Origin of the sequence: Methanomicrobium sp. W14, assembly GCF_017875315.1 — an archaeon.
GTDB lineage: Archaea > Halobacteriota > Methanomicrobia > Methanomicrobiales > Methanomicrobiaceae > Methanomicrobium.
Genome location: NZ_JAGGMM010000002.1, coordinates 576,714 through 692,056, shown reverse-complemented (window position 1 = coordinate 692,056; position 115,343 = coordinate 576,714). Strand labels below are relative to the sequence as shown.

Genomic DNA, 115,343 nt, shown 5'->3' with positions numbered 1-115,343 from the left:
GTACTTACGGGGAGGCCGCACTTCCGACACTTCTGAAACTTGTAACAACAGGAAACGAACGTGTAAGAGACGGTGCCGCACGCGCAATCGGCCAGAACGGAGATACAGCATTAAATCCGCTAAAAGAAACACTGAACAGCAAAAATTACAGGGCAAGAAGAGGTGCCGTATTATCACTCGGCTACCTCGGATATCTGGGTACAGAAGTTGAAGAACTTCTGGTGGCAGCACTTGAAGACAAAAATGACAAAGTACGTGAAGAATCTGCAAAATCTCTTGAAAATATAAACTGGAAGCCAAAAAGCCGTGTACAGATGGCACTTTTTTTCAATGCCAAAAACGATATTGAGTCACTTGTAAAACTTGGAAAAGACTCCCTGCCAATACTCCAGACCGAAGTCATAAAAGGGACTGCTGATAAGAAAAGAGGCATTGCAGAAGTGCTTTCAAAATACAACGACGAACAGTCTTTAATTCTCCTGATAAAACTTTTAGAGGACAATGACGGGTCAGTCAGGCAAAAGGCGGCAGAGGCGGCAGGAAATCTCAGGGACAGGCGGCTTGTTCCGTACATTGTAAAAAAACTTGAAGACAGCGACTCATACGTCAGGATGGAGGCAGTCTGGGCCCTTGACAAAACAGGCTGGAAACCGTCCGATAACGGGCAGAAGGCAAGGTACCTGATGATAAAGGAGAAATGGACTGATCTTCTCCAGATGAGGGAATCAGCTCTTCCGTATCTCATTGAGTCACTTAAGGATCAAAACCCGGGTGTCAGGCTCAAATCAGCCGAAGTCCTCCGTGCAATGGGAAATATCGGTTACTCTGCAATAAATGACGCACTGAAAAGTGAGGATAAAGAGCTTAAAAAAGGAGCCATTGAAGCAGCAGCTCTCATAAAGAAAAAGAATGCAGAAAATTTGAAGAAAAAGCCGGGCAAAAAACCACGGACCCCGGATGAAGAGGTTGAAGAGCAGATTAAGCGCCAGAAAGAATCCATGGCGTCCAAAAACTCTGCAAAAGAGGATTTTTGGGCTGCTCTTATGCGCAAAAACGGGCTTGACGAAGAAAGGACAGTCCGTTTTTCAAAAGCCCTTTCTGACGACAACGAAATAATCAGGGCTGCGGCTGTAGAAAGCCTTAAAAATGCAGGAGAAGCCGGAATCGAATGCATGAAGGCCCTTCTTTCCGATGGGAAAAATAATGTAAGAATTGCAGCGATTGAGTCTCTTGGCGACATTAAGGCTACAAGTGCCGCTTCTTATCTTGTCAGACTTACAAAGGACAAAAATGAAAATGTGCGGACGGCATCCGTGCATTCACTCGGGCAGATTAAAGAGGAGAAGACACTTCCGGCAATCATAAATCTGTTTTCAGATAAAAGCCTGAAAGTCAGGACAGAAGCGTCGGATTCTGCGGCAAAATTCGGTGTAATAACACTCGGTATTCTGAAAGACGTTTTTGCCGATCAGGACATGACAGTCAGGATGAACGCGATAAGAACAATCAGTAAAATAGACGACTGGTCATCAATATCCCAGTGCGTCAGGATGCTCAACGATTCCGAATACGATGTACGTGAATGCGCCGTTAAAGCCCTCATATCCTTAAGTGAGTACCTGTTCAACCCACTTATTGACGAATCCCAGAGAGTTCTTATCCAGGGAACATATATGGAAAAGACAGGGATGATTGCCGCACTATCCGGAATAGAAGATTTGAGAGCAAAACAGGCTTTGTCAACCTTTGAAACCGATGATGACGAGAGCATAAGAAACCATGCGAAACAGGCCCTTTACGGAACTTCCGGAGAAGAGAAGATTGTCCCGAAGCAGGAAAAAAGACCTGTAAAGGACAAAAATTCATCAGACAAGATGACAGCAGAGATCAGAAAAGTGATATCTGATCTTAAAAGCGAAGACAGCAGTGTTCAGATGAAAGCCGCCGAAAAGGTGTTCATCATAGGTGAAGACATGATAGAGCCCCTTATAGAGGAGCTGGCAGAAAGCGGCGAAAACCCCTCCTTCCAGAACTTCGTTGCGGAAATTCTTACAGGTCTCGGAGACAGGGCAATACAGGGCCTTATAAAATCACTTAAGGACGGGAATACAGGTACAAAAATTATCGCAGCACAGAGCCTTGGAAAGATTCCGGAAAAGGTCACAATCGATGCCCTGTGTGAAACACTGTACAAAGAGGAGATTCCTGAAGTCAGGAAAGTCGCAGCGGAGTCGCTCGGTTTCATGGGTGATCACAGATCTGTTGATGCACTCATATTCGCCTCAAAAGAGGATAACCCGGCCGTAAAGAGTGCTGCAATAAGATCGCTCGGATATATAAATGACAGCAAAGCTGTAAAACCTCTGATTAATGTACTGGAAGAAGGTAATGAGCAGGTGAACAGACTTGCCGTTGAATCTCTTAAGAGCTTTGGTAAGGATGCAATAGAAGGCCTCACAGAAGAATTGGGTTCAGTAAACTGCCATAACAGGCCTGCAGTTGCGCATGCCCTTGACGAGATGAACTGGGTCCCGGAAACAGAAGAGAGCATCTCTTTATACCTGATAGCAAAGAAGCACTGGAAAGAGCTTGAAAAGATAGGTAAACCTGCAATAAAACCTCTTTCATACGCTGTTTTTGATGAAGACATCAATACGAGACTTGCCGCCGTCGTAACACTTGGAAGTATAGGAGGAGAGGAGACAGTGCCCATACTTGCAAAAGCGCTGTGCGACAACTCCCAGGTTGTCAGAAAAGAAGCTGAAACGGCAATAATATCAATAGGCAGAAGGGCTGTCCCTGTCCTTGAAAATATCGTTGCAAATGCGGAGAACCCCACCCAAAGAACTTTCACGATGAATATTCTCAGGAAAATAGAAAGCTGAAAAAGTCTTAATATTTTTATATTTTAGATTTATTTCTCGGAATAGCAGACCCATGCATCATATATCGGGTCCCTGTCATTTTCGATTATCTCAGGCTTTCTGCCTGCATCCCTGCACCACTCCCCAATCATGCGTATCTCGCGTTCGGTTGCAACCGAGATAACCGTTTTTTCAGACAACGAGAATAGTTCCGCAGTGATGTCCTCCCACATTGACGCATTAAAGGACGTTATATCGCCGAACATAAGTCCGGTTCCTGCAAAGGAGGGGCTGCAAAATACTGAAGCATCTGTACCGTCAATGCAGATTGTCCTTTCAGGGGAGAGCCTTTCATGCTGAAGACCACACGAGATAAGAGAAGCGTCATAGTCAAAAGAAAGTGTCTTATAACCCATATCTGACAATACCTTTGAGGCGACACCCGAACCGCAGCAGAAATCAAGCGCCGTCTTATTGTTACCTTCACCAAGAAGTTCACTTAAGAGGCTTTCAATCATCTCGTACCTTCCCGGACGGTTGTCTTCGATTACCTCAGGAAATTCGCTTAAAATATCCCCGCAGTAATACTCCCTTAAAGCGCCTTCGTAGACTTCCCTTTTCTCCTGGTATATGTCTCCGGAACACGTCTCGAACAGTTCGAGAATATCAGGTGAAAAGGGCCTGTAAAGGTAAGAAGACACAAACCACCCGTTTTTGTCATGGAAAGCGACTGCTACCGGGTCTTCGTTTTCATCGACAAGAAGCCGGCCGCATTCAGTCTCCATTGAAAGGACCATATTTGTATAACCGTCTTCAGTATGATCCATAAGTGCAGGCTCTATGCATACCGGACTTTCTATCTCAAAAATGTCAGCTATTTTCATCATTGTTTCTTTCTCACAATTTTTACGCCGCCCGGAGCACGGATTGTTCCGTCAAGAATGGAATCCTCGTCAAGCAGAAGGCTTTGGCACCTCACGTCTCCGAGAACATGAACGCCGGGCTCTATCTCAATGTCACCGCCCCCGGAACTGACGGCACCGTGAACGGTTGAATCCTTACATATTTTCACATCGTCTTCAGCCGAGAGACTGCCGAATATAGTATTGTTTTTTTCAACAACCACAGATTTGGCACGTATGTTTCCGTGAAGGCGGCAGCCCTGACCTATATGCATCGGGCTTATAACGGAAAATACCTCCATGTTAAGAGTTGAGCTCGGGGGAATTATAAGTGGCAGCGGTTTTTCATCTTCATCATCATCAGAGAAAAGTTTCTGGAGAAATGCATTTATCTCCTCCTCTTTTTCAAGACCAAGGAGGGTCACAAGGTACAGAACAATATATGCAATTACAGGAAGCGGATTTCTTATGGAAATCCATCCCCGGGCTTCAAAACCGCTGTCAATCTGGACGTTGTCTCCCAGATCAAGGTCTCCAAGAACCTTAAGGCGGCCACTGATCTTTACTCCTTCCCCGATATACGCATTGCCGTTTGACGTGACGTCTCCTGTGATCTCAGTCCAGTTGTCTATCCTAAGGTCATTTTCAGTTTCGATATTTCCTTTTATCTGGCAGAATTCGCTGACTATTACTTCGTCACCTGACAGACCGTAATCGATTCTGCTTTTATCTCCGATTATTATGCTGCGGTCCGTTTTGAGCGTGTGCTCCAAAAGCTGCGTGCCTTCGGGAACCGTGCACTGCCACAGCCAGTCTCCTTTCCCCTTGTCCATGTACAAAACCGCCTGAACTAACTTTATATTTTAAATCAAAAGCTTATGAGTGTTTTCTATACAGACCCAGGAAACTTACTGATTTATGCATAATATAAGAACATCATTGCCATAATATAGTCTCGTGACAAAACATTCTCTGAAAAGAAAAAAACTGGTGATCCCGGATCTGGTTTTCCGGAATAATATTCCACGAATTATATTCCCGATATAAGAACAGCAATACAGGTGGACCAAAAGAATGCTGTACAGAATCAACCCTAAAACAGGTGATAAACTATCTGCATTAGGTTTTGGAGCAATGCGCCTTCCGATTAAGGACGACGGGAGAATAGACGAACAGACTGCTTCTGAAATGATCAGATATGCTATAGAAAACGGCGTAAATTATATAGATACAGGGTATGACTATCACAAAGGAGAAAGTGAATCATTCATCGGACGCGCCCTAAAAGGCGGCCTGCGCGAAAAAGTATTCCTTGCAACGAAGCTTCCGTCATGGCATGTGGAATCAAAAGAGGATATGAAAAAAATCCTTGATGAACAGTTATCGAGACTTCAGACAGGTTATATCGATTATTATCTTTTGATTGCACTTTCAAAAACAAGATGGAGAAAACTTTTTGATTTGGGCGTTACGGATTTTCTGGACGAGGCAAAAAGGAAAGGTGCCATAAAGCACGCAGGGTTCTCTTTTCACGGTGATTTCAATTTATTCAGGAAGATTCTTGATTCATACGACTGGGACATATGCCAGGTACAGTACAATTACCTTGACGAAGATTTTCAGGCAGGGACAAAGGGGCTGGAGTATGCACGCAAAAAAGGCATAGGTGTTGCAGCCATGATGCCTCTTCGCGGAGGTCATCTCGCAGGAAATATTCCCGATGATATAAACGGGATGTTAAAAAAAGTTGACAGCAACAGAAGTCCTGCTGAATGGGGCTATAAATGGGTGCTCAACCGTCCCGAGATATCCGTTATGTTGAGCGGAATGAGCACTCCCGAACAGGCAAAGGAGAATGTCAGGGTTGCGTCGGAAAGTGAGCCCCTCTCCATGACGTACAAGGAGCTGGAGCTTGTATCGGACGTTGCAGAGATTCTAAGGAAAAAAATGAGGATCAACTGCACAAACTGCGGCTACTGCATGCCGTGCCCCGAAGGGGTTGACATTCCCGCGTGCTTTACCCATTACAACAGCTCTTTTCTCTTCAACGATTTTGAAACCGCAAATTTCTACTACCACTCAATGCTAAAACCTGAATCAAACGGCACAGGTGCCGCATCGATGTGTACAAGATGCGGAAGGTGCCTTGAAATGTGCCCGCAGGGCATAAATATAGCTGAAATGCTTTCAGAAGTGGAAAATTACTTCAGTGATTCCAGGCAGACCATCCCGGCCGAAGCTCGGGAAAATTATGTACAGGAATAATATCTTATTTTTTTCCGTATTGATTTTTATATAAAACATATTTTTGGTTTTTTCAGGTTAAACCTGAAAATTCACTGCACTGATGTGTTGTTTTTTACGAATACGTCTATGTTGAGGCTTCCAAGGTCAGTGTTTCTTGTGAAATAATAAGAAACAAGCTTTTTCATATCGTCAAAGACAATTTCCCAGTATCCTGCACCCGTTACGCTGCCGCCGGCAGACGGTGATTTAATAAGCCCGTATACATTTATCCAGTAGCCTCTTTTGTACGTATACTTCGTGAATCCCGGTATTTCATCAACGCTTTCGGTATCATGCAGTATTATAACGTCAAAATTTTCAGGGCCCACGTCACTGTCATAGCCGGAATCTCCATAGTAAGTGAGTTCAGGTGAAGACTTCTGCATGTAATACCACACAAATGGCCACTCGACATCGTTTCCTAATACAACATGCTGCGCCGAATCCATATATTTCATGACATCGCGGAGGTCTTCGGAGTTCTGGACCTGCACGATAGGTTCACTTATGTCCGCAGGTGTAAAAGCAACATGCATTGTCATAACAATCAGGAACAATACCCCTGCACACGTTAACCATATTTTCCACCTGCGAAGGCAGTAAACTGACACAAAGATCATAGGCAGAAGCTGGTGAAGTATCAGCCACGGCACCTTTTCCCCGATATATGCATAGACCACAAGGGACGTCAGCATCCAGAAGATACAGAAACGCGTGAACTCACGGTTTTTAGTGTTTACCGGCTTTGGCTCTGACGGATCCTTCTTCTTATTCAGGACAGATTCACAGAGACTATCAGCGACACATCCAGGGCTGCTCTCCTTATCCACAGTATCCACGGCCTCTGCCGGATAAGTTAAAGAAGCCTCTTCGGCCCTGTCCACGCCGGTTTTTGGCCCCTCGCCTGTATCTTCGTTCAGTTCACCCGAAGCCAGCAGATCTGACGACACATACTCCGCAGGCTCCACGGAAACCTCCGGCTCCTCAAAGAAATCATCTGCCAAAAGCTCGGATTTTTTTGTTTTGAACCTTACAAAGTCAAGAACTCCGGAGACAGCCAGTATAAATATCGGAAGCTCATACAGGAGAAACAGGATTATATAAAAGTAAAAAGGGCCCCCAAGACGCTGTTCTTCATGCATCGCAATCCAGTGGCTGAGAGCATCATAAGGACCGTTCAAAAGCACTTCCGGTTGCATCCCGAAGGATGAATAAAATGCCGCCATTATTCCGGCGGTTACAAAAACAAATACCGCCAGGTGAAGAATCCATCTTTTTGGAAGAACAAATTTCTTTTTGAGCACAATATAGAGCAGATAAATTCCAAATATCAGGATTATTATCGGGACGTTCTCCTTGCACGACATCGAAAGCCCAGCTGCGACAGCCGCTAAAACCGCATACTTCAGCTCTTTTCTCTCTATATAATAGAGAAGTGCGATAAGCAGTACAAGAGTGAAAAAAACAATAAATATGTCATTTCTCAAAAATCTTGAGAAATATACCATATCAGGTGATATCGCAAGAAACAGGGCTACAATGATTGTCTGCGCCCTGTCCAGATATCCGAGTTTGTATATTGGATATACCAGAAGTATGACCAGACTTCCGAGAAGTGAAGGCACAATCCTTGTGGTCAGGTCACTTGCTCCCAGAAGCGAGAAGACGCCTGCCGTTACATAATACAGGAAAGGTCCGTGATATGTAGGATCGTATGAGTATGTCCCGTATTCAAGCAGTCTAAGTGAAAACCACGCATGGATAGACTCGTCATGATGGAGCAGTTTCAAATCAAGAAACAAAAAACGCAGCAAAAGCGCAATAACAAATAATAACAGCAAAGTCCTCTCAGTTGTGAAAAATTTTGCTATTTTCTCGAATTGAGAGGAAAAATTTGCGGCTCTCAACTGGCCGCCTCCTTATTTAGTTTTCCAGAACAATCTCAATACCAATGTCCTTCGGAACCTGTATGCGCATCAGCTGTCTGAGCGCACGCTCATCTGCATCGAGATCAATTAGTCTCTTGTGGACACGCATCTGCCAGCGGTCCCAAGTTGCCGTACCTTCCCCGTCGGGGCTCTTGCGTATTGGAACAACCATTTTTCTGGTTGGAAGCGGAACAGGCCCTGCAAGATTTACACCTGTACGTTCTGCAATTTCTCTGATCCTGTCACAGACCATCTCAACTTTTTCGAAGTCTGTACCGGAAAGACGAATTCGGGCTTTTTGCATTTTTGGTCACCAAAAAAAATATCGGAAAAGGATTATCTCATCTCTTTCTGCTGTATGTCAATGCACATACCTGCCGCAATCGTTGAACCCATATCACGAATTGCAAATCTTCCGAGCTGAGGGATATCCTTGAATTTTTCAATAACCATTGGCTGGACAGGGCGGAACTTAACAATTGCCGCATCTCCTGCCTTCAGGAAGGTTGGATTCTCTTCTTTTACCTGGCCTGTACGCGGGTCAAGCTTCTTTACAAGCTCAACGAATGTGCATGCGACCTGCGCAGTGTGGCAGTGGAATACAGGTGTGTATCCAACAGTGATTGCACTCGGGTGCTGGAGAATGACAATCTGTCCGGTAAACTCTTCTGCAACTGAAGGTGGTACATCAGCCGGACCACAGACATCACCACGGCGGATATCGTTCTTTCCGATACCGCGGACGTTGAAACCAACGTTGTCACCGGGCTTTGCTTCAGCCTCGTCTTCGTGGTGCATTTCAATGGACTTAACTTCTCCGTCCTTGTTTGCAGGCATGAACGAGACTTTCATTCCCCTCTTCATTATACCGGTCTCAATACGTCCGACAGGGACTGTTCCGATACCGGATATAGAATATACATCCTGAATAGGGAGGCGAAGCGGAAGTGAAACAGGCAGCTCAGGTACCTGGAGTGCATCAAGTGCCTCAAGAAGATCCGGGCCGTCATACCATGGCGTGTGCTCGGATTTGTGGGCAATGTTGTCGCCCTTGAAAGAGGACATAGGAATAAACGGAACTTTTGCAGGGTTGAATCCGACCATCTTGATTAACTCGGAGATCTGCGCCTTTACTTCTTCATAGCGCTTCTGGTCGTATTTGACTGCGTCCATCTTGTTGATTCCGACAATAAGCTGGTTGATACCGAGCGTCTTTGAAAGGAAGACGTGCTCCTTTGTCTGCTCCATAGGGCCATCAGGTGCTGCCACAACGAGCAGTGCTGCATCAGCCTGTGATGCACCTGTGATCATGTTCTTGACGAAGTCACGGTGACCCGGGCAGTCTACAATTGTGAAGTAGAACTTGTCTGTGTCAAACCTCTTGTGTGCGATATCAATTGTAATACCACGCTCACGCTCTTCCTTGAGGTTATCCATGACCCATGCGAACTCAAAAGATCCTTTTCCCTTTGACTCCGCTTCCTTACGGTAGTTCTCGATGATGTGCGCAGGCACAGCACCGGTCTCGAACAGTAAACGTCCAACTGTTGTGGATTTCCCGTGATCGATGTGACCGACCACGGCCAGATTCATGTGTGGCTTGTCAGATGCCATAATCCAAACCTCATTGTATAAAAGGGCAAGATATCCGCCCAATCGCATAGATACGAGTATCTTATATATGGAAATACGCCATATAAAAGATTTCGTTGTGCACTCTCATTTTACTGACCGGCCCTATATCAGAACATCCGCAGCCGCAGAGAAGGCAAACTCTTATCCTCTTAACTGTACAACCTTTTTTTGATGAAGACACTTCCCCTAAACCGCAACGATGGTAAACAAAGAGTTACCGTAAAGTGCGCAGGAAAGGAGGTTTCAGTGTACAGCCAGTGCGCTTACTGTAAATACTGTAGCGGAGTGCTTGTAGGCAAAAGAAACATTCCTGCGCCCCAAAAAGAAAAACTTACCGGAGTCCAGAAAGGAAGAAACCCTGATGAAGAACTCCTCAATGCCGCAATGATGTTCAACACCCTCATAAGAGACGGTTCCGCCATAATCTGTGATAATGACGATGACACTGGTTTTTCTTCAATGTACAGCTATTAAAAAATAAAAACAATTATTGAAGCAATAATCTCCGGTCAGATGTTATTTCTAAAAATAACAGGAAATATATAGATTTGGCCGGGAGGTCTCTGCACCTTGCACAACCCCGGTTTCGGCAAAAAAATATTCCTATCAAAAAATATTCCTATCACTGAGGCAATTATCTATTTCCAAAAACAATTCTTACGTCAGGCCTGCCCGTTTTGTTTCCCGTTTACAATTTCCTCGCGGAACTTTTCAAACTGTATATCATCAAGCTGGTCCGAAAGAAGTCTTCCCGACCATGCACGCCTGTACACCCAATAGACAAGCCTGTCTATTATATCAACAACCTCATCCTCTGTTTCGACTTCAGCAAGTTCACGCCCGAGTTTCGGGTGTCTTCCGCGTCTTCCCCCGACAGTAATCAGAAATCCGCGTTTTTCAATCTCTATCAGCTTAAATATGCATGACTCAATACAGATTCCACACATGAAGCATTTGCTTTCGTCGACATGTGCTTCTCCGTTTATAACCTCAATTGCCGATTCACGGCAGTAACCTGCGCAGTGACCGCACCCTGTGCACAGGCCCGGCGTCCTTAACGGCTTGACAATCCCCGTTATCCCTATTTCATTCAGAATAGGACTTGTGCATGCATACGGGCATGCTGATATGGATATCCGCATCTTAACGGGCATATCTTTTCCAAAGAGCTTCTCGTCAAGCTTTTTTGCAAGACTTATCGAGTCTATGTTTGCATACTTGCACCTGTCTGTCCCGGGGCAGGCGACTATATTTACGACTTCATCTTTTTCCGAACCTACAGGAGTCCCGTTTTTCTGGAGTTTCTCTCCTATCTCCTCAAGTCTGGTATAATGAATATGCGGGATTTCTATAGTCTGGCGTGTTGTCAGGTGAACGGCATCCTGACCAAACTCCTCTGCTATATCTGCAATGCCGCGCATCTTCCCGACGGAAAGAACTCCGGCAGGCATCCTTGTACGTATCGTGCAGTAATCAGAATTTTTCTGTGTGATTACTCCGCCTTTTGTATGCAGACCAAGATCCGCTTCTTCCATATTATTAAATTAGGAGCGGGCAACTCAATAAAATACCTGTTGAACCATGCAAAAAACGGATGAATAGTTCATGAAGGCCAAAATGTCATACTTCGTTTAAAATAATAAAAAAAGTATCAGAAAAATGCAAGTGCAATTATCACAACAAGCCTTGTAATCTCATTTGCCGCACCTGTTACGTCCCCGTTTATCCCGCCGAATAGACGGCCGGACAGGTAATACAGGACACAAAAAGACAGCAAAAGAGCGCAGACTATTCCTGCAAATCCGGTTATGCCCAGGGGAAGGAGCAAAAGAGGCAGGCAGATTATAACAGAAGCCAGCGGGAACCATTTCTTTGCAAAAGAGTGGGTATACGAAAATATTCCGTCCCTGAAGGGTTTTCCGTATGTAAGAAAGAGGACCTGCGAAAATTTGGCAGTCACTTCTGCTGCTATTATTGCAACAGGGATTGAGGGAACGGATAAAAGCCCGGTATACGTCATGAGTATCACAAGCATACCTGTTGCGACACCACCTGCACCAATGTTCTGGTCAGTCAGGGCCTTCACCCTTTTTTCGCGGCTGCCGTGCGCCATAAGACCGTCTCCCATGTCAAGAAGACCGTCAAAATGGTTGAATCCATACATTATCATGACCGCAGCGATGCATGCGGCTGCTGAAAGTTCATGCGACGGCATAAAGTACGCGACAACTGCGGCGATGATTCCTACAAAATACCCTACAAAAGGGATAAGATAGAAATGACGTGTATACAGCTCAAAATCCAGATTTTTGCCGAGCGGGACTATCGTGAAGAACTGAAATATTGCAATGAGAGATTTGAAAAATTCTGCCATGAGCAAAATAAGTATTGGCGAACTTTTTTAAAAAATTATTTAATATTACTTAATTTAATTTAACTCCAGAACAATTATTTTTTCCTTAATTTTAGAAAAATGGGATATCTTATAATCAATAAACATTACAAACGTAAATATGCCATTTCTCTCAGATATACCCGATATTAAGTTCAAAAAACCGATGGCCGCAATGATTATAGCAAACTCGATGCTCTCTGTAGTACCCGGAGTATCAGCCGCCGGTGCCAGCCCTAAAGCTACCCTTATGACACCGAATCTTGACGGCAGACTTATTCTCTACGGGCCGGACCCTGACTCCGATATACCCCTGAGCCCCAGGGGATGTGCAACACCTGCGACAATAACAAGGGCAATGTTTGACATGTGCTCAATAGACCCGGTTATTGTTAATGCAGGTCTGGTAAACGAGCCGGACTTCCCTTGCATGGACGTCTACGGAAAGCCAGGCGAAGACCCGCGATTCGGCGATGCTGTAAAAGACCCGGAAGAACTTTACAAAAGAGGCATTGCCATAGGAAAACAGTGGAGCAGGTACAGTGACCTGCTGATCCTCGGCGAAAGCGTCCCCGGGGGAACCACAACGGCACTCTGTGTTTTAAGGGCCCTGGGATACGAAGCAGGAGTTTCAAGCAGCTTTATCGACAACCCGACTACCCTTAAGGGAGAAATATGCAGCAGGACGCTACAGAGGATTAAGGACGACGGAATTGTTGACCCGTTTGACATTATAAGGTACGCAGGCGACCCAATGATGCCGGTTGCAGCCGGAATTTCAAAAGGCTTCTGCGGAAAAGTCGTCCTCTCCGGGGGAACACAGATGCTTTCGGTCTGCGCCCACATAAAATCCCTTGGCAACGAAATACCCCCGTTTGTTACGACAGAATATGTGCGTGCCGACAAATCGGCAAACATTGAAAAGAGCGCACGTGAAGTAGGTGCGACAGGCTGGTACGTTGACCCGGACTTCAGGAATATAGGCATACATTCACTTGAAAGATATGAAAACGGTGAGGTAAAGGAGGGAGCAGTTCTTGCCGGTGCATTATGGCTTGCATATATGTCAGGGTACTCAAAAGACGATATTTTTGAAAAAATTAAAGAGTTTATGGGACATTTCAGGTGCAAAAACTACTGAAAAAGGCTTTTTCTACTCTTTTTTCCTCCGTGTCGGATCGGCCAGCGCCTCAAACATCAGGTTAAGCGTCAGATTAACCACCCCCCTCCTGAAGTCCTTAACGATTTCAATTCTTTTCGCCCCCGATACGCCTGAATACCACATAGGAATAGACAAATGACAGGACTGCCGTTATTGCAACAGCAATAAGCATTCCGGCAACTGTGAAAAGAATATACGGTCAACTTTCCTATTTAGTTATACAGATGCTCCCGATATATCTCGTAAACAACTTTGGGCAGTTCAACCACCTCATAAAAAGGATGCTAAGAGACCTTGATATAGACGCCGAAATGATAAAAAACGACACTCCGCCGGAAAAAGTTGCAGACAGCTGTCGTGGAATAATTCTCGGCGGAGGACCGTCAATTGAGCGCGCAAACTTTGCACCCGAATACGTTGACCTTGGTCTTCCGGTTCTCGGAGTATGCCTTGGTCTGCACATAATCGCGACAAGAAGAGGTGGAGTTGTCAAAAAAGGCGCCATGGGTGGGTTCGGCAGAGTAGAGGTTGATATAATAGAGCACGGTAAAATACTCGAGGGGTTTCCGGACAGGATTTCTGTCTGGGCGTCACATGCCGACGAAGTTAAAGTAATTCCAAAGGGTTTCACCCTTCTTGCAAAATCCAATATCTGCGGAGCCGAAGCGATAGCAAACGAAAATGAACATATCTACGGTGTCCAGTGGCACCCTGAAGTAAGCCACACTGAAGACGGACACATAGTCTATGAAAATTTTGACAGAATTACAAAAGAACTGCTCTGAAATGTTTTAAATCATATAATAACAGGTAAATAATTAAGGATATCAGAATTTTTTACTGAAATCTTTTCTCAGACCTGCCAAAAAAAGGCAGGGATTATTATGCCGAAAAAAAAGGATCTTATAAGAGAAATTAAGAAAACAGGCTTCAGGTGCTCAATGTGCGGCGAATGCTGCACTGCACAGTCCAAAGACTCAAACCTTGTCATTCTCGGAATACCTGAAATCGTCGAGATAGAAAAGGTGACCGGGATGAAAAGGGACGAATTCGTTGTGCCCTACCCTGAATCATTTGATGTTGAAGGGTGCAGTGTTACTTTTGCATGGTGCCTTAAAAGGGACGAAAAAAAATGTATATTTTTTGACGGTCAAAACAAATGCACGATATATGAACACCGCCCGCAGATCTGCAGGACGTACCCCCTTATGCTGGCTGAAGATGGTCTTTTGGTCTCGGAATGCTGTTCAAAGGGATATGAAATAACGGATGAAGAAGCATCCATGACTGCAGATGCGCTGATAAAAAGAAAAGAGACGGAAGATATGGAATATAATGCAATCAAAAAAATATACGGCAGTCTGGACATTTCAAAGATGAAGTCCTGCGTTATCGACAGCGAAGGGGTTAAAAAAATTGAGTGAAATACATCTGGTCGGAACGGCTCACGTATCAAAAAACAGTGTGGAAGAAGTAAAAACTGCAATCGAAGAGTTTTCTCCGGATGTTATTGCAGTCGAACTTGACAGGGGAAGATATGCGGCCTTAAAAAAGCAGGGACAGAAACCCGAAGTCGATGACATAATTAAGGGTGGCAACTTCTCAGAAATTCTTGTCCAGTGGATGCTTGCGTACATCCAAAGAAAAATCGGAATGGACGTAGGCGTTGAACCGGGTTCCGAGATGATAGCGGCAATAGATGAGGCTGAAAAAAGGCAGATTCCCCTGGCACTTGCCGACAGGGACATAAGAATCACACTTTCCAGGTTCTGGAAGGGGATGAGCATCTGGGAAAAGATTAAGCTTCTCGGTGCTCTTGCCGGGACAATTGCCGGACGCGGCGGAGACGAGGAGGTCGACATCGAAAGTCTTGCAAAAGACAAGGACCTGATAGAGATGGCTATAGAGGAGTTCCACACTTTCTCACCAAACGGTGCAAGGGCGCTTATCGATGAAAGAGACGCATTCCTTGCCCATTCCCTTCTCATGCTTTCAAAGAAGAACGAGAGGGTCCTCGGGGTTGTCGGCGCAGGCCATTTAAAGGGCATCAGGGGTTACCTTAACGACCCGTCAAAACTCCCGCCTGTTCAGTCCCTTGTCCAGCAGCCTAAACCACTCCCGTGGAAATTCATCATAGGAGGAATTTTCGTTGCAATGTTTGCATTCCTCCTCATACTGATAGCTTTTTCGGGTGTGGGACTTGAGGTTTTGATATGGGCCATCATATACTGGGTTCTTATAAACGGGATTCTGGCAGGAGGTTTTACTCTTCTTGCCGGAGGCCACCCTCTCTCGGCCCTGACGGCATTCTGTGTATCGTGGATGACCTCCTTAAACCCGCTTCTTGCGGCAGGATGGTTCGCGGCGATAACTGAGGCAAAGGTAAGAAAACCGAAAGCTTCTGACTTTCAGAAGATTATAGAGGCCGAAACTTTCACGGAGATGAGAAAGGTCCCGATGTTCAGGGTCGTCCTTGTTGCGGCACTTGCAAACGTAGGGAGCACTATCGGGACGTTCGCATACTTCATATTCATATTCCCGATTCTCGGAATAGACCCGACAGTCGTCCTTGCAGACGGACTTGGTAACCTTGCCGCATATCTCGGCTCTTTAATCTGAAACAATAATATTTGCCATTCTTTTTTACCATTAAATCCATAGAAAAAATATTTTTGCTTTGTCTTTCATATTAAGCCCCATGAATCTTGGACTTACCATAATCAAAGGAAGAAGAAGTGTCAGGAAATACAAAACCGATAAAATCGATGACAATATCATAAAAGAGACTCTTGAAGCAGCCCGCTACGCTCCGACGGCAAGAAACGTCCAGCCATGGAAAATCGGCGTTGTAAGAAATAAGGAGACTCTTGAAAAGATATCTGAACTTGCGACCTATGGCAAATTCATAAAAACGGCAGATACATGCTTTGTAGTCTTTGCGGAAAAGGACCACAAATTCCGTGTCGAAGACGGCAGTGCCGTTACAATGCAAATACTTCTTTCACTGTGGTCTTTTGGCGTCGGTTCATGCTGGGTTGCCGGAAACAACATGGAGTATTCCGAAGACGTCAGAAAACTTCTCAGCGTCCCAGACTCGTATGTCCTGATATCCCTCATTCCCGCAGGTTACCCGGCGGACGTAACCATTCCCTCCAAAAAAGAGAGAAAAGAAATATTCTTCAATGAGGAATACAGCGAAGAGTGCGAGGAATAGAAGAGATTTTTATCAATTCTTCAGTCAAATAAGTAATTGCCTGCAATATTTTGCACGAAATACAAAGAGTGATAAAAAAATGTCAAAACCAATCCTTCAGGTGGCACTGGATCTGACAGAACTAAAAAGAGCTGTCCAGATAGCAAAAGAGGCAGTGGAAGGGGGAGCTGACTGGATAGAGGCGGGAACGCCTCTCATAAAAAGCGAAGGCATGAACGCCGTCAGGACACTACGGGCGAAATTTCCTGACAACAAAATCGTTGCCGACATGAAAATTGCCGATACGGGAACGCTTGAAGTCGAAATGGCCGCAAAAGCCGGTGCCGATGTGGTATGCGTACTTGCAACGTCCGATGACTCCGTCATAGAAGAGGCTGTGCGTGCAGGAGACCTCTACGGTGTCAGTATCATGGCAGACCTTTTAAACGAAAAAGAGCCTGCAAAGCGTGCGGCTGAGCTTGAAAAGATGGGTGTCGACATAATAGCGGCACACATAGGAATAGACCAGCAGATGAGAGGGATGAAATCCGTTGACCTCTTAAAAGAAATTTCAGGACTGGTAAGCATCCCTGTAGGCGCAGCGGGGGGACTTAACGACAAAACGGCGGCGGAAGCCGTACTCTCGGGCGCGGACATACTTCTTGTCGGAAGCAGCATCACTAAGGCGGCAGACGTAAAGGCCGCGGCTGCACTTGTCAGAAAGGCCATCGACAGCCCCGACATTGACACAGGAAAAGAAAAAAGCAGGGACGATGAGATAAGAGATATTCTTCTCTCTGTGTCGGCACCTAACGTAACCGACGCCATGCACAGAAAAGGTGCGATGTCTGGTCTCATCTCGTTATGCGGTGAAGTGAAGATGGTCGGGCGTGCACTTACCGTAAATACCATTGCAGGCGACTGGGCAAAACCTGTCGAAGCTATAGATGTCGCACAGAAAGGGGACGTCATTGTAATAAACAACCAGCGTGCAACTTACATCTCGCCGTGGGGTGAACTTGCGACGAACAGCGCCTTCAACAGGGGCGTTACAGGAATAATTATAGACGGTGCCGCTCGTGATGTCGATGACATTAAGAAAGTGGGGATTCCGGTATTCGCAACAGGTACCTGCCCCAATGCCGGTGAACCAAAAGGTTTCGGGGAAATAGGAGCTGAAATATCCTGCTGCGGACAGCAGGTAAGAAACGGTGACTGGATAATAGGCGACGAGTCAGGCGTAGTCGTAATCCCAAAAGAGCGTGCATATGAGACTGCACGAAGGGCTCTTGAAGTCAAAAAAAGTGAGATGAGAATTCGCGAGGAGATTAAACGCGGAAGCACCCTTTCGTCGGTATCGGAACTAATCCGCTGGGAGAAAAAATAATTCTTTTTTCACGTATAATCTTTTTTCGGCTCTGTAGAAACCTTTAATCAATTTTTTCAGGAAGTATATTGTGAATGATAATTCTTGTCTTAATTTCTTTGATCCGGCTGTAATATTTTCCCGAACTTAGTGTGTCACCATATTTACGTTTAATCATTGAAAAAACAAATTCGGCAAGATTTCTTTGTCCATATTTCTGTATATTAGGCGATAAAATAATAATACTTCATCAGGGAAATACATAGTATTGCAGGGGACCGTAAGCAAATCAGCTTGCATACCGCCTGTCAGATACGGCGTTGAATGAGCCGGGATATTACTTTATGCAAAGTTTGAGGTCTATTTTTTATTATAAATTGTGAGGTTTTTATGAAAGTAAATCAGACAAAAGTTACACTTGCGCCGTTGGAACCATCCGACCGTGAACAATTCATCCTTGACAATCAGGAGGCATTTCTTTTCGGAGCTGTCGAGGAGTTCAGTATGCGGGATGACCATTTTGAAGAAGACGGCGAAATCATTTCTCGCAAAACCATTGAAGAATCAATGGATAAAAAAGAGGCAGAAACATATCGAATCCTGCTAAATGGTGAAATTGTCGGCGGCGTGATTCTGACGATTGACTATGAGACGCACCACAATCATTTGGATATTCTTTTTGTTTTCCCCAAGGCGCACAGCAAAGGAATCGGCTATGCAACATGGCTGGAAATAGAAGCTTTGCACCCCGAAACAAAAGTCTGGGAAACCTGCACACCCTATTTTGAAAAGCGTAACATTCACTTTTATATCAACAAATGCGGATTTCACGTAGTTGAATTCTTTAACGACCCGCATTCTCCCAATGGGGATTCAGGCGACGGAGAGGAGTTTTGGATGTTCCGTTTTGAGAAAGTTATGTGAGATGAGAGAAATTATTAAAATTATTAGGATTAGTCCTGAATCAGAAAGTGGCGGCAAAGAACCGGAAAAGCGTAGTCTCTCTTAATATGTCCCTGAACTGTTCTAAAAATAAAATTTCACCCTGGGAAATGATTTGACGATAAATGGACTCTTTATAAAACCTGATATTTTTTTCAAGAAGCATATTGTGAAGAGTTATCCTGATTTTGATTTCTTTATCATCTCAATAAAGATTTTCACAAGACCAATTTACCTGTTTTACGACACTTATTTGGAATTTTCTCAACCATTTGTGGTTAAATAATATAGGAACTCCTGTACTTTCGACCTTTCGGTCGCTATTAAATTAGAGGATTTCTGCAAAGCCAGCATTCAAAAATATTACAACCTTTAATGATCCAGTCTTATCACAATGATACTTTCCAGAGAGATAATAACAGAGAGAATCAAAAAGAACGAGATTGTTCTGGACCCGTACAGTGAGGAATCCCAGCAGCCGGCATCATATGACCTCAGGTCGGGCGAGGACTACCTGTTGAGGAAAGGTGAAATAACCCTTGTTCATTCAATGGAGAAAATCGGGCTTCCCGCAGATGTTGCAGCGACTCTTATGTGCAGGTCATCTTTTGGAAGGCGTGGAATTCTAATCGGCGGCGGATACGTTGACCCGGGTTTTCGCGGGAACCTTACTCTGTGCCTCGTTAACATGGGTCCTGAAGACTACACGCTCAAAAAAGGCGAAAGGTGCGTCCAGGTCATAATGCACGAGATTTCAGGCGGAAAAACGCTTTACAACGGCAGGTACCAGGACAGTGAAGGCACCGTTGAGGCGAGAAACTAAAAAATCAAAAACAGAAAAAAGGATTTTAAATCATCATATTTTTTCAAAACAACCGATTATATCACATATTATCCGGTTTGCCAGAGCAATATTTGATTCGTCAAGAATTTCAGGAATAGCCTGTACGTATTTTGCAGTCCGTGATACCTCGGCAGGACAGTTTTCAACCAGATTTTTGAGTGTTCCTGCCGTCACTTCAGGGTGGCACTGGAGGGCAAGAACACTGCCCCCAAAAACAAACCCCTGATTCTTGCAACCCTCACTTTCAAGAATCCTCGTGCAGCCCGCAGGAATTTCAAACGTATCTCCATGCCAGTGAAACGCCCTGAAATTATCAGGAATGACTCCCAAAAACGGGTTTTTTTCAGCACCCGCGCATTTTTGAACGTCAAACCAGCCAATCTCCTTAAATTCGTTTTTCCTGACGCATCCCCCCAGAACGGATGATATAAGCTGTGCACCAAGGCAGATTCCCAGAACCTTTTTCCCCAAGTTGATGGCTGATTTGATAAACCTTTTCTCACCCGAAAGAAAAGGAAACCTTTCCTCCTCGTAAATGTTCATAGTGCCTCCCATAACTACAAGGAGATCAAAATCATTAAGTGAAGGCGGCTTTTCCCCGGCGTAAAGCCGGGTCTCTGAATACCCGTAGCCCTTTTCTTCGCAATATGGTCTTATGCACCCAGTATCCTCAAAAGGCACGTGAAGAAGCGAATGAACTCTCATTTTTGAATACTCACGCATTTTGACTGCTGAAAATATAACCCTGCATTTCCTGTAGACCTGTTATATCTGTATATGCGACCTGAAAAAAGAAAAGACATCAGTACGAACCACCGTCAGGATGAGAAAAACTGCAAAGGAAAAAAAGTTATTTTCATATTTTATTCAGGTACCTAACAAAGAAATACTTCAGCATAGCGTTCTGCAACCTTTGCACCAAGAGAAGGCTTTAAGTCCTCAAGCCAGAGATAAAATCCGGTCATCTGCGGAGTTCTTTTGCTTTCGACCTTAAGCTCACCTGATTTTTTTCGTACAATCTTTAGATATTCGCTTTTCTTTCTTGAACGGAGATATATGACAGGCTCATATTCGGGAATGTCTACTGCAACAATAACCTTTGAAAAGTCGTTTTTAAGCCCTTCATAATTGTACCTTCTGCCAGACATCGTAAAATCCCTTCCGTTCAGAAGGGCTCTTACTCCTGACGGGTAAAGTGCACCGAAAAGAATCTTCTTTGCAACCGGTGGAATTTCGTCAGCAACAGCCATTCCGGCTTTGCCTTTACCGGACATCATAATTCCCAGGAGACGGTCTCTTTTAAGGTCATGAAGCTTTTTGTAGTCAAAAGGCCTTTTTATGGGAATGTCCTCTATTCCCACAAGTTTGGGATGTGTCACCGGCTTTCTCGGGACTCCTCTTATTGACCCCACAGTAAGTACGCTTTTTATCTTTTCGCAGGTCTGCGTAATTATAAGGGTGCTTTCGGTCTCCCGCATAAGGCGCTTCATAATTGAAGACCTCGAGATGTCTACTGATGAAAAGAGGACAAAAGGAACAAGAGCCTGACCGTAAAGATAGCCCAACAGCTTCTTTTTGTATATAACCTCGGCCTCCATGTCCTTTAGATCCGAAGCCGACGTGACAATCTCACAGAAGCAGATCCTGTCCTGGCTGTCTATGAACAGAATATCAAATTCGGCTATGTCCTGGCCGTTACCGCGGATGTTGATATCTCCGCGGTTTGAGTAGTAAAGGCCGTTCTGCCCAAGTCTTATGTCAATAGGAGGATACGGTGCATCAGCTCCCTTTCTTACAACATGCTTTATCCTCTCAGTCTTCAGGGAAAGTTCAAGAAGCATCTCGTAAATAAGTGATTCATACCACCGGCCTTCGGCAGCCCTCATCTGCGAAATGTCCTCTGAAAACAGCTGTCCCTTTTCTATCTTCTTAAGATGCCTGATTGCTTTTCTTGCAATCGCCCTGCCGGGCTTTTTCTTTGAAAAATTGGCATTAAGCCACGTTAACAAATCCATCTGCTTTTTTAACCCGTATCAAATAAGACATATCTCCGGCAAAAACCGGATATTCCGGCACTTTATATATTTTATTGCAATAATTCACCTGTGAAATGCCTCCGGACAGCCAAAATTCATTTTTTTGGCCCCCACTGCACTTTAGCTACGATCTTTTACGGGACAAATTCTTTTATATGACTTCCCTTTGACTGAAAATCCCGGTGTGCAGAAAAAAATCTCCCGGATAATTCCCTGCCGAGAAGGCAGAAATTACGCCAGAACCATTATTCTGCGAGTAAGACTTTTATGTACCCTCTGTTCGTGAAACTGCAGCACCTCAAAATGCTTTGATGCAATCTCACGGATATCAACATGGGTCACGACAACAGCCCGTTTTCCCCTCTTTAAGACGCGCCGCATCTCACTTAATGAATCGTTATAAAGCGCACTCATCGATTCCGCTTTTATACAGACCGACTGACCATATGGAAGATCGGTTACTACCGAATCAACAGAACAGTCTGTTATAGGGAGTTTAGTTGAATCAACTTTTAATACCTCTGCAACGGGTAGGTTTTCAAGGCAGCCCTTAAGCATAAAAAGGTCCATATCAGCTCCGATTACGCGGTTTTTCAAAAGACTCGCCTCCAGAAGAACGCCCCCGGTGCCGCAGAAAGGATCAAGCAGGGTCTCATTCTCCTTTATCATGGCAAGATTTACAAGAGTGCGTGCAAGAATAGGCATCATAACACCGGGGTGAAAAAACGCTCTTCTCATAGGATTACGGTATTCAAACCCTCCCCTGTCGATTCTGTAGATTACTTCCCCGAAATAACACTTGTCCCCGGAAAAAACCGCGCGAAACTCACGTCCGGGATTTGACAAAGACACATGCCCTTTTATGTGCGCCCCTATGCATTTCTCCAGAGACAACTGCGAGTCGCGGATGACAGTATCGCTTATTTTTTTGACACGCCCTGCAAATGAAACTTCAGAGACTATAGAAAGAGAATCAAGCATTTCTATAAAGGATTCGGCTGAAGCATAACATTCACCGAGGTAATTCATCACGCAGTGCGTCATTGCGAGACGTTTCGCTGCATACCGGTCAGGGCATTCCATTACCGCGACCTGCATACCCCTCTCAAGTATCTTTCCCGTGCATTCCGCTTCGGCATAAGGGAGTGTCGGGTGCTCACCGGATAATTCAAAAATGAGTTTCATACAAGACTTATAAGTTAGAACTTCATGAGGCTAAAATAGAGAGTATAAAAAAATTCATATCAAAAAAGGAATGGATTTCCCGATTTCATTTTTTCAGGAAATCCGAGAAAAACCCGCCTTTTTTACCGCCCTTTCCTTTTTTTTTGGATTCTATCTCAACAATGCGGTTGTAAAGCTCTTTTTCCTCATCGCCGATATTTTTGGGAATCTCTATCTTTACCCTGACAAGAAGATCTCCCGGCCTTCCCCTTCTCTTTATGCCTTCGCCGGGAATTTTAAGCGCAGTCCCGTGCTGAACACCGGCAGGTATCTTCAGCTCCACGTTGCGGCCGTCAATGGTCTCTATACTGACCTTTGATCCGACTGCAGCGCTTGCAGCCGAAACTTCTACGCTTGTTTCAAGATTTTCGCCAACACGCCTGAAATTTTCATCAGGAAGAACTTCAACCTCTATGAAAAGGTCTCCGTTCGAAGCGCCTGGATCGCCTGCCTCTCCATAGCCTTCCATTCTAAGACGCATCCCTGTCTCAATTCCGGCGGGGATGGTAACCGTAATGGTCCGTTTTACCCTTGTATGACCCGAACCGCCACAGGCTTTGCAGCGTTCCTCGGGAATCTTCCCGCGTCCGCCACACTGGGAACAGGTAGTCATACTGACAAAATTCCCAAAAGGAGTTCTGTTTTCACGTTTTTCCTGACCGCTACCGCCGCAGCGCGGACAGGTACGGACTTTTTTAGTTTTGCTTCCCGTACCGTCACATTCAGGACAGGGTTCGGTATGCATGACGTCAACGTCACGGCTTGTTCCAAGTGCCGCATCCTTAAGCGATATCTGCATCCTCATCAGGAGGTCTGCGCCTGTCTGCGGGCCTCTCGGGCCACGTCTCGAGCCGCCGGCACCCCCGAAGAACGCATCGAATATATCGCCGAATCCTCCAAAGTCAGAACTGAAACCGGCTCCCCCGAATCCTCCTCCGGTATACTGGCCTTTGGAAGCGTTGGTAAAGGTTTCATGACCCATACGGTCATACTGGGTTCTCTTCTGCTTGTCGGAGAGGACACTGTAAGCCTCGTTTATCTCCTTAAACTTCTCTTCAGCGCCCTCTTCCTTGCAGATGTCAGGATGATACTTCTTTGTCAGGGTGTGGTAAGCCTTTCTAATCTCCTGATCAGTCGCACTTTTCGGAACATTCAGGATTTCATAGTAGTCTTTCGCACCCATTGTTTACTCCGACGAATTTAGTCCTTCTTTTTGTCGTCTTTAACTTCGTAGTCAGCGTCGACAACATTATCGTTTTCTGCACCTTTGCTCTCGCCGCCTTCGCCTTCCTTCGCCTTTGAAGCTTCGGCTTCGGCTGCAGCCTTCTGGTACATCTTGGTCGAAGCCGCAAAGACACTTTCGGTCAGTTCGTCAACGTCCTTTTTGATTGCCTCCAGATCGGTTCCTTCGGCAGTCTTCTTGACTTTCTCAACGCCCTCTTCAATTTTATTGACATCCTCAGAGTCCAGCTTGTCTTTGCTCTCCTTAAGGAGTTTTTCCGCGGCGAATAACGCGTTGTCGGCGCTGTTTCTGATCTCAATCTCTTCACGCTTCTTCTTGTCTTCCTCTTCAAAGTCCCTGGACTTCTTTACCATCTCTTCAATTTCCTTCTCAGAGAGGCGCTTGTCTCCGGAGATTGTTATAGCCTGGCTGTTTCCTGTTCCAAGGTCTTTTGCCGAGACATTTATTATGCCGTTTGCATCGATATCAAACGTTACCTCTATCTGCGGGATTCCGCGGGGCGCAGGTGGAATTCCTGTAAGCTGGAACTTTCCGAGTGTGAAGTTGTCCGCTGCAAGGGCACGCTCTCCCTGGACAACATGAATCTCAACGCTTGTCTGGTTGTCAGCGGCAGTCGTGAATATCTGGCTCTTTTTTGTAGGGATTGTAGTGTTTCTCTCGATAAGCTTTGTTGCAATGCCACCCATCGTCTCGATTGAGAGAGTGAGAGGTGTTACATCAAGAAGCACAACGTCCTTTGCCTCACCTGTAAGGACTCCGCCCTGGATTGCAGCGCCCACTGCCACACACTCGTCAGGATTTATGCCCTTGTCAGGATCTTTTCCGATAAGTGCACGAATTCTCTCCTGCACAAGCGGGACACGTGTTGAACCTCCGACAAGAAGGACATGGTCAATGTCGCTGTTGGTCAGGTTTGCATCCTCCATTGCCTGCTTTACAGGTGCTATTGTCCTGTCGACAAGAGGAGTTATGAGCTGCTCAAACTTTGCACGTGTTAAGTCCATATCCAGAAACTTCGGCCCTGTCGAATCAGTCGTAATATAAGGCAGGTTGATGTTTGTCTTCTGGACTGAGGAAAGCTCTTTCTTGGCGTTTTCAGCCGCGTCACGGATACGCTGCATTGCCATTTTGTCCTTTGAAAGGTCGATTCCATCCTGCTTTTTGAACTCTTCTACGATGTAGTCCATAACAAGCTTGTCGAAGTCGTCCCCTCCGAGGTGGTTGTCACCTGCGGTTGCCTGAACTTCAAAGACACCGTCGCCGATTGTAAGAATCGAAACATCAAACGTTCCGCCGCCGAGGTCGAATACCAGTATAGTCTTGTCCTCTTCCTTGTCAATACCGTATGCAAGAGCACTTGCCGTAGGCTCATTTATGATACGCATTACGTCAAGGCCGGCTATTTTTCCGGCATCCTTTGTTGCGTTCCTCTGGGCGTCGTTGAAATACGCAGGAACCGTAATGACGGCCTTTTTTATTTCGTCACCGAGGTAACTCTCAGCATCTACCTTCAGTTTCTGAAGGATCATAGCGGAAATTTCCTGCGGGGTGTATTCCTTGCCGTCGATCTTTACCTTTTTGTCAGTTCCCATCTGACGTTTTATAGAGATTATTGTGCGGTCAGGATTTGTTACAGCCTGGCGCTTGGCGACGTTTCCTACAAGACGCTCTCCGTCTTTTGAAAACGCCACAACAGACGGAGTGGTACGTCCTCCTTCTGCATTCGGGATGACTACAGGTTTTCCGCCCTCCATAATTGACATACATGAGTTTGTTGTACCAAGATCAATTCCTAAAACTTTATTAGAAGTCATATTATTGCTCCTCCTTTTTTTCGTTTTTTCCGTTAGATACCGCCACTTTGGCGCATCTGATTACTTTATCCTTAATGCAGTAGCCACGCTGGACTTCGTCTATAACCGTCCCCTCTTCACAGTCGGAAGGAATATAGGCTATTGCTTCATGTTTTTGCGGATTGAATTTTTCGTTTAGCGATTCTATGGGAGATATGGAATTGTTTGCAAGAATTTTTCTGAGAATTTTCTGGATCTGCTCGACTCCCTCACGAAGTGAGGTGTCATCTGACCCCAGTGCCCGTTCAATGTTGTCGACGACTTCAAGAATCTCAACTGCAAAATGTTCAACCGCACGCTCTACACGTTCGGATGATTCCCTGGCGCTTCTTTTCCTGAAATTGTCAAAGTCTGCCGCAAGGCGCAGATACCTGTCATTAAGACTTTTAATTTCCGCCAGGAGCTCTTCTTCCCGCGAAATTTTTTTCTCTTCAGGATTCTCTTTTTTAGCATCCTCAGGACTTTTCTTGGCCTCTTCACCTGCCTGAGATTTTTTCACCGTCTCTTCGACAGGCACTTTTTTCTCAGGGTTCTCATCATTCATTCCTTTATTCTCCTATAAACTGCTGTAATTACTAGTTATACCATACTAGATGGTCTAAAGTTCTATATAAATATTTTTGTCAGTCTGTTTGCAGTTCTATATATACTTTCTTTGCCCATACAAAATAATTCAGGGATATTAAACAGAAAATCTACAAAAAAGGATCACAGGATTTAAAGCCTTTATTTTAGAAATAAACCATAATGCTTACAGTATAAAGAGAATAATTTATGTAAAAAAACAGCTGTTAAAAGAGTCCTGACAGATCCGAAGCAAAGGAGCAGAATATTTTGGTTGTCTCACATAAGCGCAGATAAGCACATACAAAAAAATCAGAAATATCTCAAAAATACTCTTAACATTACTTTAAGAAAACTTCCGAAATAATTCTGTTCACACCACATTTTTATTTAGGATTTGCCTGCATCTTATTCAAAAAAAACTGTTTTCAGAACCCCCTAACTGCATTACCTTATTCTGATTTTAGCTCCAATAATATTACAATGAAATATGCACTTCTCTCGGTCTGGGACAAGACCGGCATAACCGAACTTGCTGAGTGCCTCGTAAAAAACGGCTACACTGTTCTAAGCTCAGGAGGCACAGCAAAAACCCTCAGGAACGCCGGAATAAACGTAACTGAAGTATCCGAATACACAGGGGCACCGGAGATGATGGACGGACGTGTAAAGACCCTGCACCCGAAAATCCACGGCGGCCTTTTAGGAAGGCGGGGAATTGACGATGAAGTGATGAAGAAAAACGGCATCAACGGAATTGACATCCTTGCTGTAAACCTCTACCCGTTCGAGGAGATGTCATCCAAAAAAATGCCGTTAAAAGAACTCGTTGAGTACATCGACATAGGAGGACCTGCAATGATTAGAGCTGCGGCAAAAAACTTCAGTGATGTCGCAGTCGTAATCGACCCGAAAGATTACGGCATGCTTGAGAAGGCCATATCATCAGGCAATGACCTTACTGAAGCCAACAGGCTGAACCTTGCTAAAAAGGTCTTTGCAAGGACGGCTTCATACGACGCCGCAATCTCAAACTACCTATATTCCCTAGAATCAGAACTTCCCGAGGTCTACACGGTTCAGTTCAGGAACGGAAGAGCCTTAAGATACGGTGAAAACCCGCACCAGAAGGCGTCAGTCTACGGGGAAACTGGAATCGCCGGACAGACCACTCTCCAGGGCAAAGAGATGTCATACAACAACTACCTTGACGTTGACGCGGCAGTAAGCCTCATGAGAGAGTTTGACGAAACGGCGGCAGTCATAGTAAAGCACAACAACCCGTGCGGGGTCTCACTGGGTGACACACCTCTTGAAGCATATAAAAAAGCAAGGGACGTCGACCCTGTCTCGGCATACGGCGGCATTGTGGCTCTTAACAGACCTGTTGAAGCGGACGTCGCAAAAGAGCTTGCATCCACATTCATAGAGGTAGTCATTGCACCTTCATACTCGGACGAAGCTATGGAGATAATGAAGGTTAAAAAGAACATGCGTGTCCTGATTCTGCCGGAAGAAAAAGATACAAAGTCGGTAAGGACAATCGACGGCGGAGCCCTTGTCCAGATAACGCCGAAAGACATCAAAGAGAACTGGGAAGTCGTATCCGAACGCGAGCCGACACAGGACGAGATAGAAGGCATGAAGCTTGCAATGAAAATCTGCAAGCACACAAAGAGCAATGCCGTTGTCTTTGCAAACAAAAAATCCGCTCTTGCAATAGGTGCAGGACAGATGAACAGGGTAAACTCAGCTGAAATTGCCGTCAGAAAGGCAAACTCCTCTCTTAAGGGATCGGTTGTTGCATCCGACGCGTTCCTCCCGTTTGCAGACACACTTGAAGTGGCGGCAAAAGCCGGTGCAACGGCACTTCTCCAGCCGGGAGGATCAATCCGCGACAAGGAAGTTATAGATGCCTCCAACCGCCTCAATGTCGCGATGGTGTTTACCGGGATCAGATATTTCAGACACTAATCCGTTTTTTACCTTTTTTTCACTCAGTCAGACCTTAAAAATATGCTTTAAAACGATCGTGTTATATGCTAGCATGCTGCAAATTAGCATAGTAATATGTTTGGTCTGCCGACAATAACCGTCTTAAGCGTAGCTTTAGGGACGGGAATAATAGTTCTGGCTCTTTTATACTGGAGCCTTTCATTCAGGGAGGTCGAAGAGTGACATTCGATTTGGCAACTATTGCAATAATAGCTGTTTATGCAGTTGGGTTAATTCTCATAGGTAGCTGGGCATCAAAAAAAGTCCATAACACCGAGGACTATATACTCGCCGGGAGGTCCCTGGGCTTCTGGGTCTTCACAATTCTCATGGTCGCATCGGTGTGCAGCGGAATGACTCTTGTAGGGGTCTCTGCATTCGGCTACACCTCGGGGTGGCCCGGAATATGGGAGCAGCTTGCAGTGCCCCTCGCGGCATCCTTTGCAATCATAGTATTCGGTGTAAAACTTCATTACATTGGAAAAAATGCAGGATACATGACTGTAGAGGACTATTTTGCCCAGAGGTTCGAAAGCCCGAGAGCAATAAGGGGAATCACGGCAGTTGCAGGAATCGTAGTGTCGATGATATACCTTGTCGGTCAGTATACCGCTATAAGCATAGTTCTGGTATGGCTCTTCAACATAGACCACAGGGTGGCACTGATAATTGCAGCGGTCATAATTACAGTGTATACCGTTATAGGAGGTCTTTACGCGGTTTCGTGGACAACCCTCATCCAGGGAGGGCTTCTTATCGCAGGTGTCCTCATAATGACACCACTTGTAATCTTTGCAGCAGGAGGTCTTGAGCACATAAACGAAGTTCTAGCCTCGGTAGACCCGAATATGGTTCAGCCTTTCTACCCGGCAGCGTACGCCTCATATGCATACTGCACACCTGAATTTCTGGTATCGTTCGTTATAATGCTGACAGTAGGCCTTGCATGCGCACCGCATGTCGTAAACAATGTCCTTGCGGCAAAGAAGGAAAAATTCTTCAAATGGGCTCCCCTGGCGGCATTTCTGATATATCTTGTAGTGATGTTTCTCGTAAAGTTCGCAGGCTTCGCGGTAAGGGCGCTTGTAGAGGAGGGAAAACTTGTTCTCCCTACAGCTGTAAATGCTCAGGACTTCGCCTTTATGTACGGGGTCCAGTATGCCGTTCCAAACCTTGTAATCTGGGCTTTTTTTGCGGTCATCGTCCTTGCGGCCGTCATGTCAACGACAGACAGGCTAATGCTCACAATAGGAACCATGTTTTCATGGGATATATACAAAAATCTCCTAAGACCGGATGCAACCGACAGGCAGGTCTTAAGATTAAGCCAGATCTGTGTGGTTGTCGTTGCAATAGTTTCAATTCTACTTGCGTTCAACCCGCCCGAGATGCTTGCATTCCTGATATGGATGGGAATCGGAGTAATGCTGTCTACTTTTGCAGTCCCGTTCCTCGCAGGGCTTTACTGGAGGCGTGCAACAAAGGAAGGTGCAATCGCTGCAGTCCTGACAGGTCTTGTTACGTCAGGAATGTTCGGGTATTATTACCAGTACATAGACAAACTTCCTATGCACTTTTCAATATACTCGTTCGCCTGTGCAATAATAGCGATGATTGTCGTAAGCCTCATTACACCGAAGAACTCGGAAGAGGTTCTGGACAAGACCCTAACAGGATTTTATATCCAGCCTAAAAACCAGCAATAAAATATTTTTTAGAAAAACCATCTGAACAGGTAGGCCAGAGTTACACTTACTCAGACGGATTATTTACCTTTTTTTATCAGTAATCTGCCAGCGTTTAAGCGTGCTTTAAACACAAATCTCAAGCACAGGTAAGACACAGGGAGTGCCGGCTTTTCTTTCACACCGCATGGCTATGACTTATACCATAAACCGGCAAGAGTTAAAACAGTCGACGGCTGATGACAGAAACTGCAGAGGACAGAATAATACTTCATATCGACATGGACTGCTTTTACGCATCCGTTGAGGTCAGGGAGAACCAGAAACTCAGGGGACTTCCAGTGATAATAGGTGCCGACCCAAAAGGGGGCGACGGAAGGGGTGTCGTAAGCACATGCTCATATGAGGCACGTGACTATGGCGTGCACTCGGCTATGCCCATCTCAACGGCGTACAGGATGTGCCCCAAAGGCATATTTCTGCCGGTAAACTTCTCTTTATACAAAAAAGTCTCGGAAAGCGTAATGGAGATTCTCAGGAAATATTCCGACAAATTTGAACAGGTAAGTATAGACGAGGCTTACCTTGATTTAAGCTGCAAAGGCTCTTTTTCCGATGCTGAAAAAACTGCAAAAGAGATTAAAGAAAGAATCTTTCAAAAGGAGAGAATTACCTGCTCGGCCGGGATAGGCCCGTCAAAAGTAGTCGCAAAGATAGCATCTGATTTCCAAAAACCTGACGGGGTAACTGTAGTAAGACCTGAAGAAGTCACCTCTTTTCTAAACCCCATGCCAATAGGAAAAATTCCAGGCATAGGGAAGAAAACATCAAAAATACTTTCAGGAGCAGGAATTTCAACAGTCCGTGACCTTCTGGACTATGACATCCAGAAACTCATCTCGCTTCTCGGGCGTCATGCAGCGGACCTGAAAGAGATTGCCTCGGGAAATGATACAAGAGACGTCAGAAAAAGAGAATCACGAAAATCAATAGGAAAAGAAAAGACATATTCCTCGGATACAAAGGACAAAGACCTGATACTAAAGACGGCCGAACAGATATGCAGTGAAGTTAAAAAAGCCGTTTCCTCCAGAAAAATAAGATTCAGGACGGTGACAGTCAAAATAAGATATGCCGGATTCATAACCAATACAAGATCAAAGACTCTTGTCCGTCACACTTTCGACAGCTCCGTGATTGATGAAAATGCAAAAGAGCTCATCTCAAAATACCTTGACACTACAAAACCTGTACGGCTTATAGGGGTATCGGTATCCGGTTTTGACTCCCCAAAAAGCATACAGACAACAATGTCAGAGTATATGTGAATTCCAAAATTCCTGATAAAAAATAACGGCCTTCTATGAAAGAAGTAAAAAAATAAACATGGAAAAAATAAAACGGGATTTCAGGTCTTTTTAGGACTGAAACAATCCTAACGGATTGCTTTTCTTGCAGGTTCAAACGATATTTCATTACCGCGTATTGTCGCATTATTCATGGCCCTGTGAACCTCAGGGGCATATTTTTCAGGAACTTCAACAAACGAAAAGTCATTAAGTATGTTTATTGCCCCTATAAGACTTCCCTGAATTTTTGCCTCTCCTGCAATTGCACCGACAATGTCACCGGGGCGGATACCTTTTGATTTGCCGATGTTTATAAAAAACCTGACCATTCCGGGCTCTCCGCCGGTATTTAAAAAGTCAACAGACTGCTCTTCCTTGTGACCTGATGGCAATTCATGACTGTTGTCCTCCATATGAAGCTTAATCAGAGCCGCCGAAATATCGGTCAGGGTGAAGTCCTCGTCCATCAGCCTTTCCACATGGGGAGTATATGCGGAGAGGTCACTTTCTGTCATAACATTCCGCACTTTGTCAAGGAACCTTTCGATGCGGCAGTTTTCAACATCCCTTGTGCTCGGAGGGGATACACGTCTTATTTTGACTCTCGCAAGTCTCTGGATCATACGCAGTTTTTCGGTCTCCCTAGGCCCTACAAACGTATATGCACGCCCGGTCTTTCCGGCCCTTCCCGTACGTCCGATTCTGTGGACATAATACTCTACGTCCTGCGGGACATCATAGTTGTATACAGTATCGATATCCTCGACATCAATGCCTCTTGCAGCTACATCGGTTGCTATCAAAATATCTATTGAACCGTTCCTGAACTTGCCCATAACGCGGTCCCTTAAACTCTGCTTCATATCACCATGGAGGCCTTCGGCAAAATAACCCCTGGAGTGAAGTGATGACGAGAGCTCATCAACCCTCTTTTTTGTGTTGCAGAATATCATTGAGAGACCCTGACCGCTGATATCAATAAGACGGCACAGGACATCGAGCTTGTCCCTTTCGCGGACTTCTATATACGACTGTTCAATAAGAGGAACGGTCAGCTCTTTCGGGTTTAGTTTCAAAAATTCAGGGTTCTTCTGGAATGCCTTTGATATTTTAAGAATCGGTCTCGGCATTGTCGCCGAAAACAGAATTGTCTGACGCTCTTTAGGTGCGTATTCAAGAATTGCCTCAAGGTCTTCCTTAAATCCCATATCAAGCATCTGGTCGGCCTCGTCAATGACAACAATCGATACCGATGACAGGTTAAGTGTACCTCTTCTGAGATGGTCCATTACCCTTCCCGGAGTTCCGACGACAACATGAACTCCACGTTTCAGGACAGAGATCTGGCGTTCTATGGGCTGACCGCCGTATATCGGGAGAACCCTGACGTCATCGCGGTACTTCAGAAGCCTGTTGAACTCCTCTGCAATCTGGATGGTAAGTTCTCTTGTAGGTGAAAGAACGATTGTCTGGACACTGCAGCTTTTCGTGTCCAGTTTTTCGATGACAGGTATTGCAAAAGATGCAGTTTTTCCGGTTCCAGTCTGGGCCTGGCCTGTAACGTCACGTCCCTGCATGATAAGAGGAATTGAAAGCTGCTGTATTGGAGTGGGTTCTTCAAACCCCATATCTTCTATTGCCTTTAATATTTCTTTGGAAATATTCAGTTCACTAAATTTTAAAAAAGTGTCCATTCTTATTATTATAAGGCGCACAAACTATTTTATATTTGGGGGAGGGCAAGATATTTTAGAATATTAGACATTTAGAGATTAATTTGGCATTTAAGGGAGTTAATCCAATTTTTTGTCTGAGTCTGCTGTTTTAGCAGGCACATAATTTCACATGATGAATATCTAAAAAAACAGGTATTTTAAAAGATTTTTCAGATAATCTCAAATATTTACATTTTTTTAAGTTTACGAATGTATCAGACATCCAAAATACGCAGGTTCAAATCCATGCGCTTCTCCGTCTGCTACTCCTTCCATCCCCTGCAGCCGATAAGGGGAACAAACCTTACATTGCCATGGTGCGTCAGTACCGGTTTTCCATCTTCTATTTTTATCTTAATAAGCTCCTGATAAGACAGACTGCCTACAGGTGCGACAAGTCTTCCGCCTTCATTTAAAAATTCAAACAGATATTCAGGAATATCAGGGGATGCCGCTGTAACAATAACCGCATCAAAATGACCAAACTTTTCGGGAATATTCGTTCCATCACCTAAAAAGACCCTTACATTGTTTATTCCGGAATTTTTCAGGTTTTCCTGTGAAACCGGAATAAGCTCTTTTATCCTCTCAAAAGAGACAACTTCCAATGCGGTCTTCGATATCACCGCCGCCTGGTAGCCGGAGCCTGTGCCGATTTCAAGGACACGATCATAAGGCGACAACTCAAGAAGTTCAGTCATAAAAGCTACAATATAAGGCTGCGATATCGTTGCACCCATTCCAATTGGAAGAGGTCTGTCATCGTATGCAAATTCACGTAATTTTTCCGGCACAAAAAGATGCCTGAAAACCTTCGCCATTGCAATAAGAACATTCTTATCTGCAACACCCCTTGCCTCAACCTGGTTTTTCACCATTGCTATCCTTTTTTTCTGATAATCAGGACTGTCACAGAAAGAATTCCCGGGCATAATAAGAGCTACTGATAATTTTCATTGTATATCAATCATTGTCATGAGAATGATAAGTGCAAAAGAGAAGGTCTGGAATTTACATATAGGCAGGATGCCTGAAAGCCGGAAGAGACATCAGTGAAACGTAAATAAAAAAAGATTTTTTTATTATTGATTTATTCCTGTTTTCTGCCTTATTTATCTTGCAAAAGCACTTCTTCCTGCAAAGCGGGCAGAGTCTCCCATCTCTTCTTCTATTCTTAAGAGCTGGTTGTACTTTTCTATTCTCTCACCCCTTGCAGGTGCCCCCGTCTTAATCTGGCCTGTCCCCATTGCAACCGAAAGGTCGGCTATAAACGAATCCACAGTTTCACCGCTCCGGTGAGAGATCATGGCACCCCATTTGTTCTTCTGCGCAAGTCTTATCGCATCAATAGTCTCGGAAACCGTTCCTATTTGATTAAGCTTTATCAGAACCGCGTTTGCGACCCCTTTTTCTATCCCCGTCTCAATTCTTTTCACGTTTGTAACAAAGAGGTCGTCTCCTACAAGCTGGACTTTATCCCCTATTGCTGATGTAAGCATCTTCCAGCCGTCCCAGTCATCCTCTGAAAGACCGTCCTCTATTGAGACTATCGGGTATTTTTCGCACAGGGTTTTGTAATACTCCACCATCTCTTCTGCCGTAAGCTTTTTTCCCTCAGTTTTAAGTTCGTAAAGACCGTCTTTGTACAACTCACTCGATGCAGGGTCAAGAACTATTCCTATATCATCACCGGGCCTATAACCTGCCCTTTCTATAGCTTCCACAATAAGCTTCAGGGGCTCCTCGTTAGAAGGAACTTTCGGCGCAAATCCTCCCTCGTCGCCTACTCCGGTCGAATCACCCTTCTCTTTCAGGAGGACCTTTAAAACATGGTAGACTTCGGCACCCCATCTCAAAGACTCCTTAAATGATGGTGCCCCGTAAGGTGCAATCATGAACTCCTGCAGGTCTGCGCCCTGCCAGTTTGCATGTGCACCCCCGTTCATGATATTCATGCACGGGACCGGAAGAACGGCGTCGGCAGGATTTCCAAGATACTTCCAAAGCGGAAGGCCGCGTGAAGCCGCACCGGCCCTTGCAACAGCCATTGAAACAGTAAGCATCGCATTGGCACCAAGACTTCCCTTGTTTTCGGTTCCGTCAAGCTCAATCATGGATTCATCAACAGACCTCTGATCCGTTGCGTCCATACCGGCAACTTTGGCTGATATTTTATTATTCACGTTAAAGACAGCATTCAGGACTCCTTTCCCGCCGAAACGGTTTTTGTCCCCGTCCCTTAACTCGACAGCCTCGTGAATTCCCGTAGACGCTCCTGACGGGCATGCGGCACGCCCGGCAACGCCGCACTCAAGAATTACATCAGCCTCCACAGTGGGATTTCCCCTTGAATCCAGAATCTCTCTTCCTTTTACAGATTTTATTGCAGTATCCATGTCCATATCTCCAGATGTCACCAGATTTAGGTAAATATTTGCAAGGAAAATGAAAAAGCCTTACGACATTGGATTAAGGTAAACACAGTAAGAGTTTGGAGAGATGCTTTCGTCAACAGACTTTTGTAAACCCAAATTCCAATTAATACTGTGAAGACTGCAATACTTGGCGGCGGCCTTACGGGAATTGCACTCGCCCGGATGCTGAACGAACACGGAGAAGACGTAACGGTTTTTGAAAAAGAGGATAAAACGGGGGGATTGTGCCGTTCAAACACTGAAGACGGCTTTACTTTTGATACGGGCGGCTCCCATATCATATTCAGCCGTGACAAGGAAGTAAACGACTTCATGTGTGATGTTCTGGGTGAAAACAAGGACAAAAGGAACAGAAATACCAAGATCTTTTTTAAAGGAAGATATGTAAAATACCCTTTTGAAAACGGTCTTTACCAACTCCCGCCCGAAGACCGCTTCTTCTGCATCAACGAGTTTGTAAAAAACCTGATAGCCCTTGAAAAGGGGGAGTTAAAGGAGCCTGAAAACTTTAAGGAATGGATATACCACACATTCGGCAAAGGAATAGCAGAGTCCTACATGGTTCCGTACAACGAAAAGATATGGAACTTTCCGGCAGACAAAATGTCGATGCACTGGGTCGACGGCCGTATACCAAGACCCCCCGTAGAAGATATAATCAAGTCTGCAATTGGAATAGAGACTGAAGGGTATACCCACCAGTCAGTATTCACTTACCCTGTATACGGCGGCATAGAAGCCCTTACAGACGCTTTAAAAGAGCCTGTTTCAGGCAGGATTATTACCGGTTTTCCGGTCACCTCGGTCAAAAGGACTGACAGGGGTTTTCTTGTCGGAAACGGTAAAGATGAATACCTATTTGACAAAGTCATCTCAACACTGCCACCGGAGACTCTCATAAAATGCCTGCAAAACGTCCCTCAAAATGTTTCCGGGGCGTGCACAAACCTGAAATACAACTCCATTGCCTGTGTTGGAATCGGTGTTAAAGGAAGCCTTAACGATATATCCTGGCTTTATATCCCGCAGAAAGAGCCTGGAAAGTTCAACAGGATATCATTCCCGTCAAATTATTCGACTGAGGTCGCACCTAAAGGATGCTCGTCTGTTCTTGCGGAAATAACGTATAATGAAGGCGATGAAGTCTCAAAAATGTCCGATCAGGACCTTATCAGGCACGTAACCGGGGGTCTTGAAGATATGGGAATTATTAATGAGAACAACGAGGTTGTATATTCACGCGTCTTCAGGTTTGAGTATGCTTATGTTGTCTACGATCTCGACTACCTGATAAATGTCAGAATTATGAAGGATTACGTGAATTCCGAAGGAATAGACCTTGTCGGGAGATTTTCGGAATTTGAATATATCAATATGGACGGGTGCATCAGGCACGTCCTTGATTACGTGAAAAAAAACTTTCCAGACGCCCGTTAATCCTGAAAAAAGAGCATAAATTTTTATAGATACTCCTGTTTTATCTATAAATGAAAATATCGGGAAGAACCGGAAAAAGTCCGGCCCTTATCCTTCTGGTCGTTGGAACAGGGTTATTTATGGACGGACTTGACGGGGCGATAGTAAATATATCCCTCCCGCAGATTGCGGAAGGCTTCAGCTCCGGTCTTGGTATGGCCTCACTTGTCCTGACCATATATCTTGCTGCATTAAGCAGCCTCATGATAATATTTGCAAAATCGCTGTACTTCCTCGGGACAAAAAAAGTCTACATCTCAGGTCTCGCTCTTTTTACAGTGTCCTCGTTTCTCTGTACATTGTCATGGGATATTGAGTCACTGATTTTATTCAGGGCACTCCAGGGAGCAGGTGCCGCTATGATTGCACCTTCCGCAATAGCCGCCGTCGCAATCCATGTCGGTGAATCCAAAAGGGCAAGATCATTCGGGATAATTGCGGCAGTAGCATCTCTTGCGTATACAATAGGTCCGGTCGTGGGAGGACTTCTCACTGAATACCTCAACTGGCACTGGATTTTTCTTATTAACATACCCATAGGAACAGCAGGAATCCTTCTTGCAGCATACCTGCTTCCGGCCGACAAAACAGAGATATTTGACAGACAAAAATTTGATTATACAGGTTCCTGCCTCTTCTTCGTTGCCATGAACCTGTTCATCCTGCCTCTTGGATTTTTGGGATCTTCTCAGGCAGGTCTCCTAAAACCGGTATTTCTTACTGCATTGTCTGCCATATTGTTCATAATATTTGCATTTGCCGAGACTAAAGCATTAGATCCGGTCATAGATTTTTCAATGTTTAAAAACAGAGACTTCTCATATTCAACGGTTGCATATACTCTGGTGATGCTTATATACGGCGGTCTTTTCCTTATTCTCCCGTTTTATCTGGAAGATATCCTTGGAAAAAGCACAGGTCAGGCAGGACTTTACCTCCTTATACCTTCCTTTTTAATAACTGTATTAAGTCCTGTGAGCGGGTACTTTGCAGACAAAAAAGGTGAAAGAATTATTTCCGTTATATCATCTGTCGTGTTTACGGCGTCTTTTGCAATAATCCTTCTTACATTCAGCCAAAACAGTATATTCTGGTTAATTTTCGCCCTTATTATTACCGGTATCGGGTGCGGGTCTTTTTTGAGCGCAGGTTCAAGCAGAATAATAGAGCACTCAGCCGAAGACAAAAAGGAGATGGCTTCAGGAATCATGAGCACTTCCATATACCTGGGAACAGCCCTCGGAACTTCTCTTTTTGCAGCCATATTTGAATTTTTTTCCGGAGGGGTCGCGCAGTCGGCAACGGTCACCTCAAATGCCACATTTATGAAAGGATTCAATGCAGCTGTATTTGCCGGTCTTTTGTTCTGTATAATTATCGTTTTAACATCTTATATGGCAAAAGACAAAAAGTCCGCCACAAACTAAGGAAACATCTTTTTTTCACGGGAAGCAGTTATCAGAATAATTAATCCGTATTAAAGGACAACTGAATTAGAACAAATGTCTCCAAAAATTTCAGTTGTCATCCCGGCATTCAACGAAGAGGAAAACATCACACCCTGCCTAAAATCACTTTGCAGCCAGACAATTCCAAGAGACGAATATGAGCTGATTGTGGTCGACGGAAATTCCAAGGACAAGACCAGAGAATATGCAAAAGAACTTGCAGATACTGTAATTATCCAGACAAGCAGTCGGGTGGGCGGTGCAAGAAACGACGGTGTTGCTCTTGCAAAGGCAGACATTGTAGCAACAACTGACGCAGACTGCATAATTCCCCAAAACTGGCTTGAATTAACTCTTAAGGCATTTGAAAAGGACGAAAAAATCGTCCAGCTGTACGGAACGGTTTATCCTCTTGAACCGGGCATTAAATTCAGGTTTTACCTTGCCCTTGCAAATATATTTTCAAGGCTTGGGTATTATACGCATACACTATATTATACTCTGGGGTGCAACACGGCCTTTAAAAAAGAGGTTTTTGAAAAGATACGCGGGTATAAATGCATAGACGCCGGAGACGACCTCGAAATAGCCCAGAGAATGAGAAAAATTGGTAAAGTGAAGCTTGACCCGAAAGTAAAGGTTAAGTTTTCGATGCGAAGATACGTCCAGTTCGGGACTCTGAGATCGCTTTACATCTGGCTATATATCGTTTTGAGGGGCGGGGAGTCGGACAAATACACATACGCCGGTAAAGTGTACAAATAAGATTTCAGATACTGCTTTTTAAATATTCATGAAGACCCCCCAAAAGGAATCCAGTTGGCAATAAAAGATATTTCATTTCGTTTTTTACCGAACAATTTCGCAATATATTAACTCCGCGGCCTTCAAAGAAATATTACCAAAAGAAGAAATAATCTATTAGTATTCCAAGGTTGGATGCAGGATGAGTCTGAAACTTTCAGGACAAGTAAAATGGTTCGTTGTAATTTCAGCGGTTATTACAATAGTTCTGGTAAATATTCTAATACTGACTGCTCAGGACAACAACCAATATAATTCTGAGCCGCTCAGCAGGCCGGAATGGTTTGCACCATATGGTCTGATTATTGAAGATGAAGATGTTATTTTTCCGGTTATCACATATGACAACACTTCAGGCAGTTTCATTGTCGTCAACCAGGAGAAATGCAACATACCTGTATATGTCGAAAATTTATTCAGTAAAGACCTGTCTGACCCGGATAACCGGGAAAATCTGTGGTATACTCCGAACATATCCATCAAGAACAATAAACTGGGAATAGACTACCTGATATACGACGGTACAGGCGTCGACTGCGGATATGCCGAATTTAATGTGACATTAAAGGCATACGAGATAAAATCGAACTGCATTGATGCAGGCAACGTTATTACAGGCCCTGATATTGACTATGACGACGGGTTAACCGTTTATACAGGCAGAATAAATGTTTCAGACCTGAAAAACGGAGAATACAGGGAATACAGAATTATTTCAGACTTGTTCATGCCGAATTCCAAAAAATCCTATCTGCTTGAACTAACAGTACACAGTCCCGAAGAGTTCACTGATACAGGAAACATATTTCACAAAATAGAGGACTTATGCCCGGAATGCGAAAGTTACTCATATCAAAAGTCAGACGTCAATTTGATATTAAATGCAAGCGACGGGTTTAATATGCCATGCGGCTGCTGGTAATTATTTACATCTGAATTGCTTAAATTAGAGACATTTAAATAACGCATTTTTAGTTTAATTTGTGTATGTAATATACATCATAGTATTTACCATTATGATTAACTATCCAGATATATTATATGACAAATTCGGGAATTTACGAACAATCTCTTTATATTTTTTATATATATACCTACATAATTTCGAATTACTTCTAAGACCTTGAAATAGGTCTTAAGGAGGGGCAATTATGAAAAGAATGATATTACTAATTGGCTTAATTGCAATGATTGTATGTTCAGCAAGTGCATACAGGACAGACAACTTTGACTTTTCAATAAATGGGGATTTGATTACAACACCAACAGCTAACGAAGCCAAAATGGATCAAATTGAAATGGGTTATTCTCCATCATATTCGCAAACAAATGCGGTAGCCTACGATGCCTATGCTAAATTTAAATATGATTCGATTTTTTTCTTTAATGGTCACGGATTATCATATTCAGACGGGACAAAAGGAGGAGGAATTAAATTTTCAGACGAATCATGGATTTTAGGGAAATATGATAATTCACATAATCCCGGGAGTAGCAGATACTTCATTGACGGGTATAATTCAAATGACATTGATGATTCACTACTAGCTGTCTACATTTCTTGCTATTCATCATATACAAATCAATATAATGGGAATATCGCTAGTATAAGCAAAGACAAAGGAGTTGACATGAGTATCGGATTTACTGGTGAAATTGAAACAAATAATGGCAAATGTTGGTCCGAAAATTTCTGGGAACGTACAAAAAATGGTGAAACTGTATCTAATGCGATATCAAATGCCAAAGACGACTGTTTCTGGTGTATTCCAATTGGATACCATGGAATAGATACATATAAAGCATATGTTGAAAATGGCAGAAATTTAAATGTTTGTCTTACCCCTGCAAGACAAGGAACGATCTAGGTGGAGTGAGAACTAATGAAGAAAACAGTTATAATAATTAGTATTATTTGTCTACTGTCAATGATTGCAGCTACATCCGCAATATACACCAAAACACCAATAGGAATTAATTCCGCAGAAATAAATGCTACCAATTTCATTGATAATTCAAACACTGATATAGAGTACCTGTATGAACAAAACTATGACATTGGAGAATACTATGTATTTAAAACAGGAAACGGGCAGATTTATGTAAATAAATACTCAGGCCTAGTTGAACGTGCATCATTCAGCAATGCTAAAGAAACATCAAAGAAGGTTCTTATAGACTCTTCTGAATCTATAAAAATAGGCGAAGAATACGCAAAAGAAAAGTACAATGGTTTTGAGAAGATGAATATGAAAATAACATATTCAGAGCTTCTTGATCATGCCGATGCTGGTTATGAATATTCATATGTCTGGAGAGAGAGCCTTAATGGTGTATTTACACCAAATTCAGTCGCAATAGATATAAACCCAGAGTCCGGAGAAATAACATCCTATATTGGTATTCACCGCGAAATTAATTGTAATACTGAACCAAAAGTTTCTGAGGATAAGGCAATAACAATCGCAAAAGAACAATTTCCTCAGATTAAAATTAAAGAACAGAATTGTTACCTGTCTATAGAATATACTAAAGCAGATACTCAAACATTAACATGGGTAATCTATTTAGAAGGAGAGCCAGTTAATGATACTCCTTATGGAGGATTAGTTATAATTAATGCAATAACAGGAGAAGTAATTTTAGAAAGTCCTCTATGCTAGAGATTAATTGAAACAATTTATTAAAAAAATTTAATTTTTAAATTAACCCTCTTTTAAATATAACTCACAAAATAGATTATATAAATTTAAAATATACTTATTAAGTGCAGAACGAACGACCATTGACTGAAGACGGTTTTGCAGGAATATTCTGAAACATGGATAACTTGAATGAGATTAAACTAAGTAAAGAAGACCTTTTTGCTTTATCTTCAGATGTCAGGGCATCCTTATTAAAATTAATTGATAAAAAATCATACACACTTACAGAACTCTCATATGAACTGGGATTATCAAAATCAACAGTTCATCAACACATTGCTCAACTAATTCATTCAGAATTTATTGAAGCTGATGAAAGCCGGAAATGGCATCCATATACACTTACTATAAAAGCTAAACGCATACTTCATCCAGATAACAGATATAAAATAATTTTATTGCTTGGAGCTACATTTTGCACAGCAGCGTTTGGAGGAATAATGATTAGTATTTATTTTAAAGGCTTTATGTATCAGGGGTCTGCCCATATACAGAAAGATCCTCTATTCTTTTTAATTGGAGAATCATTGCTCTTTGTTACACTGTATTTATTGTACAGAGCCTTTAGTATACTTAAAACAGACAATAATTCTTATCAAAAGGAGGATAAATATTAGTTTTATACATCAGACATCTCATTAAAGATTTGTTTCATTTACAGGCGCAGAAAGAAGCATAACAATTACGTTTTAATTATTCAGCAGGAGGCATAAAATCTGTTTAGATTTGGTGTTATAGGTCTCATTTCACAAGTTCATAGCTGCTCATGACAACCGGCCCTTTAAGAGTGTCAAGAACGCGTTCGAGCATAACGCCTTCGCGTGCCGGGTTTCTGTGACCGAATGATGCCCTGATTGCAAGCGTCGTAAACTGAACTGCCCTGTCAAGCGCTATCGGGAGGCTGTCTCCCCTAAGGAGGCTCCCCACAAGAACGCTTGCAAAAGCGTCCCCTGTTCCGGGGTAATGAGTAGGAATATAGTCACATGAAACCTTCCAGAACCTCTCGTCATTTCTGTCATATGCAAGAACTGAGGTCCTGTCCTTTGAATTTACAAGAGGAACACTTGTAACGACGACAATATCAGGCCCCATATCTGCAAGTCGCGGGAGCCATGAACGGACGACAGTCTCGTTTATGGCATCAGAGTAGGGCTCATCCAGAAGCAAAGCTGCCTCTGTGATATTCGGGGTAATAAGGTCCGCATTCTTTATAAAAGACCGCATTTTAACAACCATGTCACCGGTAATAGGACCATACGTTACACCGTCGTCACCGAGAACAGGGTCTATTACAATAAGAGGACTGCACCTTTTCAAAGAGTCGATAAGCCTTAAAACTATATCCATCTGTCTTGAAGACCCTAAAAACCCGCTGTACACAGCATCGAAATCTATACCTAGTTCTATCCAGTGATCAACGCTTTTGTCCATGAACTCAGTTAAATCATGAAAAACGTAATTCTCAAAACCCGTGGTATGAGTGGATAAAACAGCCGTCGGAAGAGGGCATGCCTGGACCTCCATCGATGAGAGAATCGGAATAACCATCGTAAGCGAAGTGCGTCCGAAACCCGAAAGATCATGAACAGCCGCAACTCTTGGAACAGGATTTTTAATCATGTAAGTTACACCCGCGGTAATCCTTATCAGATCTGATATTTCATAGCAGAACTTTTTACGGTATCAGATATTCCCGCAGGCTGTCTAAAAGGTATTCTTTTTATATAGACAAAATCTTCAGTCAAAAATTATTCAGGCAATTCAGTTAAGTCCGCACTCATCCGCCGAGAAAAAAAGAAACGAATATTTTATCAGGTATTCACTACCAGATAAAAACAGATGTCTGACGAAGATGACGGCGTAATGATAGTCGCAAAGTTAATGGCGGTATCGGCACGCACTGCGCCCAAAGCAAAGGGCAGTGACGTTATCGCAGTCAGGATAGCATCAGGTGAAGATCTGAAACTGCTTGCCGAATCCATGATACAGTTCGGCAAAGAGAACAATCTGGGATTTTTCCTTCGTGACGCAGGATGCATTGAAAGATGTTCATGCTGCGTGATAATAGGGGCACAGGGAGACGGAAGTCTCAGTCTTAACTGCGGAGGATGCGGATTTTCCACATGCAAAGACATGCTTTCGGTACAGAGGAAAAGTGTCGGCAGATACCCGGCTTTTGACGGTCCTAACTGCATCGTCAGGCAGGCCGACCTCGGAATTGCCGTAGGATCTGCTGCAAAGACCGCATCTATGCATAACATTGACAACAGAATCATGTTCTCGGCAGGCGTAGGAGCACTGAAACTTGGCTGGCTCGAAAAGTGCACGGTTGCATATGCAATACCGCTGTCAGCCTCAGGTAAGAGCATTTTCTTTGACAGAAAATAAAGAAAGTAAATTACCGCTCTGTTTTTGACTTGGAGAATTTAATGTCCAAAATGATGATCCGAGGCGGAGACCTGGATCTTGTTGAATATGAATTTTCGCCTTTCTGCATAGGCGAGAACATAAAAACTCTTGGTATCGACAAAAGAAATTTTGCGCTGAAATCTGATAGAAATCCGGTTGAAGTTAAAGTTCCTGCAAGGATACACCTTTCAGTTCTTGATATGAACCGTTTCGCACCCGAACGGCCCGGAGGAGGCGGCCTGGGTTTTGCCATAAGCGTATACACAACGGCAGTCGTCGAATGTACTGATGAAAAGACAGAAATTGACTTTTCCAGGAAGCCTATTATAAAGCACTTTGTTGAGGTCTTCAAAAAAGTAACAGGCTACTCCGGGGGATTTAAAATATGCATAAGGTATCACGAAAAAAAGCATATCGGACTTGGCTCAACCGGATCGGTGATGCTTGCCGCGGGCCACGCCATGAACAGGGCTGTAGGAAACCCGCTTACATCAGAAGAAATCAGGCTTCTTATTGGCTGCAACTACGTCGAAGAGACAACAGACGGCAGGATAATTCGTGGATTTGAAACAGGAGTCGGCCCCGCTGCTGCAACATACGGCGGAATGGCTGTTATGGGTGATGACCTGACGCTTGTTTATCACAGTGTATTTGCCGAGAATGAAAATGTCTACATAATTATGCCACCGACAAGTGCAGACTCGGCCGGCGAAGAGGAGTTCAGGCTTCTTATGAACAGGGCAAGAGTACTTGATTACCGCGACAGGGAGCTTAAGGCGTACATGATATTAATGGACCTGATTCCTGCACTTAAAAAGAAGGACCTGAAAAAAATCGGAGATATAATGTGGGAGATAGATTTCAGGGGGTCCAAACGTGCCGAAGTCGAGCACAACTCTTTTGAAATATACCACTATATGAGCAGACTTAAGGAAACAGGGCTGGAATTTGTTGGCATGAGCTCAGTGGGACCTTCTATTGCAGTAATTACAAAAAAGGGAAGATGCGAAGTCGAAAAAATCGCAAAAGACATAGGACTTGAGATAGCCCTTGAAACAAAAACCGACAATGTCGGGATTAGGTTCATTGAAAATAGTCCGGATAAGGCTACATAAAACCGTATAAATGTATCAGGGTTCTTTAATAATCCCCAGATCATAATTTCTTTAACTTTTTAAATCACTGTCACACTTTTTGCAAGGTTTCTGGGTTTGTCAACGTCCCTTCCCAGAAGAACAGCCGTTTTGTACGCTAGCTCCTGAAGAATAACTGATGCAGTTACTATCTCACATATCCCGGAAGACTTCGGAAGCGGAATATAGATGTCGCAGATCTCTTCAAGGTCTATATCTCCTGCAGAACCTATTCCAATTACAGGTGCCCCTCTTGCCTTTATCTCCTTTATATTAGACATCATCACAGGATATGAGTCATCTCCGGTACATATTGCTATAACAGGTGTTTCACCGCATAAAAGTGAGAAAGGCCCGTGTTTAAGTTCTCCTGCGGGATAGCCTTCAGCATGGATATAAGTGATTTCTTTCATTTTAAGGGCGCCCTCAAGAGAAACGGGATAATAAACACCCCGGCCTACAAAAAACAGGCTGTTTGCACTTCTGCATATTTCTGCAGCAGGCTGTGCGTCAAACAAAAGAGCCTCCTCTATCAGGGGATGAATACCCAAAAGTTCTTTTTCAATGAAATTTTCTGAAAGGCACGAGACAATTTTCATGAGTACCGCAACCTGTGCAGTAAAGGACTTGGTTGCAGCAACACTGATTTCAGGTCCTGCACAGGTATACAGAACATGGTCCGCAATTCTTGTAACCGAACTTCCGGGTACGTTTGTTATGGCAAATGTTGTAAAATTCTCTTTTTTTGCGGATTTTAAAGCTGCAAGAGTATCGGCGGTTTCACCGGACTGTGTAACTGCAACCATAACTGAATCATGTAATGGCGTGAAATTTGAAAATTCCGAGGCTATCTCAACTCTCACCGGAATTTTGCAGTATTTTTCCATAAGATACCGAAAGATCATCCCTGCATGCCAGGAGGTCCCACAGGCGACGACAGTCACACAAGAAGCTTTCTTTAAATCAAGCATGGAACCCTCATCAATTTCGGATGAGAAGCTTTTATAAAATACATCAGGCTGCTCGAAGATCTCCTTTAACATGTAGTGATCAAAACCGCCTTTTTTTGCAGATTCAAAATCCCATTCCACAATCTTCGGAGACCTTTCAACAGGATTTTTTTCGTTGTACACCTGAATACCTGATTCCATTACGTCTGCGACGTCACCGTCCTCGAGGAATATCATCTTCCGGGCATATTCAAGAATAGGAGTCATATCAGAGGAGGCAATGACTTCACCGTCACCGACGCCGATTACAAGAGGGCTCATTTTTCTTGCCGCAATTATTCTTTTCTCACTCCCGCATATAACGAGAAGAGCATAAGACCCCTCAAGTTTTTCCGTTGCAAGGAATACAGCTTTAAGAAGGTCGCCTTTGTAATACTTCTCAACAAGATGAGCGACAACCTCACTGTCTGTTTCAGACAAAAAAATATGCCCCTCAGAGATCAAAAGGCGTTTTAATTCGATATAATTCTCAATAATGCCATTGTGGACAATTGCAATGTTTCCGGTGCAGTCGGTATGAGGATGGGCATTTACGTCATTAGGGACACCGTGCGTTGCCCAGCGTGTGTGCCCTATTCCTGCAAACCCGGACAGCTCTGATGCACAGTCACCAGAATCTGAGATCCTGCCCTGTCTTTTTATCATCTCTATCCCGCTGCATGAAGTGGCAACACCAAAAGAGTCATATCCCCTGTACTCGAGTTTTTTCAGTCCCTCAATAATAACAGGCGCAGCCCTTCTTCTTCCTACATAGCCGACTATTCCGCACATACTCTATTCCACCCGGTACAGCTTTATCATCTTACTATAGTATTATCAGGCAGGCTTCCTTCAATCACCCTGCCGGTCTCCACACGTGACATATTTCCGACTACACAGTGACTGTATACCGTAAAAGGAGCCGAATAAGTTCCTTCACCGATGACTGCACCAAATTCACCTTTTATGATTTTCCCGTCAGTTTCATTGAGATAAATTCCGGGAACAACCGAGGTATGATCAGAAAGTACCGAGCCTTCTCCGATTACCGCTTTTTCAACCTTTGAATGAGACCCTATTATGGAATCACTCATGATTACCGAATTTTCAACACAGGTAAAAGGCTCAACCCTGACTCTCGAACCAATTGAAGTATACGGCATTATACAGGTATTGGGACCGATATAGGAGTCTTCTCCGATTACCACAGGACCGATTATTACTGCAAAAGGGCTCACTTTTGACCCGCGGCCTATGGACACCTTTCCTGAAATAACCGAGTTGCGGCTTATTTCACCGGAAAGGAAATTTTTGGCATATTCCAAAGTTATTTTGTTCATAACCAGAAGGTCCCATGGATAAATAGCATCATGCCACCCGGCAGCTGCAATAGCTTTTATTTTCATTCCATGCTTTACCATACTGCTTATTGCATCAGGAATCTGGTAACCGGAGAGAAATTCAGTAAAGTCTCTTGACAACGAAAAAATGCCTGTACTCACAGTCATATCTCCTGAGACTTCAGGTTTTTCCACAATTTCCTTTACGAATCCATTTTCTGTCTCAACAACACCATAATTTGACGGATAAGGGTGTTTTGCGACAAGCATTGCATTTTTTTCGTTTTTTATCCGTGATATAGATTCTGCATCTATATAGTTGTCCCCGGGAAGAAGCAGAAAATCTCCTGAGATCATATCCTTTGCACACATAAGAGCGTCTGCTGCTCCCAGCTGTTTTTTCTGGACTGCAATCTTTACATTAATATCAAGATCATTGAGATACCTGATAAGCTGCTCATGCCTGTACCCTGCAACTATGATGATATCACGTATCCCGTTTTTGACAAGAGCTTCTATAACATAATCTATTATCGGGCGGTTTGCCACAGGAAGCATGACCTTAGGATGGCTGCGTGTCAGGGGCCTTAACCTGTATCCTTCTCCGCCTGCAAGAATTACTGCCTGCATTTTTAAAATTCACCTTCACCGGACAATTTTTGAATTGTCGCTTATAACTCCCTCAATACAGGAACCCGGTGAGGCAGTAACGCCGCTTCCGATTACGGTTCCGGTATTAACAGAACAGTTTATACCCAACTGTACGTTGTCCCCTACAACAGCACCGAATTTACGCCTTTTTGTATCTGTACCTGCAACCCTCACATTCTTTCTGTCATGGCGTAGGTTCGCAATCTTTGTGCCTGCTCCAAAATTGCAGCCCGAGCCTATGACGCTGTCTCCGACATAGTTAAAATGGGGTATTTTGGTGCCTCTGAATATCACTGAATTCTTTACCTCTACAGAATGACCGATATGACAGTTATCGCCAACTGATGTGCACCCGCGAATGTACGCGTGAGGACCGATATCGCAGTTCTCCCCTATTATGCAGTTGCCCTCGATATAAGTACCGGATTTTATGACACTTCCCTTTCCAAGGACAAGATTTCCACTGATACAGACACCGTTCTCGATTATGCCTGAAATATCATCCCTGATACTCTTCATAAGCGATTCATTTGCATCAACCAGATTCCACGGTTCCCCTATATCGCACCACGACGATATAATACATGAAGTAAGCCTCTGAGAACTGATATATTCGGACAGTGCATCCGTAAGCTCATATTCACCCCTCTCGGAAATGGAGATATTTTTCAGGATATCAAATATTTCCAAATCAAACAGGTAAATCCCGGCGTTAATAATATTTCCAGGCGGATTTTTTGACTTTTCATATATGCCTGAAACGGTTGTACCTTCTGATATGACAACACCAAAGTCCTCGGGATGACTGCTTTCAAAAGTTCCCACACAGGGCGCAGGATTTTTGCAAAAAATTTTTATATCATCAGTTTTCAGGATCATGTCACCGTTTAACAGGAGAAACCTTCCGGTTACAAGTCCTTGTGCTGCAAGAAGCGCATCAGCTGTTCCCATCTGGCGTCTCTGTGTTGTATATCTTATATTTACACCCAGGAAAGATCCGTCTTTAAAGTGGTTTCTTATCTCCTGCTCATGATACCCTACCACAAAAACAAAATCGGAAACACCTGCATCACGGACTGCAAGAACGAGATGCTCAAGCATAGGACGGTTCGCCACAGGAAGCATTACTTTCGGTCTTGAGGTTGTAAGAGGCCTCATCCTTTTCCCTTCTCCGGCTGCAAGAATTACGCATTCCATCGTGTTTATTACTCCTTTATTGCGACTGCTTATACCTTTTCCCTGCAGACTTCAAAAGAGAAAGACCTTTCTCCTCCATCTGCCTTGCAATACTAACTGTCTTCCCTTCAGCTGTAATTCTCACTTTCGGCTCCGTTCCGCTTGCCCGTACAAGACACCACCCGTCTTCTCCTTCAACCCTGATTCCGTCCGTAGGAATTTCCGCTCCCATTTCAAGAAGAACTCCCTGTGCATCTTTGCATGCATATGAACTCCTGAGAAGAGGATAATCAGGCATTTCATCAACAAGGGAAGAGATGCTGTTTTCAGATGCGATTTTACAGAAGAGGGCTGCTGCATATATTCCGTCAGGACAAAGTGAATGATTCGGAAAAACCCAGCTTCCGGAAGGTTCTCCGCCGAAATCACCCCACGAAATGAGTTCTTCCGAAACAAAAGAATCTCCCACCGGTGTCCTGTGAACGTCTGCCACCTCCTCTATTGCCATTGAGGCGTCCTGGGTTGTAACCACTTTTTTTGCATCCAGATATTCTGCAAAAAGAATAAGCATTTTATCCCCTCCGACAAATCTTCCCTTCTCGTCGAATGCCATAAACCTGTCCGCATCACCGTCATGAATAACAGCCCCACAGGAACCGGTTTTTTTAACCATATTGCTTATATAGGACAGATTTTTTTCAAGAGGTTCGGAAGGCCTCGGGAACCTGCCGCTTACGTTGCAGTTGATACAGTGCACCTTCACCCCCAGGTCCTTCAGAAGTATCGGTGTTATCATGCATCCGGCACCTCCGCCGCAGTCAACAACCATTTCCATATCTCCTGAAACCTGTACAGATCTAAGAATCGCCTCTTTATGCGGTTCAATAATATCAGTTGTTCTTATTACACCCTGTTTTTTCCAGTCACCGTGAACACCCCGAGACAGCATTTCTTCAGTTATCTCCTGCTGCTTTTTCGTGAATGCTGAACCGTCCGGATTTATAAGCTTCAGGCCGTTGTAATTTTCGGGATTGTGGGATGCAGTAACGCAGCAACCGGCGTCCCTTTCTTTTGCGGCATATGCAACAGTAGGGGTCGGTGCAATACCCCCGTCATACACTTCCGCACCTGAATAAACCGCACCTGACATAAAAGCGTCCTGAAGAATTTTTCCTGTTGTCCGTGTATCCCTTGCGGTAATAACAGAACCAAGGCCGCTTCCGACCACACAACCGACATCCAGTGATAGCATTAAAAATTCCCTGTCAAACAAACGTCTGATTCCAGATGAGCCGAAAAGCATAGTATCAATTCTCCTTCTGATATAAGATAAAAATTACCCGGTTCAAAAAACGTTGCACTGGTTATTATGATATCTGTTCCCCTCTTATCTTAGGAATTACTTTTTCCCGTAGGGACACCAGTGCTCATAATTTTTCATCACACATACACCGGCAGTAGAGGGACCTGTAAAAATAACCCTTTTTTTACCCAGATATTTTTCGGTAACTTCAAGCAGATCATTATCAAAAAGACCATCACCTGAAACAATTATTATATCCGCATCTTCAGGGGAGTCTACAGTCTGCCCCGGTATACTGCTCCAAAGCCCGGGAAGGTTTCCGTTAAGGTACACCTTTTTTCCTTTCAGCTGTTCCACAAGTTCTTTTAAGCAGTCGCCACATGATCCTTCGTCGCATGCTTTTGCAATTCTTGTAAAACACAGAAAATTTGAAAGGGTATTTATTATTGCGCATGCGGCAGTCCTCTGGACAGGGGATTTTAAGGGTCTCCCGTACATAAAAGAGACTTTGGTATTGACCTCAAGAGGATATGAAGTAACAATTTCACAGGATTTGCCCCCGTATTCGGTTACCAGGCATTCACCGTCCACATATGGACAAATCCTTTTACCAGGGGCCTTTTTTATGGAGACTGTGCCGTGATCGCACCCGCTGCCGGACAATTTTTTTTCAAGCTCATCAACTGCTTCAGACAAAATACTCATAAAACCACAACCTTTCATAAATCAGATAAAACCACCCTTGCAGGTGACCCGTCAAGACCTTTCAGTTTTAGCGGCAGGGCACAAAGCCTGTATACGCCTTCTTCGATAACGGAAAGGTCAAGAAGTTCGATTATTACAATATTGCTCTTTAAAAGAGCCCTGTGAACAGACCCGTCCCCGGAAAACGATTCCACAGACGGAGAGTCGATTCCCAGGAGAAATACACCCTGCTCAATCAGATATCCGGCAGCTTCGGAGGTTATATGGGTATAGCACTCCTCAAACTCCTTTTTGCCGGAGAAGGAAGTCTTTAAAAGTATACGCTTGGAACCCAGGAGCTTTCCCTTCAGGTCATATCTTCCTATGGAACCTTCAACTGATGTCAGGTCTATAACTCTTACCTCACCCATAAGAACTGCAGGAGGTATATTGTCGATAGTCATCGCCGTTTTGATGTAATGGGAAGGTGCGTCTATGTGCGTTCCGCTGTGAGTCGAGAAACATATCTCCGAAACTCTGTACCCGGAGTTTTCAATAGTTTTTATTTTAATCCCGGGGTCCCCGGGATATATCATTGTACTCTCTGAAAGAGCACGGGTTATGTCATGACAGGGCATATTAGTAAAAAAATAGAGTGATATGTTTAAAAGCCTGACTCTGCCGCGTCAATAGCCGCATCAATTTTACTCTGGAGAGACACGGGAAGGCCAATGACCTTGACATCCAGAAAACCACGGATAATAGTTGCCGTTGCCTCTTCCTCGCTCAGGCCGCGTGCCATAAGATACTCTATCTCGTCACGGGCAATTTTTCCTACAGCCGCCTCATGAGAAAGCTCGGTGTTTGTAAGACGGCCCTCTATCTCTGGGATTGCATGAATTGTTCCGTCCTTTAATATAAGTCCCTTGCACTCGATATGACCCTTGGTTTCAGGAGCCGCACCTACAATATGTGAGCGCGAGATTGCTTTTCCGCCGGTTGTAATCAGACGCGATATAAGCTCTGCACTTGTTCCTTCGGCGTTGAGTATGGCTTTCTGGCCCATATCAAGTTCAGAACCCTTCTGTGCAACCGCTATAGAATTAAACCTTGCAACGGCGTTTTTACCGACAAGGTCTGCAACAGGGTACATCTGGACATACCCGACAGGGTTCATGCTCACGTAATTGGAAAGAAATGTTCCGTTCTCCTCTACACGCGTGGAGCTTCTTGGAAGAACGCGTATATTCTCACCCCACGTATGAATCATAGTATTGCTGACAAGTGCATTTTTGCCGACGTACGTCTCGGTTATACCGTAATGAGTGCCTTTTTCCCGTCCTATGCTGCTTGTGCACCCTGTTATCAGGTGAAGTTCTGCGCCTTCTTCCGCAACAATAATATTATGGACAGTCTGCACCTCGGAGTTCTGCATGAACAGACATGACTGAAGCGGGAAGATGTTTTTGCTTCCCTTTTTTGCAATGACCGCAAATCCACGCGGACCATCTTTTTCTTCCCTTTCATGAACAAACTGCGTATATTCATCCTTGTCAGGCTTTACAAGACTCCAGAACATCTCTTTAAGCCAGTCATACTTTTCAAGGGCTATGTCAACGGGAAGCATCTCTATTCCCTCAACCTTTGAGAATGAATGATGGATATGCTGGTCCGTCTGTATGAAACTGCCTGACCGGTTCTTTTCATCCAGCTCAATGCCTGTCATTTCAAGGCGTTCTTTATCTGCGTCAGATATTGATGAAATCAGTTCTTCTGGCATCTTATGCACTCCCTGTATCCGCTTTCCTGAATAAGCTTTAAAATTTCACGCGGGTTGCCATGACACTTTATTTCTCCGTCACACAGCATATGTCCCGCATCAGCCTCAATATAATCCAGGATATACCCGGTGTGAGTAATTATAAGGCCGGATTTATGCCTGTCAACGATATGACGATCCTTATCTACCAGTTTTGCAATTGAACGACCTATAAGAGAAATATTCTCAAGGTCCACTCCGCTTTCAGGTTCATCAAGCATGACAAAATCAGGGTGCTGGACTAAAAGCTGCAAAACTTCGCTCCTTTTGATTTCTCCGCCTGAAAAACCGGCGTTGATGTCTCTTTCCAAAAAGTCGGCCATATGCATCTGCCCTGCAAATTTCCCAATTGTTTCCGGTGCATTGCCCGATATTGCACCAAGAAGTTTTCCGAGTTTAAGCCCTGAAATGGTAGGAGGCCTTTGAAACATCATCCCCATACCATATCTTGCCCTGTCATGGAGAGGGATGTCGGTTATGTCCTTGCCTTTGAAGAATATACTCCCGCCTGTTATCTTGTAATTTGAAAAACCCATTATCGAGCGGAGAAGCGTGGTCTTGCCCGATCCGTTGGGGCCCATAAGAACGTGCGTTTCACCATCCTTTATTTCAAGATCAATGCCATGAAGGACTTCCTTTCCTTCCACTTCCACATGCAGGTCTTCTACTTTAAGCATACGTCTCACACCATTATCGACTATTAATCTACAAATTAGGTAATATTTCAATATAGTGATGCCGGCTTTTGAACTGTTTCTTTAATATTTTTTTCTACGGCAATGCAGTCTGCCTGTTTATTGCATAAATATAACTTTCACGGCACGCGGAAAAGTGCAATATATCTGTTCACCAAATTCAGGAAATATGTCTGAAACTTTTGAGTATATTACAAGAAGAGCATCCGGGGAAAGACAAATAATACGAAAAAGCCAGTTTTCAAAAGATATATTCTATGTCAAAAATGCTTCAAAAGGAAATGATACGAAAAATCACCATAAAAATGGTGCAATTATAATCTGCATGTAAAATAGCCGCCGGAAGGCTCCAGGAATACCAGTGCCCGAAAATATGGGACTTACAGGTTCATGTCACAGTCTGCACCTGTCAGCTCCTGGCACATTAGGACCCATAGACATTCGTTTGTTGATTATCCTCCACGAAAGAAGAAGTTTTACAAGATCAACCGCATTAAAATACGGCTTCCCCGGGGATATCGGAATATCATTCGCATTTAACTGTTCCAAAATTCCTTTTTCAAGATTTCGGATGACATCATACTGAAATTCCCCGTCAAGAGACAATGCTCCGGATTTTTTTCCGTATTTTTTCGAATGACGAAATTCCATGCAGAAATCCCTGTCGTCAAGTGAATTTATTGCAAAAATATTGAAGTTGAGAGAGATCCTGCGCACAGTTTCGTCCATCTTCTCCTGGGATAAAGTGACCCTGTAGACATTTCGTGCATTCTGAAACCTTTTGCCATACACGGAGTCCGATATTTCAACAACCGCGTTTGCATATGAAACCTGGGGTTCTACATATTTTACGTAGTCGTCTTCGCGCATTTTAAGCTCTGAAATTACATCATTTTTGTCATATCCCCTTTCCTGGACGTCTCTTTTTATTTTCCAGTCATACTTGACATTTTTGTCGGGATTTACAAATATCGTGAAGTCCATGAGTCTCCGGAGAACGGGCGTTGAAAAAGAATGCAGGCCCTCAAATATGATGATCTTTGAAGGCTCAAAATAAACCGGAGAGTCCAGTTTTCCTGATTTGTGATTGTATACCGGCTTTTGTATCGCCTTTCCTGACTTCAGCATAAAGACGTGCTCTTCCAGGAGTGCCAGGTCATTCGCTTTAAAAGACAGGGGGGTAATGTTCTGCGCTGTTCTTTCTTCACGCCCAAGGATATGATAATCATCAAGAGTTATTGTAGATACAAGGTCTTCACCGAATATTTTTCTTACAGAATCGGTAAAAGTGGTTTTTCCGGAACCTGAATCTCCTGCGACTCCGATAGTAAATACGCAGGGCGACTCGCAGATAATATCCATAAAACTGTAATTTTTCCCCATAAAACATTCCTCTGCAAAAAAATGCATGAACTATAAGCAACTATAAGCCTGAATATTTTTGGATTTCTCCGGCTGCATAATTAAAGATAGACACCTGTTGTATTAAATTCTGCCAGTCCCACCCGGAACAGGGGGAGTGACATAACAGTTTCACACTGCACGCAGTTTTTTAAATACCGATTAACTCAAGACAGGAAATTATGTCTGAATTTCTGTCATCTTTTCTGCAGCTGAAAAGGGATGCTGTTTTTGATGAGACAGAAGACGGTTACGAACGCCTCGCAGAAAGCATATCCAAAAACAGTCTTGAAACAGATCACAGTTCCAAATCCAACAAATGCAGAATCTTAAAAACGCTGATTCACGGAGGGTGTGCTTATGACTGCGCCTACTGCAGGGTCTGCAAGAATAAAAATCCTGCGTCTGTTTCACCAAAAGACCTTGCGGAATATTTTCTCAAACAGAACAGGGATAATGTATACGACGGGATTTTTGTAAGTTCAGGCATTCTCGGAGACACGGACTCTATTATGCATGACATAATTGAAACAGGTGAAAGAATAAGAAAAGGCGGATTTGGGGGGTATATCCACCTGAAAATTCTACCTGGTGCATCACGGACGGATATCAGGGCAGCGGCTGACATCGCGACAAGAATCAGCCTGAATATTGAAACCACATCCAAATCGCATATGTCAGAGATATCATGCGTCAAGGACTATACATGCGACATTTCAAAGAGGCTTGACTGGATTGCATCAGAAGCACCCGGCAGGCACACAACACAGGTTGTTGTCGGTGCGGCGGATGAAAGCGACAAGGAAATTATCGAATGTATAAAGGGTCTTTACAGAAAAGTAAAACCTGCAAGAGTCTATTTTTCTCCGTTCAGGGCGCAGAAAAACACACCTCTTGAACTGAAGGAAAATACCCGGCAGTGGAGAGCAAACAGACTGTACCAGACCGATTACCTTATACGGAAATACAATTTCAGCCCGGATGAATTTTATCAGGTTCTGGATGACAACGACCTTCTTGAAAATATCGATCCAAAAATAAAACTCGCAGAAACAAAGGGAAGGACTGATATAAACACAGCAGGACTATATGAACTTATGCGGATTCCCGGAATAGGAAGAAAAAAGGCGCTTAAAATATGCGGTGAAAGAAAACATAAAACTCTTAACCCAAATGACCTTTCAAAACTGAACATTCCAAAAAAAAGAGCCATGCCATATATAACCTTTGAAAAAGACGGATATCAAAGCAGAATCTCTGATTTCAGGGATGCATGAGGATATATTTCCGGGCAGAAAGGTTCATTCACTGCAACAGACAGATTTTTCTCTGTCACGGTTGATTAATATTAGAACTATAAAAGATCAAATTCAACTTTTTTATTTAAGCGGTGCCGGATGGAACAGGGATATCTTCCGAATAATAAAAAGATTACAAAATATTATCCTCTGATAATTGCTTTCACTTCATTTGCAGCGCTGGCTGCCGCAGTTTTCTGCATAATAAACGATATCAACATAATTTACCTGAATCTGTTTTACATACCGATAGTCATCGCATCTCTGTGCTACCCAAAAAAAGGAGTAAGTTTTTCTCTTTTGATTGTAATGCTGTATATTTTCATAACGACCGTTCTGACAGACGGAAATACCCTCATAATATCCGAAAACCTGTTTAATTCAGTTGTTTTTATTGGAATTGCAGGGATATCATCGGTTATCGCCCAGTCATACAGGGAGGACAGCCTCAAATACCAGCGTCTGCTTGACAACTCCGGGGCTGCCACTGCAATTATAGACAAAAACGGCAAAGTAATACACTGTAATGCTGACTTTGAAAATATTACGGGGTACAGCAAAAAAGAGCTTAAAAGAAAAATCTGGACCGACATTTTTGAAACGGGATTTTTCGTTGACAGAATTATTAAAGCAAGCCGTGCAGGCCCGTTGGACCCCGAAATAAAAAACGAAAAAATCGAAGCCCGGATTCTTAATAAAAACGGACAGATATACTACACTCTCGCGTCAGTGCACACAATAAATGAACTTTACATAACCCTTCTGTCTCTGATAGACATCTCTGAGAAGATAGAGGCGGAAAATGTTCTCAGGATAAACGAGGAAAGATACAAAAAGCTCTTTCAGCAGTCAACGGATGCAATTTTCATATCTTCAGCAAAAGGAAAAATATATGATGCAAACAACAGGGCCTGCACCATGACAGGCTATCCGCTTGAAGAACTCAGGCAGATTAACGTATCAGACCTTTTTTTACACCCGGAATGGCCAAAACACGAAGAATACACCAGTCTCCTGAAAAAAAAAGGGAGCTGTTGTTATGAAAGCAGATTTGTATGCCATGACAACACGGTAATCGATGTTGATATCCGTTCAGTCATAATTGACAGTAATACGGATGTTGCACAGACAATTATAAGGGATATAACTCTTAGAAAGAAAAATGACAATGCCCTTGCCATAGCCTCCAAAAAACTGAGCCTTCTGTCTTCGATAACAAGGCATGATATTTTAAATCAGGTTATGGTCGCACTTGCAAACATGGAGTTTGCCTGCGAAGAGGGGAACATAAATGATTCTTCGGTGTTTATAGAAAAAGCACAGAACTCCGTCAAAACAATCCAGAAGCAGATTGAATTCAGCAAAGACTATCAGGACATGGGTGGAAAACCCCCTAAGTGGCAGAACATAGAGCAGCTTATTGAAAGGTGCGTAACAAGCCAGAATGTTCCGCCGTCTGTAAATGTAACCACCAGTCTTTCGGGAGTTGAAATCTACGCAGACCCCATGCTCGAAAAGGTATTCTGCAATCTTATAGGAAATACCCTGATGCACGCCGGCAGGGTTACAGAAATTAATGTATCATACCGCGAAAGGGAGGACCATTTCAGAATTATATACTCTGATAACGGGTCAGGCATTCCCGACGAGAAAAAAGAGCTGATATTCAGGGCAGGATACGGGAGCAACCAGGGTTTCGGTCTATATCTTGTAAAAGAAATACTGTCAATAACAGGAATTGAGATAAAGGAGACAGGAATCCCCGGCAAAGGAACTGAATTTGAGCTTAAAATCCCTAAAACAGATTTCAAGACATAATAAATCGGTGTATTACCAGTGCAATTTTGCGCATAAAAAATACCGGACCTGACTGTTATAAAACCGCAACTTAAACTATATTTTAAGTTGATATTACTAATATGGAAGAGCTTCCCGAATATCAGATATGCTCCAAGTGCGGCAAAAGGAGTACTCCTTACATGGACAGGTGCTGGAACTGCGGACAGCCGTTTTACGTTGAGACAAGTTCTGAAGTCGCACATATTCATACTGAAACAGAAAAAGCAGGCGAAAATAAGGAACATGAGCCTGAAAAAATTTCACCATGCACTCTTGAAAAAATGGGATTTACGGACAAAATGTTTGCCTATAGCCTTTTATTCAGGGGAGAAATGGTCCTGGAATTCTGCGGATGCGAAAGATGCAGGGACATTTTCAGGGAAACTCTCGCATTTTTCAGGGAGGCTGACCCTGATAACGAAGATATAATGAATGAAGCCAAAAATACGGATATCAAAGGAATTATTCTTGATATTTCCGAATTTGGTCTGTAACTGACAGTTTCCATCCGGATTTTAATTTCAGACTTCACAAATTATCTCTTTTCACGCAATAAGTAAATTCATGTGACCTTTGCTGTATAAAAACTTCTTTTCAAAAATCATACTGCCTGCCCCTAAAGGGCAGTAAGGATTTTTCTTATACCTGGCAGAATATTACGTATACAAGGACCGTTGATATCACAAGAAAAACAAGAGTCATTCCAAGACCTGCCTTCACATAATCAGAATTTCTATACCCTCCGGGTGTTTTTATAAGAGCATTCACCTGGTGAGTAGGGAGAATGAATGAATTCGAGGCGCATATTCCTCCAAGAAGAGCAATGGGTCCGGGACTGTTGCCGGATGCCTCTGCAATTGATATGAACAGGGGAATAAGGACTACAGTAGCTGCAATATTAGACATTGAAAGGGAAAAAACCGTCATGATAATTCCGGCGGCAAAAAGCATCAGAACAAGCTGACCGTCAAAAATTCCGATTAAATTCTCCGAAATTAACTGTGCTGCACCACTGTTTGACATTGCATAACCAAGCGGCATAATACCCCCAATCAGGACAATTATTCTCCATTCTACGGCACGGTACGCTTCGTCAAGAGAGATAACACCGAAAACAACCATTGCAAATGCTCCCGCAAGAAAAGAGAGTGCAATGGAAAGACCTGCAAAATTCAGGGCAATGGAAAGGAAAAAACATGCAACGGCTGTCTTAACCTTGGTCTCACGGTAAGTTTCACCTTCTATCTGTGTCGCAACCAGAAAATCGTGCCCATGCGAAAGTGTCTTAATTCTGCTCCATCTTCCGTGCACAACAATCGTATCCCCGGCTTTAAGCGGTCTTTCGGAAAACTCAACATGCTCCTCATCAGGGCCGCTCAGGAGAATCAAAGGTTCGATACTGTAGATTTTCCGGAAGTTTATTTCCTGGATGCTTTTATCAATGGCGCTGCTCCTTGGCCTGACAATTATCTCGGCAAAGCCAACTATATCATTGCTCATAGATTCAGACAAAATACCCCCTGAGACAAAAGGAAGACCAAATTTTTCAGAAAACCTTTCAGCATCTTCACGCTTTCCCAGAACAGCCAGGATCTGGCCGTCTACAAACCTCGTGTTTATCCATGGTGCATACAGCACTTCACTTTTTTCTGACAATGCAATAAGATGAAGATTAAATTCTTCTGTCAGCCTCGCATCACCACGGGTAAGTCCGATAAGGCTGCTTGTACCTACAACCCGAAGGTAAAATATTGTCGAAACAATATGCCATGAATCGGCTATCTCCTTCTGTTCGGTCCCTTCAGGGTCTTTTCCTTTGGGAAGCACGTAATCTCCGAAAAAATAAAAATAAGCGATACCCGCAATCAAAAGAGCTATTCCTACAGGGGTCACGTCAAACAGGGAATATGGTGCATACCCTCCTGCAACGAGATAGTCGTTTACGATGATAAGAGTCGCAGACCCAATCATCGTAATCGTTCCGCCCGTAATTGCAGCATAACCTATTGGAAGAAGAAGTTTTTTCGATGGTATCCCGGCAATTTTTGAGATGCGCATAAGTGCGGGAAGAAAGAGTGCCGCGGCACCGATGTTCTGCAGAACCGAAGATATAAGCCCTTCAAAAAGAGAGACCGTCGCAACAACTTTCTTCTCTTCTTTCCCGGCAAAATTCAGGATTATTTTGCTTATGCGCACCATAACGCCGGTTTTTGTAATACCATACGATATTATCATCACCGAGATTACCGCAACTACGGCCTCGCTTGCAAAGCCTGAAAACGCCTCAGAAGGAGTGACAATCCCGGCAACCGCCAGAATAAGAAGAACAATTATGGCTATTGCGTCCGTTCTTATCTTTTCGGATGCGAAAAGCCCTATAGCCGCCAGAAAAACCAGTATTGTAAGGATTATGCTTATATCCGTAAAATGCCACACACCGCTTGAGATCTCACGCAGACTATAATTCATGGATATCCGTCTGAGGTAAAACAATACCTGACCAAAAATCCGTTCACATATTGTCAGTTGCGTTCAATGTAATATAGATCGTCCGGGATAATTATTTCAAATTTTGCACCTTTTTTGTTCTCACCGGTTTCACGGATTTCAATACTGCAGGCAGAAAGTATTTCGCGGGCAAAATATAGCCTGAAATCTTCTTTTTTATCGAACCCTTTATTAAATATCAATTCTTTTTCATCATCAGGAATAACGGCGCCGCTTTCACTGACGATTAGTTTTCCAAAACCTTCATATTCCTCAAAATCCAGGTGAATTGCCGTAGCATTTTCTGAATTTTTGCAGGAGTCTTCAAAAATACTGCTGAAAACGATAAAAAGAAGCGGCCCGACAAGCAGATTCAGGCGTGATACATTCTCTTCACATTTTACCGGAATACATTTTTTCTCTTCTGCAATTCTTTCTACCATGTCACAGGCATTCTGCCAGACTGGTTCATTCAGGCTTTCGTCCAGATATTCAAATGCAAATTTCAGATGATTTTCTATAGCAGATGCCGAACATGATATTGAAGATATGTACCCCTGCATCTCCGGGTTCTGCGAAAAAGCAGAATTTAAGAGCTTTGAATTTTCAGATATCAAAAGAGCCTGATTCATTACATCACGCCTGATGATATCAAGAAGCATCTTCAGTTTTTTTCTCGCTGCAGAAAGATTTTTTTCACTTCTCACAATGTAAGTTATATCCCTGTGTATACCGGATATTCTCAAAGGCCTGTTGTCCGGTCCTCTTGCGGAAATTTTTCCAGTACTCGCAATCCATTTCCACCGTCCGTCTTTGCAACGCAGCCTGAATTCAACGTTGTAGTTATCCCTCAGGCCTTTTGAGTAGTCATCAATGCATTTGAGGGCAGCGGGCAGGTCAGCCGGGTGGACGTTGTCACGCCAGAAATTCAGCACATTGTCGACTTCGCCTCTGGTGTATCCAATCATTTCGGCCCAGTTGTCATTGACCACCTGCCTTCTTGTCGCTATATCTGAATCCCATATTCCAAGCCCGGCACCATCTATTGCAAGAGACAGGCTTTCCTCGCTTTCAGATAGTTTTTTCTGGCTTTTCTTTAACATATCATTTGCATCGGCCAGTTTTTTGTTTGCTTCAATAAGCTCTTCCTCTGTTTTCTTTCTGACCGCAACAGCCCACATACTGTTTAAGAGCAGGTAAAGCTGTCTTCTATCGGAGTCATCATATGGAGCACTTTTATTTGCAACACATACAAAAATCACGGTTTTTTTATCTTCATAGAGAGGTATCCCCATATACCTTAATACTGAAGAAAAACCCACACTGCAAAGAGGAAGAATAATTTCATCCCTATCCGCTGCCTCATTTACGGTCATGCATGACCCAAAACTTATAAGTTTATCAAAAAATCCTGTGTTACCCTCTTTGCAGCATTCATTGCAGGACAAAACAGTTGTTTTTGAAATATCCCCATCCTTATTGCAGAATATATTCTTAGGATGGTCTGAACCGTCAAAAATTACGACATACCCGAAAGAACTTTTTGTAAGCCTCACGGACTCTGATACAGTATTGCGCACAATATCTTCAAACGTAAAGTCCTTCATTCCAAGAATTCTGTTTACGGCCTCCAGGCGCTGGCTGTCAAGAAAATGATCCTCATCGGATTTCTTTTTTTCAACAGCTTTTTTTATTTTTGAGGTCAGTTCCGCAAACTGCGGACCCGGAGCTCCCCCTTTCTGGACATAATAATCAACCCCCGATTCCAGGGCCTCAATAACTATTTCCTCCCTTCCCTTTCCGGTAAAAATCAAAAACGGAATTTCACTTCCTACGCTTCTTATATCACGCAGAAGGTCTACTCCGTTCTTTGACGGCATTTCATAGTCGGATACGACCGCATCATATGACAGATAATTTCCGGCTGAAAGCTTTTCAAGAGCGTCTTTTGCGGACAACGCTGTATCAACGGAAAAATCACCGTTTTTTTCGATAAATATTTTGCCGATTTCAAGAAGCGACGGGTCATCATCGACAAGAAGTACTTTCACCATTCCAAAAAAGGCACCTTAGTGAATAATGTACTGCCCTAATGAATAAGTTTTTTCCACAAAATTTTAAAATCAGTAATTGTCAGATAAAAACAGTAAAATGAGGACATATTTTCAGGTCTCATACTGCAAAAACCTAGTTTTAAAGGAGCATTAAAAAAATTAATATATTTTTTCCATATTATTATATTCTTCTTCCATACTCTGTTATCATGCCTCCTCTCTTGTAATCCAGAGATACAGGAATGCGGCTGCGACAGCACCGATTACAGGCCCTGCAACATATATCCAGTAGACCGACAGAACATTGGGACCTCCGAGCAGTAAATCCGCAACCATTGGTCCGAATGAACGTGCGGGATTCAATGATGCTCCAGACACATTTCCAAGGGTAGTTATTATCCCTGCAACAGTAAGGCCGATTATCACACCTGAAGCGGCAGGAGTTATCTTGTCATCTCTGGTAACTCCCATAATTACAGACATCAGCACAAAGGTCCCTATAATCTCTGCAAGAAAGGCTGAATAAACGCTTATCCCGTAAAAAGGAGTTGTGGCGCCAAGACCGCCGACAAAGACCGAAGCCTCGCTTGCAGACAGTGCAAAGAGAATGCTTCCCAGAAATGCACCCAGAAACTGCGCTACCAGGTACACTACCGTATCCTTTGCAGGGAATTTTTTTACAGCCCATAACGCAATGGTCACGGCAGGATTTATGTGGGCACCTGAAATTCTTCCGAATGCATAAATGGCGGCCATTATGGCGATACCGAAAGCAAGACCTATTGCAAGCCAGTCACCGAGACCACCAAGAAGCCCGATACCTACATTGAACGGATTTGGAGTATCCTCCCCGCTTGTGATCATAAGAGTTATGGATGCAGCTCCCGCTCCAAAGTACACAAGAAACATTGTGCCTATTGCTTCGGCAGTAAACCTTTTGCCCAGCGAAGCTGTCATAAGTCACCTCCTTTTGATGGCGTCATGACAGTACGGGCAAAGAATCCTCGGAAGAGTCTTTGATACCTTCGTCGAAGGGAAGGGGTAGCCCCCTTCCCAGACGTCCTGCTCTTCACGGATTGCATGCTTCATGCACAGGCCCATTCCGCATACGATACAAATTGCAACCGCATCCGTATCTTTTCCTTCTTCAGCACAAATATAGCATTTCACCTGCAAAACCCCCTGAAAACCTGAATTTTCAGACAGCTTCCCTGTACTGGCAGTATTCGTGACGGAAGTCCACGCATGAGGCTGAGGCGCAGTTCTTGCATGCACGTACAGGCGCTGCTGCAGTCTTCTTGTCAAGTGCAATCACATTTGTCATCATGGTTGCTGTTACAGGCTCGGATGTCAGAAGGCACGGGTAGTCCGCAAGGCTCATCATCGCAGCAAACCTCACGGTTATTGCACATGCCGGGTACACGTAGCGCTGCGGGTTTTGTATGACATCATTTTCCTGTATCGGTGTAAGGTCAACCGGAAGTCCGGAAACGTTCGGCTTCATCGGACTGCCCGACCCGTTTTTAGCCTTTCTTGCACGGTCCATGATGTTCCAGCCGCGGTATACCATATCCATGAAGTCGCAGTTGTGAAGCTCTGCCGCTGCACCTCTTGTCGGGTAGAGCTGGACGTAGTTGTGATACCTTCTCGTCAAAAATTCCACAACAGAAGGACCGTTGAAACCGTCAAGCTCAAGCAGGTACTCTGCAGCAGCTGCCGTTGATCCCGTCGCAACCGAGAGGACCTGATAGACACTCTTGAACTTCGAGACATTCTGGCGTAAAGTGTTCTCCATGACACCGGTTACGGCCTCAATTATCGCCATAACCATGTCATCTTTGCACATGTTGTATGTCGACTGTGCAATATGATGCGCAATATCTCCCACACAATACGCAGGAACAGTCACTATGTTTGCATAGTGTACGCCGTCGTCAATTGCAGCCTTTACGTAAGGCTCCATTTTTTTCCTGTACCCTGCCATGTACTTTCTGACATCAAACGAACTCTGGCCTGCGGAATCCATAAGGTCAGCCTGGGCTGCAACAGGGTTCTCGTAAATATGCTTAAGCTCGGCTATTTCATCGTCTACGGATTTTGCCAGAGTTTCACCCTTTTCAACGTCATGGGCAAAGACATCACCGACACCGTATGATGTGTTCATCCCCCAGGATTTTGCCGCAAGAATAGCTTTTTTGTGGTCCGCAGGAATGTCGGTCTTCGAAAGAATCCTGTTTACAACATTGCTTGTACTCCCTGGAATCAGGGCAAAGTCCACAACACATGTAGGCCCGTAGAAGCCTGCATACCTGCGTGCGGATTCACGTCCGATAAGAGCTTCGGACTTTCCTATCTGCTCGACAAACCTGTCAACGCTCTTTTTGAAGGACTTGTCCTCGTCATAGAGTATTTCAAGAATTACAGGTGTCTGATAATGCTCTACAAATGGGTCGTCTTCAGGCCGTACATAATCTGTAAGAGAAGTAAGTGTAGTGAAATGTGCATTCACAGAATTTACATGAAGGTCGATTACAGCCTTTGACTGCCCCTCTCCGACCGTCATTTTGTTAACCGCATCAACATACGGTTTTCCGTCACCGACTTTAAAGTCAGTACCCCTCTTTTCCCCTAGAATGGAGACATCAGCACGTTGAGCCCCCATTGCTTCGTCTATCATCTTTTGGTAAATTGACATAGGTTACACCCCTCCTATCAACGATTTGATGGTGCGCTTCTGTACTACATATAGTTAATCCAACAGCCACAGTTTACTACTTTTTGTTACTTTTAGGCATTGAGATGCCGATTTGCATTTCGATACTGCCCCGAAAGATATAGTTTTTAAAGAAATACGATAATGGATAATTTTTCAATAAAAAAGGATTTTATATGTTTTTCAAGGTTAATCCGAATAAATTTCAAAAAGAGTTTTCACCATGGTGAAGCATATATGCAGCATTTGCTGACGGAGTTTACAGGATTCCTTATATAATATAAAAGAAAAGACTTACAAACTTATAATCTGCCACCGCCACAGTGGCAGATTAATTGTAATTTCTGGTTTTTGGTCAAATACCCCCCTGATTAAAAATCAGGATATCTGACTTGTGATCAAGAGACAGAATTTGTTCTGTCAATATTATTTTTCGTTATTCAATTAATAAGGATTATTAATAATTATATAAAATTGATAAATATATCTTAAAACACAGAAATTATGGAAAAAATTTCTTTATATTAGTATATATAAAAAAATATTTACCAGGTTATTGCTATTAAAGGCACGATTTTGAAATATTTTTCAGAAAAACTGCCCCTGATAAAGGACATATTTCCACAAAACTGCTATAACCATCAGGCAGAAGAGAGTAATATCCCACAGGCAACTATTCAAAAATATGCAATTAAACTTTTTTTCTACAGCTTAACGACAGTAATTATTTAAGAAAGCGATTCTTTATGCGGATTTTTGAGGTACTGCCTGTAATTTTCCATTGCAAGGAGAGGGTTTCTGTTTGCATAACAGTATGAACACAAGTGAACGCACGTGTTATACTGGCCTGCATCAACTGAAGGAATACAGCCGCACATGGGCCGCTGACCCCTGTCTTTCCCGCTGTTTTTCATAAGATAATCATGCATTTCCGGAGTATGGCATATTCTGTCAATTAATTCCGGGTCAATGCACCTGCTTCTTTTTATTCCGTATTTTGATAAGTCTTTTTTTTCGGCACAGGCTGATATTGAATAATTCCACCTGCGGTTTAAAGCGGATAGTTTCTCTGAAAACTCTTCCATTTCCGACTCTTCAAACTCACGCACTCCTGCAATTCCCTGTTTTTTCAGGTTCAGTTCTACACTTCTGTACATATCGATAAAGCTGAACACCATTCTGTGAGTATAACCAAAAATTTCATCGCCTATATACTCAGTGCGTTCAAGAAGAGTGTCAATGGTTATAGTATCCGAGAGAATCAAAGGGTCGAACCTCCAGACAACCCTGTCACTCCCCGAGATTTCAGAAAGCTTTTTGAATGTTTTTACTCTTTTGTCAAGAGAAGGGACATTTTTTTCATAACCTTCGCGGTCATAGTCGTTCAAAGTATACTGAAAATAGTATCCGATGTTTGTTTTATCGAAATATGAAAGATTTTTAAGGATTGGCCCAGGGTTTTTCGTCCAGAACACTATAAACCTTGTATTTTCAAAACTTACCCTGTATGGTTTTCCGTTGAACGGGTTCACCTTTATAAGGTACCCTTCTTTGAGCCTTTCAATAATCCAGTCAGGGTAAAACGCAGGTATATCGGTTGCACGGCCTGCCGAGAATATGACCGGTCTGAGTTTGTCCAAATAAACCGTCCCCCTAATTCAGATTTTCCCGCCAGTATTTCAACGGAAAACAAATCAAAGATAAATACTGCTCTGTAAAAATATGAAAAGGCATTTTTCCGCGGCCGGTTACGATAAAATATTGAATATTATAGAAAGAAGAAGTCACCCTGAAGGTATCTTCACTCCTCACTGCAGTTGCAGTCATCACAGCCGCATTCGCATTCGGACTGCTCAATCTCCCACCTGACTGCCGTAAACACCGGGCCTCTTACATCTATCTTTTTGCTGTTGTCGGTTATGTATCTCATTGCCCACGGCTCGATTTTAAGGTTTATTTCGGACGGCACTTTTATCATTTTGAACTCTGTGCTTCCGTTTTCGCAGTAGAATACTGCCTCCTCTATCTTCGCCGCCGCAAGGTTTGCCGCCGCATCTATGAATGAAACCTGTGCGTTTACTCCCTTTTCACGCTGTTTTTTGTAATTCGGCGTATCAGGAAGACCAAGAATTCTCCCGTCCGCAACAAAAACATCGTTTAAAGCGGCAGGGCCAAGAAGCTTTGAGTTCTCCTCGTCTTCATAGACGTAAACTTTAACTCTACACCCAAAATCGAAATCAACATCGCAGGCCAGAAATTCGCAGGGGCCCGGGGCAGTTGCATTTTCACGTGCAGTTTTTGCGACCGCTTCAGCGATTTCGGCACCTTTCAGCGTCTTCGGAGACTCCTTTAGGGACACTGCACGGGCTATGTCAAGGTCTGAGTAGTCCTTGGGGAAGAACTGCGGATAAGTCATCGCCCTCATGTCGTCTGCGCCGTATTCTATCATTGCAAGGCGTTCGACACCGAGACCGAGGTTCATTACAGGAACCTCGACGCCATATGCCGCAAGTGAATGCGGAGAGTACATCCCGAAAGTTGCGACCTCAACCCAGCCATGCTTCGGGTGTTTTGCATAGACTTCCGTCTGCGTATCGGGAATATAGTATTTCGACCTCTTGTCGTCAGGCCTGAACTCAAAGTCCGTGAAGCCGAACGCCGACAAAAGTCCTGCGGCAACGGCCTTTCCGTTCTCCACGTTCGCATCATCGCCTGCAATGATGCATGACGCTGAATGATACGCCATAAGGCGTGTAGGCCCTTCCTCCTGTTCGCGGCGGAAACAGCGGTCAACTGAGAACTGCTTTATCGGAAGCGGCACCTTGTCCCAGACTTCACCAAGAGTTATAAACCACCCGGAGGTCATATGCGAACGGAGCGTGGTTCTGGAGGATTCGGGGGCAAGTTCCCTGAACTCAGGGAACACCTCGTCCATAATTTTTACGACAAGACCGTCATCAGTCCCCATAACTCTGGCAATTTCATGAGTAAGCTCGTCTCCGTCAATCTCGGACTTCTTGTAGCCGTGAAGCGTCTTTCTCAGGTTCTCCTCGGTCTCAGGGTCAAGCTTTAGGCCTGTTATTTTTTCAATCTCGGAGACCTGTTTTTTTCCTATGCCTACGTTAGGCCGCGGAAGACCCCCGAGGTAGAACACCCTGTCCAAAACCGCAGACGCCTCAGGCCCGAACTGCTTATAGACGTCAGCCTCGTCTATGAAAAGAGGGACACGGGCCTCGTCAAATCCCATCAGAAGATAGGCCTCGCGAAGCCTCTGAATAGTCTCCGCAACAGGATGCTTCTTCGCCGTTCTGTAGATGTTTCTCGGGTACTTTTTTAAAAGAGGGACTACCTCCTGAATTTCCGCACCCTTGTGCCAGGCCTCATCAAAGTCCGATTTGGCCAGCTTCCTGAACAATTCTCCGTCAAATCTCATATCTCTCGCCGCTTCATACATACAACCCTTGATACAGGGCTTTCATCAATTATTTCATAACCACAGTATTTTGAGATTTCCAAAGCGAAATCACGTACATAACTATGCTGCGGCATATTCTCCTGCTTTAGTCTCCACCTGCTGTGTCCGACAAACATATATCCCTTAACCTCTATGAAGTCTGCGCCTGACATCTCGTACATGTCGGCATAGTCTTCGGCACCGAAATCGTTGAATCCCTTAACAACCGTCGTCCTTATTGCAGAGCGCCTGTCTTTCAAGAGAAGAAGGCTCTTTTTTATATCATCCCAGTAGTCCTCGTCAGGGTTACAAAGCGAAAGGTAAGTCTTTCTGTCTGGTGCATCCAGAGAGACGTATGTCTGGTAAGGACGGCACTTTGAAAGCATATCAGGTTTAGTGCCGTTTGAGACCAGAAATGTTGTGTTGCCCTTCTCTTTCAGCATCTCTATAAGTTCAGGGAGCCTTGAGTAGAGAGTCGGCTCACCGGACAGGGATATTGCAATCATATCCGGATTAAGCGCCTCGTTCCACAGTTTCTCCGTTGCTGTGCTTGAATCCAGAATCCAGTTGTAGCCTGCAAGAGATTTTTTCTGGAGGGCATGCATCCTCGAAATTATCAGTTCAGGCGGGCATTCCTCTTCTTCTTTCACCTCGCACTCCATAGAGCGCCAGCAGAAAAGGCACCTATGGTTGCATTTGAGTGTCGGCGTCATCTGGACACAGCGGTGACTTGAAATTCCGTAAAATTTGTGCTTATAGCACATGTCCCCGCCAGTAAGTGCCCTTTTGTTCCACATGCACGGCTTAAGAGCTGCCGAGGACTTCTTTGAAAAAAACTGGTATCCCTGTTTTTCAAGGGACTTACATGCTTCTGACTGCATCTATTCCTAGAGTTGTTAAGGCTTCACAGAGGGTGTTCCTGGTGGCTTTCACAATGGTAAGCCTTGAATTCCGGAGTTTTCCCTCCTCTTTCAGGACAGGGTTATACCTGTAGAAAGTATTGAAAAGGTCTGCAAGGTCACGTGCATATATAGCCAGGACATGCGGGCGCAGGTCCTTTGAAATATCATCGATAACCTTAGGGAACAGTGCAATCTTTTTTACAAGCGCTATTTCCTGTTCGCTCTCTGCATCAAAGATTTCCTCAAACTCACCTGCCTTATCAAGAATTGAGCAGGCACGTGCATGGGCATACTGGATGTACGGGGCACTCTGCTTTTCAAAGTCAAGAGCCTCCTTCCAGTTAAACACTGTAGATTTCTCCTGGGAGACACGGATGACGTCATACCTTACCGCTCCGGTTGCAACAGACTTTGCAATTGCATTCTTCTCTTCCTCAGGAAGGTCAGGTCTTCTCGTATTCACCTCTTCGTAGGCACGTTTTGTGACCTCTTCTATCAGGTCGTCTGCGGATATGAACTTGCCAGCACGTGTACTCATCGAACCTTCAGGAAGTGACACAAACTCGAAGAAAACGATTTCAGGAGCTTTGTCTCCAAGAAGTTTCAGGGTCGCCTGGAGCTGCCTTCCTATCAGTTTGTGGTCAGCACCGAGGACATCTATCACCCTGTCACTGTTCTCACCCTTCCACTCGTGATACGCAAGGTCACGTGCAGCGTATACAGACGTTCCGTCTGAACGCCTCAGGACGTATTCCTTCTCGAAACCGAACTCAGAAAGGTCAAGAGAAAGCGTTCCGTCATGTTTTGCCTGTGGGAGGACATCGATTCTGTGAAGGACATTTACCATCAGCCCGTTTCTCACGAAATCGCTTTCATGCACAAAACGGTCGTGTGGCGCATTGAGAGAGTGCAGAGTCTCCTTCATCCCGTCAAGGCACAGCTTTACGGCACTTCTGAACTCCTTCACGGTCTTTGGATCACCCTTTTCGACAAGGGCCATTCTTTTGTCTATTTCGTCCTTTATCGAAGGGTCGTCCTTCATTCTTTTGTTGGCCTCAACGTAGACATCCGCAACGTACCTGTCCCCCTTCTCACCTTCCTTTCTTTCGAGATGAATATTATCAAAGCCCCATGAAACGATTGCGATCTGACGGCCCATATCGTTCACATAGTACTGAACGTCAACTTTGTATCCGGCCTTCCTGTAAACTCTTGAAAGAGTATCCCCTATAACAGAATTTCTGATGTGTCCGACATGGAGAGGTCCGTTCGGGTTGGCACTTGTATGCTCTATACATACGCGTACATTTTTGTCAGGGAGCTGCCCATATCCCGGTTTTAACGCATCTTTTATTGTATCCGACAGATAAGAACCGCCGAATATAAAATTGATGTAAGGCCCTTTTGATGATACCTCAACACCCGACGAAGAAAGCTCTTCTTCAAGCTTTTTACACAAATCTACTGCAATCTTTGCAGGATTTTCCTTCCTTTTTTTGGCAAGGGAAAACGCTACGGTAGAGGCAAGATCGGCATGGTCGCCGCCGTCCGTCAAAAGGACGTCATCCTCACCGGACACTTTTTTTAACGCGTCCTCAACCTTCTTGTATGTCTCAAAAAACATAACCACTATTCACCTGAATTTTCCAAAAACAATCATTAAATTTGGAGATATTTGTTATTTAAACTTAATAGCCTGTCCTGTACCTAAGAATTGCGGCAATGCCTCCGAAAGCGTTGTAAAGCATGGCACCTTCCTCAAAGTCATCGGAGATTATCATCACACTGGTGTTTCCGGCATCCGCAAGCGCCGCGAGTTCATCAATTATGTCGGTCTCTTCCGAGATATACAGCGGAGCCGAGCATTTTGGGCATATTCCAAGGTCAAGTTCTGACATTTTTTTGCCAGGTAAGACATTTACCGTTTCTTCACGCGAATAGTCGCAGTTCTGGCACTGAATTTTTATCCTCGACTCTCTAAGTACGCTTGATAAAAGAAGCGTATCTACTGCACTCAGTTCCAGGTTTTTCCTGACACTCTCCTCTCCGTATGATGAAAGACCGTCGTCTTTTACAAGCTCCTTGAAGAACCTGTCCATTATGACCTTTTCCTTCATCACTTCGACACCCCTGAGAGCGTCGCTTGCATTGTCGACAAGCTCGGCAAGGCCGCTTTCGTTCGTATAGGAGACGTCGAAAAGTCCTATGACCCGCTTCTGGAGTTCGTGATGAAGGTATGCGCCCTCGTAGAACTCGTCTTTTGTAGGCGTCGGCCCACCGATAAGAACACCCCTGAACCTCTCAAAGAAATCAGGCTCTGCAAGGAATATATCATTTGCACGGTCTGCAACTTTCTTGTAGAACTCGTTTATCGCAATCAGACGCAACCTCTGGAAACGCATTGCGGACTGACCACCCTTTCTCTGTTTTCCGGGGACGGTCGAAGTGACGCCTGACATAGGCTCGATTCGGTTTCCACGCAGAAAACCGATGTAGGCTTCCCTTCGGTCAATCACTATAAGTCCGTAGACCTCCTTTTCGACGAGCATCTGCTCTAAAGGCTCAAGTTCGAAATTCGAAGAGCACCTGTACATATAAAGAGATACAGGTTCGGGCGGCTCGATTATCGTACAGTCCATCGATGTCCGGTCTCCCCCGAGTTTTACACTTCCGCAGAAGAGAGCCATTCCGTTTTTAGGTGGGTGATCGTAATATTTCAGTCGTGAAAGGATGGATGAGATTGCGCTCTGGACGTTCGTCCTCGTCTGCTTGCTTTTAATATTTGCACACTGCCCATACTCATCACGAAGCTGTGCGGTTACATCGTATATCTGCTTGTCCGGTGGTATGTATATTGAAATAAGCTCTGTGCCGCTGCCTTCCTTTTCGCCGAGTTTTTCCAGAGTTTTTTTGAATTCGTATCGCTTTCTTGCGCTGTCAAGCTCAACTTCGTCTTCCATTAAATTAATCCTCTCATCCTTTATCCCGTAAGGAAACTTTACTACAATTCGACCTGTATAGCATTAAGCCTTAGTATAATTTGAAAGGAGTGCTTCTATATAACTGTCAACCTCTCCGTTTATACCGTGCGTACCGTTGAACGAGACAAACGTCTTCGGTTCTGATGCATTTTCATAAAGTTCATAGCCGTACTCAAAGTCGATTATGTTGTCGTTTGGTGCATGAAATATTACAACAGGCTCAGGAGTCATGTTTCCTATGTATGTGTACGGGTTTATGCTGTTTATGAACCTGTCAACCTCATCCCCGTTTACGCCTTCGTCATAGTCGTACCCGGAAGTTGATACACCGAAATACCCTGAGAAACTTTTGTCCGACCCTGCTGCAACCGCCGCATACCTTCCGCCGTTTGAGGAACCCATTGCATAGACAGGGAAGCCCTCACCGTAAATCTCCTTAAGATAGTCCTTTGCGGCAATCATATCGAACACTATCAGGTAATTCTGGGGAATTCCTCCACCGGAAATGACGTCCAGGTCTTTCTGTAAATTAAGAGGATATCCAGTGGTTTTCCCGCCGTTTCCGCGGACATCCACAACCATAAACGCAATTCCCGATTCCGCATAGGCTATGGAGCGGTTAAGATGCGAGTCGGCACTTACTCCTGCCCCGGGGGCAAAGACAATTCCTGCAACAGGGTCTTTCGGCTCTGCAAGGAGTGCGTACACGCCAGTTGAATCATCACCCTTCATCAGGATTTCAGACACTTTAACCGAACCGTTTTCACCGGCATTCGTGACATTTCCCAGGGAATACGAGTAATCAACTTTTTCAACGTTCAAAACGCCGGCGCCAGACACCGAATAAGAAAATGTGTTGTTTGCCGGCACTGCCTTCGTTTCGGGTGAAGTGCACCCTGCACAGAGAACAAATACAGCAAAAACTCCGAAAACCACCAGAAAGGGAATTACTTTTTTCATTCCGCATTCATCCCGAGACATTTGAAGGCAAGGCAGATGGTTTTTGCGTCGACAATTCTTTCGTCCTTTATCATCTCAAAGACTTCAGACCTGCTGACTTTTACAACCTCAATAACCTCGTCCTCATCTTTCCTGAATTCATCGGAAGGCGTGAAATTGTGGGCTTCATACAGGAATACGGTCTCGTTCGTAAAACCCGGAGTCGTATAAATGTAGCCTTTCGGGATGAACTCTTCCGCCTTAAGACCGGTCTCTTCTATGAGCTCACGGCATGCAGTCTCACCGGGCTTCTCATTCTCCTCCATCGTGCCTGCCGGCGCCTCGTAGATATACTTATCAATCGGATACCTGTACTGCTTTATCAGGTAACAGTATTCATCATCCGTAGGGAGTATGGCAACGGCACCCCCGGGCTTTACGACGATTCTCTCAAGCGAGACTCCTCCGGGAAGTTCTACCTCCACACGTTCAACCTTAAGCCTCTTGCCGCTATATATGTCGTCAATCTTTTTCATATTCAACCAGCACCAAAATCTGCTACAGCTATAAAAATGGTCAACAGCTTATTTCATATATTCTATCGGGTCTTCGACGCCGATTTCCTCGAAGGCCTTCAGCCTGTAATAGCAGGAGTCACACTTTCCACATGCGGGGAAATTGCTCTTGTAGCACGACCACGTGTCTTTATACGGGACGCCGAGCTTCATGCCTATTTTGAGGATTTCGGTCTTGTTAAGGTTTACAAAGGGTGTCATAAGCTTAATGTGGGTTTCATCGGAAGTCCCCAAATCGATAACCTTCTGGAAAGCTTCTACGAATTCAGGCCGGCAGTCGGGATACCCCGCGTAGTCAGACGCCTGGACACCTATAAATATAGCCTCTGCACCCCTTGACTCGGCGTAGCTTGTCGCTATCGAGAGAAGATTCGAATTTCTGAATGGGACATACGTATTAGGTATCTTTTTCTCGTCAGTTTCGTCACTGTGGTCAAATACGGTCATTGAATTGTCAGTTAAAGAACTCCCGCCGAATTTTGTCAGGTATGAGAGGGATATTTCCATAAACTCAGGTGCATTGAGGGATTTGGCAATCTTTTTTGCACATTCAAGCTCTTTTTCCTCTGTTCTCTGTCCATATCTTGTATGAAGGGCCAGTATATCATAGCCCATGTCCTTTGCAAAGTAGGCAAGAGTAGACGAATCCATCCCGCCCGACATAAGACAAACTGCTTTCATTTCATTTTACTCCTATTACCTTGTGAAGCTGCACCTGAAATTTTACAGGCAACCGGTGTTCTATTACATAATCTGCAATAATCCCATAATCACATCCCCATACAGGAGATATGAAGATTTTGGCGATAAATTCTTTGTTTTCAATTACGCCGCGTGCGTACTCGCAGTCGTTTATGTCCGCGACCACAAATTTGACCGAGTCGTCAAAGCCGAGATATTTCAGGAGGGAAAGATCACTTTTCTCACCTGACGAAGGACATTTAATGTCCATGCATATAGTTGCATACTCCCTGCACAAAGCAGGATTTATAGTGCCGTTCGTCTCGATTTCAATAATGAAACCTTCATCATAAAGACTTTTCAGAAGGGGCAGGAGATCATTTACAGACAGGAGAGGCTCTCCTCCTGTGACACATACATGCGGTGCGCCAAACTCCCTTACTTTCTCAAGGATTTCAGAAGCACCCATTTCAGAGCCGGCAGTATGTGAATAAGAAGTGTCGCACCACCTGCAGTGGAGGTTACACCCGCCAAGGCGTATGAATGTAGTTACAATACCCTGGTCAGGACCCTCCCCCTGGAGGCTTTTGAAAATTTCAACGACTTTCATTTTTGGATAACTTTCCGGGAATAGATTATATTTTCAAGGAGTCCACTCGGCAAAACAGGAAGTCGACTCCCAGATGCGGCATTTAGTAACCCTTGCAGCTATTCCGAGTTTACTGCACTCTTCTTCCACTTCCTTTGCCATTCTTTCGGCCATAAGCTCACTTGTAGGGTCTCCATCGGTCGTAACGACCTCCTGAAATTTTGAGAGGCATTCTACCATAGGGTCTTCTGTGTTGAGTATGACCTGGTGATCATAGCGGCCCACGACCTCCTTTATCATATTGTAATCTACGAGGATATTCGAATCGGCCGTTGTATCTCCTTCAACCCAGAACTCCGCCCTCCACTGGTGACCATGAAGGCGGAAACACTTTCCATTGTAATGAAGAAGCCTGTGGCTTGCCTCAAAATATGCTTCCTTATAAATCCGGACACTCATTTTATATCACAGACACCTGAAAACCCAACTGCAATTTTCCACGGACCAAAGACTCCTGAAAACAAGGTCAATTATCCGGCAGACGCAAAGAGTTTAATCTAGTGTAATTACTTTGTTTTGAATGAAAGTAAAACTTTAGTTGCAGGACCTTTTTTTTATTCCTGAGCTCCCTGCCCCGGTCACCGGTTATTTATTTCAGTCTCTGAATCAATTCTTTCAAGACCCTTTTTTATTAATTCAAGATCTTTTCTCATTTCCTCAAGTTCATGGCTGTGTTTGATTCCGGCTTACATAAGACAGCTCAGCCACTCCCTCATACGCAATATGAAATACGTGACAACGCAGAAAAAAGCGACCTGCATAATTACAAAAGAGACGGAATAAATGACTTCTGCCGAAAACTCGCTTTCAGATACAAACAAAACCAGAACAACGGATACTACTGCCACAGAGATAAAAAGAGCAGAAATAATAAAAGATGAGTAATTATTTTCAGATATTAATTCTCAACCAGTCCTTTTTTAATATTCCCGGGCCTGTACCACAAAAATGCGCTTTGCCAGGACATATATATTACAGGTTTTATTTTCAGAATACCCTGAATTTATTGAAATAAAAAGCATCCTTACCTGAAAATAATATAAATAAAAAGTTTCTGCATACCACCTCGCGCACCATCAGGTGCATAAAATGTTTAAAAAAACAGAATAAATGCATGGAGAAGGACAAAAATAGCATGTTTCGCAGAAAAGTTTCTATTTAAAGAACTTTTAAAGTGCAATATAAATGCTTGTATCCTTATCAGGCACATATAAACGGTTGTTTCTTCAATAGGGGATGGAATGAAAGTTTTTTCCTGATTCCCTCCGGGCCTCCGCGGATCTGTCCTTCAGGCAGGAGCTAATATCTTTAATACTATTCAGGACCTAAATTTAGGGAGAAGTCTGATATAGATTGGCAGCGGCGGTGAGGACAGCGGGTTGGTATCTACCTGTTTTCCGTGAATTTTGGATGAATTCGCCTCGCTTCTCTTAAAATTTGATGGAATTACTCTGTAGCCATATCATATCAATTTCGCGCGAAATTCGCGCATCATCAAGAGGCAGAATTAATGGATTTTTTCCATCTGATTGAGGTGTTCAATTGGGAAACGGTAAATTTGCAGCAAGAAAGTGTAAGCGCGACTCTAAAAACAACAGATGGCGCGATGTAAACTATTCAAGGAAAGCCCTTGGTCTTGACATAAAGTCAGACCCGCTTGAGGGCGCACCTCAGGGCCGCGGGATTGTCCTTGAAAAGATTGGTGTGGAAGCAAAACAGCCTAACTCGGCTATTCGTAAGTGCGTCCGTGTACAGCTCATTAAAAACGGTCGTCAGGTAAGCGCATTTGCAGTAGGAGACGGTGCAATCAACTTCATAGACGAGCACGATGAAGTCACAATTGAGGGAATCGGCGGACGTCTGGGCCGTTCGAAGGGTGATATTCCTGGTGTCCGTTACCAGGTCACGGCTGTAAACAACGTATGCCTTCGCGAAATGGTACTTGGCAGAAAGGAGAAACCACGCAGGTAATCTTTATGAGCGCAGAAGAAATCGCACAGGAAAATGAGACTGCCCCAATCGAAGAAAAGAGCACTAATCTTCTCTTCAACAAGTGGGACATCTCTGAAGTAAAGGTAAATGACCCGGGTCTTGTCAGGTATGTCAGTGTCAACTCTCTTATAGTGCCGCACTCTTGCGGAAGAAAACAGAAGCAGCAGTTTTCAAAGTCTGAAATGCTCATTGTAGAGCGCCTGATTAACAGACTCATGCAGACAGAGCACAACACGGGCAAAAAAGAGCTTACTTCACGTATTGTGGAAGAAGCTTTTGATATAATAAACAAAAAGACAAAAAAGAACCCTGTTGAAGTGCTTATAGATGCAATTGCAAACTCCGGGCCAAGGGAAGAGACCGTCCGTCTGAAGTACGGTGGTATAAATGTCCCGAAGTCAGTGGATACTGCACCGCAGCGTCGTATAGATACTGCTCTTTACTTCATTGCAAAAGGCGTAAGCCAGGCAAGCCACAAGAAGAAAAAATCAGCATCAGCAGCCCTTGCAGACGAACTTATCGCCGCTGCCGCAGGGGATACACGCAGTTTTGCTGTGGCAAAGAAGGAAGAGCGTGAACGTGTAGCCAAGTCTGCACGTTAAATTTTTTTAGCAATACTTTTTTTGGTGTTTTAGGATGACCAAACGAAAACAGATGGTAGAAAGAGTTACAGAACTGATGGGAAAGCCTGAACATATCAGGAACATCGGTATAGTAGCTCACATAGACCACGGGAAGACTACCCTCTCTGACAACCTTCTCGCAGGTGCGGGGATGATCAGCGAGGAGATTGCAGGAAAAGCCTGCTGGATGGATTCGGATGAAGAAGAACAGGCACGTGGAATAACCATAGATGCGTCGAACGTATCAATGGTACACGAATACGAAGGCGACGAATACCTTATCAACATGATTGACACGCCGGGCCACGTCGACTTCGGTGGTGACGTTACACGTGCAATGCGTGCAGTTGATGGTGCTGTGGTCCTTGTCGACGCTGTAGAAGGGACAATGCCGCAGACTGAGACTGTTCTCCGACAGGCATTGAAAGAGGGTGTAAAACCTGTACTTTTCGTAAACAAGGTAGACCGTTTAATCAACGAACTTAAAGTTGATGAAATGGAGATGCAGATACGCCTTGGAAAAGTAATAGACAAAGTCAACAAACTCATCAAGGGAATGAGCGAAGAGGCCTATAAAAACGGGTGGAAACTTGACGCAGCCGAAGGAACGGTTGCATTCGGGTCGGCATTATATAACTGGGCTATATCCGTTCCTTTCATGAAGAAGAGCGGAGTTTCGTTCAAAGATGTCTATGAGAAGTGTAAAGCCAACGATATGAAATGGCTCGCAAAGAAAAGCCCGCTGTGCCAGGTCGTTCTGGACATGGTCGTGCGTCACCTTCCTGACCCGCTTGAATCCCAGAAACGCCGTGTTCCTATTATCTGGCATCACGGTGACCCAAACACAAATGAGGGTAAATCCATGCTTTCATGCAACCCGAACGGACCTGTATGCCTGATGGTAACAGACATCTCGTTCGACCAGCATGCCGGTGAAGTCGCAACAGGCCGTCTCTTCTCCGGAACACTCAGACGCGGAACAGAGTGCTACATCATAGGTTCTGGGCAGAAGGCAAACCGTATAACCCAGGTAGGTATCTTCATGGGTGCCGAAAGGATTGAAGTGGAGGAGCTTCCTGCAGGAAACATTGCAGCTGTAACAGGCCTTAAAGACGCAATCGTCGGTTCAACGGTCACAAGCATAATGGATATGACTCCGTTTGAATCCCTCCAGCACTACTCGGAGCCTGTAATGACAGTCGCGGTAGAAGCAAAGAACATGAAAGATCTCCCTAAGCTTATCACGGTCCTGCGTCAGGTAGCAAAGGAGGACCCGACTGTTAAGGTCACAATCAACGAAGAGACAGGGGAACACCTGATCTCCGGTATGGGAGAACTTCACCTTGAGGTTATAACCGGCCGTATAGTACGTGACAAGAAGGTCGATATCGTAACTTCACCGCCTATCGTGGTATACCGTGAGACTATAACCGGTACTGCAGGGCCTGTCGAAGGAAAGTCCCCGAACCGCCACAACAGGTTCTACATCGAGCTTGAGCCTGTTCCGGAAAACGTCGTAAAACTTATCAAGGACGGAAAAATCTCGATGGACCTTCCGGCACTTGAAAGACGTGACGCCCTGACTGAAGCAGGTTTTGACAAGGACGAGGCAAAGAACCTTACCGCAATCGAGGGGACAAATATGTTCTTCGATATGACAAAGGGTATTCAGTACCTCAACGAGACCATGGAGCTTGTTCTTGAAGGCTGGCGTGAAGCCCTTGCAGGAGGACCTCTTGCAGACGAACAGGTCCAGAACGTCAAGATAAAGCTTGTCGATGTAAAGCTACACGAGGATGCAATCCACCGTGGTCCTGCTCAGGTGATTCCGGCTGTAAGAAGCGCTGTTAAGGCAGGTATCCTCCTTGCCGGAGACTCACTGCTTGAGCCTATGCAGTACCTCCAGATAACCGTCCCCCAGGAGCACATGGGCAGTGCAACCGGAATGATCCAGGGTCGCCGCGGCCAGGTTTCAGATATGAGGTCAGAGGGGGACACCATAACAGTTGTTGGAAAAGCGCCTGTTGCACAGCTATTTGGTTTTGCGGGAGACGTGCGTTCTGCAACGGAAGGCCGTGCAATGTGGTCCACTGAGTTTGCAGGCTTTGATATAGTTCCGGCAGGAATGCTCAAGGACGTCGTAAAAGAGATTAGGAAGCGTAAAGGCCTAAAGGAACAGATACCTGAGCCTGCTGACTATCTCGCATAATATTTTTTTACTTTTTTACCTGATTTACTGAAAAACCTGCTTTTTGAACGCCCGGTTTTATAAATTATTAGCTCCACTCAGTACAACACCGGATGACTGCCTGTAAATATCAGCCTTACACTCCCAAAAATGCCGGGGAAGTCGTTTTCTGGTGCAAAAAAAACGGCCTTATAGCAGTTCCATGCAGGCCAAAATCAAAGGCACCACTTGGCATAATATCAAGAAAAGGAGTCTACGGCAAAAATCCCCCTGGCGAAAGGGAACTTTTGAAGCTTTATGACAGGCGGTCCTTCGGTAAAACGGTAAGGGACTCTTTTCACGTACCCTCACCGGAGAGGATTAACAAAATACGGGATTTCTGGGAAAAACCAAATACAGGTAAACTCGACTATACAAAAATAAGCATCTCTCTTGATATGAATTACCCGACAGACGACGGGTATACTGTAGCATGCGTTGATATAGACAGCGACAGCCACATTTTACTTGCAGATGAGGATGCTTTTTCAGAGTGCCCGCTTATTGCCGGAAAAAAGGGCGGAAAAATTTTTTTCAAGCTTGACAGGGAAAACTCGGTGCCAAGCCCGATAGTCCAGTATTCAACAAAGGACAATCTCAGCCTTCCCGGACCAAAGCAGGAATCAGCATTAATAGAGCTTTTTACAGGGCACAAGCATGCACTGATATATGGTGAACACCCGGACAGTACAACAGAAGATCCTGTGATATACCACTTCTTGAGGGGATTTGAATGCAAGGTTCCGGTTATAACATGGAAAGAGACTACTCAGTGCCTTAAAGGCTACGCAGATAAAAACGGCCTTGCAATAAGGATGACATCAGAGGTCATGCCATACGACCAGACAACACTTTCAGACTGGAGCAGTTCCTGAAAAAGACCCTTTTTTAATGGTTAATGAGTTAAACTGTCAAAAATAGATTTATATTTTGTCAATTCCTGCGGACAAAAGAGCCGAGTTTGCAAGAACGCCAAGGGTTGCCACCTGGTGACCTACAGCTCCCGAAACAGGATGAATTATTCCCAAAAACGCCAGGATGACCAATGATAAAGTAAACAGGACCGCAAATGCAACGTTCACTTTGATAGTCCTCAGTGCCCTTGCACCGAGCCTGAGCATAACCAGAAGCGAACGCAGGTCGTCTTTTAATATGACAGCATGGGAAGTCTCGATTGCAACAGTATTTTCGCGTGATCCCATTGAGACACCTATATTTGCCTGGGCGATTGCAGGCCCGTCATTGACACCGTCTCCGACAAAACAAACCTTCCTGCCGCTTTCCTGAAGAGACGAAACAATTTCTTTTTTGCCCTTCGGCGTAATCTCAGAGTACACGTTTTCATTCTCAATTCCGCACTTATCCGATACCGAGTACGCTATCTCATTTCTGTCCCCGGTAAGGACATAAATATCCGCAATTTTCATGTCCCTGAGAATATCAACAACGTAAGCCGATTCACTTCTCACCGAGTCCTCAACACCGATTATACCTGTAACAACACTGTTTTTGCCTATTAAAACCGGATTCATACCGTCTCTTATCATCTCCTCCGTCTTTTTTAAGACAAATTCAGATATCTTTACACCGGAATTTTCAAAAAATTTCCTGCTGCCTGCAAGGACACTCTCACCCTCACTGTCTGCCCTGACTCCCAGACCTTCTGTTCTCCCCGACCGGCTGTATTCGGAGACGTCAATTCCTTTTTCAGCGGCATAAGCCACAACAGCTTTAGCTATCGGGTGCTGCATACCGTACTCGGCAAAGACAGCCGTTTTTATGACTTCCTCGCAGGAATATCCGTCCACAGGCACAATTCGCGATACTTTCATTACTCCTGTTGTAAGCGTTCCGGTCTTGTCAAACAAAACGGCATCTGTTTTTCCTGATTCCTCCAGGTAAACTCCACTCTTAAAAAGGACACCTCTCTTTGCGCCGGCACCGATTGCAGCAATCACGGCAGAAGGGGTGGACAGGAGAAGTGCACACGGGCATGCCACGATTAAAACCGTGATAGCCCTTTCAAGACTTCCGGTAAATACCCATGTCAATGCAACGGCAATAAGGGTAAGAGGGGTATACAAAGAGGCAAACTTCTCAATGAACGGATATGAAGGCGGACGCCTGTTTTCGGCTTCGTGAACAAGTTCCACTATTCTGGAATAGGTGGAGTCCTTACCTTTCTTTGTAACCAGAACCTGCACGGAGCCGCTTTTGTTTATCGAACCAGAATAGACGATGTCACCTTCGTTTTTATCTACCGGGACACTTTCACCTGTAAGGCAGGACTCATCCATCGAAGTAGACCCTGACATAACCTTTCCGTCTGATGAGACGACATCACCCGGACGGACAAGGATAATGTCACCGGGGTTAATTTCGTCAACCAGGACCTCCTCGAATTTATCTCTCCTCTTTATGTAGCCGTATTTGGGAAGGTTTGACGTTAGATTCTCGATGTCACGTCTCGACCTTTTGTATGCATAGTCTTCCGCGATTTCTCCTATTGAGAGAATGAAACCAACTTCTGCCGCAACTATATATTCGCCGGTAATAACCGCCGCTGCAATCGCGAGTCCTGCAAGTTCGCATACGTTTGACCGCCCTACGAGAAGCCCCTTTACAGCCCCGTAAATTATCGGAATACCGGTAAAAGCCGTAGATAACAGTGCAAAGACTGAAACTGCCGCAACATCTAAAAATCCAAAATAGTCCCCTGCTATTGCAAACGAAAGGGCCACTCCCGCCACAAGAAGAAAGAGATATTCTGAATTATGAGACTCTTTACCATGAGAGTGACCGCACCCGCAGGCTTCATTTTCACAGCATTCATGGCCATGGCACTCATGGTGACGGCTTTTGTTGCCTCCTGTTTCGTCCATTTCAAAAAACTCCGAAAAACTTTATATTTCAGGATTTACCTTCTTCAAAATCTCAATAAATGCCAGGACTTCCTCGTCTGACAAAACAGAAGCAATTTCCTCTGCCAGGTTCAAGTGGTGGCTGTGGTGAACCCTGTAAGCCTCATCTCCTTTTTCAGTAAGCCTGATAATATATGACCTGCGATCATTTTCAGGACGGTCACGGACTGCATACCCGCCTTTTTCAAGCCTGTCAACTGTGACTGTAGTCGTTCCGGTTGTAACTCCAAGTTCCTTTGAAAGATCCTTCATGCTCATGCTGCCGTTATGCCCCAGTTTTTCAATCGCATGGGCTCCTGCAACGTTTACCGATCCCTGCTGAATTACGGAGTTCTCCCACGATGAAAACCTGTCGAAAAATTCCATAAGGTTTTCATTAAGTTCCTCGATGTCATTCATTTGATCACCAAATATTTTGAAACTCAAACTATATGCTTTTTAGATTGTTTGATAATCTAAATAAATCTTCCTAAACGAAAATAGATAACTTAACAGATATTATACAACTGAAACCGGATCTGTTGCCGGTTAGAAATTTCCAGAAAAATGATTAATTCATAAGATTTGCCAAAAACATCTCATGAAGGCGCAAATCCGGTGTAAGTTCAGGATGGAATGAAAACGCCATATGTTTTCCATGTCTTACCGCAACAACGCCGAAAGGCGTTTTTGAAAGCACGGACACGCCCGGCCCATGTGACAAAACCACGGGTGCGCGTATAAATACGGCATTGAAAGGCTTATCCAGCCCGTCTATATCAAGAGGCACCTCAAATGATTCCCTCTGCCTTCCGAATGCATTTCTTCCGACAGAGACATCAAAAACACCGAGAGACCTCACACGGTCGTCATCAGTCGATTTGGCAAGAATAACCAAACCGGCGCATGTAGCAAAAAATCCGCCCCTGAAATTTGCCAGAACCTCCCTCATGCCGTTTTTGTCGATAAGACAGGATATTGTCGTAGATTCTCCGCCCGGAAGGACCAAGGCATCGCATCCTGAAATGGCTTCTTTACTGCGGAGTTCAAAAACATTTGAACCTCCTGAAACGCCCAGGTTTTCAAGGGCCGACTCAAAGGAGCGTATATGCTCACTGACATCGCCCTGGAGCGCAAGGACACCTATTTTAATTCCCACGGACTGAGAGCACCTCATCCTCTTTAAGGGAATGAACGTCAAGGCCCGGCATCGCCTCGCCGAGATTTTTGCTTGCCTTTGCAATGACCTCGGGGTCGTTGTAGTTGTTTACAGCCTCAACAATCGCAGCGGCCATCTTTTCAGGGTTCTGGGACTTGAAAATACCTGAACCAACGAAAACACCGTCTGCGCCAAGCTGCATCATCAGTGCCGCATCGGAAGGTGTCGCAATGCCTCCGGCCGAGAAGTTTACAACAGGAAGACGCTTTAATTTTGCACACTCACAGACGATATCAAACGGTGCTTCTATTTTTCTTGCATACGCCATGAGTTCCTGCGCATCCATACCTTCAAGAGACCGTATTGCACCGGAGATAGCCCTCATATGCCTCACTGCTTCAACAACATTTCCTGTCCCGGCTTCACCTTTTGTCCTTATCATTGCAGCACCCTCACTGATGCGCCTGCAGGCTTCACCAAGGTTTCTGGCGCCGCAGACAAACGGAACAGTAAACTTCGTCTTGTCAATGTGAAATTCCTCGTCAGCAGGAGTCAGAACCTCGCTTTCATCTATCATATCGACTCCTGCCGACTCCAAGACCTGCGCCTCAACAAAATGACCGATTCTCGCTTTCCCCATTACAGGAATCGAAACCGCATCAATTATCTCCTCGACTATAGAGACATCGGCCATCCTTGCAACCCCTCCTGCCTTTCTTATGTCCGCAGGCACCCTTTCAAGAGCCATGACAGCTACGGCACCCGAAGATTCGGCAATACGTGCCTGGTTCGCGTTTACCACATCCATGATTACCCCGCCTTTCTGCATGGATGCAAAACCTCTTTTTATAAGCTCAGTCCCGTGCCTGAGTTCTTCAAAATTCATACTTTATTAATTGCCAATAATAGGCAATAAAAACGTTTCAAGCAAAAGACAATTCAATGCAAAAGCACCCGGGTATAAGAAAACAAGAAAGGCAAAAAATTCAAATGACAATACCCCACAAAACGGACTAATAAAGATATTATATAATATTTAACATGAATTTTTGAATTTTCCTTCCGGAACGGTTATTTCAAATCTGACACCTTTTCCGTAATCCCCGCATTCCTCTATTAAAAGACCGGTTATCGAAAGCACGTACTGTATCAGAAAGAGACCATAACCTGTATTTTCCCCGAACCCTTTAAGAAATATTCTTTTTTTATTCTCCTGAAGAATTCCCTCACCGTTGTCCTCATATATTATCTTAAGGCTTTTTTCCTCCCGTACTGAAGAAAGACGCAGAATTGACAGGTTTTGTCCGCCATGTCTTACAGAATTGTCAATAAAATTGTAGAAGACCTTGCCTAACAGCGGGTCGGCGTAAATTTCAAGATTAGAGTCGACATTTACCTCAAATAAAAGACTCCCCGTGTCAAACATACTCTTTGAAATATTAAACACCTCAAAAAGGTTCTGCCACGACGGAGAATGAATTCCTGTCTCCTGATAATCCTTGGTAAATAAGATCTGGTGCTTTATCGTAGACGTTATCATCTCGATTTTCTCAAGCACGCCGGTGACAGAAGAGTCATAACTCTCAGGTTCTTTCAGAAGCTCAATATAACCGTTAAGTGCAGTCACCTGATTTAAAACATCATGTCTCGTCACGCTGGAAAGGAGATTCAGTTTTTCATTCAGTTTGGACAGCCTGTCTTCGTATTCCTTTCTAAGTGTGATGTCTCTTTTGGTCTCACGCCTCCCTGCCCACCTGCCGTCATCATGATAAACGGGCTGGCAGTAATGGCTTATCCATTTCATCTCTCCTGAGGCGGTAAATATCCTGAAATCAAAATGTTTTATGCTTTTGTCCGCCTCGGAAATGTTCCTGTAATGGTCGAGGACCATTTCGAGATCATCAGGATGAACAATTTTTTTCATCATCAGAACAGTGTCCGATAAAAAATCCTTTACAGGATATCCGGTAATTCTGAAACAGGAAGGGGACATATAGATCATATTACCGTCAGGACCTATCCATGACTCCCAGTCATACGTATAATCAGCTAGCGTCCTGAACTTCTCTTCACTCTCCCTAAGAGCACGCTCCATCTTTTTTCTGTCGCTTATGTCAAGAATCACACCGACTACACCGGAAACGGTTCCGTCTGCACTAAATAGGGCGGTTTTGGAGAACAAAACATCAATTATATCACCGTTTGAATTATTTATTGCATATTCATAGCGCTGGACATGGGGATTCTCAATTATCTCCCGGTCTTTTTTTGAATAGACGTCTGCAAGGTCTTTATCGAAGAAATCATAAATGTTTTTGCCTATAATATCTTTCTTGGAAAGACCGACAAGGTCTTCAAAGGCGCGGTTGCAGTCATGATATATTCCTTCCCTGTCCCTGTAGAAAACAGGTGCCGGTATGCTGTCCTTTAGAGCCTGGATAAAATTTATCTCTTCGACAATTTCGTTTTCCATCTTTTTACGGTTGCTGATATCAAAAATTACCCCTACAATACCATCAACAGTCCAGTTGGCACGAAATCTTGCAGTCTTTGAAAACAAAACGTCTATCCTTTCCCCCTTTGAATTATTTATCTCATTTTCATACTGCTGGATATGCGGATTTTCGATAATTTCACGGTCTTTTCCCGAATAAAGGTCAGCAAGGTCTTTATCAAAGAAATCATAAATGTTTTTGCCTATAATATCTTTCCTGGAAAGACCGACAAGGTCTTCAAAGGCACGGTTGCAGTCGTAATAAACACCTTTTGTATCCCTGTAGAATACGGGTGCAGGTATTGTGTCCATCAGTGCCGAAACGTAATTGACCTTCTCCTGAAGAGACTGCTTCATGAACCGTTCTTCGGTAACATCCCTTCCGACAGACTGGTATTCAATAATATTGCCGTTCTTATCAAAAAAAGCCCTGTCTGTCCAGTTCTGCCAGCGGACTTCACCGCCTGACATGACAAACTCATGCTCAATATCACCATACGGAGAACCTGGCGACAGTTTTTTGAGGTGTTCCCTAATCATACTACCAATGGACAAATCACCGGAAACAAATTTTTTCCCGGGGTAATCTCTGGGATTTAGTCCGTAATAACGGCAGAATGCATCATTTGCAAATTTCAGAGTCCCGTCAGGCAAAAACCTGCATATAAGCTCGGTCTGGCTTTCAACGACAGCCCTGTAACGCTCTTCACTGTCACGGAGAGCAGACTCGGCAGTCTTTCTTTTTACAGACTGCAGGATCATATTTTTAAGTTCGGCAAACTGCGATTTCGGCCTGCCACCTTTCTGAAGGTAGAAGTCAGCTCCGTTGTTTATAGCATCAATTAAAACGTCCTCGCGACCTCTTCCGCTGAAAATAATGAAAGGTGTGTCATTTTTTTCAGCACGAAGCCTTTTCAGAAATTCAATCCCGTTCAGAGCGGGCATTTCATAATCAGATACTATAGCATCGAAAGACTCACCCTTTAGGATTTCAAGCGCATTAGAACCGGAAAATGCCGTTTTTACAAGAATATCCCCGTCTTTTTCAAGGAAAATCTTTGCAATCTCAACAAGTGAAGGGTCATCGTCGACATGCAAAACCCTTATCAATGTAAATTCTCCCAAAACCCTGATCTATTTTTCAAATCTCTGCATCCCCGTAATACAGACAGCAGGCAATTAATTCAGATATTGCCGGATTTATAAAATGTTTAAGTAATTTATTATTCACCGCGGACTATCATTGCACCGCCGACTGCTAGAATCAGCCCGAATATTATCGCAATGACACCCATAAAAGACGTCATGACTAGTTCTACAATAGCTATATGAAATGTCATACCGATTCCAAGAATAATCAAAATTACTCCCAATAATAATGCAATAGTTCCAAGCCAGTCCATATTAATCACCATAATTTTAAGTTTCACAATTCAAGTTTTTCTGCAGTTTTAATTGCAAATCACTTATACAAAGAAAATATCCTGAATATTATTAAATGGTTGTGGTTTATAAAGAAAGCAAAACGCCTTTTAAAATGTCAAACTCTAAAAAGCTAAGGTTATCTGCTAAAGTTCTCTTTTTCCCCGTATTTTTCAATAATTATCCTGTATCCTGCAATCATAAGTGCAATAAATATAGGTCCCATGATAAACCCAAGAATTCCCATAACTGCAATACCTCCGAAGAATGCAATAAACATAAGAACTGCATTTGCACTTGCTCTCTTTCCCATAAGAACCGGCCTCATCCACCAGTCAGGTATGGCACACAAAAACGGCCATGCTACGAGAAATATGATAAAAAGACCACGCCAGTCAGATATTGAAACAGCAAAAAGTGCAAGGAAAATTATCAGGAATACGGGGCCGAAAATTGGTATTAAAGCAAGTATTCCGGAAATAACCGCATAAAACAAAATGTGACCGTAGCCAAGGACATAAAATACAGGGAATGACAATACAAATACAAAAACGGCTACGGTTACGTGAACATTAAATATCGCATAAAGCATGTCGGTCACGCTGTTCTTCAGTATAAGCATATCCTTTACCGACTTCTGCGGTATAATACCCCAAATTTCCCTGTAAATATCAGAACCATACATAAGAAACAGAAAAATCGACAGAAAGAATATCATTACTTTTACAACTACCAGAGGGACCATCGTAACAATATCAAATGCATCGTCCTTTAAGGAAGAGAATATGTCGGAAAAAAAATCAGAAAACAGATCAGAAGGTGTACCCATAAATCCCGACATTTCAGCAAAAAGTTTCGAATTAACCCATTCGGTTATTGAATTTATCATTCCGGCGGTATACTCAGCATTCTGATAAATTACGATAATAGTCACGTAAAAAGCAAGGATCACCAGAAAACCAACCAAAATCGTGATTATGACGGAAGAATAGCCGGGCTTCATAAACCTGGAAATATACCTTTGTAAAGGCATAAGAACCACGGCAAATGAGCATGATACGATAATAACACCTAAAAACTCACGGAATGCAAAAAAAGACAGTATAAATATCAGCGCTACAACACCCAGGGTTATTCTGTCTGATTCATCCATTTATGTAAAAATACTCCTTTTAACATAAAATAATACCGCAAAATCCTATATAAAAAAAACTGCGGATAAATACAACATGAGATATTATTTTGGGCACATTAATATTTCGGATTAATTTAAATAAGAATATATCAGTCTATCAACAAAAATTAATACCTGGAGGATTTTATGAACATATCATTGCCTTTTCCCGCATTGCTTGCTGCAGTATTTCTGGTATATCTCATTATAATGGTGACAGCCCTCATAGCAGTAAAAAAACGTAAATCAGGAAGAATACGCGACAGAGACGACATCAGGCAGGAAAAAAGGTTCAAAGCCAGATTTTTCAGAAGTCTGACTGAAGGCTTTCAGCTTGAATCGATTAAAACACTTGAAGACATAGAAAATATATACGAAGCAGTTGCCGGCCTCAGCGATGATGACCTCAATTACCGTTACGGGCTTTCCAGGTACCTCCGGGAGTACCTTATTGCGCTAATATCAAAAGATGAAAAGGTTCTTCCCCAGTCGACAACCGAAAATGAAATTCTGGAATGGAAGAAGATACTTGACCGGATAATTTCAGAAAATGACATCCAGACACCATTTTCCGATCTCCCCCCCCTGGAACGCAATATCTTAAATGATATTACAATATTTTTAAAAAGAGACGATACTGACCATGTCGCAGACAAGTTAAAGGAACTCTCAAGGCTTATAAAATCAAGAGATGACGAGCTAAACAGGATATACAAAAGAAACGACGGATCAATGCAGATTGCACTTGTAAGTCTGGTGGTATCGTTAATTCTTGGGATTGTGATTCTAAGACAATACGTCTGAGAAAACAACCTCAATGAATTATTTTGCTGCCAAAATCACATAACGACAGTATCATCAAAACCTGCCGGCGCTTTTTTGTCTATGGCAACAGAAGGGCCAGGAGTCAACAGGACATTTACCCTGAAATTATCTCCCGGTGATATCTGGGCGTCAGGTGGAAGGTTTATCATAAGGCTCGCGGATTTACCTGTTGATAATACTGTACCCGATGAGGGCCCTCCGGTATTTGATATTATACTCCATGTACCGGGAGACGGTTCCGATGAATTATACAAAGGACTTGCCTTATCAATCTTTTTTAAAAGAGAATCGGTCATAAAACTGACAGAAGTGCTGTTAAGATTAACGTCAAGAAGTGCATAAGGCGCGGAGAGACTGAATATTATTCTGTCAATCTTTCCGGTAGTCGAATTTTTCAGGCCCTTTACGGTGTCACCTGCAATAACAACAGAAGAACTTTGCTCAACAGCCGAATATATGACCTGCTGGGATTTCTGCACTGCAAAAAAACCTGCATTTAAGATGACGTATGAAAAAACGGACGCAACCACGACAAAGGCAATAAGAATTAAAGCAGCTTCAAGACCGGTAAAACCACTGTTTTCATCTTTATTTCCCATCAGCACCACTTCAGAAACGTTGAATTAAAAATTAATTCTTTCTAAAAATATGAAAATCTGTAACCGGATAATCTGCCCATCAGGGTATTTCATTCTTTCATAATATCTGGTTTTCAGGGCAATAACAATATCGTATCTTTATTTTTATAGTCATATATTACTCAAAGAACTGATATATACAGAAAGACCGAATAATAAAAATAATGAGTATAGGCGTATTTCCGTCAATAGAATTTCAGATGAGTCTTCTGCTTTTCGTAGCTTTAGGAGGATATCTTCTCGCATCAAAGATTAACCAGTCGGCAGTAGTAGGTGAGATACTAATAGGCCTTCTGGTCGGCCCGAGTTTTCTTGGTCTCATAACATATACCGATTTTGTCCAGAGCATTGCAAGCCTCGGTGCCGTAATTCTTATGTTCGTAATAGGATTTGAATTCAGTATAAAAGAGATAGGAAACCTCAAATTCGGAATAATTGGTTTTTCCGGAGTTGTTATTCCATGGATAGGAGGCTATCTTCTTGCAATATCATTTGGATTTGACTATACAAGCTCTCTTTTCATCGGAACTGCCCTTACCGCAACCAGTATTGCAATAACTGCAAACGTCCTTCGTGAGATGTGTCTTTTGAACACTGGTGCTGCAAAGGCTATAATAGGCGCTGCAGTAATAGATGACGTATTAAGTCTTCTGGCACTATCAGTAACATCTGACATTGCATCGGGATCTTTTACCCTTACAGGCATTTCAATCACTATCATAAAGCAGGTAGTATTTCTGGCAGCTGCAGGCGCCTTCGGGATATTCTTCATATCAAAATGGATAGAGAAAATAGACGGGACAAAAATCGCAAAAAGACACCCCGAATTTGTATTCATTTTTGCAGTTATGATTGCATTCCTTTATGCAACTCTCTCGGAATACGTTGGAATATCAGCAATAATAGGTGCTTTTATTGCAGGAGTGTCATTCAACGGAATAAAACTGAAACACAGCAAGGATATAGAAGAAGGTGCAGAATACCTGTATATAATATTTGCATCGATATTCTTCGTGTCCCTTGGAATTCTGGTGGACATTTCCGTTATGACGGAAACTGCCATTTTGTTTCTGGTAGCTCTTACAGTACTTGCTGTTATCACAAAACTCGTCGGATGTGCAGTTCCTGCAAGGATTATGGGCTACAGCAATAAGGATTCACTCGCAATAGGGTTCGGAATGTCCCCCCGGGGAGAGGTTGCAATGATTGTAGCGCTCATGGGACTTAATCTGGCACTTATAGGCCAGGAAATTTACGTTTCAATTGTTCTTATGAGTCTTATTACTACAATAATAACACCAATAATCTTCAGAAACTGGATCTATAAAAAAGAGGTCAGGGAGTGTGATTTTTAAAAAAAACAGATATTTACCCGATTATAACATTTCCTGTTTAAACTCTTCCCCCCGGCAGGAAATGTTGTCTACGCAGTCACCCTTCATCAGTGTAAATGAAAACTTTACCCCGCAGGAGGGTCTCCCGGGAATTCTGTCGGATATGGAAATTTCACTTCCATATCTTTCAAGAATCATACGGACTATAAAAAGACCCAGCCCTTTTCCGCTTTTAGTCTCTCTTCCCCTGAAAAACCTGTCAAAAACAACTGGTTTAATATCGTCCGAAATCCCGGGGCCGTTATCGGATACGCTTATCTCAACCTGATCATCCGCTGAATTTGCCTCAATTTCTATTATGACGTTGTCTCCACCGAATTTGACGCTGTTACCAAAGAGATTTATAAATACCTCAGATAAAAGACCGTCACATAGAACAAAGTCTCCGGAACCGGAATATCTGATATCAAGATTACTGAAGTTTTCAATTTCCCGGGATATTACGAAATCCAGACTCACGTTGGAAAGCACGGGATTATGACTTTGAATCTCTCTTATAACCGAGACATTGCGGATAATATTCATACTCTGGTTTATTCCCGTAAGCGCTTTTATTGCAAATTCTGAACTTTCAGACCCGGATTTAGCCAGCAGTTCAAGATAACCTGAACTTATAAGATTTGCATTGTTGATGTCGTGCATCATTATATCAAGATACAGATTGGCGTTTTCATTTGCACACTCCAAATCCTTCTGAAGGGCTGCAAGGTGCATCACTCCTCCAATCTGGCGTCCCAAAGCCTCAAGAGTCTCCTTCTCTGCTGTCGTAAACTTATGAAAGCTGGTCGTCGCAACGTTCAGCGACCCGATAATCTCTTTTCCCGCCATTACCGGAACACAGCCCAGTGAAAAAACACCTAATTCACTTTTTTCATGCGGAGCGTCCATGTATTGTTCGGAATAGAATGGTTTTTCCTTCAGGTAGACCTGCTTATAAGGGTAAAATTCACAGGACTTTGAGATTACATCCGGAAGATACATGTCGAAAAAACCATAACTGTCCAGTATTTTTGCTTCGGTTTTGTCCATGTTCAGGCAGTAAAATGCTCCTGCATCAAAATTAAAGAATTCCACCGTTTTTTTCACGGCAGTCCGTATGATTTCTGAAGGGTTTTTTGACGACGAAGAGATGGACATTATTTCATTTATCGCGTGAAGCCTCCGGTTCAGCTCGCATATATGATTATATGCATTTATTTCTCCGGTATCATCCTTAATATGGATAATAACCGATTTAACGCAGTTGTCACACGAGGACAGGGGATGAAATTCCGCAGAAATATGGACATTTTTGTGATTTTTATCCATAAATTCAATTATTTTCTGCTTCACAGGAATACCTGTCAGGAAAACTGATTCCACAACCGGTCTGAAATCAGACCTGTTGAAAATACCTATCTCCTCAGAATACAAAGAGATTCCGCACTCAAATTCATTATTTCTGGCAAATTGACTAAAAGCCCTTCCTGAAAAGATTACATTGTGATTGCAGTCTACATTTAAAAACGCAAGACCGAGATCATCAAGCATATTCAAAAAACTGCTTTCACCCTCAAGAACACATGTCATATAAAGCATTTAGATCTTTTAATTTTTCATATAAATCATTATTTATCACGCTTGTTCAATGATCAAACCTCTGGCGTCAAAAAAGGAATGTTTTATCTCTTATTTGCTCCTAAAAAAGAATTATGAAAAATACTGAAACTTTAAAAGGTGTTCCGGGAATTTTGCGGTCATTTAAGAAATACGTCGAAGAACAGAAACTACCTGAAAACAGCCAGATAGTATTCTACGGATGCCCCGGTACCTGCCAGCCGTTTGCCGAGCTTATTTCGTATGCCCTGAGAAAACTTCCGGTTAAAACTGCATTTGTACCTTTCCTGAACGAAAAGGACGCGAGAGAAATAAAAATTATTGACGGCATAGGCGCACAGATGACTGAAAAGGCCGAAAAACTGGCGCCTGCAGTTATAGTTCTGATGGGTGGCCTTGCCATGCAGAATGTCCCTGTTTCAGCAGATGATGCCCTGAAGACTATATCCAAATATAACGCAAAAAGAGCAGGGATTTGCTTTATGAGCATTTTTGAAGAGGAGAAATGGGCAGAAAAACTTGATTTTGATATAATGATAGATACAAAGGTGGACCCTGTAAAGGTTTACAGGAAATAATAATTCAAATTTAAAAAAGCCCGCAGCAATGATACAAATATCCGTGCCGGCTTCAGAAATTAATACTACCCCTTTTTGAGACTAAAGCATATTCTGGTGCCGGGGTTTTTGCGCCCGGAAAAACTGTCTGTAATATTGATTCTGCTTCCATACCTTTCGGCGAGCATACTGACAATATAAAGCCCGAGACCACTTCCCTGTTCTTTTCTGTCTTTGCCGCGCCGAAATCTTCCACAGATGTCAGGCTTAATATCATCAGGTATTCCCGGACCGTCGTCACAGACACAGACATTTACGCTGTCACCGGACTCTCTTACGGATATGGCAATACTGACATTTTTGTCCCCGTATTTAAGGCTGTTTCCGACAAGATTGACAAATATCTCGGGCAGGAGGTCGTCGGCCATTACTAAAAAGTCGCCTTTGAAAATATCCAGGCTGATATCTCCATAATGAAGAACTCCCTCTTTAACTGCACATGAAAGCGAAACGGGAAAAAGCTCAGGTTTATACTCCCTTATTTTGCGTATGGTAGAGACAGAGTTTATTATCTCCGTGCTTCTCATGGATGCAACCGAAATGCGCTTTGAGTAATCGCATACAGTTTTGTCTTTAGCCTCCTCAAGAAGGGTTGAATAGCCGTAAACAAGAGTATTGACATTTGCAATATCATGCGACATGATGTCAAGGTAAAGGTTTGCCTCTTCATTTGCCCTTAATGTCTCCTTTTCAGCTTTAATACGTTCATTCAGGGAATCTATTGCATTGTCCTTCATTTTCCGGTAAGCAAACACCTCTCTTTTAAGGTCTGTCACATCCTCAATTACGACAACCGCATAATTTGTGGAACCGGCAACAAATGACAGTACTGCCGTCGTCTGAATTCGGGGCTCTCCTGACGGAAGATATACAGGAATAACCGATCTGTGAAGCTGTGATGAGAATATTGCAGGCGGACCTCCGGCAAGAACATACTCTGTTCTTTCACGAAACAGACCATCACGAAGAGAAGGATAAAGCTCGAACAGGCATTTCTGCCTGACTTCATTTAAATTTTTACCTGTCCACTCTTCAAGAAGCTTATTCCAGAAGATAATTCTGTAATCACTGTCGACTGCAAATACCCCGACTGGAAAATTATCAGTGATCCTGAAATATTCTTCGGCATTCATTATTTAATCTCTTGGAAAATCCCAACAATCTCACATATTTCTTATATCTTTCAAAAGAATTTTCATCGATCCTATTTCCAGGATCATAAAGATGTTGCCTTCTATGTCCAGGTCTTTTATTTTAAAACATGCTACAGCCATGATTATCTGTTCATCGTAGACTTTTTTTCCTGATTTCAGCATGTCTATTATGGAGCCCTCTTCATAGAGAGGAAGCGTATAATCAAGATGAGTACTTAAGAAATTGCTTATCGACCCCATTACTCCGTTGATTATAATATTTCCAACCTCTTTTAAGGTCTCAATCCTTATACTGTCAAGTTCAGGAAGTTCAGCTTCTTCACCGGTTATCACCATGACAAGCTTTGTTGCACTGTCCTTTGGGAAAGCAACGGCTGTAATGCCTGAAAAAACACCGCTGAACTCAAGTTTCACTGTCGCAGAGTTTTCATCCAGATAATTGTCGACACCTTTCTGAAGGGTTTTTGCATTGTATATTTTTACCTGCGGAATACTCAGCAGAATGTGCGACTTTGTAATATTGTTCAGCATCTGGGCTGAGCGGCCTATTCCGATATTAAGGATCTCCTTTATTGCGTCTACATCTTCTTCACTGATATGTTCTGCCACCACATCACCGTCCCCGGCCTGACAATACCTCATCTATTACAGGAATAAGTTTACTCTTTTCAACAGGTTTGTTTACAAAACCCGACGCACCAAGTTTCAGACACATATCCCTTGTCGTGTTCTGGATATCCGAGGTCAGAACAACAACCGGTGTTTCGATTCCTTTTTTATGTGCGGCTTTCATAAACTGGAAACCATCCATATCAGGCATTAAAAGGTCAAGAAGGATAAGATCAGGTTTTTTCTCACCTGCCAGTATTAAGGCTTCCCTTCCGTTTGAAGCTTCTACCAGTTCATAGCCCCCGTCTTCAAGCACTGAGGATATAATTTTTCTCTGAAACGCTGAATCGTCAGTAACAAGAATTAACGCCATAAAAACATCAACTACCAAAAATTTCTGGTACATATATTATTTTCAAACTAAATTTACCTTATTGACTTATTTAAGTCATTACGGAATAACGCCTGAAAAAAACAGCTTATACTATGAATAACTTATCCGGCCAAAGACAGAAAAAGTCATTTAAAATTGAAACAGCTCTTAAAGGGCCGACAAATTAAAAAAACAAAAAATTTAGATATAGGGGTTCCTGAGACCCTTTCCGACACCAAAGGTTGCACGCTCTTCAAGTGTCTTTTTGTTCTTGTCAATCTTGCCTGTTGCAAGTTTTGTGACAAGGTCAAGACCGGGCTTTACGCTTGCAATGTCCTTTGTCTCAAAGCACCCTGCTGTAATTGCCTTGGACCAGATGTCATCTCCCTTCTTTGTGCGGACAAAGACAGTGCTCCACCCGTCAGGGCTTCCCACAGAACCTGTAGAAATATCTGAAAGATTTGCTACATAGTCAAGGCATACGTGGCAGCCTGGCTGCTCATATTTGTGTGTCTCTTTAAGCGGGATCTGGGAAACGGCTCCGCGTTCGGTATAAACAGTAAATTTGCCCTTTCCGATATCCATCTTTACTGCGGACTCCATCTTTACATTGCAGTGGTCCTCAACAATGGTTTCAAGGCCCTGATAGGGGAAGTTCTCCATGCAGAAGATACCGATTGCAAGTGCAATTTTGTCAGGAACGCTGCGCATTCCCATTGGGTAAAGCTGCGCTTTTCTTAATGCCTGCATCTGGCACGGAGTGCCCACAATACCTACCTTGTCAAGACCATACGAACGTGTTGCCTCTTTGATGAGCTTCATGTTCGGGCTTATTGTGTATCTGGTACCGCGTGCTGCAAGAAGCTCCTCCTTAGACATTGCTACAACAGGTTCAGGCTTGAACGGTTCGTCTCCCGGACCTGCAACAATCGCTCCGTCTATAATGCCTTCTTCAAGAGCGTATGCAAAGAGCTGTGTTACAACTCCTCCGTCCTGGGAGCATTTAAGAATGTCTGCATCTGTAGAACGTGCAGAAAGTGCTGTCTTATAATTTCCGAGTACCATTTTACTGACCTCCTTTACCCATTGCACCGTCAATAGCTTCGGTAATGCCCTCAAACTGGTTCATAACATCGAAGTTGAAGAAGCTGCGCGGGCACTGTGCGTAACATGCACCGCATTTTATGCACATGTCACGGTTGATGTTAGGTCTGCCGTATTCGATTGTGATTGCACGTACAGGGCAGCTTGCCGCACATGTACCGCATCCCATGCACAGACCCTGGTTTATGACATCAACCATTAAGTCACAGCCACAGGCTTCTGTTCCGCGTTTTGCAAGATCCATGAGCGGTTTTAAGTATGCAGCCGCAAGTGCCTTCTGGTCATCATTGCCCTGCAAAAGCAGGTATGCCATAACACAGACATTTCTTATCGCTTCCGCACCCGGCGGACATGACGGGAGATAAAGATCCACATCAATCAGGTCGCCGATTGGCACAAAGGACTCTTGCTGGGGCTGGTTCCACTGACCACCGCGGCAGAATCTTGTTATATTTCCATAAGCTGCACATCCACCAAGGGCAACAACAACTTTTGCTTTTTCCCTGGTTTCTTTAATCTCTCTTACGGAACACTCGTCCTGGAGACATACCGAACCTTCTACAAGTGCAACATCCATCTCTGGAATGTGCCTTACATCTGCAAGTGTCAGGCAGTATACAAGGTCTGCGTAGTCGTCCAGAATCTTGAAGAGCCCCGCATAGTTATCTGCAAGGGACACAAGACATCCGGTACATCCGGACATATGAACGTGTCCAACGGTAATTTTGTTTACCACAGGCTTATCCTCCTTATTTTTTCCATCCTGTTTTTGTTCAACCTTCACATCCTCGGGTTTTTTAGCTGGTTTTGATGCTGTTACAGGTCTTTTTATATCCGCAACAGCTTCCGGCTTCTTTTCAGAGGCCTGCTGACTCCCCGTGAAGATCTCTTTGAGACGTGATAGTAGTCCCATAATCCACCCCTACTTCGGCAAGTGCCAACTGCACAGCCTTCGGAATGGCCTTTCTAACGCTCTCAGTGACCCAGAAATCAGCGTCATCAGACTCGTTACCGATCTGGGATATGTCAATGCTTTTCGGCTGGCATCCTAATATTACAATCTCCGTTCTTTCAGAAAGAACCTGAAGGGGTTCCTTTAGTCCCCATGAATGAGGGTCTGTGTATGCCCCGGGAGACAGCAGATCGGGAGTTGCTTTTGTTATCTCTCCCGGCTGCCCGCCAAAGTCCATTATATCGATTATAACCAGTTTTTTCACAGGCATATCCGACTGGGCCATAAGCGTGAACAGATAATGGGGACCCGCAAGCCCTGCGTCCATTACCTTGACATTGTCAGGAAGAGATATTTTTTTCAGCTCGGCAATTACTGCCGGACCGAATCCGTCATCTGTCTGCAGGGGGTTTCCGCACCCTACAATCATATTTTCAGCATACCAGTCAGACATCAACAATACACTCACTGAACAAGCTTCTGGGCCACTACCTTCTTCTCTTCATCGACCACCATCATGTGTGTAGCGCATGACACACACGGGTCGTAGGCACGAACAATAACTTCGGCAAGCTGCCACGGTGCACCCTCAAGTGCACGGCTGCATACAGGGAAGTTCCATGTAGTCGGTACAAGAAGCGAGTACCACTGGACACGTCCGTCCTTTACCTTTGCAAGGTGTACATCAGTTCCACGCGGAGCTTCGTTTGCAGCCCATCCAAGTGAGCCGTCACCCTGCGGGATTTCATCTGCAACAACAGACCCTGATGTATCAAGAGCATCCACTGCCTCCATCATGCTGTATAAGCAGTCAGGATATTCCATCTGACGTGCAATCTGAAGTCCCATTGCACCCTTTTTGTCATAGTTGCGGAATATTGCAAGACGTGCACGCGGACCTACCTCTATTGGCGCTCCGTCGTACATCGGAACTGCAGTACATGCTTCCATCTGAGGCCATGCCTTTGCACCCGCAGGTGTTGTGGCGTGGTTTGGATAGTTCGGGTCATCAAGTGTTATCTCCTGCTCACCCATGTACCAGTCCCAGGGCCTTACTTCTGTCCAGCGCTCAGGGTACCACTTTGGATCTGCATCAAGGTTTGTACTTGCGTAGAGCGGGTCTACTGCCATGTATCCCTGGTCGTGGAATCCGAACTTTTCGTTCTTTTCAACTTCATATCCGCTTGCAACTGACGCTGTGGGGCGGTTTTCCCAGTCCTTCAGGACTGTTATCATGAAATCCATCTGCTCACGTGCAAGAACTGCTCCTTCCTTTGCAAGATCATAGATCTTTGCCTTTGCACGCGGAGAAATGTTCTTGTACATTCCACCAATTCTCGGGTTTGACGGGTGAATCGGCTCGCCGCCTGCAATCTCGCCAACAGTCTGACCTATCTCACGAAGTCTCTGAATACGCAGTGCTACACTGCGTACAGGTTCTTCGGCCGAGAACGGGTTTATATGTGTATCTGTTCCGGGAAGGTACATGTCCGGCAGTGTAAGAATATTGTGCAGTGCATGGCTGTGCAGCCTGTTTGCACACTGCAGAATTACACGCAGAAGATACGCATCGTCAGGAATTTCACAGCCGATGGAACCCTCCATTGCCTCTATACCTGCAAGAGTATGTGCAACAGGACAGATACCACAGACACGTGAGGAAATCTTTGGTGCCTGATGCATACTTTTTCCAATTGCAAGTTTCTCGATACCCCTCACAGGTGTGATACTGAGCCAGTCACCACGTTCTATTATGCCCTCATCATTTACCTTAAGGACAAGTTTCGTGTGACCCTCATGCCTTGTGGTTGGGGAAACCTCTACAACTTTCGACAAATTAATCGCCTCATTTATAAGTTTTTGTTCAATTGTCTATACTGGTGTAAACACACATTGTTTTATTGCAACACACGTACCTGAACCAAAATTCAGTACGCTAATTTCTAATTTCAGTTGTTTCTTTAAAAATAGCTTTCGTTGTTGATTTGCAATGTTGCTACGAGTATATTCGTTTGTAATAATAATTACACATCAAAAGACAACAATGAAGAAAGATATCTGGTTAAAAATAAAAACAAACTCTTATAAAAAGGTTTTTTGTATTTTCAGGCATTTTCTTTAAGTTCCGCCCGAAGTTCCGCGATTGTCGCCTTTCTTTCGGCATACGCATCGTGCTGATGAATACTCTCTTCGTTGGTCTGCCGAATTTTTATCAGCGAATCACCAGGGAGAAAAGAAAACTCGGTCAGAACCATTTTTGCCATCTCACGTACGCAGTCCTCGACAAAACGTGCATTCTTGTGGGCCTGGAAAACAACATGGCTTTCATCTCCGCGTTTCAGGAGCTCATATATATTGGCGCTCATCGACTCCTTGAGAATAGAGATAATCCTCTCAAGATTCACACGCTGATCGTCATCGGTCTCTATGCAGAGAAATCCCTTACCGCGCTGGTTGTGAGTCGCCATAGGAACTTCCGACAGGAAGGCATCTATCTTTTCCTCTTCAATTCCAAGTTCGCGAAGCTTGTTTGAAGCTATTTCCTTCATGATATTCTGTGCGCACGGACATGCGGTTATTCCCGTGACTTCTGCACCGATGCTTTTCCTGACAATGGGATTTTTCTCGTTGCGCTGGGCTATCGCACTTGCAACGACCTTTACAACCTCGTCGCATTCGGTTTTTGACACAGGGGTCTGACGGCGCACCATAAACGTGCTCTTCATCCTTACTTCCGTCCTGTCAGCATACTCGTGATGGTCAAGAAGTTTTCTTGCAACAGAGTTGCAGACATCCTCTATGCCTTCAACCTTGCCCTGAACAGTCTGTTGTAAAACTTCATCAATAACCTCAAAATTGCGTGACATATTTGCACCTTTAAGACTACTCGGAAGATCAACAAATACGTCAAAATTTGATATGAATATCACAGGTCTTTTTCCGGCCCGTGTCACTTCAACTAACTTCTTTACGTTTTTCACTCCAACTCTTGTCAGGTTGATGCGGACATCAGGCAAAGTGGACTGAGTATCAGGTAACTCCATTGAATAAACCTCTTACAGGGTGCAATGTTTCCCGGATGCCTTAAGGACACCATAACCTTATGGCATGACAGAAAGATAGCACATATTTCTATTTGGTCTGTGTACGTATTTTTAATCACAAATATAAGATTTATGAAGTTATACTCATTTCACAAAATCATAATTACATTAGAAAAAACGGTAAACATATGACAGAAAACGATATTCAGTGCAAAAAAAGCCCGAGTTCCTCAGGCGAATACAAAATATCGGTCATCGGATATGATGAAACGGCACGCTCGCACTTATTTAACCTGCGCGATTCGGGACTTGATGTTATTGTCGGAGTCAGACCGGGAAAAAGCTGGGAGAGAGCATCAAAGGACGGATTTGAGGTTTACCCTATGGTAGATGCTGCAAGAGCTTCAGACATAGTTGCGACCGCCCTTCCGGCAGAAATAGTTCCCGGAATATACAGCAGATACCTTAAAAAATACATGGCAGCAGGAGACAAATCTCTTATTCTGGCAGATGCGGCATCTCCCGCTCTTGACATTCTGGACATTTCGCATGCCCATAAACCGGCTGTCTTTACATTGTTTACACAGTACGGAGGAAAACGACTAAGAGAAGAATACCTTGCCGGCAGAAAATTCAGGGCATATTATGGAATAGGAAACGGTTTTTCAGGAGATTTTCCGGACGAAAAGTATAAAAACCTGATATCGGTATATGCAAAAGGTATAGGGTCATCAGATGAGAATCTTTTCTGCCTTAATGCCAAAGACATATCCTGTGCATGGACATTCCTTGAGATGAGTCTTTCAGAGTATCTCAAAAATTTTGCCGAATCGGCAGGAAGAATTCTTGACGGAAAAGTGCAATGCCAGGAGTTTGCATGTGACATGATAGACCAGGGACTGCTCTCAGCACTGAAAATAGATGAAACCTGCATCAGCCGCCTGCACAAATCTTTTCCATTTGCTGCACGCAAAAAGGAGGATTACCTCAATTCCACCGGGGACGAAATAAAAAAAATGATTTCAAAAGCCTGGTCAGGCGAGCTGCTCAGGGAAAAAATGCTGTCAGGTAAGACAAAATGAATATAAGGATATAAAAATTTCATCACTTTAGAATTCTGCAGGTTAAATTATTATGGTTGTCAATTCAGTAACTAAATACCCTTTTTTTGGAAAAATACATTTATTTTGAAGTCTAAAATTATCACTTGCAGTGACTGCACTTGATTTCCCTTCAAAAGGAAAATATTGCAGCAGGAGACAAGAATCATCAATGACTGCCGAAGACATAAAGAAAGCAAAAGATAAAAAAGGGCCATGTACAGGCGAGCACTGCACAATAGAGATGTGCAGGCACTGTCACACGGAGACAAAATGCCCGGCCTCAAAAGCAGGCCACGAAAACGTAAAAGAGAACAAAAACAACTAAAACCCAACAATTTTCATTTTTGGTTTTTTAATTTATTCTGAATTTGCGGATAATCTGCCGGTATCATGAAAATAATGATCTTACGTGCAGTTGCACGGACATTTCCATAAAAATATATTGAAAAGTGTTTAAGAATGAAGATCAGAATTTCATAAGTCTCGTCGTCGAAGACCTAAAATTTTCCATCTCCTCCTTTGTTATCTCTATATCCCCTTCAGGTGTCTGAAGAAGCATATGTCCTCCTCCCGAGACTCCAAGAAGCCTGCACTCTACACCCGATGCCTTAATCTTTTCAATCTGCTTTTCATCCTCGCATGCAACAATAAAGCGACCGTAAGACTCTGAGAACAGTTCCTCAAACACATTTCCGCTTATACTAACCTCGCACCCGGGGGAGAATGCCGAGAGTGCTCCTATAAGGCCTCCACGTGAGACATCTGTCGCTGAATATACATAACCTGAATTTACAAGGTTTCTTACTGACTCCAGAAGATTTGTATCAGGTATTTCAGGGGCCTTTCCGCCGCATCCGGCAACAAGGTCAAGAACTGAGCCGCCGAACCCTTCAGAGACCTTCCCGATAAGAACAAGCTTCATGCCTAAAAGAGGTCTTCTGAATTTTCTGACCGTCCCCTTTCCTGCCATTCCTATACATGGAGTAGGAAGTATCCTGGTGTTGAACTCGTCGGACTCATTGTAGAGGGATACGTTTCCACCGACAACAGGCACATCAAGCCTCCTGCACATATCGCCCATACCCCTTACGCATTCCTGGATTTGCCAGAATATGGTCTCGTGAACAGGGCTTGCAAAATTAAGGCAGTTGACAACGCACAAAGGCTCTGCACCCATTGCGGCAAGGTTTGCGGCATTCTCATAAACCGCGTTTGCAGAACCGTCGTACGGCCTCAGGTAAATCTGTTCGGGCCTGCACCCGCAGGACAGGTAAAGCGCTGCATCGCCAAGCCTGAGTACACCACAGCCGCCTTCAACCGAGACGGTCTGGAGCTGCACATCGTGGTCGTACTGTCCAACAACCCAGTCCTTTGAGGCGACTTCGGGATGCGACAAAACCTTCGTGCAAAGAGTTTTTATATTTTCAGATGGTCTTTTAAACGGTTTTTCAGCGGAATACGGTTTTCCTTCCCATATTTCCTCGGGGACTCCTCCAACCAGAAGGTCAATCGGCAGGTCGCATACAACCTGACCATGGAAAGTAATTATATAACGGTTTTCTGGGATAATTTCTCCGATATCGCTCCATTTAAGGTTATATTTCTCGATTATTGAGCACATCTGCTCAACATTCTCAGGCGCGACCTCCATAAGCATTCTCTCCTGAGACTCGGCAAGCATTATCTCCACCTCATTCATCCCTTCCTCACGGAGATGCACACGGTCTGCCGCAATTCTGGCTCCGAAAGTGCTTGACATCTCCGAAGAGGCACCCGCAAGGCCTGCAGCACCAAGGTCCCTGCACGAAAGGACTTTGCCGGTCTCAGCCATCTCAAGAGTCGCCTCGATAAGAAGCTTCTCCGTATATGGGTCTCCTACCTGAACAGCAGGCCTGTCAGAAGCCTCTGAATCCTCTGAAAGATCACGGGATGCAAAAGATGCCCCCCCAAGACCGTCACGTCCTGTTGACGACCCGTACAATATCAGGTGGTTTTTGGGCTTTTTCACCCTTGCGGTGAGGAATTTTTCAGGATGAACAGTACCTACACACACAACGTTTACAAGCGGATTGCCATTGTAATTCCGGTCAAAAGTCAGCTCCCCCCTCACTACGGGGACACCGATACAGTTTCCGTAGTCACCTATACCTGCGACGATATGCTCAAACAGGTACCTGTTCTTTTCTCCTGCAAGATCACCAAAATAAAGCGGGTCCATAAGGGCGACGGGCCTTGAACCCATAGATATTATATCCCTTACGATTCCGCCGACTCCGGTTGCAGAACCGTCGTAAGGGTCAACATAGCTGGGATGGTTATGGGACTCCATTCCTATTGCTATTGCAATATCATCAGAAAACCTTACAATAGCAGCATCGTCACCGGGCCCAAGAATGACGTTTTTTCCTTCGGAAGGCAGAGTGCGCAGGAGAGGCTTTGTTGAACGATATGAACAGTGTTCACTCCAGAGGTTCTCAAAGCATGCTGATTCCAAAACAGAAAGCTTTCTGCCTATTTTTTTCTCAATATACTCAATATCTCGGGAACATAGCATAATTGTAGGAATATATTCCTTTACGAACAGATAATAGATGCCTAAAAAAGATTTTACCGTTGGATTTTTCAGAATGCAGAAGCTTTATGATTTCACTTTTTTATTCAGGAAGAGCGCTTCTGAAGAGCTATTTTTATGGCCATGTTGAGTTCAAAGTCTTCGAAGGGTTTTGCAATATAACCCGAGGGCCCTGTCTTTAATGCCCGGCTTATTATATCTTCCTCCATATGCGAACTAAGATATATCACCTGCACGGAAGGTTTCTTTGTTTTTATTCTTTCAACGGCATCTATTCCGTCAAGTTCACCGGGGAGGGTTATGTCCATTAAAATAAGGTCCGGGCCGTAAGCCAGGGCCTTCTTAACTCCATCCTCACCGGACCGGGCTATCTGATAATTTTTATAGCCCATCTCTTTCAGACGCCATTGTATAAGGTCAACAAGAATTTCATCATCTTCAACAACAAGAATTTTAATATCTTCCAAATATCTCACCGCCCGGGATTCCGCTGAAAAGATAATATGACTGTCTAATATAATAGTTATTTGGAATTTTCCTTTGATATTCTGTAGTTTTCCGGGGTCATAATTATCTCGAACCTTGCACCCTCACCGAAGACTCCGTTTTCCACAATCTTAAGCCCGGTTATGCTGAGAATTTTTTCGGCAAGAAACAGCCCGAGTCCTGTATTGCTGCCAAAGCCGTGGTCAAAGATTCTTTTTTTAAGCTTCTCCTGTACACCTGTCCCATTGTCCTTTACCACGATTATTCCATTTGCTTCGCTCTGGCTGAAGGAAATAACCATCTTTGTCACTTTTTCCCCGTGACGGGCCGCATTGTCAAGGAGGTTAAAAAATATCTTTTCAAGCATGGGGTCCGCATAAACTTCCAGAGGAGGGAGTTCCATATCTAAATGAATGCCCATCGTCTTTGCTTTAGACTTCATGTTTCCTGCAATTACATCCACTCTCTGCCACTGCGGACTTTCAACTCCCACATTATGGTAATCTCTTGTAAATGTAATCTGGTCTTTGATGTTTCCGGAAGCCTGCTTTATCCTGTCAAGGTGATGGGTCAGTTCGCTGTCGCCTGCAACTTTCCTGTACATAAGGTCGGTAAAACCGTTGATTCCTGCTATTTGGTTTAAAATATCATGCCTTGTTATGCTTGAGAGAAGATTCAGCTTCCTGTTGGCTTCGTAAAGAGCGTTCTGATACTGCTTTATCTGCGTGATGTCCTGCATGATTCCGACGATTCTTCCGGGCATCCCCGAACTGCCGCTCCCGGCAATCTTTCCTATAACGTTTATCCACTTGCAGGTGCCGTTTTTGCAATTTATATGATATTCAGACTCAAAATGCTCTTTTTTGGGGGAGGATTCACTACACTCACCGTCCGGATTTACGAAGAAATCCATAACATCAGAGAAAAACTGAACCTGGAGTATTTCCCTCCACTCGGTCTGGCTGCGCTGGCAGTCCCCCTCGTATCCAAACATCTCCGGATAATTCCCGGCAAAATAAATCCTGTCTTTTTCCATGTCCCAGTCCCATACACAGACACCGGAGTTATGTATGGCAAGATTCAGGCGCTCCTCACTTACACGAAGGGCTTCCTCCATCTTTTTTCTTTCAGTAATGTCTATTCCTATTCCCCTTGCCCCGACAATTCGTCCTCCCTTTTCGATGGGACTTGCATAAACAAGCATCGGAAATTCTGAGCCGTCTTTTCTTTCAGCAATATATTCCCGGGCATTTCCTGAGGATTCTCCCAGAAGAAGAGACCTGAAGTTATCCTCTGCACGCCGGCGGTCGCACACTGCAATAACGTCACAGAATTTCAGGCCACCTGAAAAGTCTTTTCCTGAAACACTGAAGGATTCAAAAGCGTTTTTGTTTGCAAATGTCAGAATTCCATCGCTGTCAATCTCAAAAACAACCTGGGGGAGCAAATCGGTTAAATTTCTGAACCTTTTTTCGCTTTCGACAAGGGCTTCGCGGGATTTTTTCCTTTCGGTGATGTCCCTTAGAACAGACTGAACTATACCGGAGCTGTTAGGAACATAGCTGGAGCTTACTTCGACAATAACAACAGTTCCATCTTTTTTTTTCATTTCAGTCTCAAAAAACAGACTTTTCTTTTTTTCTAAATCCAGAAAAGCTCCGGACACGTAATCATGCGCAGGCTTTGAGAACAGGTCATATACCGAAAAGCCTATGACAGCATCCCTTTCATACCCGAGCATGAATGCAAGGCGCTCGTTAAAATCAATGATCCGGCCGTTTATGTAATGGAGAAGTATAGCGTCGTTGGAGCTTTCAAAGAGATTGCGGTAGCGTTTTTCACTGTTCTTAAGAGCGCTTTCCATCTGTTTTCTCTGGCTGATATCTATCGCGATTCCACGCAGCCCTTCAATTTCAGATACTTTGGAGTCGGAAAAGATATAACTCATGTTCATCATGACCGGAAAAGAGGTGCCGTCTTTTTTTCTTCCCAAGTACTCTGTCGCACCCACGATGTGGCCTGTCATAAACCAACTGAAGTTCTTCTCTGATCTCTCCCTGTCGGAATCAGAGAGGATGTCCCATAACTTCATGCCTCCTGTAAGCTCATCCGGCTCATACCCAAACATATTCAGACTGTACCTAGTCGCAAACCTGATGCAGCCTTCCCTGTCCAGTTCGAATATCATTTCAGGAATCTGGTTTGTCAGGACACGCAGCCTGCTTTCGCTCTCTTCAAGGGCAATCTGAAATTTTTTTCTTTCGGTGATATCCCGCACGAAGACATGCACATAACCCTCCGCACGGTCGGTAATGCTGGAGTTTATCTCGATATGCCTGGTAACTCCCTGTTTCGATTTTATGACAGCTTCAAGTTCCACGTGATCCTGCCCTGAAAGTGACCTGCAGGAAGTTTCAAAGGCGTCTGTTCCGAGGGAATCGTCAAGATCTGCAAGCGTCATATTCTCCTTGCACATGCATTTATCAAACATCTCCTTTGCATGCCTGTTGCACAAGAGAATCCGGCCTTCAAGATTATGCACAAAAACAGAATCATTTGTATTTTCAAACAGATTTTCGTAATTATTTTTTATCTCTACAAGTTTATTCTCACCGTCACGCAGGCTCTCTGCCAGAACCGATGCCCCTGTTCCTATCCCTATATACGCAGCAAGGAAAAGAAGACCTTCAACCAGGTCATAATATGCAGGGTAGGAAAGAAAAACGACAATGGCATAGTAAACCATTCCCAGAAATACTGATATTTCAATACCTTTTTTAGGGTACCTGTATATCAGAAGAAACAGAGGAAAGTAAAACATATGGGAGATGAACATCATCATCCCGTCGCTGAATAAATAGAGTGATATTTCGCATATGAATATTATGAACACCAGTATACCAAGAAGAACATAACTCCAGAAGGAGCCAAGCTTTTTTTTCATGTAATTTTTCAGAAATCTGTTTTTCCCGGACAACTTGTCTTCCACCAAAAAAATTTCATTTCCTTTCATATTTTATTTACGAAAAGTCAGCATCCTGACTGATATTGATAATTGTCACTTTAGAATATAACGCCTTTTCATTTTTTCACAGGGAAACAATATGAAAACATACTTAATTACTGTTAGAGAGCATATAAGTACAGCATGACCGACCCATACGAATCTCTTTTAAAGCAGGCATACAGCAATATAACGGAAAAATCAGGTGATGAAGGCCGTTTTTCAGTGCCCGACGCAAAGGTCTACATAGAAGGAAAAACGACAGTCATCGAAAATTTTTCGGATATCGTATCAACTCTCAGGCGCGAACCCGACCACGTGATGAAATATCTCCTGGGAGAACTTGGAACTGCCGGGAAAATTGACGGCAGCAGAGCCATATTCAACGGAAAATTTGACAAATCACAGATAACAAACCTGATAGGTAAATATACTGAAGACTATGTCATCTGCTCGGAATGTGGAAAGCCTGATACAAGGCTTGTAAAAGAGGGGAGAACACTGACTCTCAGGTGCGATGCCTGCGGAGGCCACAGGCCGGTAAAAAAGAGAAGAGCCAAATCAGAAAGCCCCGATGACCAGATACAGGAAGGAAACGAGATGAACGTTGATATCCAGTTCCTTTCGAAACGCGGTGACGGGGTGGCCAGAATAGGCAAATACACTCTCTATGTTGCAGGCACAAAACCCGGCCAGACGGTTAAGATAAAAATTACAAGAGTTTCTGGATCGATTGCATTCACACAGAAAATATAATAATATATTTTTGACTTTTTTTATTTCACCCTGTAAGGATTGTCGCATACATTTTCCCTGCAGGCTTCGCTTATTTCAGGAATGTTTTCCATACTCCATTCCGCAAGATGCTCCATTACCGGCATGAAGCTTATTCCCCTGCCTGTCAGCGAATATTCCACTTTCGGCGGGACTTCCGTGAAAACGTGCCTTTCAACAAACCCGTCTCTCTCAAGCTCGCGCAGCTGTTTCGTAAGCATAGACTGGGTAATACCCGGAGTTTTCCTGTATATTTCTCCGAATCTCATTTTTCCGTCATGCAGAAGCCACAGGAGATACAATTTCCATTTTCCGCTGATAAGCCTTTGAATCCGGTATATAGGGCATGGAGGCTGTATTTCTGCATTTTTTTTAATATTAGGCATATCCTTTAGATATGCACTACTTTCTTTAATACTATCTATCATTTTTTGTTGTATACTACTTATACAGTATACATTACCAGATTTATGCATGAAAGTATTAGGTATTGCAACAAGTCCACGCAAAGGAAACAGCCAGGCCATCGTTGAAGCAGTTTTAGAGGGTGCAAAAAAGGCAGGTGCCGATACTGAAATGGTAAGATTAACTGACAGGGAGATAAACCCGTGCAAAGGATGCGGTTTCTGCAAGGAAAATCCTACATGCGTCCAGAAGGACGGAATGGTTGAAATATATCCTAAAATCACCGGTGCGGACGCAATCGTGATAGGCTCCCCTGTATATTTTGCACGTATGAATGCACCTGCATATGCACTTATTGACCGTATGTGGGCCCTTATAAACGGAGATTTTTCGCCAAAAATCCCACAGGGAAAGAAGTTTGCTCTTGCTCTTACCAGCAATTCGTGCGGTGATGAAGTCTTCAGCCCGATATATGAATACATGAAGCAGACGATGAGCCTTTTCGGAATAAAGGAAGCAGGATATATCTGGCAGAACCACTGCCTTAAACCTGATGACATCAAAAATTTCCCCGAAAAAATTGAAGAAGCAAAAGAGTTTGGAAAAAAGCTGATCTGAAAAAAATTTCAGGAACTTTTCAATTTTTAATCAGATTATTGGTGCTGCACCAATAATAACGTTTTTTTTAATAATTACAAAGAATTTCAGATTTTTTTATGATTTTCAGAGTCCGCTGCACAATTTCAGGACTCCGACTTAAACCATTATACGGTCTTTGCCGTCACTAAATGAAGCAGAAAAAATACAACTCAGGAAAAAATGATTAGTTGATACTTATTTTAAGCCTTTTCTACCTGTTCAATAAGCCCTGCACAGTACTGTGAGATACTCGCAGCTGCATTTTTGATTACTGAAATCGGGTCGGCATTGTTTTTCGTTGTAACAAGAAGAATGGGGTCCGTAAAAGTGTATTCACTGTAATACTGCGCCACATCCACATCAGGGTTTTTCAGTATCTCCTCTTTTAATGTGTTCATATATGTATGATTTTCACCTATAAAGGAAATCCTTGCTTTTTCCTCAGTCAGCTCCAGTATTTTTATCTCCATAAGTAACCATACGTTTGGGACCCGCAGGAGTATAATAGTATTGGTCGTCAGAAAATGAAATAATCGGAAAGAAATAATTTTTTGTATCAGATCTCAAAAACTTCTCCGTCAGATGCCATATGCTTCCAGTTAAACGGAAGATTATGGCTCATGTGAACCATATAATATTTTTTTGCAGAAAGTTTCTCTGCAAGATTCAGCGCTTCCTTATAATTCATGTGCTTTCCTATGTGAACCGAAGGAGGCATCAGCGCATCAATGAATAAAAGGTCACACCCGCTTAAGGCCTTCAGCGTCTCTTCGCAGAGGTCATCGTTTGTATCAGATGTAAAGCCTATTTTTTTCCCGTTGTACTCCATGACAACCCCGCACGTATACATGGGCGGATGATTGACTTCCGCAAACGTGAATTTTATTCCGTAAATTTCAAACGGCTGGTAAGGAGTACACCTTTTCCTTTCAAAATGCAGAAAATGAAAGAAGCCTTCAATGTCATCCATTGCACGGGATGCGGCGTAAGCAGGTGGAAAGGACTGGACCCTGTAAAACTCGTTGTAACCTGCAATATGGTCGTAATGACCGTGAGTCCACAGAATTGCGTCTATATAAGGCGAACCGTGTTTTAAAAGCTGTCTTCTCAGGTCTGGAGAGGTGTCAATCAGAATGTTATGACCGTCTTCTTCAATCAAAAAAGATGTCCTTAGCCTTTCCCTGCCTTCCCTTACAGCCCAGGTGCATACAGGACATTCGCACCCGACCCTGGGAGTACCTACCGTGTCTCCGGTACCGAGAACTGTAATCTTCATATTGAGACGCTCTGCCTGATATTATCCCTGTCGCGGACTATGCCCATTCCCTGCTCTATATCAGACTCGTCCATTACGAAACTGTCACGCATCAGAGCCGAAATTACTGACTCTTTTATCATAATCTTCAGGTCCGCACCTGTAAAGCCCTCGGTATCCTCCGCAAGCTCATCGTAATTGCAGGTGCAGTCAAGTTCCTTTGTTATTTTAAGAAGTATTTCTTTTCTCATCTCCAAATCCGGCAGGGGGAACTCGACTACATCGTCAAACCTTCTCCATGCAGCTTCATCAAGCATCGCAGGATGGTTAGTAGCACCGATGAGAAGGACTCCGTTTTTAACAAAACTGATAGTATCGATATTTTTAAGAAGCATATTTACCGCACGCTTCATCGCACCGTTGTCCTCCGTAATCCTGCTTCTTGCCACAAAATCAAACTCATCTATAAAGAGTATGCACGGTGAAAGACGTCTTGCGAGGTCAAATATCCTGTCAATATTCTTTGAAGTCTCACCAAGGTACTGGGAGGTTACCATCGCAAGCCTTACCTCCAAAAGAGGCATTTTCAGTTTTTTTGACATTGCAAGAGCAAGAGAGGTTTTTCCGGTTCCTGGAGGGCCTACAAAGAGAAGCTTGCCTATCTCGTAAATCCTGCGTTCACGCAGGTAATCAAGATTTTTCAGTGCAATATCAATCTTTCTTATGGTCTCCTCCTGTCTCGGGGTGCATACAAGGTCTGCAAGAGAGTATTCCCCTTCTTCAGGGGAACTTATAAGAATCAGGCCTCTTGCAGCTTTCAGCTCCTCGTCATCTCCGACAATTCCGTCTACCCTCGCTTCAAGATATTCCTTTGAATCACGGTACCTTGAAATAGACTCTGAGGACTCCTGATATGAGATCCCGCCCATGTTCATATGTTCGTAGTAGTATGCAAGAACCGGGTTGGCTTTTATGCGGTCAGTCGTATTCTGCCTGAAAAACCACCCTGCAGCGGCATCAAGCGCGGATATACTGAGCCTTTTGCCGAAATCGTCAAACTTTACGAAGGGGTTGCTGCTTACATAGGAGTATGCGCCGGAGATTCCCAGAACCTTCTCCGCAACGCTTTCGCTTATTATGACAGGCCTTTCGACATCTATATTGCATCCCTTTTCACCGGCAATTTTTCTGAGTTTAGGCGGGAGATCATCCATATTCAGTGTATCATATTTATTCAGTATCTCCGCCGTCAGTAAGAATTCCATTATATCCAGGGACTTTTCATCTGTTTCTGATGACATGCGTACAACCTAATATATATCTCTTTAATTGCAATATAGGTATCTCTGCCTGTAGCAAACCGTCCATTTTTCAGGCTGTTGTCACAATGCAGCCGTCTTCTGTGACAATCATCGTGTGCTCCCTCTGCGACACAAGTGATCCCGGAATGTCGTGCAGAACCGGGTATCCTCTCAGGATCCCCTTCTGACAGAGTCTAACTATGTTTATATCGGAGTTTAAATCCCTGTACCACCTGCGGGAGAACGGCAGACTTTTTCTTTCTTCAATTTCTTTCATCAGTTTTCTCTCGCTCGGAAGCCGGACCGGTTTTTTTGAGATCTGGCTGAATATCTCCATTCTCTGACCGTCCGATACCTGCCCACTGCCAGTGGTTGCAAAAGGCTCTATTGCAAACGCCATACCTTCTTCAATTACAGTCCCGCCTTTTATTGCCACATTAGGTATCGTCGGAATTCCATGAAGCAGGAAGTTGCCAAGTCCGTGACCGGTCAGGTTTGATACCGGCAAAAACCCGAGTTTTTCTATCTCGGCCTGAACAGCCGTCCCTATCTCTCCTGTCGTAATACCAGGTTTTACAAGAGAAATTGCTTTTTCAAGGGCTTTTTTCGAGGCTTCAATCAAATTTTTGTTGTTTCCGAGGTCAACTGTAACCGCGGTGTCAGCCACATAACCGTTTATATGAGCGCCGAGGTCAACCTTTACGACATCGCCTGCCATAAATTCCCTCATATCTCCTTCTGAAGCCGTATCATGCGCCGCGGCCTCGTTTCGTGAAATATTCAGAGGAAATGCAATTCCAGCTCCTTCGTTTAATATGCTTTCCTCGGTTTCGTTGACGAAATCAAGTATCAAAACACCGGGCTTTACTTTTGAAGCCGCTTTGTCAAGACATTTTTTCGCTATTTTGCCTGCCTGAATGTAGTAGTCAAGTATCTCGTCATCCATTATACTCTTAGCTCCTCTTTTGATTTTGTAAAACAGTCAAATCCATTCTTTTCAACAAGCCCCATATCCTCAAGTCTTACCCCGCCGTATTTTCTGTAGTACAGACCGGGCTCCACTGTCACTATGTTTCCGCACTCAAGTTCTCCGCCTGAGGGTGAAAGGGACGGGGACTCATGTATCGCAAGACCTACACCATGACCAAGGCTGTGGACAAATCCTTCGGTACCGGTATGATATCCGGACTCTTCAAAAAACTTTGAAACTGCATCATGGACTGATTTTCCGGTTATACCCGCACTAACCATATTCTCACCGAGCTTTTTTGCTTCAGATACGGTCTTGA

The 115,343-nt window shown here is 43.8% G+C and carries 107 protein-coding genes (2 of these 107 cut by a window edge); 38 read left to right on the top strand and 69 right to left on the bottom strand.

Annotation, left to right across the window (positions count from 1 at the left end; all coding sequences use genetic code 11):
• Window positions 1–2,885, top strand: the 3' portion of a protein-coding gene (locus J2128_RS09200) for a HEAT repeat domain-containing protein (protein ID WP_209690828.1). 214 nt of this gene lie to the left of the window's left edge; 2,885 of the gene's 3,099 nt are visible here — the last part of the coding sequence; the start codon falls outside the window, past its left edge; it ends in the stop codon at window positions 2,883–2,885.
• A 29-nt stretch (window positions 2,886–2,914) separates the two neighbouring features.
• Here J2128_RS09200 and J2128_RS09195 read toward each other — a convergent pair whose 3' ends face one another.
• Window positions 2,915–3,751 (bottom strand): hypothetical protein, encoded by an 837-nt coding sequence (locus J2128_RS09195; RefSeq protein WP_209690827.1) that lies wholly within the window; start codon window positions 3,749–3,751, stop codon window positions 2,915–2,917.
• Window positions 3,748–4,599, bottom strand: a complete 852-nt coding sequence (locus J2128_RS09190; RefSeq protein ID WP_209690826.1) for a polymer-forming cytoskeletal protein — start codon at window positions 4,597–4,599, stop codon at window positions 3,748–3,750. Before J2128_RS09190 ends, J2128_RS09195 begins: the two co-directional genes overlap by 4 nt.
• Window positions 4,600–4,840: 241 nt before the next feature.
• Here J2128_RS09190 and J2128_RS09185 point away from each other — a divergent pair, with 241 nt between their 5' ends.
• Complete coding sequence (locus J2128_RS09185; RefSeq protein ID WP_209690825.1) at window positions 4,841–6,031, top strand: aldo/keto reductase; 1,191 nt, start codon at window positions 4,841–4,843, stop codon at window positions 6,029–6,031.
• 71 nt (window positions 6,032–6,102) lie between these two features.
• Here the strand turns inward: J2128_RS09185 and J2128_RS09180 are convergent, their stop codons facing one another.
• The 3 genes from J2128_RS09180 to tuf are packed head-to-tail and all read right to left on the bottom strand — an operon-like array spanning window position 6,103 to window position 9,594.
• Entirely contained in the window at window positions 6,103–7,959 is a 1,857-nt protein-coding gene (locus J2128_RS09180; RefSeq protein ID WP_209690824.1) for a flippase activity-associated protein Agl23, read from the bottom strand.
• A 16-nt stretch (window positions 7,960–7,975) separates the two neighbouring features.
• Entirely contained in the window at window positions 7,976–8,284 is a 309-nt protein-coding gene (gene rpsJ, locus J2128_RS09175) for a 30S ribosomal protein S10 (RefSeq protein WP_209690823.1), read from the bottom strand.
• Window positions 8,285–8,316: 32 nt separating this feature from the next.
• On the bottom strand, window positions 8,317–9,594 hold the full coding sequence (gene tuf / locus J2128_RS09170) for a translation elongation factor EF-1 subunit alpha (RefSeq protein WP_209690822.1): 1,278 nt from the start codon (window positions 9,592–9,594) through the stop codon (window positions 8,317–8,319).
• A 192-nt stretch (window positions 9,595–9,786) separates the two neighbouring features.
• Here tuf and J2128_RS09165 point away from each other — a divergent pair, with 192 nt between their 5' ends.
• Window positions 9,787–10,089, top strand: coding sequence for a hypothetical protein (locus J2128_RS09165; protein ID WP_209690821.1), 303 nt, complete (start codon window positions 9,787–9,789; stop codon window positions 10,087–10,089).
• 188 nt (window positions 10,090–10,277) lie between these two features.
• Here J2128_RS09165 and J2128_RS09160 read toward each other — a convergent pair whose 3' ends face one another.
• Complete coding sequence (locus J2128_RS09160) at window positions 10,278–11,150, bottom strand: nitrite reductase (RefSeq protein WP_209690820.1); 873 nt, start codon at window positions 11,148–11,150, stop codon at window positions 10,278–10,280.
• A 116-nt stretch (window positions 11,151–11,266) separates the two neighbouring features.
• Window positions 11,267–11,989: an adenosylcobinamide-GDP ribazoletransferase gene (gene cobS / locus J2128_RS09155; RefSeq protein ID WP_209690819.1), complete on the bottom strand. Its 723-nt coding sequence runs from the start codon at window positions 11,987–11,989 to the stop codon at window positions 11,267–11,269.
• 139 nt (window positions 11,990–12,128) lie between these two features.
• Between cobS and J2128_RS09150 the strand changes: the two genes are divergently transcribed.
• Complete coding sequence (locus J2128_RS09150) at window positions 12,129–13,148, top strand: nicotinate-nucleotide--dimethylbenzimidazole phosphoribosyltransferase (protein WP_209690818.1); 1,020 nt, start codon at window positions 12,129–12,131, stop codon at window positions 13,146–13,148.
• Between the two features lie 12 nt (window positions 13,149–13,160).
• Here the strand turns inward: J2128_RS09150 and J2128_RS09145 are convergent, their stop codons facing one another.
• Window positions 13,161–13,304, bottom strand: coding sequence for a hypothetical protein (locus J2128_RS09145; RefSeq protein ID WP_209690817.1), 144 nt, complete (start codon window positions 13,302–13,304; stop codon window positions 13,161–13,163).
• Between the two features lie 89 nt (window positions 13,305–13,393).
• On the opposite strand from J2128_RS09145, the gene J2128_RS09140 reads away from it, so the two are divergent.
• The 7 genes from J2128_RS09140 (at window position 13,394) to J2128_RS09110 (ending at window position 19,493) form a co-directional block, all read left to right on the top strand.
• A complete protein-coding gene (locus J2128_RS09140; protein ID WP_209690816.1) occupies window positions 13,394–13,954 on the top strand; it encodes a GMP synthase subunit A in 561 nt (186 codons plus the stop codon).
• A 99-nt stretch (window positions 13,955–14,053) separates the two neighbouring features.
• Window positions 14,054–14,593, top strand: a complete 540-nt coding sequence (locus tag J2128_RS09135; protein ID WP_209690815.1) for a YkgJ family cysteine cluster protein — start codon at window positions 14,054–14,056, stop codon at window positions 14,591–14,593.
• Window positions 14,586–15,788, top strand: a complete 1,203-nt coding sequence (locus J2128_RS09130) for a TraB/GumN family protein (RefSeq protein WP_209690814.1) — start codon at window positions 14,586–14,588, stop codon at window positions 15,786–15,788. Before J2128_RS09135 ends, J2128_RS09130 begins: the two co-directional genes overlap by 8 nt.
• A 79-nt stretch (window positions 15,789–15,867) precedes the next feature.
• Complete coding sequence (locus J2128_RS09125) at window positions 15,868–16,383, top strand: nitroreductase family protein (protein WP_209690813.1); 516 nt, start codon at window positions 15,868–15,870, stop codon at window positions 16,381–16,383.
• Between the two features lie 79 nt (window positions 16,384–16,462).
• On the top strand, window positions 16,463–17,749 hold the full coding sequence (locus J2128_RS09120) for an orotidine 5'-phosphate decarboxylase / HUMPS family protein (RefSeq protein ID WP_209690812.1): 1,287 nt from the start codon (window positions 16,463–16,465) through the stop codon (window positions 17,747–17,749).
• A 369-nt stretch (window positions 17,750–18,118) separates the two neighbouring features.
• Window positions 18,119–18,652 carry a GNAT family N-acetyltransferase gene (locus J2128_RS09115; protein ID WP_209690811.1) on the top strand — a complete coding sequence of 178 codons (534 nt, stop codon included), beginning with the start codon at window positions 18,119–18,121 and terminating at the stop codon, window positions 18,650–18,652.
• A gap of 412 nt (window positions 18,653–19,064) precedes the next feature.
• Window positions 19,065–19,493: a dCTP deaminase gene (locus J2128_RS09110; protein ID WP_209690810.1), complete on the top strand. Its 429-nt coding sequence runs from the start codon at window positions 19,065–19,067 to the stop codon at window positions 19,491–19,493.
• A gap of 33 nt (window positions 19,494–19,526) precedes the next feature.
• Here the strand turns inward: J2128_RS09110 and J2128_RS09105 are convergent, their stop codons facing one another.
• From J2128_RS09105 to J2128_RS09080, 6 genes are all read right to left on the bottom strand, one after another.
• Window positions 19,527–20,237 carry a type 1 glutamine amidotransferase gene (locus tag J2128_RS09105; protein WP_245323511.1) on the bottom strand — a complete coding sequence of 237 codons (711 nt, stop codon included), beginning with the start codon at window positions 20,235–20,237 and terminating at the stop codon, window positions 19,527–19,529.
• A 152-nt stretch (window positions 20,238–20,389) separates the two neighbouring features.
• Entirely contained in the window at window positions 20,390–21,529 is a 1,140-nt protein-coding gene (locus tag J2128_RS09100) for a hypothetical protein (RefSeq protein WP_209690809.1), read from the bottom strand.
• A gap of 252 nt (window positions 21,530–21,781) precedes the next feature.
• Window positions 21,782–22,735: a methyltransferase domain-containing protein gene (locus J2128_RS09095; protein WP_209690808.1), complete on the bottom strand. Its 954-nt coding sequence runs from the start codon at window positions 22,733–22,735 to the stop codon at window positions 21,782–21,784.
• Between the two features lie 85 nt (window positions 22,736–22,820).
• Entirely contained in the window at window positions 22,821–23,957 is a 1,137-nt protein-coding gene (dnaJ, locus tag J2128_RS09090) for a molecular chaperone DnaJ (protein ID WP_209690807.1), read from the bottom strand.
• A gap of 17 nt (window positions 23,958–23,974) precedes the next feature.
• Entirely contained in the window at window positions 23,975–25,831 is a 1,857-nt protein-coding gene (gene dnaK, locus J2128_RS09085) for a molecular chaperone DnaK (protein ID WP_209690806.1), read from the bottom strand.
• 1 nt (window position 25,832) lies between these two features.
• Window positions 25,833–26,414 (bottom strand): nucleotide exchange factor GrpE, encoded by a 582-nt coding sequence (locus J2128_RS09080; RefSeq protein ID WP_209690805.1) that lies wholly within the window; start codon window positions 26,412–26,414, stop codon window positions 25,833–25,835.
• 503 nt (window positions 26,415–26,917) lie between these two features.
• On the opposite strand from J2128_RS09080, the gene purH reads away from it, so the two are divergent.
• The 3 genes from purH to dinB all read left to right on the top strand — a co-directional run bounded on the left by purH (window position 26,918) and on the right by dinB (window position 31,442).
• Window positions 26,918–28,408 (top strand): bifunctional phosphoribosylaminoimidazolecarboxamide formyltransferase/IMP cyclohydrolase, encoded by a 1,491-nt coding sequence (purH, locus tag J2128_RS09075; protein WP_209690804.1) that lies wholly within the window; start codon window positions 26,918–26,920, stop codon window positions 28,406–28,408.
• Between the two features lie 200 nt (window positions 28,409–28,608).
• Window positions 28,609–30,135: a sodium:solute symporter family protein gene (locus J2128_RS09070; RefSeq protein WP_209690803.1), complete on the top strand. Its 1,527-nt coding sequence runs from the start codon at window positions 28,609–28,611 to the stop codon at window positions 30,133–30,135.
• Between the two features lie 218 nt (window positions 30,136–30,353).
• Window positions 30,354–31,442, top strand: a complete 1,089-nt coding sequence (gene dinB, locus J2128_RS09065) for a DNA polymerase IV (protein ID WP_209690802.1) — start codon at window positions 30,354–30,356, stop codon at window positions 31,440–31,442.
• A 107-nt stretch (window positions 31,443–31,549) separates the two neighbouring features.
• Here dinB and J2128_RS09060 read toward each other — a convergent pair whose 3' ends face one another.
• From J2128_RS09060 to eno, 3 genes are all read right to left on the bottom strand, one after another.
• Window positions 31,550–33,157 carry a DEAD/DEAH box helicase gene (locus tag J2128_RS09060; protein ID WP_209690801.1) on the bottom strand — a complete coding sequence of 536 codons (1,608 nt, stop codon included), beginning with the start codon at window positions 33,155–33,157 and terminating at the stop codon, window positions 31,550–31,552.
• A 284-nt stretch (window positions 33,158–33,441) separates the two neighbouring features.
• Window positions 33,442–34,110: a protein-L-isoaspartate(D-aspartate) O-methyltransferase gene (locus J2128_RS09055; RefSeq protein ID WP_209690800.1), complete on the bottom strand. Its 669-nt coding sequence runs from the start codon at window positions 34,108–34,110 to the stop codon at window positions 33,442–33,444.
• Window positions 34,111–34,290: 180 nt separating this feature from the next.
• Complete coding sequence (gene eno / locus J2128_RS09050) at window positions 34,291–35,574, bottom strand: phosphopyruvate hydratase (RefSeq protein WP_209690799.1); 1,284 nt, start codon at window positions 35,572–35,574, stop codon at window positions 34,291–34,293.
• Between the two features lie 150 nt (window positions 35,575–35,724).
• On the opposite strand from eno, the gene J2128_RS09045 reads away from it, so the two are divergent.
• From J2128_RS09045 to J2128_RS09015, 7 genes are all read left to right on the top strand, one after another.
• Window positions 35,725–37,050 (top strand): FAD-dependent oxidoreductase, encoded by a 1,326-nt coding sequence (locus tag J2128_RS09045; RefSeq protein ID WP_209690798.1) that lies wholly within the window; start codon window positions 35,725–35,727, stop codon window positions 37,048–37,050.
• Between the two features lie 50 nt (window positions 37,051–37,100).
• Window positions 37,101–38,516, top strand: coding sequence for a DHA2 family efflux MFS transporter permease subunit (locus J2128_RS09040; RefSeq protein ID WP_209690797.1), 1,416 nt, complete (start codon window positions 37,101–37,103; stop codon window positions 38,514–38,516).
• 75 nt (window positions 38,517–38,591) lie between these two features.
• Window positions 38,592–39,302, top strand: coding sequence for a glycosyltransferase family 2 protein (locus tag J2128_RS09035; RefSeq protein ID WP_209690796.1), 711 nt, complete (start codon window positions 38,592–38,594; stop codon window positions 39,300–39,302).
• A gap of 181 nt (window positions 39,303–39,483) precedes the next feature.
• On the top strand, window positions 39,484–40,263 hold the full coding sequence (locus J2128_RS09030) for a hypothetical protein (RefSeq protein ID WP_209690795.1): 780 nt from the start codon (window positions 39,484–39,486) through the stop codon (window positions 40,261–40,263).
• 229 nt (window positions 40,264–40,492) lie between these two features.
• Complete coding sequence (locus J2128_RS09025; protein WP_209690794.1) at window positions 40,493–41,209, top strand: hypothetical protein; 717 nt, start codon at window positions 40,493–40,495, stop codon at window positions 41,207–41,209.
• Between the two features lie 15 nt (window positions 41,210–41,224).
• On the top strand, window positions 41,225–42,004 hold the full coding sequence (locus J2128_RS09020) for a PepSY domain-containing protein (RefSeq protein WP_209690793.1): 780 nt from the start codon (window positions 41,225–41,227) through the stop codon (window positions 42,002–42,004).
• Window positions 42,005–42,162: 158 nt separating this feature from the next.
• Window positions 42,163–42,663, top strand: a complete 501-nt coding sequence (locus J2128_RS09015) for a winged helix-turn-helix domain-containing protein (protein WP_209690792.1) — start codon at window positions 42,163–42,165, stop codon at window positions 42,661–42,663.
• Window positions 42,664–42,787: 124 nt separating this feature from the next.
• Here the strand turns inward: J2128_RS09015 and J2128_RS09010 are convergent, their stop codons facing one another.
• Window positions 42,788–43,666 carry a pyridoxamine kinase gene (locus J2128_RS09010; protein WP_209690791.1) on the bottom strand — a complete coding sequence of 293 codons (879 nt, stop codon included), beginning with the start codon at window positions 43,664–43,666 and terminating at the stop codon, window positions 42,788–42,790.
• 219 nt (window positions 43,667–43,885) lie between these two features.
• Here J2128_RS09010 and J2128_RS09005 point away from each other — a divergent pair, with 219 nt between their 5' ends.
• Together J2128_RS09005 and J2128_RS09000 are read left to right on the top strand one after the other, a co-directional pair.
• Window positions 43,886–44,434, top strand: coding sequence for a ferredoxin domain-containing protein (locus J2128_RS09005; RefSeq protein ID WP_209690790.1), 549 nt, complete (start codon window positions 43,886–43,888; stop codon window positions 44,432–44,434).
• Between the two features lie 41 nt (window positions 44,435–44,475).
• Complete coding sequence (locus J2128_RS09000; RefSeq protein WP_209690789.1) at window positions 44,476–45,570, top strand: GHMP kinase; 1,095 nt, start codon at window positions 44,476–44,478, stop codon at window positions 45,568–45,570.
• A gap of 59 nt (window positions 45,571–45,629) precedes the next feature.
• On the opposite strand, the gene glmS is transcribed toward J2128_RS09000, so the two are convergent.
• From glmS to J2128_RS08960, 8 genes are all read right to left on the bottom strand, one after another.
• Window positions 45,630–47,369 carry a glutamine--fructose-6-phosphate transaminase (isomerizing) gene (glmS, locus tag J2128_RS08995; protein ID WP_209690788.1) on the bottom strand — a complete coding sequence of 580 codons (1,740 nt, stop codon included), beginning with the start codon at window positions 47,367–47,369 and terminating at the stop codon, window positions 45,630–45,632.
• A 26-nt stretch (window positions 47,370–47,395) separates the two neighbouring features.
• Window positions 47,396–48,547 (bottom strand): sugar phosphate nucleotidyltransferase, encoded by a 1,152-nt coding sequence (locus tag J2128_RS08990; RefSeq protein WP_209690787.1) that lies wholly within the window; start codon window positions 48,545–48,547, stop codon window positions 47,396–47,398.
• A 15-nt stretch (window positions 48,548–48,562) separates the two neighbouring features.
• Window positions 48,563–49,765: a bifunctional sugar-1-phosphate nucleotidylyltransferase/acetyltransferase gene (gene glmU / locus J2128_RS08985; protein ID WP_209690786.1), complete on the bottom strand. Its 1,203-nt coding sequence runs from the start codon at window positions 49,763–49,765 to the stop codon at window positions 48,563–48,565.
• A 16-nt stretch (window positions 49,766–49,781) separates the two neighbouring features.
• On the bottom strand, window positions 49,782–51,047 hold the full coding sequence (locus J2128_RS08980; protein ID WP_209690785.1) for a phosphopentomutase/phosphoglucosamine mutase: 1,266 nt from the start codon (window positions 51,045–51,047) through the stop codon (window positions 49,782–49,784).
• A 96-nt stretch (window positions 51,048–51,143) separates the two neighbouring features.
• Window positions 51,144–51,752 (bottom strand): hypothetical protein, encoded by a 609-nt coding sequence (locus J2128_RS08975; RefSeq protein WP_209690784.1) that lies wholly within the window; start codon window positions 51,750–51,752, stop codon window positions 51,144–51,146.
• Window positions 51,753–51,766: 14 nt separating this feature from the next.
• Window positions 51,767–52,369, bottom strand: coding sequence for a cyclase family protein (locus J2128_RS08970; RefSeq protein ID WP_209690783.1), 603 nt, complete (start codon window positions 52,367–52,369; stop codon window positions 51,767–51,769).
• A 26-nt stretch (window positions 52,370–52,395) separates the two neighbouring features.
• Window positions 52,396–53,511: a SufD family Fe-S cluster assembly protein gene (locus J2128_RS08965; protein WP_209690782.1), complete on the bottom strand. Its 1,116-nt coding sequence runs from the start codon at window positions 53,509–53,511 to the stop codon at window positions 52,396–52,398.
• On the bottom strand, window positions 53,496–54,227 hold the full coding sequence (locus J2128_RS08960) for an ABC transporter ATP-binding protein (RefSeq protein ID WP_209690781.1): 732 nt from the start codon (window positions 54,225–54,227) through the stop codon (window positions 53,496–53,498). Before J2128_RS08960 ends, J2128_RS08965 begins: the two co-directional genes overlap by 16 nt.
• 187 nt (window positions 54,228–54,414) lie before the next feature.
• On the opposite strand from J2128_RS08960, the gene J2128_RS08955 reads away from it, so the two are divergent.
• Window positions 54,415–54,576 carry a hypothetical protein gene (locus J2128_RS08955; protein ID WP_209690780.1) on the top strand — a complete coding sequence of 54 codons (162 nt, stop codon included), beginning with the start codon at window positions 54,415–54,417 and terminating at the stop codon, window positions 54,574–54,576.
• A gap of 62 nt (window positions 54,577–54,638) precedes the next feature.
• Here J2128_RS08955 and J2128_RS08950 read toward each other — a convergent pair whose 3' ends face one another.
• Window positions 54,639–55,628 carry a phosphoribulokinase gene (locus tag J2128_RS08950; protein ID WP_209690779.1) on the bottom strand — a complete coding sequence of 330 codons (990 nt, stop codon included), beginning with the start codon at window positions 55,626–55,628 and terminating at the stop codon, window positions 54,639–54,641.
• Between the two features lie 200 nt (window positions 55,629–55,828).
• On the opposite strand from J2128_RS08950, the gene J2128_RS08945 reads away from it, so the two are divergent.
• The 3 genes from J2128_RS08945 to J2128_RS08935 all read left to right on the top strand — a co-directional run bounded on the left by J2128_RS08945 (window position 55,829) and on the right by J2128_RS08935 (window position 59,277).
• The gene (locus tag J2128_RS08945) at window positions 55,829–56,923 is read left to right on the top strand and encodes a radical SAM protein (RefSeq protein ID WP_209690778.1); all 1,095 of its coding nucleotides are present in this window, start codon (window positions 55,829–55,831) and stop codon (window positions 56,921–56,923) included.
• Between the two features lie 120 nt (window positions 56,924–57,043).
• Window positions 57,044–58,762, top strand: coding sequence for a PAS domain S-box protein (locus J2128_RS08940; protein ID WP_209690777.1), 1,719 nt, complete (start codon window positions 57,044–57,046; stop codon window positions 58,760–58,762).
• 101 nt (window positions 58,763–58,863) lie between these two features.
• A complete protein-coding gene (locus J2128_RS08935; protein WP_209690776.1) occupies window positions 58,864–59,277 on the top strand; it encodes a hypothetical protein in 414 nt (137 codons plus the stop codon).
• A 145-nt stretch (window positions 59,278–59,422) separates the two neighbouring features.
• On the opposite strand, the gene J2128_RS08930 is transcribed toward J2128_RS08935, so the two are convergent.
• The 16 genes from J2128_RS08930 to J2128_RS08855 all read right to left on the bottom strand — a co-directional run bounded on the left by J2128_RS08930 (window position 59,423) and on the right by J2128_RS08855 (window position 77,066).
• Window positions 59,423–61,252: an SLC13 family permease gene (locus J2128_RS08930; protein ID WP_209690775.1), complete on the bottom strand. Its 1,830-nt coding sequence runs from the start codon at window positions 61,250–61,252 to the stop codon at window positions 59,423–59,425.
• A gap of 53 nt (window positions 61,253–61,305) precedes the next feature.
• On the bottom strand, window positions 61,306–63,324 hold the full coding sequence (locus J2128_RS08925; RefSeq protein ID WP_209690774.1) for a PAS domain-containing protein: 2,019 nt from the start codon (window positions 63,322–63,324) through the stop codon (window positions 61,306–61,308).
• A 207-nt stretch (window positions 63,325–63,531) separates the two neighbouring features.
• Window positions 63,532–64,281, bottom strand: coding sequence for an MIP/aquaporin family protein (locus J2128_RS08920; RefSeq protein WP_209690773.1), 750 nt, complete (start codon window positions 64,279–64,281; stop codon window positions 63,532–63,534).
• 3 nt (window positions 64,282–64,284) lie between these two features.
• Window positions 64,285–64,494: a DUF2180 family protein gene (locus J2128_RS08915; RefSeq protein ID WP_209690772.1), complete on the bottom strand. Its 210-nt coding sequence runs from the start codon at window positions 64,492–64,494 to the stop codon at window positions 64,285–64,287.
• A 28-nt stretch (window positions 64,495–64,522) separates the two neighbouring features.
• A complete protein-coding gene (locus J2128_RS08910) occupies window positions 64,523–66,019 on the bottom strand; it encodes a DUF2193 domain-containing protein (RefSeq protein ID WP_209690771.1) in 1,497 nt (498 codons plus the stop codon).
• Between the two features lie 746 nt (window positions 66,020–66,765).
• Window positions 66,766–67,677 carry a DUF1848 domain-containing protein gene (locus J2128_RS08905; RefSeq protein WP_209690770.1) on the bottom strand — a complete coding sequence of 304 codons (912 nt, stop codon included), beginning with the start codon at window positions 67,675–67,677 and terminating at the stop codon, window positions 66,766–66,768.
• Window positions 67,678–67,838: 161 nt separating this feature from the next.
• Window positions 67,839–69,470 carry an O-phosphoserine--tRNA ligase gene (gene sepS, locus J2128_RS08900; RefSeq protein WP_209690769.1) on the bottom strand — a complete coding sequence of 544 codons (1,632 nt, stop codon included), beginning with the start codon at window positions 69,468–69,470 and terminating at the stop codon, window positions 67,839–67,841.
• Window positions 69,467–70,372, bottom strand: coding sequence for a 4-demethylwyosine synthase TYW1 (gene twy1, locus J2128_RS08895; RefSeq protein ID WP_209690768.1), 906 nt, complete (start codon window positions 70,370–70,372; stop codon window positions 69,467–69,469). The genes sepS and twy1 overlap by 4 nt, the downstream gene beginning before the upstream one ends.
• Complete coding sequence (gene argS, locus J2128_RS08890) at window positions 70,353–72,017, bottom strand: arginine--tRNA ligase (RefSeq protein WP_209690767.1); 1,665 nt, start codon at window positions 72,015–72,017, stop codon at window positions 70,353–70,355. Before argS ends, twy1 begins: the two co-directional genes overlap by 20 nt.
• Window positions 72,018–72,081: 64 nt before the next feature.
• A complete protein-coding gene (prf1, locus tag J2128_RS08885; RefSeq protein ID WP_209690766.1) occupies window positions 72,082–73,353 on the bottom strand; it encodes a peptide chain release factor aRF-1 in 1,272 nt (423 codons plus the stop codon).
• Window positions 73,354–73,416: 63 nt separating this feature from the next.
• Window positions 73,417–74,334: a S9 family peptidase gene (locus J2128_RS08880; protein WP_209690765.1), complete on the bottom strand. Its 918-nt coding sequence runs from the start codon at window positions 74,332–74,334 to the stop codon at window positions 73,417–73,419.
• Window positions 74,331–74,849 carry an NUDIX hydrolase gene (locus tag J2128_RS08875; protein ID WP_209690764.1) on the bottom strand — a complete coding sequence of 173 codons (519 nt, stop codon included), beginning with the start codon at window positions 74,847–74,849 and terminating at the stop codon, window positions 74,331–74,333. The genes J2128_RS08880 and J2128_RS08875 overlap by 4 nt, the downstream gene beginning before the upstream one ends.
• Before the next feature lie 48 nt (window positions 74,850–74,897).
• Window positions 74,898–75,569 carry a 7-cyano-7-deazaguanine synthase QueC gene (gene queC, locus J2128_RS08870; protein WP_209690763.1) on the bottom strand — a complete coding sequence of 224 codons (672 nt, stop codon included), beginning with the start codon at window positions 75,567–75,569 and terminating at the stop codon, window positions 74,898–74,900.
• A 1-nt stretch (window position 75,570) separates the two neighbouring features.
• Window positions 75,571–76,179, bottom strand: a complete 609-nt coding sequence (locus J2128_RS08865; RefSeq protein ID WP_209690762.1) for a radical SAM protein — start codon at window positions 76,177–76,179, stop codon at window positions 75,571–75,573.
• A gap of 33 nt (window positions 76,180–76,212) precedes the next feature.
• Window positions 76,213–76,617: a 6-carboxytetrahydropterin synthase gene (locus tag J2128_RS08860; RefSeq protein ID WP_209690761.1), complete on the bottom strand. Its 405-nt coding sequence runs from the start codon at window positions 76,615–76,617 to the stop codon at window positions 76,213–76,215.
• A gap of 287 nt (window positions 76,618–76,904) precedes the next feature.
• A complete protein-coding gene (locus J2128_RS08855; RefSeq protein WP_209690760.1) occupies window positions 76,905–77,066 on the bottom strand; it encodes a hypothetical protein in 162 nt (53 codons plus the stop codon).
• 694 nt (window positions 77,067–77,760) lie between these two features.
• Here J2128_RS08855 and J2128_RS08850 point away from each other — a divergent pair.
• The 4 genes from J2128_RS08850 to J2128_RS08835 all read left to right on the top strand — a co-directional run bounded on the left by J2128_RS08850 (window position 77,761) and on the right by J2128_RS08835 (window position 81,935).
• Window positions 77,761–78,189 carry a 30S ribosomal protein S12 gene (locus J2128_RS08850; RefSeq protein ID WP_209690759.1) on the top strand — a complete coding sequence of 143 codons (429 nt, stop codon included), beginning with the start codon at window positions 77,761–77,763 and terminating at the stop codon, window positions 78,187–78,189.
• Between the two features lie 5 nt (window positions 78,190–78,194).
• Window positions 78,195–78,812 (top strand): 30S ribosomal protein S7, encoded by a 618-nt coding sequence (locus tag J2128_RS08845; protein WP_209690758.1) that lies wholly within the window; start codon window positions 78,195–78,197, stop codon window positions 78,810–78,812.
• Between the two features lie 34 nt (window positions 78,813–78,846).
• Window positions 78,847–81,042, top strand: coding sequence for an elongation factor EF-2 (locus J2128_RS08840; protein ID WP_209690757.1), 2,196 nt, complete (start codon window positions 78,847–78,849; stop codon window positions 81,040–81,042).
• 92 nt (window positions 81,043–81,134) lie between these two features.
• On the top strand, window positions 81,135–81,935 hold the full coding sequence (locus J2128_RS08835; RefSeq protein ID WP_209690756.1) for a hypothetical protein: 801 nt from the start codon (window positions 81,135–81,137) through the stop codon (window positions 81,933–81,935).
• A 48-nt stretch (window positions 81,936–81,983) separates the two neighbouring features.
• On the opposite strand, the gene J2128_RS08830 is transcribed toward J2128_RS08835, so the two are convergent.
• The 7 genes from J2128_RS08830 to J2128_RS08800 all read right to left on the bottom strand — a co-directional run bounded on the left by J2128_RS08830 (window position 81,984) and on the right by J2128_RS08800 (window position 90,188).
• Complete coding sequence (locus J2128_RS08830; protein WP_209690755.1) at window positions 81,984–83,942, bottom strand: cation-translocating P-type ATPase; 1,959 nt, start codon at window positions 83,940–83,942, stop codon at window positions 81,984–81,986.
• A gap of 21 nt (window positions 83,943–83,963) precedes the next feature.
• The gene (locus J2128_RS08825; protein WP_209690754.1) at window positions 83,964–84,380 is read right to left on the bottom strand and encodes a MarR family winged helix-turn-helix transcriptional regulator; all 417 of its coding nucleotides are present in this window, start codon (window positions 84,378–84,380) and stop codon (window positions 83,964–83,966) included.
• A gap of 151 nt (window positions 84,381–84,531) precedes the next feature.
• Window positions 84,532–85,119 (bottom strand): pyridoxal 5'-phosphate synthase glutaminase subunit PdxT, encoded by a 588-nt coding sequence (pdxT, locus tag J2128_RS08820; protein WP_209690753.1) that lies wholly within the window; start codon window positions 85,117–85,119, stop codon window positions 84,532–84,534.
• Window positions 85,109–86,005, bottom strand: coding sequence for a pyridoxal 5'-phosphate synthase lyase subunit PdxS (gene pdxS / locus J2128_RS08815; RefSeq protein ID WP_209690752.1), 897 nt, complete (start codon window positions 86,003–86,005; stop codon window positions 85,109–85,111). Before pdxS ends, pdxT begins: the two co-directional genes overlap by 11 nt.
• A gap of 150 nt (window positions 86,006–86,155) precedes the next feature.
• Window positions 86,156–88,723 carry a PAS domain S-box protein gene (locus J2128_RS08810; RefSeq protein ID WP_209690751.1) on the bottom strand — a complete coding sequence of 856 codons (2,568 nt, stop codon included), beginning with the start codon at window positions 88,721–88,723 and terminating at the stop codon, window positions 86,156–86,158.
• A gap of 113 nt (window positions 88,724–88,836) precedes the next feature.
• Complete coding sequence (locus tag J2128_RS08805; protein ID WP_209690750.1) at window positions 88,837–89,016, bottom strand: MFS transporter permease; 180 nt, start codon at window positions 89,014–89,016, stop codon at window positions 88,837–88,839.
• A 158-nt stretch (window positions 89,017–89,174) separates the two neighbouring features.
• Window positions 89,175–90,188: an AI-2E family transporter gene (locus J2128_RS08800; RefSeq protein ID WP_209690749.1), complete on the bottom strand. Its 1,014-nt coding sequence runs from the start codon at window positions 90,186–90,188 to the stop codon at window positions 89,175–89,177.
• Between the two features lie 168 nt (window positions 90,189–90,356).
• Between J2128_RS08800 and J2128_RS08795 the strand changes: the two genes are divergently transcribed.
• Complete coding sequence (locus tag J2128_RS08795) at window positions 90,357–91,013, top strand: hypothetical protein (RefSeq protein WP_209690748.1); 657 nt, start codon at window positions 90,357–90,359, stop codon at window positions 91,011–91,013.
• 35 nt (window positions 91,014–91,048) lie between these two features.
• Here the strand turns inward: J2128_RS08795 and J2128_RS08790 are convergent, their stop codons facing one another.
• On the bottom strand, window positions 91,049–91,633 hold the full coding sequence (locus J2128_RS08790; RefSeq protein ID WP_209690747.1) for an archaellin/type IV pilin N-terminal domain-containing protein: 585 nt from the start codon (window positions 91,631–91,633) through the stop codon (window positions 91,049–91,051).
• A gap of 203 nt (window positions 91,634–91,836) precedes the next feature.
• Here J2128_RS08790 and J2128_RS08785 point away from each other — a divergent pair, with 203 nt between their 5' ends.
• The gene (locus J2128_RS08785; RefSeq protein ID WP_209690746.1) at window positions 91,837–93,027 is read left to right on the top strand and encodes a cation:proton antiporter; all 1,191 of its coding nucleotides are present in this window, start codon (window positions 91,837–91,839) and stop codon (window positions 93,025–93,027) included.
• Window positions 93,028–93,048: 21 nt separating this feature from the next.
• On the opposite strand, the gene J2128_RS08780 is transcribed toward J2128_RS08785, so the two are convergent.
• Window positions 93,049–94,635 carry a GAF domain-containing sensor histidine kinase gene (locus J2128_RS08780; RefSeq protein WP_209690745.1) on the bottom strand — a complete coding sequence of 529 codons (1,587 nt, stop codon included), beginning with the start codon at window positions 94,633–94,635 and terminating at the stop codon, window positions 93,049–93,051.
• Window positions 94,636–94,757: 122 nt separating this feature from the next.
• On the opposite strand from J2128_RS08780, the gene J2128_RS08775 reads away from it, so the two are divergent.
• Complete coding sequence (locus J2128_RS08775) at window positions 94,758–95,240, top strand: DUF2124 family protein (RefSeq protein ID WP_209690744.1); 483 nt, start codon at window positions 94,758–94,760, stop codon at window positions 95,238–95,240.
• Window positions 95,241–95,305: 65 nt separating this feature from the next.
• Here J2128_RS08775 and J2128_RS08770 read toward each other — a convergent pair whose 3' ends face one another.
• The 8 genes from J2128_RS08770 to mptA form a co-directional block, all read right to left on the bottom strand.
• Complete coding sequence (locus J2128_RS08770; protein WP_209690743.1) at window positions 95,306–96,412, bottom strand: PAS domain-containing sensor histidine kinase; 1,107 nt, start codon at window positions 96,410–96,412, stop codon at window positions 95,306–95,308.
• A 30-nt stretch (window positions 96,413–96,442) separates the two neighbouring features.
• Complete coding sequence (locus J2128_RS08765) at window positions 96,443–97,045, bottom strand: chemotaxis protein CheC (RefSeq protein WP_348632386.1); 603 nt, start codon at window positions 97,043–97,045, stop codon at window positions 96,443–96,445.
• 1 nt (window position 97,046) lies between these two features.
• Window positions 97,047–97,433, bottom strand: coding sequence for a response regulator (locus J2128_RS08760; protein WP_348632385.1), 387 nt, complete (start codon window positions 97,431–97,433; stop codon window positions 97,047–97,049).
• Between the two features lie 183 nt (window positions 97,434–97,616).
• Window positions 97,617–98,480 (bottom strand): coenzyme F420 hydrogenase subunit beta, encoded by an 864-nt coding sequence (frhB, locus tag J2128_RS08755; RefSeq protein WP_209690741.1) that lies wholly within the window; start codon window positions 98,478–98,480, stop codon window positions 97,617–97,619.
• Between the two features lies 1 nt (window position 98,481).
• A complete protein-coding gene (gene frhG / locus J2128_RS08750; RefSeq protein ID WP_209690740.1) occupies window positions 98,482–99,432 on the bottom strand; it encodes a coenzyme F420 hydrogenase subunit gamma in 951 nt (316 codons plus the stop codon).
• A complete protein-coding gene (frhD, locus tag J2128_RS08745) occupies window positions 99,377–99,925 on the bottom strand; it encodes a coenzyme F420-reducing hydrogenase, FrhD protein (RefSeq protein WP_209690739.1) in 549 nt (182 codons plus the stop codon). The genes frhG and frhD overlap by 56 nt, the downstream gene beginning before the upstream one ends.
• Window positions 99,926–99,936: 11 nt before the next feature.
• Window positions 99,937–101,307 carry a coenzyme F420 hydrogenase subunit alpha gene (gene frhA, locus J2128_RS08740; RefSeq protein ID WP_209690738.1) on the bottom strand — a complete coding sequence of 457 codons (1,371 nt, stop codon included), beginning with the start codon at window positions 101,305–101,307 and terminating at the stop codon, window positions 99,937–99,939.
• 269 nt (window positions 101,308–101,576) lie between these two features.
• Entirely contained in the window at window positions 101,577–102,515 is a 939-nt protein-coding gene (gene mptA / locus J2128_RS08735; RefSeq protein WP_209690737.1) for a GTP cyclohydrolase MptA, read from the bottom strand.
• A gap of 188 nt (window positions 102,516–102,703) precedes the next feature.
• On the opposite strand from mptA, the gene J2128_RS08730 reads away from it, so the two are divergent.
• The gene (locus J2128_RS08730; RefSeq protein WP_209690736.1) at window positions 102,704–103,597 is read left to right on the top strand and encodes a hypothetical protein; all 894 of its coding nucleotides are present in this window, start codon (window positions 102,704–102,706) and stop codon (window positions 103,595–103,597) included.
• A 190-nt stretch (window positions 103,598–103,787) separates the two neighbouring features.
• Entirely contained in the window at window positions 103,788–103,943 is a 156-nt protein-coding gene (locus J2128_RS08725; RefSeq protein ID WP_209690735.1) for a hypothetical protein, read from the top strand.
• A 141-nt stretch (window positions 103,944–104,084) separates the two neighbouring features.
• Here the strand turns inward: J2128_RS08725 and purL are convergent, their stop codons facing one another.
• The 3 genes from purL to J2128_RS08710 all read right to left on the bottom strand — a co-directional run bounded on the left by purL (window position 104,085) and on the right by J2128_RS08710 (window position 109,665).
• On the bottom strand, window positions 104,085–106,172 hold the full coding sequence (purL, locus tag J2128_RS08720; RefSeq protein ID WP_209690734.1) for a phosphoribosylformylglycinamidine synthase subunit PurL: 2,088 nt from the start codon (window positions 106,170–106,172) through the stop codon (window positions 104,085–104,087).
• 104 nt (window positions 106,173–106,276) lie between these two features.
• Window positions 106,277–106,657, bottom strand: a complete 381-nt coding sequence (locus J2128_RS08715) for a response regulator (protein WP_209690733.1) — start codon at window positions 106,655–106,657, stop codon at window positions 106,277–106,279.
• Between the two features lie 56 nt (window positions 106,658–106,713).
• The gene (locus J2128_RS08710; protein ID WP_348632390.1) at window positions 106,714–109,665 is read right to left on the bottom strand and encodes a PAS domain S-box protein; all 2,952 of its coding nucleotides are present in this window, start codon (window positions 109,663–109,665) and stop codon (window positions 106,714–106,716) included.
• Window positions 109,666–109,824: 159 nt separating this feature from the next.
• On the opposite strand from J2128_RS08710, the gene J2128_RS08705 reads away from it, so the two are divergent.
• Window positions 109,825–110,436, top strand: coding sequence for a translation initiation factor IF-2 subunit beta (locus J2128_RS08705; protein WP_209690731.1), 612 nt, complete (start codon window positions 109,825–109,827; stop codon window positions 110,434–110,436).
• Window positions 110,437–110,456: 20 nt separating this feature from the next.
• Here the strand turns inward: J2128_RS08705 and J2128_RS08700 are convergent, their stop codons facing one another.
• Window positions 110,457–110,882: a helix-turn-helix domain-containing protein gene (locus J2128_RS08700; protein WP_245323502.1), complete on the bottom strand. Its 426-nt coding sequence runs from the start codon at window positions 110,880–110,882 to the stop codon at window positions 110,457–110,459.
• A gap of 46 nt (window positions 110,883–110,928) precedes the next feature.
• On the opposite strand from J2128_RS08700, the gene J2128_RS08695 reads away from it, so the two are divergent.
• Window positions 110,929–111,477, top strand: coding sequence for a flavodoxin family protein (locus J2128_RS08695; protein ID WP_209690730.1), 549 nt, complete (start codon window positions 110,929–110,931; stop codon window positions 111,475–111,477).
• Between the two features lie 221 nt (window positions 111,478–111,698).
• Here the strand turns inward: J2128_RS08695 and J2128_RS08690 are convergent, their stop codons facing one another.
• The 5 genes from J2128_RS08690 to J2128_RS08670 all read right to left on the bottom strand — a co-directional run.
• Window positions 111,699–111,968 (bottom strand): DNA-directed RNA polymerase subunit L, encoded by a 270-nt coding sequence (locus J2128_RS08690; RefSeq protein WP_209690729.1) that lies wholly within the window; start codon window positions 111,966–111,968, stop codon window positions 111,699–111,701.
• An 86-nt stretch (window positions 111,969–112,054) separates the two neighbouring features.
• Window positions 112,055–112,774 (bottom strand): MBL fold metallo-hydrolase, encoded by a 720-nt coding sequence (locus J2128_RS08685; protein ID WP_209690728.1) that lies wholly within the window; start codon window positions 112,772–112,774, stop codon window positions 112,055–112,057.
• Complete coding sequence (locus J2128_RS08680; RefSeq protein WP_209690727.1) at window positions 112,771–114,054, bottom strand: ATP-binding protein; 1,284 nt, start codon at window positions 114,052–114,054, stop codon at window positions 112,771–112,773. The genes J2128_RS08685 and J2128_RS08680 overlap by 4 nt, the downstream gene beginning before the upstream one ends.
• A gap of 70 nt (window positions 114,055–114,124) precedes the next feature.
• Window positions 114,125–115,000, bottom strand: a complete 876-nt coding sequence (gene map, locus J2128_RS08675; RefSeq protein ID WP_209690726.1) for a type II methionyl aminopeptidase — start codon at window positions 114,998–115,000, stop codon at window positions 114,125–114,127.
• A protein-coding gene (locus tag J2128_RS08670; RefSeq protein WP_209690725.1) for a Xaa-Pro peptidase family protein crosses the window boundary here: on the bottom strand, window positions 115,000–115,343 show its end. It continues 787 nt past the right edge of the window; 344 of the gene's 1,131 nt are visible here — the last part of the coding sequence; the start codon falls outside the window, past its right edge; it ends in the stop codon at window positions 115,000–115,002. Before J2128_RS08670 ends, map begins: the two co-directional genes overlap by 1 nt.

Bases quoted from the DNA above. Each gene is read 5' to 3' on its own strand.
- J2128_RS09195 (WP_209690827.1), bottom strand. From the start codon at position 3,751: ATGATGAAAATAGCTGACATTTTTGAGATAGAAAGTCCGGTATGCATA.
- J2128_RS09190 (WP_209690826.1), bottom strand. From the start codon at position 4,599: ATGGACAAGGGGAAAGGAGACTGGCTGTGGCAGTGCACGGTTCCCGAA.
- J2128_RS09185 (WP_209690825.1), top strand. From the start codon at position 4,841: ATGCTGTACAGAATCAACCCTAAAACAGGTGATAAACTATCTGCATTA.
- rpsJ (WP_209690823.1), bottom strand. From the start codon at position 8,284: ATGCAAAAAGCCCGAATTCGTCTTTCCGGTACAGACTTCGAAAAAGTT.
- tuf (WP_209690822.1), bottom strand. From the start codon at position 9,594: ATGGCATCTGACAAGCCACACATGAATCTGGCCGTGGTCGGTCACATC.
- J2128_RS09165 (WP_209690821.1), top strand. From the start codon at position 9,787: ATGAAGACACTTCCCCTAAACCGCAACGATGGTAAACAAAGAGTTACC.
- J2128_RS09160 (WP_209690820.1), bottom strand. From the start codon at position 11,150: ATGGAAGAAGCGGATCTTGGTCTGCATACAAAAGGCGGAGTAATCACA.
- cobS (WP_209690819.1), bottom strand. From the start codon at position 11,989: ATGGCAGAATTTTTCAAATCTCTCATTGCAATATTTCAGTTCTTCACG.
- J2128_RS09150 (WP_209690818.1), top strand. From the start codon at position 12,129: ATGCCATTTCTCTCAGATATACCCGATATTAAGTTCAAAAAACCGATG.
- J2128_RS09140 (WP_209690816.1), top strand. From the start codon at position 13,394: ATGCTCCCGATATATCTCGTAAACAACTTTGGGCAGTTCAACCACCTC.
- J2128_RS09135 (WP_209690815.1), top strand. From the start codon at position 14,054: ATGCCGAAAAAAAAGGATCTTATAAGAGAAATTAAGAAAACAGGCTTC.
- J2128_RS09125 (WP_209690813.1), top strand. From the start codon at position 15,868: ATGAATCTTGGACTTACCATAATCAAAGGAAGAAGAAGTGTCAGGAAA.
- J2128_RS09120 (WP_209690812.1), top strand. From the start codon at position 16,463: ATGTCAAAACCAATCCTTCAGGTGGCACTGGATCTGACAGAACTAAAA.
- J2128_RS09115 (WP_209690811.1), top strand. From the start codon at position 18,119: ATGAAAGTAAATCAGACAAAAGTTACACTTGCGCCGTTGGAACCATCC.
- J2128_RS09110 (WP_209690810.1), top strand. From the start codon at position 19,065: ATGATACTTTCCAGAGAGATAATAACAGAGAGAATCAAAAAGAACGAG.
- J2128_RS09105 (WP_245323511.1), bottom strand. From the start codon at position 20,237: ATGCGTGAGTATTCAAAAATGAGAGTTCATTCGCTTCTTCACGTGCCT.
- J2128_RS09100 (WP_209690809.1), bottom strand. From the start codon at position 21,529: ATGGATTTGTTAACGTGGCTTAATGCCAATTTTTCAAAGAAAAAGCCC.
- J2128_RS09095 (WP_209690808.1), bottom strand. From the start codon at position 22,735: ATGAAACTCATTTTTGAATTATCCGGTGAGCACCCGACACTCCCTTAT.
- dnaJ (WP_209690807.1), bottom strand. From the start codon at position 23,957: ATGGGTGCGAAAGACTACTATGAAATCCTGAATGTTCCGAAAAGTGCG.
- dnaK (WP_209690806.1), bottom strand. From the start codon at position 25,831: ATGACTTCTAATAAAGTTTTAGGAATTGATCTTGGTACAACAAACTCA.
- J2128_RS09080 (WP_209690805.1), bottom strand. From the start codon at position 26,414: ATGAATGATGAGAACCCTGAGAAAAAAGTGCCTGTCGAAGAGACGGTG.
- purH (WP_209690804.1), top strand. From the start codon at position 26,918: ATGAAATATGCACTTCTCTCGGTCTGGGACAAGACCGGCATAACCGAA.
- dinB (WP_209690802.1), top strand. From the start codon at position 30,354: ATGACAGAAACTGCAGAGGACAGAATAATACTTCATATCGACATGGAC.
- J2128_RS09060 (WP_209690801.1), bottom strand. From the start codon at position 33,157: ATGGACACTTTTTTAAAATTTAGTGAACTGAATATTTCCAAAGAAATA.
- J2128_RS09055 (WP_209690800.1), bottom strand. From the start codon at position 34,110: ATGCCCGGGAATTCTTTCTGTGACAGTCCTGATTATCAGAAAAAAAGG.
- eno (WP_209690799.1), bottom strand. From the start codon at position 35,574: ATGGATACTGCAATAAAATCTGTAAAAGGAAGAGAGATTCTGGATTCA.
- J2128_RS09040 (WP_209690797.1), top strand. From the start codon at position 37,101: ATGAAAATATCGGGAAGAACCGGAAAAAGTCCGGCCCTTATCCTTCTG.
- J2128_RS09035 (WP_209690796.1), top strand. From the start codon at position 38,592: ATGTCTCCAAAAATTTCAGTTGTCATCCCGGCATTCAACGAAGAGGAA.
- J2128_RS09030 (WP_209690795.1), top strand. From the start codon at position 39,484: ATGAGTCTGAAACTTTCAGGACAAGTAAAATGGTTCGTTGTAATTTCA.
- J2128_RS09025 (WP_209690794.1), top strand. From the start codon at position 40,493: ATGAAAAGAATGATATTACTAATTGGCTTAATTGCAATGATTGTATGT.
- J2128_RS09020 (WP_209690793.1), top strand. From the start codon at position 41,225: ATGAAGAAAACAGTTATAATAATTAGTATTATTTGTCTACTGTCAATG.
- J2128_RS09015 (WP_209690792.1), top strand. From the start codon at position 42,163: ATGGATAACTTGAATGAGATTAAACTAAGTAAAGAAGACCTTTTTGCT.
- J2128_RS09010 (WP_209690791.1), bottom strand. From the start codon at position 43,666: ATGATTAAAAATCCTGTTCCAAGAGTTGCGGCTGTTCATGATCTTTCG.
- J2128_RS09005 (WP_209690790.1), top strand. From the start codon at position 43,886: ATGTCTGACGAAGATGACGGCGTAATGATAGTCGCAAAGTTAATGGCG.
- J2128_RS09000 (WP_209690789.1), top strand. From the start codon at position 44,476: ATGTCCAAAATGATGATCCGAGGCGGAGACCTGGATCTTGTTGAATAT.
- glmS (WP_209690788.1), bottom strand. From the start codon at position 47,369: ATGTGCGGAATAGTCGGCTATGTAGGAAGAAGAAGGGCTGCGCCTGTT.
- J2128_RS08990 (WP_209690787.1), bottom strand. From the start codon at position 48,547: ATGCAGGCAGTAATTCTTGCAGGCGGAGAAGGATACAGGTTAAGGCCC.
- glmU (WP_209690786.1), bottom strand. From the start codon at position 49,765: ATGGAATGCGTAATTCTTGCAGCCGGAGAAGGGAAAAGGATGAGGCCT.
- J2128_RS08980 (WP_209690785.1), bottom strand. From the start codon at position 51,047: ATGCTTTTCGGCTCATCTGGAATCAGACGTTTGTTTGACAGGGAATTT.
- J2128_RS08975 (WP_209690784.1), bottom strand. From the start codon at position 51,752: ATGAGTATTTTGTCTGAAGCAGTTGATGAGCTTGAAAAAAAATTGTCC.
- J2128_RS08970 (WP_209690783.1), bottom strand. From the start codon at position 52,369: ATGCCCTGTCATGACATAACCCGTGCTCTTTCAGAGAGTACAATGATA.
- J2128_RS08965 (WP_209690782.1), bottom strand. From the start codon at position 53,511: ATGCCAGAAGAACTGATTTCATCAATATCTGACGCAGATAAAGAACGC.
- J2128_RS08960 (WP_209690781.1), bottom strand. From the start codon at position 54,227: ATGCTTAAAGTAGAAGACCTGCATGTGGAAGTGGAAGGAAAGGAAGTC.
- J2128_RS08955 (WP_209690780.1), top strand. From the start codon at position 54,415: ATGTCTGAAACTTTTGAGTATATTACAAGAAGAGCATCCGGGGAAAGA.
- J2128_RS08950 (WP_209690779.1), bottom strand. From the start codon at position 55,628: ATGGGGAAAAATTACAGTTTTATGGATATTATCTGCGAGTCGCCCTGC.
- J2128_RS08945 (WP_209690778.1), top strand. From the start codon at position 55,829: ATGTCTGAATTTCTGTCATCTTTTCTGCAGCTGAAAAGGGATGCTGTT.
- J2128_RS08940 (WP_209690777.1), top strand. From the start codon at position 57,044: ATGGAACAGGGATATCTTCCGAATAATAAAAAGATTACAAAATATTAT.
- J2128_RS08935 (WP_209690776.1), top strand. From the start codon at position 58,864: ATGGAAGAGCTTCCCGAATATCAGATATGCTCCAAGTGCGGCAAAAGG.
- J2128_RS08930 (WP_209690775.1), bottom strand. From the start codon at position 61,252: ATGAATTATAGTCTGCGTGAGATCTCAAGCGGTGTGTGGCATTTTACG.
- J2128_RS08925 (WP_209690774.1), bottom strand. From the start codon at position 63,324: ATGGTGAAAGTACTTCTTGTCGATGATGACCCGTCGCTTCTTGAAATC.
- J2128_RS08920 (WP_209690773.1), bottom strand. From the start codon at position 64,281: ATGACAGCTTCGCTGGGCAAAAGGTTTACTGCCGAAGCAATAGGCACA.
- J2128_RS08910 (WP_209690771.1), bottom strand. From the start codon at position 66,019: ATGTCAATTTACCAAAAGATGATAGACGAAGCAATGGGGGCTCAACGT.
- sepS (WP_209690769.1), bottom strand. From the start codon at position 69,470: ATGAGATTTGACGGAGAATTGTTCAGGAAGCTGGCCAAATCGGACTTT.
- twy1 (WP_209690768.1), bottom strand. From the start codon at position 70,372: ATGCAGTCAGAAGCATGTAAGTCCCTTGAAAAACAGGGATACCAGTTT.
- argS (WP_209690767.1), bottom strand. From the start codon at position 72,017: ATGTTTTTTGAGACATACAAGAAGGTTGAGGACGCGTTAAAAAAAGTG.
- prf1 (WP_209690766.1), bottom strand. From the start codon at position 73,353: ATGGAAGACGAAGTTGAGCTTGACAGCGCAAGAAAGCGATACGAATTC.
- J2128_RS08880 (WP_209690765.1), bottom strand. From the start codon at position 74,334: ATGAAAAAAGTAATTCCCTTTCTGGTGGTTTTCGGAGTTTTTGCTGTA.
- J2128_RS08875 (WP_209690764.1), bottom strand. From the start codon at position 74,849: ATGAAAAAGATTGACGACATATATAGCGGCAAGAGGCTTAAGGTTGAA.
- queC (WP_209690763.1), bottom strand. From the start codon at position 75,569: ATGAAAGCAGTTTGTCTTATGTCGGGCGGGATGGATTCGTCTACTCTT.
- J2128_RS08865 (WP_209690762.1), bottom strand. From the start codon at position 76,179: ATGAAAGTCGTTGAAATTTTCAAAAGCCTCCAGGGGGAGGGTCCTGAC.
- J2128_RS08860 (WP_209690761.1), bottom strand. From the start codon at position 76,617: ATGAGTGTCCGGATTTATAAGGAAGCATATTTTGAGGCAAGCCACAGG.
- J2128_RS08845 (WP_209690758.1), top strand. From the start codon at position 78,195: ATGAGCGCAGAAGAAATCGCACAGGAAAATGAGACTGCCCCAATCGAA.
- J2128_RS08840 (WP_209690757.1), top strand. From the start codon at position 78,847: ATGACCAAACGAAAACAGATGGTAGAAAGAGTTACAGAACTGATGGGA.
- J2128_RS08835 (WP_209690756.1), top strand. From the start codon at position 81,135: ATGACTGCCTGTAAATATCAGCCTTACACTCCCAAAAATGCCGGGGAA.
- J2128_RS08830 (WP_209690755.1), bottom strand. From the start codon at position 83,942: ATGGACGAAACAGGAGGCAACAAAAGCCGTCACCATGAGTGCCATGGC.
- J2128_RS08825 (WP_209690754.1), bottom strand. From the start codon at position 84,380: ATGAATGACATCGAGGAACTTAATGAAAACCTTATGGAATTTTTCGAC.
- pdxS (WP_209690752.1), bottom strand. From the start codon at position 86,005: ATGAATTTTGAAGAACTCAGGCACGGGACTGAGCTTATAAAAAGAGGT.
- J2128_RS08805 (WP_209690750.1), bottom strand. From the start codon at position 89,016: ATGGACTGGCTTGGAACTATTGCATTATTATTGGGAGTAATTTTGATT.
- J2128_RS08800 (WP_209690749.1), bottom strand. From the start codon at position 90,188: ATGGATGAATCAGACAGAATAACCCTGGGTGTTGTAGCGCTGATATTT.
- J2128_RS08795 (WP_209690748.1), top strand. From the start codon at position 90,357: ATGAACATATCATTGCCTTTTCCCGCATTGCTTGCTGCAGTATTTCTG.
- J2128_RS08790 (WP_209690747.1), bottom strand. From the start codon at position 91,633: ATGGGAAATAAAGATGAAAACAGTGGTTTTACCGGTCTTGAAGCTGCT.
- J2128_RS08785 (WP_209690746.1), top strand. From the start codon at position 91,837: ATGAGTATAGGCGTATTTCCGTCAATAGAATTTCAGATGAGTCTTCTG.
- J2128_RS08780 (WP_209690745.1), bottom strand. From the start codon at position 94,635: ATGACATGTGTTCTTGAGGGTGAAAGCAGTTTTTTGAATATGCTTGAT.
- J2128_RS08775 (WP_209690744.1), top strand. From the start codon at position 94,758: ATGAAAAATACTGAAACTTTAAAAGGTGTTCCGGGAATTTTGCGGTCA.
- J2128_RS08770 (WP_209690743.1), bottom strand. From the start codon at position 96,412: ATGAATGCCGAAGAATATTTCAGGATCACTGATAATTTTCCAGTCGGG.
- frhB (WP_209690741.1), bottom strand. From the start codon at position 98,480: ATGGTACTCGGAAATTATAAGACAGCACTTTCTGCACGTTCTACAGAT.
- frhG (WP_209690740.1), bottom strand. From the start codon at position 99,432: ATGGGACTACTATCACGTCTCAAAGAGATCTTCACGGGGAGTCAGCAG.
- frhD (WP_209690739.1), bottom strand. From the start codon at position 99,925: ATGTCTGACTGGTATGCTGAAAATATGATTGTAGGGTGCGGAAACCCC.
- mptA (WP_209690737.1), bottom strand. From the start codon at position 102,515: ATGGAGTTACCTGATACTCAGTCCACTTTGCCTGATGTCCGCATCAAC.
- J2128_RS08730 (WP_209690736.1), top strand. From the start codon at position 102,704: ATGACAGAAAACGATATTCAGTGCAAAAAAAGCCCGAGTTCCTCAGGC.
- J2128_RS08725 (WP_209690735.1), top strand. From the start codon at position 103,788: ATGACTGCCGAAGACATAAAGAAAGCAAAAGATAAAAAAGGGCCATGT.
- purL (WP_209690734.1), bottom strand. From the start codon at position 106,172: ATGCTATGTTCCCGAGATATTGAGTATATTGAGAAAAAAATAGGCAGA.
- J2128_RS08705 (WP_209690731.1), top strand. From the start codon at position 109,825: ATGACCGACCCATACGAATCTCTTTTAAAGCAGGCATACAGCAATATA.
- J2128_RS08700 (WP_245323502.1), bottom strand. From the start codon at position 110,882: ATGATAGATAGTATTAAAGAAAGTAGTGCATATCTAAAGGATATGCCT.
- J2128_RS08695 (WP_209690730.1), top strand. From the start codon at position 110,929: ATGAAAGTATTAGGTATTGCAACAAGTCCACGCAAAGGAAACAGCCAG.
- J2128_RS08690 (WP_209690729.1), bottom strand. From the start codon at position 111,968: ATGGAGATAAAAATACTGGAGCTGACTGAGGAAAAAGCAAGGATTTCC.
- J2128_RS08685 (WP_209690728.1), bottom strand. From the start codon at position 112,774: ATGAAGATTACAGTTCTCGGTACCGGAGACACGGTAGGTACTCCCAGG.
- J2128_RS08680 (WP_209690727.1), bottom strand. From the start codon at position 114,054: ATGTCATCAGAAACAGATGAAAAGTCCCTGGATATAATGGAATTCTTA.
- map (WP_209690726.1), bottom strand. From the start codon at position 115,000: ATGGATGACGAGATACTTGACTACTACATTCAGGCAGGCAAAATAGCG.